Source organism: Streptomyces sp. NPDC023157, from assembly GCF_055560575.1.
Window position 1 is genome coordinate 1 of record NZ_JBVHIL010000012.1, and the last position, 112338, is coordinate 112338.

General features: G+C 72.2%; 92 protein-coding genes, 1 tRNA gene and 1 pseudogene (1 of these 94 only partly in view). 40 read left to right on the plus strand and 54 right to left on the minus strand.

The window, feature by feature from the left end; all coding sequences use genetic code 11:
* Positions 1-165: 165 nt before the first annotated feature.
* Both ACZ3ZE_RS33810 and ACZ3ZE_RS33815 read right to left on the minus strand, forming a co-directional pair.
* Entirely contained in the window at positions 166-1167 is a 1002-nt protein-coding gene (locus tag ACZ3ZE_RS33810; RefSeq protein ID WP_361171617.1) for a sigma-70 family RNA polymerase sigma factor, read from the minus strand.
* Between the two features lie 319 nt (positions 1168-1486).
* The gene (locus ACZ3ZE_RS33815) at positions 1487-2284 is read right to left on the minus strand and encodes a dioxygenase family protein (RefSeq protein WP_361626389.1); all 798 of its coding nucleotides are present in this window, start codon (positions 2282-2284) and stop codon (positions 1487-1489) included.
* Positions 2285-2450: 166 nt separating this feature from the next.
* Here ACZ3ZE_RS33815 and ACZ3ZE_RS33820 point away from each other — a divergent pair, with 166 nt between their 5' ends.
* Positions 2451-2945 (plus strand): MarR family winged helix-turn-helix transcriptional regulator, encoded by a 495-nt coding sequence (locus tag ACZ3ZE_RS33820; RefSeq protein WP_442304892.1) that lies wholly within the window; start codon positions 2451-2453, stop codon positions 2943-2945.
* A gap of 51 nt (positions 2946-2996) precedes the next feature.
* Here the strand turns inward: ACZ3ZE_RS33820 and ACZ3ZE_RS33825 are convergent, their stop codons facing one another.
* Both ACZ3ZE_RS33825 and ACZ3ZE_RS33830 read right to left on the minus strand, forming a co-directional pair.
* On the minus strand, positions 2997-4535 hold the full coding sequence (locus tag ACZ3ZE_RS33825; RefSeq protein ID WP_361626386.1) for an MFS transporter: 1539 nt from the start codon (positions 4533-4535) through the stop codon (positions 2997-2999).
* A gap of 221 nt (positions 4536-4756) precedes the next feature.
* Positions 4757-5431: a TetR/AcrR family transcriptional regulator gene (locus ACZ3ZE_RS33830; protein ID WP_467261785.1), complete on the minus strand. Its 675-nt coding sequence runs from the start codon at positions 5429-5431 to the stop codon at positions 4757-4759.
* A gap of 258 nt (positions 5432-5689) precedes the next feature.
* On the opposite strand from ACZ3ZE_RS33830, the gene ACZ3ZE_RS33835 reads away from it, so the two are divergent.
* Positions 5690-6964, plus strand: coding sequence for a M6 family metalloprotease domain-containing protein (locus ACZ3ZE_RS33835; RefSeq protein WP_361171602.1), 1275 nt, complete (start codon positions 5690-5692; stop codon positions 6962-6964).
* A gap of 126 nt (positions 6965-7090) precedes the next feature.
* Here the strand turns inward: ACZ3ZE_RS33835 and ACZ3ZE_RS33840 are convergent, their stop codons facing one another.
* The 4 genes from ACZ3ZE_RS33840 to ACZ3ZE_RS33855 form a co-directional block, all read right to left on the minus strand.
* Complete coding sequence (locus ACZ3ZE_RS33840) at positions 7091-8827, minus strand: class I adenylate-forming enzyme family protein (protein WP_467261787.1); 1737 nt, start codon at positions 8825-8827, stop codon at positions 7091-7093.
* Positions 8828-8978: 151 nt separating this feature from the next.
* A complete protein-coding gene (locus tag ACZ3ZE_RS33845; protein ID WP_361171599.1) occupies positions 8979-9611 on the minus strand; it encodes a ScbR family autoregulator-binding transcription factor in 633 nt (210 codons plus the stop codon).
* A 140-nt stretch (positions 9612-9751) separates the two neighbouring features.
* Positions 9752-11179 (minus strand): cytochrome P450 family protein, encoded by a 1428-nt coding sequence (locus ACZ3ZE_RS33850; RefSeq protein ID WP_467261789.1) that lies wholly within the window; start codon positions 11177-11179, stop codon positions 9752-9754.
* Between the two features lie 120 nt (positions 11180-11299).
* On the minus strand, positions 11300-11986 hold the full coding sequence (locus ACZ3ZE_RS33855; RefSeq protein WP_363290787.1) for a ScbR family autoregulator-binding transcription factor: 687 nt from the start codon (positions 11984-11986) through the stop codon (positions 11300-11302).
* Positions 11987-12258: 272 nt separating this feature from the next.
* On the opposite strand from ACZ3ZE_RS33855, the gene ACZ3ZE_RS33860 reads away from it, so the two are divergent.
* Together ACZ3ZE_RS33860 and ACZ3ZE_RS33865 are read left to right on the plus strand one after the other, a co-directional pair.
* A complete protein-coding gene (locus ACZ3ZE_RS33860) occupies positions 12259-14127 on the plus strand; it encodes an acyl-CoA dehydrogenase family protein (RefSeq protein WP_361171590.1) in 1869 nt (622 codons plus the stop codon).
* Positions 14128-14188: 61 nt separating this feature from the next.
* A tRNA-Arg gene (locus ACZ3ZE_RS33865) sits at positions 14189-14261 on the plus strand.
* Positions 14262-14364: 103 nt separating this feature from the next.
* On the opposite strand, the pseudogene ACZ3ZE_RS33870 reads toward ACZ3ZE_RS33865, so the two are convergent.
* From ACZ3ZE_RS33870 to ACZ3ZE_RS33880, 3 genes and pseudogenes are all read right to left on the minus strand, one after another.
* Positions 14365-14720 (minus strand): annotated as a pseudogene (locus ACZ3ZE_RS33870) (arsenate reductase/protein-tyrosine-phosphatase family protein).
* A 94-nt stretch (positions 14721-14814) separates the two neighbouring features.
* A complete protein-coding gene (locus tag ACZ3ZE_RS33875; protein ID WP_361171587.1) occupies positions 14815-15543 on the minus strand; it encodes an aquaporin in 729 nt (242 codons plus the stop codon).
* On the minus strand, positions 15540-15926 hold the full coding sequence (locus ACZ3ZE_RS33880; protein WP_361171584.1) for an ArsR/SmtB family transcription factor: 387 nt from the start codon (positions 15924-15926) through the stop codon (positions 15540-15542). Before ACZ3ZE_RS33880 ends, ACZ3ZE_RS33875 begins: the two co-directional genes overlap by 4 nt.
* A 105-nt stretch (positions 15927-16031) precedes the next feature.
* Here ACZ3ZE_RS33880 and ACZ3ZE_RS33885 point away from each other — a divergent pair, with 105 nt between their 5' ends.
* The 3 genes from ACZ3ZE_RS33885 to ACZ3ZE_RS33895 all read left to right on the plus strand — a co-directional run bounded on the left by ACZ3ZE_RS33885 (position 16032) and on the right by ACZ3ZE_RS33895 (position 22257).
* A complete protein-coding gene (locus ACZ3ZE_RS33885) occupies positions 16032-16541 on the plus strand; it encodes an ArsI/CadI family heavy metal resistance metalloenzyme (RefSeq protein ID WP_361172108.1) in 510 nt (169 codons plus the stop codon).
* A gap of 80 nt (positions 16542-16621) precedes the next feature.
* Entirely contained in the window at positions 16622-17539 is a 918-nt protein-coding gene (locus ACZ3ZE_RS33890) for a hypothetical protein (RefSeq protein WP_361171581.1), read from the plus strand.
* Entirely contained in the window at positions 17527-22257 is a 4731-nt protein-coding gene (locus ACZ3ZE_RS33895) for a caspase family protein (RefSeq protein ID WP_467261791.1), read from the plus strand. Before ACZ3ZE_RS33890 ends, ACZ3ZE_RS33895 begins: the two co-directional genes overlap by 13 nt.
* 45 nt (positions 22258-22302) lie before the next feature.
* Here the strand turns inward: ACZ3ZE_RS33895 and ACZ3ZE_RS33900 are convergent, their stop codons facing one another.
* On the minus strand, positions 22303-24135 hold the full coding sequence (locus ACZ3ZE_RS33900) for an MFS transporter (protein ID WP_442304889.1): 1833 nt from the start codon (positions 24133-24135) through the stop codon (positions 22303-22305).
* Between the two features lie 141 nt (positions 24136-24276).
* Positions 24277-26877 carry a D-alanyl-D-alanine carboxypeptidase family protein gene (locus ACZ3ZE_RS33905; RefSeq protein WP_467261793.1) on the minus strand — a complete coding sequence of 867 codons (2601 nt, stop codon included), beginning with the start codon at positions 26875-26877 and terminating at the stop codon, positions 24277-24279.
* A 241-nt stretch (positions 26878-27118) separates the two neighbouring features.
* On the opposite strand from ACZ3ZE_RS33905, the gene ACZ3ZE_RS33910 reads away from it, so the two are divergent.
* The 3 genes from ACZ3ZE_RS33910 to ACZ3ZE_RS33920 all read left to right on the plus strand — a co-directional run bounded on the left by ACZ3ZE_RS33910 (position 27119) and on the right by ACZ3ZE_RS33920 (position 29320).
* Entirely contained in the window at positions 27119-27820 is a 702-nt protein-coding gene (locus tag ACZ3ZE_RS33910) for a GOLPH3/VPS74 family protein (RefSeq protein WP_361171569.1), read from the plus strand.
* A 224-nt stretch (positions 27821-28044) separates the two neighbouring features.
* On the plus strand, positions 28045-28923 hold the full coding sequence (locus ACZ3ZE_RS33915; protein WP_361171566.1) for a helix-turn-helix domain-containing protein: 879 nt from the start codon (positions 28045-28047) through the stop codon (positions 28921-28923).
* A 196-nt stretch (positions 28924-29119) separates the two neighbouring features.
* Complete coding sequence (locus ACZ3ZE_RS33920; protein ID WP_361171563.1) at positions 29120-29320, plus strand: DUF397 domain-containing protein; 201 nt, start codon at positions 29120-29122, stop codon at positions 29318-29320.
* 148 nt (positions 29321-29468) lie between these two features.
* Here ACZ3ZE_RS33920 and ACZ3ZE_RS33925 read toward each other — a convergent pair whose 3' ends face one another.
* Positions 29469-30290 (minus strand): hypothetical protein, encoded by an 822-nt coding sequence (locus ACZ3ZE_RS33925; protein WP_361171560.1) that lies wholly within the window; start codon positions 30288-30290, stop codon positions 29469-29471.
* Between the two features lie 82 nt (positions 30291-30372).
* On the opposite strand from ACZ3ZE_RS33925, the gene ACZ3ZE_RS33930 reads away from it, so the two are divergent.
* Positions 30373-31167 (plus strand): SDR family oxidoreductase, encoded by a 795-nt coding sequence (locus tag ACZ3ZE_RS33930; protein ID WP_361171557.1) that lies wholly within the window; start codon positions 30373-30375, stop codon positions 31165-31167.
* 93 nt (positions 31168-31260) lie between these two features.
* On the opposite strand, the gene ACZ3ZE_RS33935 is transcribed toward ACZ3ZE_RS33930, so the two are convergent.
* Positions 31261-32379 carry an ADP-ribosylglycohydrolase family protein gene (locus ACZ3ZE_RS33935; RefSeq protein WP_361171554.1) on the minus strand — a complete coding sequence of 373 codons (1119 nt, stop codon included), beginning with the start codon at positions 32377-32379 and terminating at the stop codon, positions 31261-31263.
* Positions 32380-32534: 155 nt separating this feature from the next.
* On the opposite strand from ACZ3ZE_RS33935, the gene ACZ3ZE_RS33940 reads away from it, so the two are divergent.
* The gene (locus ACZ3ZE_RS33940; RefSeq protein ID WP_361626374.1) at positions 32535-33614 is read left to right on the plus strand and encodes a tyrosine-protein phosphatase; all 1080 of its coding nucleotides are present in this window, start codon (positions 32535-32537) and stop codon (positions 33612-33614) included.
* Positions 33615-33621: 7 nt separating this feature from the next.
* Here the strand turns inward: ACZ3ZE_RS33940 and ACZ3ZE_RS33945 are convergent, their stop codons facing one another.
* Positions 33622-36213 (minus strand): bifunctional FO biosynthesis protein CofGH, encoded by a 2592-nt coding sequence (locus ACZ3ZE_RS33945; protein ID WP_467261795.1) that lies wholly within the window; start codon positions 36211-36213, stop codon positions 33622-33624.
* 110 nt (positions 36214-36323) lie between these two features.
* Between ACZ3ZE_RS33945 and ACZ3ZE_RS33950 the strand changes: the two genes are divergently transcribed.
* Complete coding sequence (locus ACZ3ZE_RS33950; RefSeq protein WP_467261797.1) at positions 36324-38114, plus strand: alpha/beta hydrolase; 1791 nt, start codon at positions 36324-36326, stop codon at positions 38112-38114.
* 58 nt (positions 38115-38172) lie between these two features.
* Complete coding sequence (locus ACZ3ZE_RS33955; protein ID WP_361171542.1) at positions 38173-38607, plus strand: hypothetical protein; 435 nt, start codon at positions 38173-38175, stop codon at positions 38605-38607.
* A 16-nt stretch (positions 38608-38623) separates the two neighbouring features.
* On the opposite strand, the gene ACZ3ZE_RS33960 is transcribed toward ACZ3ZE_RS33955, so the two are convergent.
* Positions 38624-39454 carry a TIGR03619 family F420-dependent LLM class oxidoreductase gene (locus tag ACZ3ZE_RS33960; RefSeq protein ID WP_361171539.1) on the minus strand — a complete coding sequence of 277 codons (831 nt, stop codon included), beginning with the start codon at positions 39452-39454 and terminating at the stop codon, positions 38624-38626.
* A gap of 92 nt (positions 39455-39546) precedes the next feature.
* Between ACZ3ZE_RS33960 and ACZ3ZE_RS33965 the strand changes: the two genes are divergently transcribed.
* The gene (locus tag ACZ3ZE_RS33965) at positions 39547-41037 is read left to right on the plus strand and encodes a CehA/McbA family metallohydrolase (RefSeq protein WP_361171536.1); all 1491 of its coding nucleotides are present in this window, start codon (positions 39547-39549) and stop codon (positions 41035-41037) included.
* On the opposite strand, the gene ACZ3ZE_RS33970 is transcribed toward ACZ3ZE_RS33965, so the two are convergent.
* Positions 41018-41551 carry a GNAT family N-acetyltransferase gene (locus ACZ3ZE_RS33970; RefSeq protein WP_361171533.1) on the minus strand — a complete coding sequence of 178 codons (534 nt, stop codon included), beginning with the start codon at positions 41549-41551 and terminating at the stop codon, positions 41018-41020. The genes ACZ3ZE_RS33965 and ACZ3ZE_RS33970 overlap by 20 nt on opposite strands.
* A 46-nt stretch (positions 41552-41597) precedes the next feature.
* Here ACZ3ZE_RS33970 and ACZ3ZE_RS33975 point away from each other — a divergent pair, with 46 nt between their 5' ends.
* Both ACZ3ZE_RS33975 and ACZ3ZE_RS33980 read left to right on the plus strand, forming a co-directional pair.
* On the plus strand, positions 41598-42389 hold the full coding sequence (locus tag ACZ3ZE_RS33975) for a GNAT family N-acetyltransferase (RefSeq protein WP_361171530.1): 792 nt from the start codon (positions 41598-41600) through the stop codon (positions 42387-42389).
* Between the two features lie 132 nt (positions 42390-42521).
* Positions 42522-42977 (plus strand): carboxymuconolactone decarboxylase family protein, encoded by a 456-nt coding sequence (locus tag ACZ3ZE_RS33980; RefSeq protein ID WP_442304914.1) that lies wholly within the window; start codon positions 42522-42524, stop codon positions 42975-42977.
* Here ACZ3ZE_RS33980 and ACZ3ZE_RS33985 read toward each other — a convergent pair.
* Positions 42943-43407 (minus strand): GNAT family N-acetyltransferase, encoded by a 465-nt coding sequence (locus ACZ3ZE_RS33985; RefSeq protein ID WP_361626362.1) that lies wholly within the window; start codon positions 43405-43407, stop codon positions 42943-42945. The genes ACZ3ZE_RS33980 and ACZ3ZE_RS33985 overlap by 35 nt on opposite strands.
* A gap of 149 nt (positions 43408-43556) precedes the next feature.
* Between ACZ3ZE_RS33985 and ACZ3ZE_RS33990 the strand changes: the two genes are divergently transcribed.
* Both ACZ3ZE_RS33990 and ACZ3ZE_RS33995 read left to right on the plus strand, forming a co-directional pair.
* Positions 43557-44003 carry a carboxymuconolactone decarboxylase family protein gene (locus tag ACZ3ZE_RS33990; RefSeq protein ID WP_361626395.1) on the plus strand — a complete coding sequence of 149 codons (447 nt, stop codon included), beginning with the start codon at positions 43557-43559 and terminating at the stop codon, positions 44001-44003.
* Positions 44004-44086: 83 nt separating this feature from the next.
* A complete protein-coding gene (locus ACZ3ZE_RS33995) occupies positions 44087-44305 on the plus strand; it encodes a hypothetical protein (protein ID WP_361171521.1) in 219 nt (72 codons plus the stop codon).
* Positions 44306-44393: 88 nt separating this feature from the next.
* On the opposite strand, the gene ACZ3ZE_RS34000 is transcribed toward ACZ3ZE_RS33995, so the two are convergent.
* The 7 genes from ACZ3ZE_RS34000 to ACZ3ZE_RS34030 form a co-directional block, all read right to left on the minus strand.
* The gene (locus tag ACZ3ZE_RS34000; protein ID WP_361171518.1) at positions 44394-45959 is read right to left on the minus strand and encodes an APC family permease; all 1566 of its coding nucleotides are present in this window, start codon (positions 45957-45959) and stop codon (positions 44394-44396) included.
* A 295-nt stretch (positions 45960-46254) separates the two neighbouring features.
* Complete coding sequence (locus ACZ3ZE_RS34005) at positions 46255-47727, minus strand: aldehyde dehydrogenase family protein (RefSeq protein ID WP_467261799.1); 1473 nt, start codon at positions 47725-47727, stop codon at positions 46255-46257.
* A complete protein-coding gene (locus ACZ3ZE_RS34010; protein ID WP_361171512.1) occupies positions 47724-49463 on the minus strand; it encodes an N-acyl-D-amino-acid deacylase family protein in 1740 nt (579 codons plus the stop codon). The genes ACZ3ZE_RS34005 and ACZ3ZE_RS34010 overlap by 4 nt, the downstream gene beginning before the upstream one ends.
* A gap of 237 nt (positions 49464-49700) precedes the next feature.
* Positions 49701-50825, minus strand: coding sequence for an LLM class flavin-dependent oxidoreductase (locus tag ACZ3ZE_RS34015; protein WP_361171509.1), 1125 nt, complete (start codon positions 50823-50825; stop codon positions 49701-49703).
* 109 nt (positions 50826-50934) lie between these two features.
* The gene (locus tag ACZ3ZE_RS34020) at positions 50935-51696 is read right to left on the minus strand and encodes an SDR family NAD(P)-dependent oxidoreductase (RefSeq protein ID WP_361626356.1); all 762 of its coding nucleotides are present in this window, start codon (positions 51694-51696) and stop codon (positions 50935-50937) included.
* A 13-nt stretch (positions 51697-51709) separates the two neighbouring features.
* On the minus strand, positions 51710-52630 hold the full coding sequence (locus tag ACZ3ZE_RS34025; RefSeq protein ID WP_361171503.1) for an LLM class F420-dependent oxidoreductase: 921 nt from the start codon (positions 52628-52630) through the stop codon (positions 51710-51712).
* 272 nt (positions 52631-52902) lie between these two features.
* Entirely contained in the window at positions 52903-54120 is a 1218-nt protein-coding gene (locus ACZ3ZE_RS34030) for an amidohydrolase family protein (RefSeq protein WP_361171500.1), read from the minus strand.
* A gap of 145 nt (positions 54121-54265) precedes the next feature.
* Between ACZ3ZE_RS34030 and afsR the strand changes: the two genes are divergently transcribed.
* On the plus strand, positions 54266-57361 hold the full coding sequence (afsR, locus tag ACZ3ZE_RS34035) for an SARP-family global regulator AfsR (protein ID WP_361626350.1): 3096 nt from the start codon (positions 54266-54268) through the stop codon (positions 57359-57361).
* Between the two features lie 283 nt (positions 57362-57644).
* Entirely contained in the window at positions 57645-57866 is a 222-nt protein-coding gene (locus tag ACZ3ZE_RS34040; protein WP_361171494.1) for a hypothetical protein, read from the plus strand.
* Between the two features lie 415 nt (positions 57867-58281).
* Here the strand turns inward: ACZ3ZE_RS34040 and ACZ3ZE_RS34045 are convergent, their stop codons facing one another.
* Positions 58282-59817 (minus strand): FadD3 family acyl-CoA ligase, encoded by a 1536-nt coding sequence (locus tag ACZ3ZE_RS34045; RefSeq protein WP_467261801.1) that lies wholly within the window; start codon positions 59815-59817, stop codon positions 58282-58284.
* Between the two features lie 86 nt (positions 59818-59903).
* On the opposite strand from ACZ3ZE_RS34045, the gene ACZ3ZE_RS34050 reads away from it, so the two are divergent.
* Genes ACZ3ZE_RS34050 through ACZ3ZE_RS34060 form a run of 3 tightly spaced genes read left to right on the plus strand, consistent with a single transcriptional unit; the run spans position 59904 to position 62277 of the window.
* Positions 59904-61046 carry a lipid-transfer protein gene (locus tag ACZ3ZE_RS34050; protein WP_361171488.1) on the plus strand — a complete coding sequence of 381 codons (1143 nt, stop codon included), beginning with the start codon at positions 59904-59906 and terminating at the stop codon, positions 61044-61046.
* A gap of 5 nt (positions 61047-61051) precedes the next feature.
* Positions 61052-61489 carry a Zn-ribbon domain-containing OB-fold protein gene (locus tag ACZ3ZE_RS34055; RefSeq protein WP_361626344.1) on the plus strand — a complete coding sequence of 146 codons (438 nt, stop codon included), beginning with the start codon at positions 61052-61054 and terminating at the stop codon, positions 61487-61489.
* Positions 61486-62277: an enoyl-CoA hydratase/isomerase family protein gene (locus tag ACZ3ZE_RS34060; protein ID WP_442304880.1), complete on the plus strand. Its 792-nt coding sequence runs from the start codon at positions 61486-61488 to the stop codon at positions 62275-62277. The genes ACZ3ZE_RS34055 and ACZ3ZE_RS34060 overlap by 4 nt, the downstream gene beginning before the upstream one ends.
* Here ACZ3ZE_RS34060 and ACZ3ZE_RS34065 read toward each other — a convergent pair.
* Positions 62264-62866, minus strand: a complete 603-nt coding sequence (locus ACZ3ZE_RS34065) for a hypothetical protein (RefSeq protein ID WP_467261803.1) — start codon at positions 62864-62866, stop codon at positions 62264-62266. The two genes, ACZ3ZE_RS34060 and ACZ3ZE_RS34065, sit on opposite strands and share 14 nt — an antisense overlap.
* Before the next feature lie 125 nt (positions 62867-62991).
* Here ACZ3ZE_RS34065 and ACZ3ZE_RS34070 point away from each other — a divergent pair, with 125 nt between their 5' ends.
* Positions 62992-63618 carry a hypothetical protein gene (locus tag ACZ3ZE_RS34070; protein WP_361171476.1) on the plus strand — a complete coding sequence of 209 codons (627 nt, stop codon included), beginning with the start codon at positions 62992-62994 and terminating at the stop codon, positions 63616-63618.
* 44 nt (positions 63619-63662) lie between these two features.
* Here the strand turns inward: ACZ3ZE_RS34070 and afsK are convergent, their stop codons facing one another.
* Complete coding sequence (gene afsK, locus ACZ3ZE_RS34075) at positions 63663-66149, minus strand: protein serine/threonine kinase AfsK (protein ID WP_363290796.1); 2487 nt, start codon at positions 66147-66149, stop codon at positions 63663-63665.
* A 116-nt stretch (positions 66150-66265) separates the two neighbouring features.
* On the minus strand, positions 66266-67045 hold the full coding sequence (locus ACZ3ZE_RS34080) for a VOC family protein (RefSeq protein WP_361171470.1): 780 nt from the start codon (positions 67043-67045) through the stop codon (positions 66266-66268).
* A 296-nt stretch (positions 67046-67341) separates the two neighbouring features.
* Between ACZ3ZE_RS34080 and ACZ3ZE_RS34085 the strand changes: the two genes are divergently transcribed.
* On the plus strand, positions 67342-67989 hold the full coding sequence (locus ACZ3ZE_RS34085) for a TetR family transcriptional regulator (protein WP_361171467.1): 648 nt from the start codon (positions 67342-67344) through the stop codon (positions 67987-67989).
* Between the two features lie 148 nt (positions 67990-68137).
* On the opposite strand, the gene ACZ3ZE_RS34090 is transcribed toward ACZ3ZE_RS34085, so the two are convergent.
* Complete coding sequence (locus ACZ3ZE_RS34090; protein WP_467261805.1) at positions 68138-68626, minus strand: nitroreductase family deazaflavin-dependent oxidoreductase; 489 nt, start codon at positions 68624-68626, stop codon at positions 68138-68140.
* Positions 68627-69826: an acyl-CoA dehydrogenase family protein gene (locus ACZ3ZE_RS34095; RefSeq protein WP_361171461.1), complete on the minus strand. Its 1200-nt coding sequence runs from the start codon at positions 69824-69826 to the stop codon at positions 68627-68629.
* A 138-nt stretch (positions 69827-69964) separates the two neighbouring features.
* Between ACZ3ZE_RS34095 and ACZ3ZE_RS34100 the strand changes: the two genes are divergently transcribed.
* The 5 genes from ACZ3ZE_RS34100 to ACZ3ZE_RS34120 all read left to right on the plus strand — a co-directional run bounded on the left by ACZ3ZE_RS34100 (position 69965) and on the right by ACZ3ZE_RS34120 (position 80198).
* Positions 69965-71140, plus strand: coding sequence for a thiolase C-terminal domain-containing protein (locus ACZ3ZE_RS34100; RefSeq protein ID WP_361171458.1), 1176 nt, complete (start codon positions 69965-69967; stop codon positions 71138-71140).
* 127 nt (positions 71141-71267) lie between these two features.
* Positions 71268-72551: an FAD-dependent monooxygenase gene (locus tag ACZ3ZE_RS34105; RefSeq protein ID WP_467261807.1), complete on the plus strand. Its 1284-nt coding sequence runs from the start codon at positions 71268-71270 to the stop codon at positions 72549-72551.
* Positions 72552-72698: 147 nt separating this feature from the next.
* Positions 72699-76016, plus strand: a complete 3318-nt coding sequence (locus tag ACZ3ZE_RS34110; protein WP_467261809.1) for a FlgD immunoglobulin-like domain containing protein — start codon at positions 72699-72701, stop codon at positions 76014-76016.
* A gap of 113 nt (positions 76017-76129) precedes the next feature.
* Positions 76130-79483: a hypothetical protein gene (locus ACZ3ZE_RS34115; protein WP_467261811.1), complete on the plus strand. Its 3354-nt coding sequence runs from the start codon at positions 76130-76132 to the stop codon at positions 79481-79483.
* A 40-nt stretch (positions 79484-79523) separates the two neighbouring features.
* Positions 79524-80198, plus strand: a complete 675-nt coding sequence (locus ACZ3ZE_RS34120; protein WP_361171446.1) for a pyridoxine/pyridoxamine 5'-phosphate oxidase — start codon at positions 79524-79526, stop codon at positions 80196-80198.
* A 63-nt stretch (positions 80199-80261) separates the two neighbouring features.
* On the opposite strand, the gene ACZ3ZE_RS34125 is transcribed toward ACZ3ZE_RS34120, so the two are convergent.
* From ACZ3ZE_RS34125 to ACZ3ZE_RS34140, 4 genes are all read right to left on the minus strand, one after another.
* The gene (locus ACZ3ZE_RS34125) at positions 80262-82133 is read right to left on the minus strand and encodes an AMP-dependent synthetase/ligase (protein WP_361171443.1); all 1872 of its coding nucleotides are present in this window, start codon (positions 82131-82133) and stop codon (positions 80262-80264) included.
* Between the two features lie 221 nt (positions 82134-82354).
* Positions 82355-83146, minus strand: a complete 792-nt coding sequence (locus ACZ3ZE_RS34130) for an ABC transporter permease (RefSeq protein ID WP_361171440.1) — start codon at positions 83144-83146, stop codon at positions 82355-82357.
* Between the two features lie 85 nt (positions 83147-83231).
* Positions 83232-84227 carry an ATP-binding cassette domain-containing protein gene (locus tag ACZ3ZE_RS34135; protein ID WP_361626320.1) on the minus strand — a complete coding sequence of 332 codons (996 nt, stop codon included), beginning with the start codon at positions 84225-84227 and terminating at the stop codon, positions 83232-83234.
* A 45-nt stretch (positions 84228-84272) separates the two neighbouring features.
* The gene (locus ACZ3ZE_RS34140; RefSeq protein ID WP_361626317.1) at positions 84273-84944 is read right to left on the minus strand and encodes a DUF4097 family beta strand repeat-containing protein; all 672 of its coding nucleotides are present in this window, start codon (positions 84942-84944) and stop codon (positions 84273-84275) included.
* Between the two features lie 250 nt (positions 84945-85194).
* On the opposite strand from ACZ3ZE_RS34140, the gene ACZ3ZE_RS34145 reads away from it, so the two are divergent.
* A complete protein-coding gene (locus ACZ3ZE_RS34145) occupies positions 85195-86031 on the plus strand; it encodes a GbsR/MarR family transcriptional regulator (RefSeq protein ID WP_467261813.1) in 837 nt (278 codons plus the stop codon).
* Between the two features lie 112 nt (positions 86032-86143).
* Here the strand turns inward: ACZ3ZE_RS34145 and ACZ3ZE_RS34150 are convergent, their stop codons facing one another.
* The 3 genes from ACZ3ZE_RS34150 to ACZ3ZE_RS34160 all read right to left on the minus strand — a co-directional run bounded on the left by ACZ3ZE_RS34150 (position 86144) and on the right by ACZ3ZE_RS34160 (position 88773).
* Positions 86144-87472, minus strand: a complete 1329-nt coding sequence (locus ACZ3ZE_RS34150; protein ID WP_361171428.1) for a dicarboxylate/amino acid:cation symporter — start codon at positions 87470-87472, stop codon at positions 86144-86146.
* Between the two features lie 383 nt (positions 87473-87855).
* Positions 87856-88122, minus strand: a complete 267-nt coding sequence (locus tag ACZ3ZE_RS34155) for a DUF4229 domain-containing protein (protein ID WP_361171425.1) — start codon at positions 88120-88122, stop codon at positions 87856-87858.
* 84 nt (positions 88123-88206) lie between these two features.
* Complete coding sequence (locus tag ACZ3ZE_RS34160) at positions 88207-88773, minus strand: hypothetical protein (protein ID WP_467261815.1); 567 nt, start codon at positions 88771-88773, stop codon at positions 88207-88209.
* A 167-nt stretch (positions 88774-88940) separates the two neighbouring features.
* On the opposite strand from ACZ3ZE_RS34160, the gene ACZ3ZE_RS34165 reads away from it, so the two are divergent.
* Positions 88941-89507 carry a GNAT family N-acetyltransferase gene (locus ACZ3ZE_RS34165; RefSeq protein WP_361171419.1) on the plus strand — a complete coding sequence of 189 codons (567 nt, stop codon included), beginning with the start codon at positions 88941-88943 and terminating at the stop codon, positions 89505-89507.
* 36 nt (positions 89508-89543) lie between these two features.
* Here the strand turns inward: ACZ3ZE_RS34165 and mqnE are convergent, their stop codons facing one another.
* Together mqnE and ACZ3ZE_RS34175 are read right to left on the minus strand one after the other, a co-directional pair.
* Positions 89544-90707, minus strand: a complete 1164-nt coding sequence (gene mqnE / locus ACZ3ZE_RS34170; RefSeq protein ID WP_363290804.1) for an aminofutalosine synthase MqnE — start codon at positions 90705-90707, stop codon at positions 89544-89546.
* 87 nt (positions 90708-90794) lie between these two features.
* Positions 90795-91250 carry an Lrp/AsnC family transcriptional regulator gene (locus tag ACZ3ZE_RS34175; protein WP_361171413.1) on the minus strand — a complete coding sequence of 152 codons (456 nt, stop codon included), beginning with the start codon at positions 91248-91250 and terminating at the stop codon, positions 90795-90797.
* 113 nt (positions 91251-91363) lie between these two features.
* On the opposite strand from ACZ3ZE_RS34175, the gene ACZ3ZE_RS34180 reads away from it, so the two are divergent.
* Positions 91364-91501: a hypothetical protein gene (locus ACZ3ZE_RS34180; RefSeq protein WP_329421466.1), complete on the plus strand. Its 138-nt coding sequence runs from the start codon at positions 91364-91366 to the stop codon at positions 91499-91501.
* Here ACZ3ZE_RS34180 and ACZ3ZE_RS34185 read toward each other — a convergent pair.
* The 3 genes from ACZ3ZE_RS34185 to ACZ3ZE_RS34195 are packed head-to-tail and all read right to left on the minus strand — an operon-like array spanning position 91498 to position 94556.
* Positions 91498-92175, minus strand: a complete 678-nt coding sequence (locus ACZ3ZE_RS34185) for a UbiX family flavin prenyltransferase (protein WP_361172102.1) — start codon at positions 92173-92175, stop codon at positions 91498-91500. The genes ACZ3ZE_RS34180 and ACZ3ZE_RS34185 overlap by 4 nt on opposite strands.
* A 30-nt stretch (positions 92176-92205) precedes the next feature.
* Positions 92206-93108, minus strand: coding sequence for a menaquinone biosynthesis prenyltransferase MqnP (gene mqnP, locus ACZ3ZE_RS34190; protein ID WP_361171410.1), 903 nt, complete (start codon positions 93106-93108; stop codon positions 92206-92208).
* On the minus strand, positions 93105-94556 hold the full coding sequence (locus ACZ3ZE_RS34195) for a menaquinone biosynthesis decarboxylase (protein ID WP_361171407.1): 1452 nt from the start codon (positions 94554-94556) through the stop codon (positions 93105-93107). The genes mqnP and ACZ3ZE_RS34195 overlap by 4 nt, the downstream gene beginning before the upstream one ends.
* A 90-nt stretch (positions 94557-94646) precedes the next feature.
* Here ACZ3ZE_RS34195 and ACZ3ZE_RS34200 point away from each other — a divergent pair, with 90 nt between their 5' ends.
* Both ACZ3ZE_RS34200 and ACZ3ZE_RS34205 read left to right on the plus strand, forming a co-directional pair.
* Positions 94647-95006 carry a PLD nuclease N-terminal domain-containing protein gene (locus ACZ3ZE_RS34200; RefSeq protein ID WP_361171404.1) on the plus strand — a complete coding sequence of 120 codons (360 nt, stop codon included), beginning with the start codon at positions 94647-94649 and terminating at the stop codon, positions 95004-95006.
* Positions 95006-95896 (plus strand): LysR family transcriptional regulator, encoded by an 891-nt coding sequence (locus ACZ3ZE_RS34205; protein ID WP_467261817.1) that lies wholly within the window; start codon positions 95006-95008, stop codon positions 95894-95896. The genes ACZ3ZE_RS34200 and ACZ3ZE_RS34205 overlap by 1 nt, the downstream gene beginning before the upstream one ends.
* Here the strand turns inward: ACZ3ZE_RS34205 and ACZ3ZE_RS34210 are convergent.
* Positions 95793-96722 carry a DMT family transporter gene (locus ACZ3ZE_RS34210; protein ID WP_363290805.1) on the minus strand — a complete coding sequence of 310 codons (930 nt, stop codon included), beginning with the start codon at positions 96720-96722 and terminating at the stop codon, positions 95793-95795. The genes ACZ3ZE_RS34205 and ACZ3ZE_RS34210 overlap by 104 nt on opposite strands.
* A gap of 303 nt (positions 96723-97025) precedes the next feature.
* Here ACZ3ZE_RS34210 and ACZ3ZE_RS34215 point away from each other — a divergent pair, with 303 nt between their 5' ends.
* Both ACZ3ZE_RS34215 and ACZ3ZE_RS34220 read left to right on the plus strand, forming a co-directional pair.
* Positions 97026-99059 (plus strand): hypothetical protein, encoded by a 2034-nt coding sequence (locus ACZ3ZE_RS34215; protein ID WP_361171396.1) that lies wholly within the window; start codon positions 97026-97028, stop codon positions 99057-99059.
* A gap of 4 nt (positions 99060-99063) precedes the next feature.
* Complete coding sequence (locus ACZ3ZE_RS34220; protein WP_361171393.1) at positions 99064-100596, plus strand: hypothetical protein; 1533 nt, start codon at positions 99064-99066, stop codon at positions 100594-100596.
* Positions 100597-100657: 61 nt separating this feature from the next.
* Here the strand turns inward: ACZ3ZE_RS34220 and ACZ3ZE_RS34225 are convergent, their stop codons facing one another.
* From ACZ3ZE_RS34225 to hemL, 8 genes are all read right to left on the minus strand, one after another.
* Positions 100658-101188: an SRPBCC domain-containing protein gene (locus ACZ3ZE_RS34225; RefSeq protein ID WP_361171390.1), complete on the minus strand. Its 531-nt coding sequence runs from the start codon at positions 101186-101188 to the stop codon at positions 100658-100660.
* Positions 101189-101235: 47 nt separating this feature from the next.
* A complete protein-coding gene (gene ccsB / locus ACZ3ZE_RS34230; protein ID WP_467261819.1) occupies positions 101236-102318 on the minus strand; it encodes a c-type cytochrome biogenesis protein CcsB in 1083 nt (360 codons plus the stop codon).
* On the minus strand, positions 102315-104033 hold the full coding sequence (gene resB / locus ACZ3ZE_RS34235) for a cytochrome c biogenesis protein ResB (RefSeq protein ID WP_361626293.1): 1719 nt from the start codon (positions 104031-104033) through the stop codon (positions 102315-102317). The genes ccsB and resB overlap by 4 nt, the downstream gene beginning before the upstream one ends.
* A gap of 11 nt (positions 104034-104044) precedes the next feature.
* The gene (locus ACZ3ZE_RS34240) at positions 104045-104782 is read right to left on the minus strand and encodes a cytochrome c biogenesis CcdA family protein (RefSeq protein ID WP_361171381.1); all 738 of its coding nucleotides are present in this window, start codon (positions 104780-104782) and stop codon (positions 104045-104047) included.
* Between the two features lie 10 nt (positions 104783-104792).
* Positions 104793-105398: a TlpA family protein disulfide reductase gene (locus tag ACZ3ZE_RS34245; RefSeq protein ID WP_361171378.1), complete on the minus strand. Its 606-nt coding sequence runs from the start codon at positions 105396-105398 to the stop codon at positions 104793-104795.
* Positions 105399-105475: 77 nt separating this feature from the next.
* A complete protein-coding gene (locus ACZ3ZE_RS34250; protein ID WP_361626290.1) occupies positions 105476-106720 on the minus strand; it encodes a polysaccharide deacetylase family protein in 1245 nt (414 codons plus the stop codon).
* Between the two features lie 164 nt (positions 106721-106884).
* A complete protein-coding gene (locus ACZ3ZE_RS34255; protein WP_361626287.1) occupies positions 106885-107601 on the minus strand; it encodes a histidine phosphatase family protein in 717 nt (238 codons plus the stop codon).
* Positions 107598-108905: a glutamate-1-semialdehyde 2,1-aminomutase gene (gene hemL / locus ACZ3ZE_RS34260; RefSeq protein WP_361171369.1), complete on the minus strand. Its 1308-nt coding sequence runs from the start codon at positions 108903-108905 to the stop codon at positions 107598-107600. The genes ACZ3ZE_RS34255 and hemL overlap by 4 nt, the downstream gene beginning before the upstream one ends.
* 244 nt (positions 108906-109149) lie before the next feature.
* Between hemL and ACZ3ZE_RS34265 the strand changes: the two genes are divergently transcribed.
* Complete coding sequence (locus ACZ3ZE_RS34265; RefSeq protein WP_467261821.1) at positions 109150-109773, plus strand: hypothetical protein; 624 nt, start codon at positions 109150-109152, stop codon at positions 109771-109773.
* A gap of 25 nt (positions 109774-109798) precedes the next feature.
* Here the strand turns inward: ACZ3ZE_RS34265 and ACZ3ZE_RS34270 are convergent, their stop codons facing one another.
* Entirely contained in the window at positions 109799-111772 is a 1974-nt protein-coding gene (locus ACZ3ZE_RS34270) for an APC family permease (protein WP_361171363.1), read from the minus strand.
* A 167-nt stretch (positions 111773-111939) separates the two neighbouring features.
* Between ACZ3ZE_RS34270 and ACZ3ZE_RS34275 the strand changes: the two genes are divergently transcribed.
* Positions 111940-112338: the 5' portion of a MerR family transcriptional regulator gene (locus ACZ3ZE_RS34275; RefSeq protein WP_361172099.1), read on the plus strand. The gene runs 6 nt beyond the window's last position; the window shows 399 of its 405 coding nt (coding positions 1-399); its start codon is at positions 111940-111942; its stop codon lies off the right edge, out of view.

Sequence of the window (112338 nt, forward strand, 5' to 3'; positions counted from 1 at the left end):
AACCCGCGGACCCCGCCCCGCTCCTGACCCCGCACGCCACCCGCGCACGGACGAGGGCCCCCCCCCCCCCCCCCCCCCCCCCCCCCCCCCGCGGCGCCCCCCCCCGCGCGCGCGCCCCCCCCCCCCCCCCCCCCCCCCCCCCCCCGCCGGGTCGCGACGGCCGGCTCAGGCCACCGCGTCGAAGCCCGTGTCCCGGGCCATCTTCTTCAGCTCAAGGAGTGCGTGCTTCTCGATCTGGCGGATGCGCTCGCGGGTCAGACCGTGCTGCTTGCCCACCTCCGTCAGGGTCCGCTCGCGCCCGTCCTCGATGCCGTAGCGCATCCGGATGATCGAGGCGGTGCGGTTGTCCAGCTTGTCGATGAGGTCGTCGAGCTCCTCGCTGCGCAGCAGCGTGAGCACCGACTGCTCCGGCGAGACCGCCGACGTGTCCTCAAGGAGGTCGCCGAACTGCGTCTCGCCCTGGTCGTCGACCGACATGTTGAGCGAGACCGGGTCGCGCGCCCAGTCCAGGACGTCGGTGACGCGCGCGGGGGTCGTGTCCAGCTCGGCCGCGATCTCCGTGGGCTCCGGCTCGCGCCCGTGCTCGCGGTTGAACTCGCGCTGGACGCGGCGGATCCGCCCGAGCTCCTCCACCAGGTGGACGGGGAGCCGGATGGTGCGGGACTGGTCGGCGATGGACCGCGTGATGGCCTGGCGGATCCACCACGTGGCGTACGTCGAGAACTTGAAGCCCTTGGCGTAGTCGAACTTCTCGACCGCGCGCACCAGGCCCGCGTTCCCCTCCTGGATCAGGTCGAGCAGCGGCAGCCCGCTGCGCGGGTAGCGCCGGGCCACGGCGACGACGAGTCGCAGGTTGGACTTGATGAAGAGGTCCTTGGCACGCTCGCCCTCGGCGACCAGCGCCTCGAGCTCCTCGCGGGACGCGCCGCCCGCCTCGCTCTCCACCTCGCCGTCGAGGACCTGCCGGGCGTAGACACCCGCCTCGATGGTCTGGGAGAGCTCGACCTCCTTGGCGGCGTCGAGCAGAGGCGTGCGCGCGATCTCGTCGAGGTACATGCCGACCAGGTCGCGGTCGGCGATCTCCCCGCCCACGGCGCGAACGCTGCTTGCCCGCTTGCTTCCGCTCGCGGCGGAGGACTGACGACGGGCGACGGCACGGGTTGCCATGCGTGCTCCCTTGCTGAGTAGGTCGCGACACCCTTTCGGGTGCCCTGCATCCGACGGAAACAACGACTGGAATCAGGACAGAATTCCCACAGGGCACATGGATTTTCGCGATCATGCAGTATCCTGCGCCGCCGCCGACGAGGAGGGCAGCCCGACGAGACCCACGGAAGCGCAGGTCAGGCCGCCACGGAGGCCGATCCGGCGGCTCTGCCGCGACCACGGGAAGGCCGCGGACGTGAGACCGCCGTCACACTCGGTACGGGGACTCCCTCGGCTCCGCCCTCGCCCCTGAAGACGACACCCGCCCGCTCAGGGTTGCTCAGCCGAACTGGACCGATCGCTTCGCGAGTCCCATCCAGAATCCGTCGATGGTGCTCCGCTCCCGGTCGAGGTCGCCGGCCGCGTCCGCCGCGCCCATCGCGACGAAGAGCGGGGCGAAGTGCTCGGTGCGCGGGTGGGCGAGCCGGCCGGCGGGGGACTTCGCCTCGAAGTCGAGCAGGGCGTCGACGTCCTGCGCGGCGAGGGCCTCGTGCCCCCAGGCGTCGAACTCGGCGGACCAGCCGGGCACGCCGGGTCCGGTGTGGCGCAGGGCGGCCAGGTTGTGGGTGAAGAAGCCGCTGCCGACGATCAGCACGCCCTCGTCGCGCAGCGGGGCGAGCCTGCGGCCGATCTCCATGAGCCGGCGCGGGTCGAGGGTGGGCATGGAGATCTGGAGCACGGGGATGTCGGCGCCGGGGTACATCTCGACGAGCGGGACGTACGCGCCGTGGTCGAGCCCCCGGTCGGGCATGTCCTGCACGGGCGCGCCGGGGGCGCGCAGCAGCTTGCGGACGGACTCGGCGAGCGCGGGGGCGCCCGGGGCCGCGTACTCGACGCGGTAGTAGTGCTCGGGGAAGCCCCAGAAGTCGTAGACGAGCGGGACGGTCTCGGTCGCGCCGAGGGCGAGCGGGGCCTCCTCCCAGTGCGCGGAGACCATCAGGATCGCCTTGGGGCGGGGCAGCGTCGCGGACCAGGCGGCGAGCTGACCGGGCCAGATCGGGTCGTCGGCGAGCGGCGGGGCGCCGTGCGAGAGGTAGAGAGCGGGCATCCGCTCCGGCGTGACGTCGGTGGCAGCCATGGTGTCCGCCTTTCGGGGTCGTTCCCTTGAGCTGGTTCTTGAGCCGGTTCTTGAGCCGGCCCTTGAGCTGACCCTTGAGCCGATGATTGAACTTTCAAGCTCGCTGTCGACGCCAGCGTAAGTCCAAATAGTTCAACTTTCAAGAATGGGTCGTACGATGGATGCCATGACCGTGACCGAACCCCGCTGGCTCAGCGCCGAGGAACAGCGCGTCTGGCGCGCCTACCTCCATGCCACCACCCTGCTGGAGGACCACCTCGACCGCCAGCTCCAGCGCGACGCCGGGATGCCGCACACGTACTACGGGCTGCTCGTCCAGCTCTCCCAGGCCCCCCGGCGCCGGATGCGCATGACGGAGCTGGCCAAGGACGTGAAGATCACCCGCTCCCGGCTCTCGCACGCCATCGCGCGCCTGGAGAAGAACGGGTGGGTGACCCGCGAGGAGTGCCCCTCCGACAAGCGCGGCCAGTTCGCCGCCCTGACGGACGAGGGGTACGAGGTGCTGCGCAGGACCGCGCCCGGCCATGTCACCGCCGTACGGCAGGCGCTCTTCGACCGGCTCACCCCGGAGCAGGTCGAGCAGCTCGGCGCCATCATGCGCACGATGGCCGAGGGCCTGGAACCGGCGGACCCGAACGCGGACCTGCCCTGGCTCCGCTGAACGGGAGCCAGGGCAGGCGGGTGACGCGCGAGGTGGCGGCGCTGCCGCGGGTCAGTGGGCGATGACCGGGATCTTCACCTCGTCCCCGGCGCCCGCACCGGAGCCCGAGGCGGCGACCGCGCCCGTGCCCGGCTTGCCGGTGTTGATCAGCGTGAGCGCGATCGTGGCCGAGGCCACCAGGATGCCGACCGCCCACCAGATCGCGGCCGAGTAGCCCTCGACCATGCCCTGGAGCTGGAGCAGCTTCTGCGCCGCCGGGGTGGTCGCGCCGGCCGCGTGGTCGACGAGGTACGCGGTCGTCGCCGAGGCGGCGATCGTGTTCAGCAGGGCCGTGCCGATGGCGCCGCCGACCTGCTGCGAGGTGTTGACCATCGCGGAGGCCACACCGGCGTCCCGGGGGTCGACCCCGTGCGTGGCCAGGGACATCGCCGGCATGAACGCCGTACCCATGCCGAGGCCCAGCAGCAGCTGCGCCGGCAGGATCAGACCGGCGTACGAGGAGCCGATCTCCAGCTGCGTGAGCAGCAGCATGCCGAGCCCGGCGGTCAGGAAGCCGGGGCCCATCAGGAAGCGCGGCGGGACCCGGGTCATCAGCCGCGTGCCGATCTGGGTGGATCCGGTGATCATGCCCGCGATCATCGGCAGGAAGGCGAAGCCCGTCTTGACCGGCGAGTACCCCTTCACGACCTGCAGGTAGTAGGTCAGGAACAGGAACAGACCGAACATCGCGATGACCGCGAGACCCAGCGAGAGGTAGACACCGCCACGGTTGCGGTCGGTCACCACGCGCAGCGGCAGCAGCGGCGACTTCACCCGCGACTCGACGAGCGCGAAGGCGCCGAGGAGGAGGACCGCGCCGACGAACAGGCCGATGGTGGTGGGGTCGCTCCAGCCGTCGGACTCGGCGCGCGTGAAGCCGTACACCAGCGAGACCAGACCGAGGGTGGACAGGACCACGCCCGGGATGTCGAGCGGCGAGCGGTTGCGGCCGCCGGCCGGCTCACGGATCACGAAGTACGCGCCCAGGGCGGCGACGATCGCGAACGGGATGTTGACGAAGAAGGTCCAGCGCCAGTTCAGGTACTCGGTGAGGAAACCACCGAGGATCAGGCCCACCGCGCCACCGCCACCGGCGATCGCACCGTAGATGCCGAAGGCCTTGGCGCGCTCCTTGGCGTCGGTGAACATCACCGCGAGGAGCGAAAGGGCCGCCGGGGCGAGCAGCGCGCCGAACGCGCCCTGCAGCGCGCGGGCGCCGAGCATCGTCGCCTCACCGGTGGCGGCGCCACCGAGGGCGGAGGCCGCGGCGAAGCCGATCAGACCGACCACGAAGGTGCGCTTGCGGCCCCACAGGTCGGCGACACGTCCGCCGAACAGGAGCAGACCACCGAAGGCCAGGGCGTAGGCGGTGATGACCCACTGCCGGTTGCCGTCGGAGATCCCCAGATCCTGCTGGGCGGAGGGCAGCGCGATGTTCACGATCGTCGCGTCGAGCACGACCATCAGCTGGGCCAGGGCGATGAAGACGAGCGCCTTCCAGCGACTCGGGTCGGCCTGGGCCGGAGGAGAGGATTCGGGGATTTTCGACATGGGGGTAGCCACCTCTTGGCGCGTACTGGTGAAAAAGGGACTTCTGTAAAGGACGTAGGGCGCAGGGCGCAGGGCGTAAGGGGAGTGACGAGGCCGAGGGCGGACTCGGAACGTCACGGGCTCACGAGGTCATGAGCTCATGGGGTCAGCGGGCTCATGAGCTCACGAGGTCGACGGACTCACGGGGTCGACAGGGTCGGCGGGCTCACGAGGTCACGGGGTCACGGGGAGCAGACGGCGTCGCTCCTCAGGTCTTCGAGGGTGGCGGCGGCTCCGGGCAGTTCGGAGCGCGCGGGCGCCTCCAGACCGTCCAGGAACACCTGGAGATGGCGGTGGACGAAGCGGTCCATGTTCAGGCAGCCCGTCCCGGGCAGCGGCCGGGTGAGCTGGGAGACGGCGACCATCAGGTCCCCGACGCCCACGTCGGCACGGAGCCGGCCGGCCGCCTGCGCCCGGTCGACGAGGCCCTGCACGGCCTCCTCCAGGCGCTCGCGTTCGGCCCGCAGGTCGGGGTGGTCCTTGTCGAAGGTGCCGTCGAGCATCGGACACAGGGCGCCGATCCGTTCGTCGGCGGCGGCGTGGGTGAAGCGGCGCAGGGCGGCGAAGGTGTCCGCCTCCTGCTCGGCGGCCTCCAGGGCCCGCTCGGTGACGCGGGCCATGAGGGAGTTGACGACCTCGCGGACGAGGTCGCCCCGCTCGGGGAAGTTGCGGTAGAGCGTCGCGTTGCCGACGCCCGCGCGGCGCGCGATCTCGTCGAGCGGCACCTGGGCGCCGAACTCGACGAACATCTCCCGCGCCGCCGTCACGATCCGCTCGCGGTTGCGCAGCGCGTCCGCGCGGGGGCGGGGCACGCGGCGGTCGGCTGCCGCGTCGGCGGTGCTGCTGCTCGTGCTCACTGCGCTGCCTCCAGGACTTCCCGTATCCGGGCCGTATCCGGGGACTCGGTCCCCACTTCGTCGAACACAGGCTTAAACGGGGACTTGGTCCCCGGTTATTTCCCGCTCCTCGTGTGACCTGGGTCACATCGGGAGGGGGGTGCGCGAGAGCCTTCCCGGGTACCCCGGTCGGGCCACCCGACGCGCGCGCCCCCGACCCCCGCTCCAGGCTGATCCCACGGTGCCGACCCGATCGGCGCAGATCAGAGAGGCGACCGCATGCAGGAGCCCCGCCGACGGATACGCAGACCCATCGCCCTGGCCTCGGCGGGCGCGCTCGCGCTCGCCGCCCTGGTATCGGCGAGCACGACCCTGCCCGGCCCGGTCCCCGCCTCCGCGGGCCCGATCGCCGCGGGCCCCGGGGAAGCGCCGCTCGGCCCGTGCCGGATCGCCACGACGATGGGTGTGCAGATGTCGGAGGGGCTGCCCACCTCCCCCGGGTACGCGCGGTCCACGGGACTGATCAGGGCGCTCAACCTGATGGTCGACTTCCCGGACGCGCCCGGCGAGGGCACCGCGATGAGCCGCTACCGCGAGTTCTTCCCGCAGACCTCCGACTGGTTCCGCACCAGCTCGTACGGGCGCCTGGTCTACCGGCCCGAGGCCCCGATACCGGACTGGCTGCGGATGCCCCGGCCCTTCTCCTCGTACGGCGTCGAGCGCGGCTCACCGTACGAGCCGGGGTATCGCAAACTGGTCGAGGACATCGTCAAGGCCGCCGACCCGAAGGTGGACTTCAGCGCGTACGACCTGGTCAACGTGCTGGTCACGCCCAACGCCGGCCCCTCCGCCCTCGACACGGTGCTGTCCGTCACCTTCTCCGGGAACGACGACGCCCCCTACGCGGACGGGGTTCCGCTCGCCAACACGTCCTTCGTCTACAGCCGCCAGGACGACGGCTCGGGGACGTACGCCGAGACCGGCTACCGGGTCCTGCCGCACGAGAACGGGCACGTCTTCGGCCTGCCCGACCTCTACACCGTCGACGGCGGCGGCACCGTCGGACACTGGGACATCATGTCCGAGGACTGGGGGGCCAACAACGACCTGCTCGGCTGGCACAAATGGAAGCTGGGCTGGCTCGACAACGACCAGGTGGGCTGCGCCTCGCGCACGGGCGACATCGAGTTCTCCCTGACCCCGCTGGCCACGACCGGCGGCCGCAAGCTGATCTTCGTCCCGCTCTCCGACAAGGCCGGGTACGCGGCCGAGGTCCGCACCCGCGAGGGCAACGACGAGGCCGTCTGCCAGCCGGGCGTCCTGATCTACCGCGTCGACACCGACGTGGACACCGGCCGCGGACCGGTCACCGTCAACGACAGCGAACACGGCAGCGGCGGCTGCACCCGGCGCCCCAACGTCCACGCGGAACTCTCGGACGCCCCGTACCGCCCCGGCGAGAGCTTCTCCGACCGGGCGAACGGCATCCGGATCAGCGTGGTGGCGGAGGACGAGACGACGGGCGGATACCGGGTGCGGGTGTCGCGGAACTGAGGGGGCCGAGGCCCGGAAGGCCCGGTCCGGGACTCACCGGCGGGCCGGCCCGGAGCTACCCCCGAGGCTCGACCCGTGGCCCGCCCGGAGCTACCCCCGAGGCCCGTCCCCTGGCCCCGCCCGGATTTACCCCCCGGCCCCGTCCCCCAGCTCTTCCCGGGCCTCGTCGCGCAGTCGGCGCTTCAGTACCTTCCCCGTCTCGTTGCGGGGCAGCTCCGTCTCCCGTACGAGGACGTGGGCCGGCACCTTGAACGCCGCGAGGCGCGCGCCGACGTGGGTCCGCAGCCCTTCGGGGTCCGGCGTCGCTCCCGCGCGGAGGCGGACCACGGCGGCGACCTCCTCGCCGAGGGCGGGGTGCGGGACGCCGACGACGGCGGCCTCGACGACGTCCGGGTGGGCGTGGAGGACGCCCTCGACCTCGACGCAGTACACGTTCTCGCCGCCCCGGATCACCAGGTCCTTGATCCGGTCGACGACGGTGACCCGCCCGTCCCGCACGTGCGCCAGGTCGCCGGTGCGGAACCAGCCCTCGGGGGTGAAGGCGGCCCGGGTGGCCTCCTCGTCGCCCCAGTAGCCGCGGATCAGCGACTGGCCGCGCAGCCACAGCTCGCCGACGCCTTCCGCGTCCGGCCGGTCGACGCGCACCTCGGTGGCGGGGGCGGGCCGCCCGACGCTCTCGGGGTGGGCCCGGTACTCGGCGCCGAAGTTGGCGAGCACACCGCCGCAGGTCTCGGTGAGGCCGTAGCCGTTGCGGGGCTCGATGCGGTCCCCGTACCGCTCGGCGATCCGCGCGGCGATCTCGGGCGGGGCCGCCGCTCCCCCGGTGTTGAGCATGGTGAGCGTCTCCAGCGGGTCCCCGGTGCGCGCGGCGGCGTCGAGGAGCTGGAGGGCGGTGGTCGGGACGCCCGCGTAGTGGGTGACGCGGTGGGCGCGGATCATTTCCAGGGCCCGGTCCGCGTCCCACTTGCGCATCAGGACGAGGGTGCCGCCGGCCGCCATCACCGAGTAGAAGGACGTGAACGCGGCGACGTGGAAGAAGGGGAAGGTGGTGAGCGAGACCGGTACGGGACCGGCCCCGGGCGTCTCGCCGCGACGGAGCGCGGAGACGGCCGCGTGATAGCGCGGGTGCATCGCCGCCCCGGCCTGGGCGAGGTGGGTGGCGACGGCTCCCTTGGGGCGGCCGGTGGTGCCGGAGGTGTAGAGGACGGTGGCGTCCTGCTCGGGCAGCACGTCGACGGCCGGGGGCCCGAGGAAGGGGTCGAGGTCGGGGACGTACGCCTCGAACCCCTCGGGCAGGTCACCGTCCGGCTCCGGCCGCGTCCCGGGGTGGAACACGATGCCGGGCACGGAGCGGGCCCGGGCCCAGGCGGCGACGCGCGGGACCCGCTCGCCGTCGACGAGCAGGACGCGGGGCGTGCAGTCGTCGAGCGCGTACGTGAACTCGCCCTCGGTCCACCAGGCGTTGAGCGGTACGGCGACGAGCCCGGCGAGCTGCGCGGCCCAGAAGGCGATCTGCCACTCGGGGTGGTTGCGCATCGCGACGACGGCGCGGTCGCCGGGACGCAGGCCGTGGACGTCGAGCAGGCGGCGGGCGAGTCCGCAGGCGGCGTCGAAGAACTCCCGGTAGCTCAGCACCCGGTCCTCGGCGACGAGGAACGGACGGTCGCCGTAGCCCCAGGTGGCCTCCACGAACTCCCGCAGGGTCCGGGGCCCGCCGACGTACACGCCGTCCTCGACGGCGAAGGGGGCGCCGGGGGCGGTGAGCCGTTCCGTCCGTGGGTCCGCCGCGTCCGTGCGGGGGTACGTGTCTGTGTGGGGGTACGTGGCTGTGCAGGGGTTCGGGTCCGTGCGGGGGTCGACCACGACCTGCCCTCCTAAGCGCTTGCTCAGCTCGCCGGCCGCCGACGCTATGCCCGGCTCTCGCGGGCGTCAAGCGGGGCTGGTCCGGCACACCGGGGCGTACGACGGGGGGGCGGCCCAGCCCAGCCGCCCGCCCTACCCCGTAACGCCCGCCCTACCCCGCCACCGGCTCCGCCGCCGGGTCGCCCGAGGCGATGAAGAGGCCCACGCGGGTGTCGCCGACCACTCGGGGCAGCAGGAAGGACCAGAAGCGGGTGAGCGGCGCGCGTTCGAGCCAGTACGGGTCCTGGTGTCCGAGCACCTCGTGCCCGGCGGCCACCGCCACCACCGCCGCGGCGACATCGCGCGCCGCCACGTCCGGGGCGAGCTGGCCCTCGCGCTCGGCGCGCGTCACGGTCGACTCGACCCAGTCGCGCCAGAGGCGCCGCAGGTCCTGGGACGCACGCGGGCGCCGTTCGGAACCCGCGCTGAGGTCGAAGCCCGCGCGCAGCACGGAGTCGGCGCGCAGCCCCTGGACCAGTTCGTGGCTGGCGTCGATGACGATCTGCAGCGGCAGGGCCTCGCGGTCGCGGGTGATGCGGACGAGCCGCTCGCCCGCCGCGCCGACTACCGCGTCGGCGAGGGCCGCCTTGCTCTGGAAGTGGAAGTGCAGCGCCCCGCTGCTGACCCCGGCGCGGGCGCTGATGGTCGCGAGCGAGGCGACCTCGAAACCGTCCCGGTCGAAGAGCGCGGCGGCCGACTCGATGAGCGCGTTGCGGGTACGAATCGCCCGCTCCTGCTTGGCCAAGGGGCCTCCGTCGCTACCGCCGCTCGGTCGAGGGCGTGCCAACACGTGTCATCTTCTCAGCACTTTAACAAACCGGCCCTGCGGTTTTCGATGCCGGAAAGAGAGACCGTGAGCGTCCGGCCAGGAGCGGCCAGGACCCGCTAGGCGCCCAGGCGTACGGGCAAGGCCCCGTATCCGTTGAGCAGGAAGGTCGGCATCGGGGCCAAGGCGGTCGCCGAGCAGCCGAGTTCCAGGCGGGGGAAGCGGTCGAAGAGCGCGGAGAGCGCGACGGACGCCTCCAGGACGGCGAGCGGGGAGCCGAGGCAGCGGTGCACACCATGTCCGAAACCGAGCGTGTCCCGGTCGGTGCGGAGCAGGTCGAAACGGGCGGCGTCCGCCCCGTACCGGCTCGGATCCAGGCCTCCGGCGGCGAAGTTGACGAGGATCGGGTCGCCCTGGGCGATCCGCACGCCGTCGAGCTCGATGTCCTCGACGGCGAAGCGCATCGGCGAGTAGGCGGCGGGGCTGTGGGTGCGGAGGGTCTCGGCGACCGCGTCCTCCCAGGTGGCGCGGCCGGCCCGGATGTGGCCGAGCTGCTCGGGGTGGGCGAGCAGGGCGGCGGCGGCGTTGACGATGAGCGCGGCGGTGGTGTCCTGGCCTGCGGCGATCAATAGGAAGAGGGAGCCGAGGAGTTCGTTCTCGGTGAGGGCGTCGGCGCCGTCGCGGGCGGCGATGAGGGAGGAGGTGAGGTCGTCGCCGGGCGCCAGGCGTCGTTCGGCGACGAGCCCGGCGAGCTGCCGGAAGGCGGTGCCGCGGGCGGCTTCCATGGTGGCGGCGGAGACGCTGGAGCTGAACACGGTACGGAGGGCCGCGCAGAGTTCGTCACGGGCGGCGCCCTCGGCGACGCCGAAGAGCTCGCAGATGACCTGGAGGGGGAGCGACTCGGCGTAGGCGGTGCGGAGTTCGGCGGTGCCGCCGGCGTCGAGCGCGGCGGCGAGCGGGTCGAGGAGCGAGGCCGCTATCTCCTCGATGCGGGGCTTGAGCGCGGCGGTGCGGCGGGCGGTGAACGCGGCGGCGACGAGGCGGCGCAGGCGGGCGTGCTCGGCACCGTACGAGAAGAGCATGTTCTCGTTGGCGACCCAGGGGTAGAGCGGCCACTCGGGGGTGATCCGGCCCTCGGCGAAGGCGGGCCAGTGCCGGCGGGCGTCCTTGGAGACCCGGTGGTCGAGGAGCAGCCGCTCGACCTGCTCCTGGCCGACGACGGCCCAGGCCCGTACGCCGCCGGGCAGTTCGACCTGGACGGCGGGCCCCTGCGCGCGGAGCGCGGCGGCCTCACCGGCGAGGTCCTGCCCGGTGACGTCGAGGGCGTACGGGGTCGGGGCCGGGGAGGGGGAGGAGTAGGGGCAGGAGGCGACGCCGGCCGCGCCGCCCGTGCCCGTACCTCTGCCCGTGCCCGTACCTCTGCCCGCGTCCGCGCCGATATCCGCGCGTGTGCCTGCGTCCGTGCCCGCGCCCGTGCCTGCGTCCGTGCCCGTACCCGTACCCGTGCCCGTGCCTGTGCCCGTGCCCGTGCCTGTGTCCGTGTCCATGTGCATGTGTGTGCGCTCCATTCGGTTCGTCCCTGTGTTCCGCGCCCCCACCGCACACGCAACCGAGGAGAACACCCACGTCCCCTCCCCTCGGCCTTCCGGCCCCGGGGCCCCGTCCCGTCAGCCGCCGGCGACGGTGACGGCGGCTCCGGCGTCGCGCAGCCGTACGGCCTCCTGGTACGACTGCTCGGCGCGGGAGGGTGTGAAGTCGAGGCGGACGAGCACGCCGGGGACGGCGATGGCGCTCAGCAGGGTCCGCATGAGGTCCGCCTCCCGCTCCACGATGTCCCCGTGCCCGGTCATGATCTTGGACAGCACCTGGACTCCGGTGAAACTACCGGTGAACAGGGCGGCCGCGGAGGCGATGTCCACGTGCGGGAGCAGCTCGCCGGCCTCCTTGGCGCGGCTGAGCAGATCCATGTTGTGGTCGATCCACCCCTGCATGGGGACCTGGCGGTCGAGGCCGTCGTGGGGCGAGCCCTGGTCGACGGTGAGGCGCACGCTGCCGCGCACCATGGGGTCGCCGACGTGCAGCAGATGGGCGAGGACCAGCGCCTCGTCCGTGAGCTGCTGCAGCAGGAGTTCGCGCTCGGGCACGGGAGGGAGCGCGGCGACCTGCCCGGCCAGCACCTCCTGGGCGAGCTCTTCCTTGGAGGCGAAGTGGAAGTACAGGGCGCCCTTGGTCACGCCGCATTTCTTCAGGACCTCGGAGATCGTCGCCGCCTCGTAGCCGACCTCGTCGAACAGTTCGGCCGCCGCGAGCACGATCTTCTGGCGCGTACGGATGGCCCGTTCTTGTTGTGCCACTACATCCTCCGTACCCCGCGGCCCGGGGAGGCCGAGAGGCTGGTATTCCAACGGCTCACATGGAGTGATGAGTCGGCGACCGGTCCGCACGAACTCCCGCCGGCAGTAGGGTGAGGCCGGGCGAGACCGGATTCTTCACACGTCCACATTTCGAGAATAAAACCATCCAACCGGTTTGACAAGGATATTGAAACAAAACCGGTGGATCCGTATCTTTATCGGGCAGGCCACCACCATCCTTACCGGGTCCACTCTCTTCGGGGGACGAGTCGATGCTCCAGCACGCGGAGACGCCGCTCAGAGAAGGCGCCGCAGCCCCTGAACCCGACGACGCCGCACACGGCCTCGACGAGGGTGACACAGCCGGCGGCGAACTGACCCGCCTTCTCTTCGATACGGACGACCGCGAGCGGATCCACGCCGAGTGGCGCCGACTGGTCTCCGGCGATGCCTTCGCCCACCGCGCCGGCCTGACCCCGGCCGAGCGCACCGCCCTCTCCTACGAACGACTGCGCCTGGTCAACGACACGGTGGCCGGGACCGGCGCCGAGGTGCTCAGCTACGACGCGCACCGGCTCGCCGCCCTCCACGAGTGGACCGGCTTCGTCGACGGCGGCCTGTGCACGCTCGCCAGCGTCCACTACAACCTGTTCCTCGGCAGCCTGCTCGACCACGACGGCTACCGGCGCGACCTCACCGCGTACACGACGATGGAGCGCACCGGAACGTTCCTGTGCACCGAGCTCGCCCACGGCAACGACGTCGCCGCGTTGGAGACGGTGGCCGTCCTGGACCGGGAGACGGGCGGCTTCGAGCTGCACACGCCGAACCCGGGCGCGCAGAAGTTCATGCCGAACACGAGCCTCACCGGCGGCCCGAAGAGCGCCCTGGTCGCCGCCCGGCTGCTCGTGGACGACGAGGACCAGGGCGTCTTCCTCTTCCTGACCCCGCTCAGCGACGAACACGGACACCTGCCCGGCATACGGGTACGCCGGCTGCCCGACCGCACCGGCACCCCCGTCGACCACTGCCTGACCTCCTTCGACCGGGTCCGGCTCCCCCGCGAGTCCCTCCTGGAGGCGGCCCACGGGCGCTTCGACAAGGACGGGCGGTTCGCCAGCAGCCTCGGCAACCGGCGCAAGCGGTTCCTCCGCTCGGTCGGCCGGGTCACCGTCGGCAAGCTGTGCATGAGCGCCGGCACGCTGGGCATGGCCCGCGCCTCCCTCGCCATCGCCGTCCGCTACGCCCAGCACCGCCAGGTGGCCGCGCCGAGGGCCGGCGAACGCATCCCGCTCACCGCCCACCGCAGCCACCACGGACGCCTGCTGCACGCACTGGCCACGGCGTACGCGATGACCTTCCTGCACCGCGCCGTCCTCGACCGCTGGGCCGCCCACGACCCCACCGACCGCGAGGAGCGCGAAGCGGCGGAACGCATCGTCGCGGTCGCCAAGGGCTGGATCACCTGGCAGGCCCGGGACATCACGATCGAGAGCCGCGAGCGCTGCGGCGCGCAGGGCCTCTTCCCCGAGAACGGCCTGGCGGACCTGCCGCTGAACGTCGAGGGCGGCATCACCGCCGAGGGCGACAACCTGGTCATCTGGCAGAAGGCCGCCTCCGAACTGGTCTTCGCCCACGAAGCGGGCCCCGCGACCACCCCCGAAGGCTCGCGCACCGACCTCACCGACCTCCCCTTCCTCCGCGACCTGCACGCCTGCGTCGAACGCATCTGGCAGACCCGCGCCCGCACCGCCCTGCGCAACGGCCCCTCCGGCGACCCCGTCGGCCGCTGGAACGAGACCTCGGGCGCCGCCCTGGAGATGGTCGCCGCCCACGCCCGCGTGGCCGCCGCCGACGCGTTCCTCGCCGCCACGGACCGCGCGACCACCACCCGCCCCCTCCTGGAGGACCTGGCCCGCCTCTTCCTCCTCCACGAACTACGCCCCCACACCGGCGACCTCCTCGCCGCCGGCCACCTCACCCCCGCCCAGGTCGACTCCCTCCACACGACGACGAACCACACCCTGTCGGCCCTGGCCCCCCACCTCACCCCCCTGGCCGCCGCCTTCGACCTCCCGGCCGAATACCTGACGACCACCCCGATCGCCAACGCGGACTACCTGAACCGCTTCACGTACTGACCAGGGTTCGGGCCCCTGCCACGACGGACCCACCCGCTACACTGTCGAGCGTTGGAACCCCGCCTTCGTAGCTCAGGGGATAGAGCACCGCTCTCCTAAAGCGGGTGTCGCAGGTTCGAATCCTGCCGGGGGCACAGGAAGAAGGGCCAGCTCACGGGAGTTTTTCCCGGACGCTGGCCCTTTCTCATGATCACGGCCGTGCCATCTAGATGCCAGTAGGCGCCGGGCCGCTCTACCTCACGCGCGGGCTTCGACGTCGAGTTCGGCCAGCAGGCCGCGGACAAGCCGCTCGATCGCGTCGCGGATGGGGCGGACGGTCGTCCCCCCTGGCCGGCGGGGTCGTCGAGCTTCCAGTCGAGGTAGCGCTTGCCGGGGAAGTAGGGACAGGCATCGCCGCAGCCCATCGTGATCACGACGTCGGATGCCCGCACCACTTCTGGGGTGAGCACCTTCGGGGTCTCGGCGGAGATGTCGATGCCCCGCTCTCGCATCGCTTCAACGACGGCCGGGTTCACGGTGTCGGAGGGGGCGGAACCCGCGGAGCGGACCTCCACCTGGCCGCCGCCGAGGTGGGCGAGGGAGGCTGCGGCCATCTGGGACCGGCCCGCGTTGTGGACGCATACGAACAACACGGAGGGGACGGCGGGAGCGGTCACGGTCGGGGCTTCCTGTGTCGAGGGTGGTGGTTCAGCGGCCGGCGGCCGCGAGTTCGGGTTCGCCGGACGGGGCGGTAGTCATGCCTGCGGGTGCAGAAGTACGGCCGAAGAGGGCGACGCCCAGGGCGACGCCGACCGCCGCGCCGATCAGTTGGGCGACGATGAACGGCTGCGCCGAGACCGGCGCGATGCCCGCGAAGGTGTCGGAAAAGGCCCGCGCGATCGTGACGGCGGGGTTGGCGAAGCTGGTCGACGAGGTGAACCAGTAGGCAGCGCCGATGTAGGACGCCACGAGGACCGGACTGAACCGCTGCTGAGCCGTACGGCCCAGACCGAGGACCAGGAGGACCAGGCCCGTGGTGGCGACGATCTCGCCCAGCCACAGGTGACCTGTCGACCGGTCATGAGTGGAGAGCCGGACCAGAGGTTCGGCGAACATCGCGTTCGCCAGTACCGCGCCGACGATCTGCGCGGGCACATAGGCCGCCACAGCGCGCAGCTCCAAGCCGTCGCCGTCACGGCGTCCGGTCCACCACAGCGCCAGGGTGACCGCCGGGTTGAAGTGAGCACCGGAGACCGGGCCCAGCAGAGCGATCAGCACGCCGAGGCCGAAGACGGTCGCCAGAGAGTTGGCGAGCAGTCGGAGACCCACGTCGTGGGTCAGCTCGGTGGCCTGGACGCCGGAGCCGACCACGATCGCGACGAGTGCAGCGGTACCGATCAGCTCGGCCAGGGCGCGGCGCCCCAGAGAAGGCGTCATCCGGCTACCCCGGTCGGTACGGCTTCGGCCGGCGCCTGGAGGAGTGAGGAGAGCCGGGCGAGGGCAGCGGGCAGCATCCAGTAGTAGACCCAGGTGCCGCGCCGCTCGGAACCCACCAGGCCCGCTTCCCTCAGCACCTTCAGGTGATGGGAGATCGTGGGCTGGGAGACGTCGAAGGGACCGGTGAGGTCACACACGCAGGCTTCGCCGCCTTCGTGCGAGGCGATCAGCGAGAGCAGCCGCAGCCGGATCGGGTCCGACAGCGCCTTGAACATCCTGGCCAGGTCGACGGCGTCCTCTTCGCCCAGCGGCTCACGGACCATCGGCGAGCAGCACGCCACCTGATCGTCCTGCCCGATCACCAGCAACTCTGATTTCGACATACGTCTATATTGACAGCCATCTAATCCAGTGGCAACGTCGACCTCACCAAACTGTATCGACATTCATCGAAACAGCACCGGTTCGTGAAGATCAGGGAGACCGCCATGTGCCGCGTCCAGCTCGCTCTCCGCGTCGCCGACCTCGAAGGCTCCGTCGCGTTCTACTCAAAGCTGTTCGGCGTCGGGCCCGCGAAGCGCCGCCCCGGATACGCCAACTTCGCCGTGGCCGTGCCGCCGCTCAAGCTCGTCCTCATCGAGGGCGAGGCCGGCGAGGACACCCGACTCGACCACTTGGGTGTGGAGGTCGAAAGCACCGACCAGGTCACCGCGGCCATCACGCGCCTGAAGGACGCCGGACTGGCCACCTTCGAGGAGAACGACGCCGCGTGCTGCTACGCCCTCCAGGACAAGGTCTGGGTCACCGGCCCCGGCAAGGAGCCCTGGGAGGTCTACGTGGTCACGGCCGACGCCGACACCCTCACCAAGGCCACCAAGACCGCGCCCGACGCGTGCTGCGGCACCACGGCCTGCTGCACCCCCGAGGAGAAGGCCGTCGACCCGGCGCGGACTCCGGAGCAGGCGAAGGGAGCCGCCGGCTGCTCGTGCGGCTCCTGAGATTCCGCGAGGCCCGGACCGACCCGTGCGGCGCGTCCGCGCGCGCGGATAGGCTGGGCAGGCATCCAGGGGAGGGGCGCGTGGCAAGAGTCGTCTTCGTACACGGTGTCGGCAAGCAGTACCTCAGCGAGGATTCGCTGGCCCGGGACATCGTCCCGGAGCTGCGGGGCGGCACACGACTGGCAGGCGGCCCGGTGCCCTCGGAGAGCGAGGTGGACGTCGCCTTCTACGGTGACCTGTTCCGCCCGCTCGGCGCCCGGGCGGGCGGACTCCCCCGCTACGACGCCTCCGACGTGGAGACCGAGGAGGAGTTCGCTCTCCTCATGGCCTGGTGGGCCGAGGCGGCCCGGACCGACCCCGCCGTGCCCGGGCCCCACGAGACCGGTGGGCGCGGTCCGGTCGGGTGGGGTGCCTCGCAGGCGATGCGGCTGCGCGCGGTGCGGGCCGCACTGGACGCCCTCACGGGCGCACGGTTCCTGCATGGCGTCCTCGACCAGGTGCTCGTCGGCGATCTGAAGCAGGTGGCCGGCTACTTCGCCGACGAGACCGTCCGCGACGCGGCACGGGAGCGGGTCGCCGCCCGGATCACGCCGGAGACCCGGGTGGTCGTCGCCCACTCCCTCGGCTCCGTGATCGCCTACGAGACCCTCTGCGACGAGAGGCTCGCCGCCGGCTGGGACGTCCACGCCCTGGTCACCCTGGGCTCGCCGCTGGGCATGGGTGCACTGGTCCTGGACCGCCTGCGGCCCGAGCCCGTCGGCCGGTTGGCCCGGTGGCCGCGGCCACTGCGCTCCTGGACCAACATCGCGGACGCGACCGACATCGTCGCCGTCGTGCGCGAACTCCGTCCGGCCTTCGGCCCTCGCGTGACCGACCTCAGCGTGCACAACGGCACGCACATGCACGACGCCACCCGCTATCTCACGGCCGTGGAGACCGGCCAGGCCATCGTCAAGGCGCTGGCGCCGGAGAGCGGGACCGGCGGATGCGCTATCTGATCGCCGCGGGAACGCGGCACTACGGCAGACACCCCGGCCTCACCGAGCTGCCCCTGGCGCACGACGACGTCGACCGCGTCGTCCGGTTCTTCACCTCGCCTCGGATGGGGTACACGCGGGTCCTCGAGGAGCAGTCCCTGGACCCCGAGGCCGATGCCTTCGAGGACGCCCTCTCCGAGTGGTGCATCGGCTCCGACCTCACCCCGGACGACGTGGTCGTCGTCTACTACGCGGGCCACGGCGACCAGCCGACACCGGGCGGACGGTACCGGCTCGCCTGCGCCGACAGCCGGGAGGGTCACGCCCGTTCCTGGCTTTCCCTGGAGAACCTCACGGAGGCACTGGCGGCGTCTCCGGTACGCCATGTGCTGTTCGTCATCGACGCCTGTCACGCGTCGGCCGGTGCCGCCGAGATCACGGCCGTGGCCCGTGGCATCGTGGCGGCGCGGCCACGCTCGGACTCCTACGGCTCCGGCACGTGGGTACTCGCCTCCGCCCGTCACCGCGACACGGCCAAGGACGGCGCGTTCGTCACCCGCCTGGTGGAGGCCTGCGAACGCGGCGACGGGCCGTCCCAGCGCTACCTCTCCCCCGCAACGGTGACCGGCCGGATCAACCGCGCGTTCGAGGAGCTCGGGGAGCGTCAGCGCACGGCATGCTCCTCTTCCGACCAGACCGAACAGCCGCCGTTCTTCCGCAACCCCGCTCACGACCCGAGCGCGGAGGTGGCCCCCGGCGGAACGCCGTCCGACGAGGTCTCGGACCTGACCTCGCACTTCGAACCCCGGGGACGTGGCGTCGAGCACGTGCACGACTCCGGCTCGTACTTCACCGGACGGGGCCACGCCCTCACCGTGCTCCGTGACCAGCTGAACGGCGAAGGCAGCCGCGGCGCTCTGGCCGTCACGGCCGCGCCCGGCTCCGGCAAGTCGGCGGTGCTGGGACGACTGGTGCTCGAAGAGCACTCGGACGTGTCGATCAACGCCCATCACCAGGTGCTGGACGACATCGTCGGGAGACTTGCCGCTGCCGCGGACCTCACCGCCGCGCTCCCGGCCACGCTACTCAAGGCGCTGGCCGACCGGGAGCGCCCGCTCCGCGTCGTCGTCGACTCCCTCGACGAAGCCGGCCCGGCCGACGACAAGGCCGAGGCCCAGCGCATCGCATGGGACCTGCTGCGTCCGCTCGCGGCGATCCCGTGCGTGCGCCTCGTGGTCGGCACCCGCCGGGAACTCCTCCCGTACCTCGGCGACCGGGTCCGGGCCGTCGACCTGGACAGCCCCCAGTACGCGGACGACACCGACACCGCGGAGTACGTCGAGCGCATCCTGACGGACGCAGGTTCCCCGTACGAGGAGGCACCCGACAGCGCTCGCGCCATCGCCGAGGAGGTCGCCCGCCGCGCCGGCCACTGCTTCCTCGTGGCCCGCATGGTGGCGAGCGCGCTGCTCCGCGGCGAGCCCGTCGACACGAGCACCCCGGGCTGGGCCCTGTCGCTGCCCTCGGACGTGGGCGGTGCCTTCGAGGAGTACCTGCGACGGCTTCCGAACGAGCGGCGGGAGAACGCCACCTCGCTCCTCACGGCCCTGGCGTTCGGCGAGGGCCACGGACTGCCGCGCAAGATCTGGCTCTCGGCCGCGCGGCGCCTCTCCGAGCTCCCCTTGCGCGAGGCGGACATCGACGCGCTGATCGAGGAGAACGGCTCGTACCTGTCGAGCGTGGAAGTGGCAGGGATCAAGCACTTCCGCCTCTATCACCAGGAACTGACGGACCACCTGCGACAGCGCATGCTGCGTCGCCGGGACCTCCGGGACGTCGCCGAGCACTTCGTCGCCACCCTGCTCGACCTGACTCCCGATCGTGACTGGTACCGCGCCCACCCCTACGTCCGCGCCCACCTGGCCACGCACGCGGCGGCGGCGGGCACCATCGAGCACTTCGTGACGGACCCCGCGTTCGTGCTCGCCGCGGAACCGACGGGACTGCTGCCCGCGGTCCGGCACGTACGGGACGACCCGGCCCTGGCGCTTGCGGTGGAGCGCTACGTGGGCACCCTCGGCGGCTCCGCCCTCCACGGCACGGACCGGGCCGCACGGCTCGCCTTCGCCGCGGAATCGCACGGAGCGTCCGAGCTCGCCCGGCGCGCGGAGAAGCTGTCGGATTCGGTGCAGCGTCTGCGGGTCGAGTCCCGCCCCGTGAGTCCGCACCGCATCGTCGGCAGGCACGAGGACGTGTCGTACTCCACGACGTCGTTCAGCAGTAGCTGGCTGGTCGAGGACACGACGCTGCCGGACGGGGGCCGGGTCGTCCTGGCCGTCCGACAGGACGGACTCACGCTCGAGTCGGTCACGGGCGCCACGCACGTGCACCTGTGGGCCCTCGACGCGCCGTCGACGTCGACGGTGCTGCCGCATCCGGCCACCGTGGTCGGCCTCGCTCTCCTGCCGGCCCGTCAGGGGCCGCCGCTGGCGGTCACCCTCGACGCCGCGGGAGACCTCCGCGTCTGGGATCTCGTGGAGCGCACCCTCGTCCGGCACGTCCCGGGCACGGGGTACGAGGCGATCCTCGACACCGGCGAGCTGAGTTCCGGTACCCCGGTCGTGGTGTGCAGTGGCAAGGAGCGGGTCGTCGTCCACGACCTCACGACGGGGCCGGTCCTCGACGTGGAGTGCCCCAGGTCGCCCGACGCCCTCGGCGACCCGGGAGCGACCGCCAGGCTGGTCCCGACCGGGGACGTCGAGCCGGCGCTGATCGTCTGCGACGGTGTCCGGGGAACCGTCACCCGGTGGACGATCGGGCACCCGGGCACGTACGCGACGCTGCTGGAGGAGCTGGACAGCCCCCGGCTGCTCGACGGGACGCTCCGGTCAGGAGACACCGCGACTGTCGCGATCGGGGAGGGAACGTACCAAAGCGGGGGACCACACCGGCTCTTCCTGCTCGACTGCGCCTCCGGCAGAGCCTCGTCCACGGATCAGGACAAGTACAGCCACTGGCTCCAGGGCGGCTTCGTGTCCCTGGACGACGCGAATCACGTGCTCGTCGCTCACCAGCGCTGGGGCGACGTCCAGATCATCTCGACGGCGACGGGGCAGGTCGCCACCACCGCGACGCCCGCGGTCTCCGCCGAGTTCTTCGTCCCGGCCCCCACGGCGCTGCGCGGGCGGATCCACAGCGTGGTCGGCGGCCACATCGAAGGGGTCCAGGTACTGGACTGCTCCACAGGCCTGCCCGTCAGTGCCCCGATGTACGGCCACGAGGGTGCGGTGAGCACCGTGCACCTGCTCGGCTCGGGCACGCCGGAGACTCTGGACATCCTCACCCTCGGCAACGACGGCACGGCACGGCTCTGGCAGTGGCGGTACGACGACGGCGCCCGGCATCAGGACCAGACGGCGAACGAAAGCAGGGACACCACCCTCTTCTACCTGGCCCACACCCAGGCGGTCCACGGATGGAGCGCGTTCCCCGACATCGCCGTGGCCAGCTCTTGGGGCGGCCTTCGGCTGGTGGACGCCACCGTCCTGGACGGCGCCGAGACCGAGGGCGGAGAACTGGCCGGACGCACGTTGCTCGAGATCCACAACGCGATGGAGAGCTGGAAGGAGGACCCGGACGGCTCCGCGCACCTGCTCGTCAAATCCGAGAAGATCGTCGACACCGGCACCGAGTCGCTGACGCAAGCCGACTTCTCCTGGCACCACATCACCGCTCCCGAATCCGTGGTGTGCGCTGAGCCGGACCGTCTCACGTCGGTCCCGTGGGGCGTGGAGTGCCACCTGGTGCCGGCCTCCGCCCTCCACGCCTCGGCCCGTTTGGTCGGCTACTGCCCGGAGGAGGGCAGGCTGTACACGGTCGCGTCCCACGGTGCCGGTACCGAGACGGGGCAGAGCTGGTGGAAGGTCGACACCTCCCTGGAAATGGTTCACTCCACGGCCTTCACCGCACGATCAGGGCACGCGGTCCTCCTGGTCGGAGTACGTCCAGCCGCTGTCCGTGGGGACTTCACCATCGCCCACCACTTCGTCGCAGCTCACCTGCCGGGCGCCGACGACGTCACCCGGGGATTCCTCTGGGACGCCACCGCCGACAAGCCCCTGCGCGACGAGCCCCTCGAGCTGCCGGCCCGGCTGACGGCCCTGGTACCGCATCACGCCGCCGAGGGGACCCGTTACGTCGCACTGGCCTGCCGCGACGGAAAGGCGGCCGTCCTCGATCTGGAGACTGACCGGGCCCTGCCCATCCACCCCGCCGCGCGGGACCACGACAGGAGAGGTCTGGCCACTCGCAGGGAGCTCACCAAGGGCAGCGGCTTCTTTCTTCGCTGGGCCGACATGCCCGGCGGGTCAGCCGTGCTCCTGTACATGGACGCGACCGAGTCCGGCGAATCCGTCACGCTCCCCGTGACCCTCTGGAACTCCGCCACGCCCGAGGCCCCCACACGCACCCTCGCCGTCCGAGCGCGGCGTCTCCTGTGGACGGGGGCCGCACCCAGCGGGGAGGCCGTGGTCGCCGTCAGCGACGCGCACGGGGTCGCCCTGTGCCACCTTCCCAGCGGGGAGCGGATCTGGGCGGCACCGCTGCCCGCGCTGGTGACGTCGGGGACCGTACTGCCCGGGAGCCCGACACTGGACCTCGCCGTGGGGACGCAGCAAGGAGTCGTCCTGCTGCGTCCGCGCCTCTTGGCGGCCTGGAAGAGACGCCTCGGAGTCGCCTGACCCCACGGCCCGCGCCCGGCGCTGCGGCCCGCCGCGGTCACTCGCTCAGCGCAGCTCCTCCGGGCAGGTGGTGCCGCGCGGGAAGAGCTTGTACGGGGCGCCCAGGCGGTAGGTGCCTGGTTTGGGGGCGAGGAGTTCGGTCCATTCGTCGCCCTCCGCGTCCGGTTCTGCCTTCAGGAGGCAGCCCTCCTTGTTGGCGAAGGTCTTCGGGAGGTCCGTTTCGGAGGCTTCGCGGGCCTGTTTCGAGGCTTCCGTCTCCTGGGGGGGTTCGATCTTGGTGCCGTCGGCGTCGAGGAGGGCGAGCCACGGGGAGTACGGGACGCGGATCAGGACGCGGCCGGGGGTGTCGAGGCGGATGACGACCTCGTTGGACTCGGCGCGCTGGACCTGGGCCGGGGGGTCCGCCAGGGGGGTCGGGTCGGTGACCTCGTACAGGCGCCAGTTCGCGTCCGACCAGATCTGCTTCAGGTAGGGCAGGCCCTCGTCGACCAGTTCCGCCTCGCGTTCGGCGCCCGAGTCGGGGGCGCCCGTCGGCAGGACGACGTAGTGGACGGCCCAGCGGCCGAGCCAGTCCTGGTAGTTCGACGCGTTCAGGGTGTCGTCGTAGAAGAGCGGGTTGCGCTCCATGTCGGCCTGGCGGTTCCAGCCGCGGGCCAGGTTGATGTACGGGGCCAGGGCGGACGACTCGCGGTGGCTGGAGGCCGGGACGACCTCCACGCGGGCCTTCTCCGCGCCCCGTACCTGGAGCTGGTTGATCAGCGGCGCCACCTCGCGCGCCCAGGACGCGTCCGGGGCGGTGCGGATCACGTCGTCGACGCCCTTGAAGCCGATCCAGAAGTTCAGGCCGGCGAAGGCCAGGACGATCGCGTACCAGCGGCGGGAGCGCGGCAGCGTGTAGGGGAGCGCCGCAAGGAGGACCACGCCCGCGAACAGCATCACCAGGCGCGAGACGTTCGAGCCGATCTGCGAGTCGACGAGCCAGGTGAGGAGCGTGCCCGCCGAGTACACCGCCGCGCCCGTGCGGACCGTGCGCCAGTCCCGGGGGACGAGCACGAGGCACAGGATGCCGAAGAGGAGCGGGAGGGACGTCGACATGAACGACATCGGCTGCGTCCCCGAGAAGGGGAACAGCCACGCCGACAGGGCCACCACCGCCACCGGGGCCAGGCCCAGGGCGTACGCGCCGGGGCGCCGCTTGTTGAGGAAGAGGGCCGCCGCCGCCACGCCCAGGAACAGGCCCGCCACCGGACTGCACGCCGTCGCCAGGCCGGCCAGCGGTGCCGCCACCGCCGCCTTCGCCCAGCGGCGGTACCGCCAGCGGTGCGGCCAGCAGAAGACCGCCGCGACCGCGCCGAGCGCGAACATCATGCCGAGGCCGAAGGTCACCCGCCCCGACAGCGCGTTGCACAGGAACGCGAAGACCCCGGCCAGCGCGCACGCCATCGGGTTGCGGACCGCCCGCACCCGCACCAGGATCAGCGCCGTCAGCGCCGCCGACAGCGTCCCCGCGATCATCATCGTGGTCCGCACGCCCAGCACCGACATCACGTACGGCGACACCACGCTGTACGAGACCGGGTGCATCCCCCCGTACCAGGCGAGGTTGTACGCCGAGTCCGGGTGCCGTCCGACGAACTCCGCCCACGCGTCCTGCGCGGCCAGATCGCCGCCGCTGTTCGCGAAGAAGAAGAACCAGAGGACATGAGTGACGGCCGCGACGGCCGTCGCGACGAGGACCGTGTAGCGGCGCTTGCGCCGCGGCGCGGCCGGGGGCGCGGGCGGTTCCGGGGCCGGTCGCTGGCCCGGGAGCTCTATTCGCGAAGGCGAAGACACGTGGGTTTGGCCTCCGGTTTCCCGGGTCCCCTCTGCGGTGGTCAACTGCGGCCCTCTCCCCTGCCCTGCCCGGCTCTGCTGGTGCCTTTCCGTACCGGCGGTTCCGCTTCCCGTCCCCGGGCACGACGCTAACAGCTGGGTGCCCGGGGAGCTCCCCGGGCACCCGGTGGGATCAGTCCACTCGGCTCAGCCGACGCGCGTCAGCTTCTTGTCGAGACCCGGCTCGATCAGGTCGCCCTGCAGCGCCACCGGCGCGCTGACCTTGCCGTTGCCCGTGCCGATCGACACCTGGCCGACCACGTCACCGGCCTTCCCGGAGTGCGGCACGGCCGTTCCGCCGTTCGTGAGCTCCAGGTCCACCTTCAGCCCCGGCCAGCCGATCGCCCGCAGCTCCTTGGTCGCCACCACCGGCGTCCGGCCGCCGAGGCCGTCGTCCACGTACCCGACGACCTGCCCCTTCTTCACCACGGCCGCGGACGTGACGTCCTTCTGCGCCTGCCGGATCACCTTGAGGCTGTTCGCGATGGCCAGGTCCAGCTTCTGGTAGAGCTGGTCGGCGTCCTTCGCGCCCATCACGATGCCGAGGATGCGCTGCTTCTTGCCGTCGACGACCGTGTTCGCCGCCCACAGCAGATTGCCGCCGGCCGGGGTCGACGAACCCGTCTTGATGCCGCTGACGCCCGGCTCCAGCAGGATCGTGTTGTTGTTCTCGATCCGGCCGGGGATGCCGTCGACCGTCAGGTTCGGCATGTCCACGATCTCGCGGAACACGTCGTACTGCATGACCGCCTTCGCCAGCTTCAGCTGGTCCAGCGGGGTCGACACGGTGCTCGACTGCAGACCGGACGGGTCCGTGTACGTCGAGTCCGTCATCCCCAGCTCCTTGGCCGCGGCGTTCATCTTCTCGACGAACGCGGCCTCCGAACCGGCGTCCCAGCGGGCCAGCAGCCGCGCCACGTTGTTGCCCGACGGGATCATCAGGAGCTGCAGCAGCTCCTTCTCCGTGTAGGACTGCCCCTCCTTGATCGGGGCCGTCGACTCGTCCTTCGCCTTCGCCTGCTCACCGGCGATCGCGTCGACCTCGATCTTCGGGCCCTTCGCCGTCCCCTTGATCGGGTGGTCGCGGAGGATCACGTACGCCGTCATCGTCTTCGCGACGCTCGCGATCGGCGCCGCCTTCTGCGGGCCGTACGTGCCCAGCGAGCCCACGCCCTCGACCTCCGCGGCGCCCTGCCCCTCGGACGGCCACGGCATCTGCAGCGCACCGCCCTCGAAGGTGTACGTGGGCGCGGCCGACAGCGTCAGCGCCGGGTCCGGCAGCGGCCGCACGATCTGTACGACCGCAAACACGACGAGCACGAGCAGGACGATCGGGGTCCAGATCTTCACCCGCCGCACACCGGTCCGCAGCGGCGTCTCCGGCGGCGGCGGCGTGTTCGTCAGCTCCGCCAGGATCTCCAGCGGCGGACGCGGCGGCAGCGGCTGCTGCCGGGTCCGCTCCGCCTCGGCGAGGGACGGGGGTACGGGGGTGGGGGCCGGCGCCTGCGCCTGCGCCTTGGCGGCGGGCGGCGGGGTGACCGGGGTCGGGCTCGCCTGCGGCGTCGGCTTCGGCGTCGGCTTGGGCTGCTCCTGAGTGATGTCGCCCTGGAGCGGGCGGAACATCGACTCCGGCAGCTTCAGGGCCGTGGTGGGCTGGTCGACCACGGGTGCCTTGGGCTCCGCCGGGAGCTTGGGCGCCTTGAAGACTGCGGTCGGCTGGTCCACGGGGGTGGGGTCGGCGGCCGGGGTGGGCGCCTTGGATGCGGTGGCCGGGGCGGCCGGGGCGGCCGGGGTGCGGTCCGCGGCCGGCTCGGTTGCCGGCTTCCCCTCCGCCGTGGGCTCGCCCTCGGACGCCGTCGCCTTCCGCGCGGCGAACCAGGACTCGCCACCGGCGGCGGCAGCCGCCTTCGACTCCTCGGAGGCGTCGTTGTCGTCGCCCTTGGCCCAGGAAGTGGTCCGGGCCGGGGAGGCCTCGGGGACGGTGCCCGTCTCGGACGCGGTGGCGGCCTCGGGCGCGGTCTCGGGCGCCGGAGCGGTCTCGGACCGCTCCTCGGCGTCGGGCGCGGCGTCGGCGGCCCCCATCTGCTCCTCGGAGTCGTCCTCCGGGCCGACAGGCTCGGCGACGGGCTCTGCCCCGGCGGCCTCCGGCTCGGCAACGTGCTCTGCCTCAGCAGCCTCCGGCTCAGCGGCAGCCACGGCCTCCGCCCCCGGCTCGCCCGTCTTGGGCGCGTCGCCGGACGCCTCGCCGGACGCCTCGGCAGCCGCCTCGCCGCCCCGAGCGCCCTCGGTGCCCTCCGGCGCCTCCGCGCCCTCCGCGCCCTCCGCGCCCTCCTCGTCCTCCGTGGCGACCCACGCCGCCACAGCAGCCCTCAGCCGGTCGCCGCCCCCCGGGGCGTCCCCGGCCGGCGCGTCCGTGCCCTCGGCGACCTCCTGGACGGCGTCCTCGGCGCTCTCCCGGGCGTCCTCACCGGAAGAGCCCCCCTCACGCGCGCCCTGAGCGCCCTGCGCGCCCTCGACGGCCTCGGCGCCCTCCTCAGCCGCCTCCCCGGAAGCGGCACCCCCGGACGCCGTCTCCGGATCCCGCGCCGTCCCGGCGCGGCCCGTGTCCTCCGGTGCCGTCCGCGGAGCCAGCGCCTTGAAGACCGCCGTCGGCTCGTCCACGCGGAGCACGGACAGCCGCGGGTCCTTGCCGTCGCCGCCGGCCGCGCTCTCCCGCTGCTCCGCCTTGTCGGGGGACTCGCCCGCCACCGTGCCTCCTCCATGCGTCAGACGAAACGTCATACGCAACGTCATGCGAAACGTCATACGAAAAGCGTCCGGAACTCGTCCGGACGTCCGAACCATGTACCAGTGTCCTGTGTGGACCCCTTGGCTCCCGTGCTAGACGAGAACGACATACCTGCTGGTTCCCGTACGAACCGGCCAGGCACTCTCGACAGATGAATGTGAGAGGGGTCACCCTGTCATTCATCCACGCGGGGAGGCATGGATGGGCAGGAGCCGCAGAACAATTCCGGAGGAGCTTCTGCTGCTCGCTCTGGACCCGACCACGGGTACCACAGCGCAGCCGCAGTCGCTCGACCTCGGCCTGGCCGGAGCACAGCTAGTGGAGCTGGCTCTGGCAGGACGGATAGCCCCTGACGGGGATCGTATCGCCGTGGTGATGCCACGGCCGACCGGAGATCCGACTCTGGACTCCGCACTGGAACTGCTGCGCAGACGCGGCAGCCCGGTTCGGGCCGTCCACTGGATCGGCGGGCCCCGACTGGGGCTGCGTCAGATCTATCTCGCGCACCTGGAGCGCTGCGGCATGGTGCATGCCGTGGAGGGCCAGATGTGCGGGGTGCTGCCGACGACTCGCTACCAGGCGACGGACACGGCGATCAGCCGGGACATCCGATCCCGGCTGGACAGTGCGATCCGCACCGGCGTACCGCCGGACCCGCGGACCGCGGCGCTCGCCGCGCTGGCCCACGCGGTCGGTCTCGGCAAGCACCTGTACCCGGGGAACGAAGGACGGTCGTCGCGGTCCCGGCTGCGCGATCTGATCCGGCACGACCCCATGGGCGGACTCGTGGCGCACGCCGTGATGGACGTCCAGAACGGCGTGGCCGCACAGCCGCGCCGCAACGCGCCTGCGAGCGGGGTTCCGCAGCAGCCGCGCCGGGGCAGCATGGCCCGCGCCGTGTGACCCCGGGCGTGCGGTCGGCGTGCGAACAGCGCGTGACCCGCACCCCCTGATCCACACCGGGAGCCGCGAACGGGTGCGGGGCGGACGTCGTGACGTCCGCCCCGCACCCGCACGTCCGGTGCGCCCGTCTGGTGATTTCCCAGCGCACACCACACCTTTGGTGGCAGTCTGCCAAGCAGTAGATACTCACAGCTACGCAGCCGACAGCCGGAGGTGCAGTTTCCGTGGCGTCCAGTGTCAACCCCACCGTCAGGCGACGCCGATTGGGCCAGGAGCTGCGCCGGCTCCGGGAAGCGAAGAACATGACGGCCGAACAGGTCGCCGAGCGTCTCCTCGTCTCCCAGTCGAAGATCAGCCGCCTCGAGAACGGCCGTCGTTCCATCAGCCAGCGCGATGTGCGTGATCTGTGCGGGGTGTACGAGGTCGAGGACGAGCGGGTGGTGGACTCGCTCATGCAAATGGCCAAGGACTCCCGCCAGCAGGGCTGGTGGCACGCCTTCGGCGACATCCCGTACAGCGTCTACATCGGTCTGGAGACCGACGCGGAGAGCCTGCGGGTGTACGAGCCGCAGATCATCCCCGGGCTGCTGCAGACGCACGGCTACGCCGAGGCGGTCATCAGCGGGGCGCTGCCCGAGACGACGCCCGTCGACATCGACAAGCGGGTCACCGTCCGCACCCGCCGCCAGGACCGCATCAAGGCCGAGGAGCGCCCGCTGCGCCTGTGGGCCGTGATCGACGAGGGCGCGCTGCGCCGGGTCGTCGGCAGCCGGCGGCTGATGGTGGAACAGCTGGAGCACCTGGTCGAGCAGTCGCTGCTGCCGCATGTGACGGTGCAGGTGCTGCCGTTCGACATGGGCGCGCACCCGGGCATCAGCGGGCATTACGCGATCCTGGAGTTCCCCGACACGTCCGATTCCAGCGTGGTCTACATCGAGGGCGTGACGAGCGACCTGTACCTGGAGAAGGCGCAGGACGTCGCGAAGTACAGCGTGATGTACGAGCACTTGCGGGCGCAGGCGCTGAACGCCGAGCAGACCCGGGAGTTCGTGTCGCGGATCGCGAAGGAGTACGCGGACGGGGAGGCTGCGGAAGCGGGGTGAATGCCGCTGTTCGGGCTGGCGACACGAGGAGAGGCCGGTACGGTACACCCCCGACTGACCTCAGCGGAAGCGCAGTTGGAATATGCCATCCGGTCGAGTGAACGCCAGTCCCGCCGGACGGGGCCGGGCGAGTAGCGTCGATCACGCCAAGCCAAGAACGTTGGCGTGACACCTACAGAAACCGGAGTTGAGAAACATGGGCATCATTCAGGGCGGCACGGACAACTGGACCAAGTCCTCGTATTCCGGCGGCAACGGGGCCTGCATCGAGGTCAAGTCCCCCGTCGTGAGCGCGATCGCGGTCCGTGACTCCAAGGCCCCCGAGGGTCCTTCGATCTCCTTCGGACCGGGTTCCTGGAACGCCTTCGTGGGCGAGGTGACCGCCGGGGTCCTGTGACCCCCGGCGCGCACCGCACCACCGCACCGCACCACCGCACCACCGCACCACCGCACCACCGCACCGCAGGAAAAGAGCCCTCTCGACCGGTCCGCCGTCCTGGCCGAGGGGGCTCGGCCCTTTTCCCGGGCCCCGCCGCCCCGCGCCCCTAGCGCAGCTCGTCCACGTACCGGTCCGTCCCCGGCACCGTCGGGACGAACGGCGCCACCAGCTCCACCCGCCCGCCCCACTCCGGCGTCACCAGGTCGGCGAAGTGCGCGTCCCAGCAGTCGCGCGGGTCGCGCTCCAGGAACCACAGCAGGGTCAGCCGGGTGTCGACGCCCTCGACCTGCTTCACGTACGTCATGCGGTCGCCGGGCAGCGGGGTGGGCCGGAAGAGCGTCACCATCGCCGCGGGCGAGCCCGCGAGTCGGCGCGGCAGTTCGCGCGAGCGCAGCCGCTCCACGAGGGCGTCTCGCGCCTCGGGCCCCTCGGTGTCGACCACCTGGAGGACGAGCCCGGCGTACGGGTGGTCGAGGGCGTGGAAGTCGCGGGGCCCGGCCGCGCCGTCCCGGTAGACCGTCGCCTCGTGGTCCTGGAACGAGGTGAAGACGTGGGTGCGGTCGTGATAGACCCGGGCGTCCCGGTTGAGGCGCTTGTTGATGCCGACGGTCCACTTCATGTGTTCGTCGTAGCGGCCCTCGGTGATCCAGTACGTGGAGAGGTAGCAGCCCGCGGTGACCGGCTGGGCGACCGCGGACTTCTCGGGGCCGCGCAGCTCCTGGAGGGCGCGGGTGGCGACCCAGCGGCGGCCGGCGAACATCCAGGGCATGGCCATGGCGCCCGCGTAGTAGTGGTCGTCCTCGTACCAGCGGTTGTAGGCGTACTCGTGGCCCGGGTGCGGTTCGACCATGGTGATCAGCGCGTGGCCGGGGTGCACGCCGTACGGGCCGACCGACGCCAGTTCCGCGTAGGTCTCGATGTCGCTCATCGTCCTGCCCCTTCCCTGCTCGGTTCCGTGCACCTACTCTGACGGGCCGTCAGATCATTGAACAGGCCCAGGGAGGTTCCGGATGCCGCTCGAAGGACTGCTCCAGGGAAAGACGGTGGTCGTGTCGGGCGTCGGCGCCGGGCTCGGCCACCGGATCGCCGAGACGGTGGTACGGGACGGGGGCCGGGCGGTCCTCGGCGCGCGCACCGAGGCCAATCTCGCCAAGTCGGCCGCCGAGATCGACCCCGGGGGCGGCAGCACCGCCTACCGGGTCACCGACATCACCGACGAGGCCCAGTGCGAGGCGCTGGCCGCGCTCGCGGTGGAGCGCTTCGGCGGGATCGACGCCGTGGTGCACGTGGCCGCCTGGGACTCGTACTTCGGCGGCCTGGAGGACGCCGACTTCGCGACCTGGCAGGGCGTCCTGGACGTGAACCTGCTGGGCACCCTGCGGATGACCCGGGCCTGCCTGCCGGCCCTGAAGGAGCGGGGCGGCTCGGTGGTGCTGATCGGCACCCAGTCGGCGGTGGCCGCGCCCTCGCAGGTGTGGCAGGCGGCGTACGCGGCGTCCAAGGGGGCGCTGACCTCGGCGATGTACTCGATGGCCCGCGAGCTCGGCCCGCACCGGATCCGGGTCAACACCGTGCTGCCGGGCTGGATGTGGGGGCCGCCGGTCCAGGCGTACGTCCAGTTCACCGCGCACACCGAGCAGGTGCCGGAGGCCGAGGTGCTCGGACGGCTCACGGAGCGGATGGCGCTACCGGAGCTGGCGACGGACGGGGACGTCGCGGAGGCGGCGGCCTTCCTCGCCTCGGACCGGGCACGGGCCATCACCGGGCAGTCGCTGCTGGTCAACGCCGGGGAGCTGATGCGGTGACGCCGTGACACGGCGTCCCGCGCGCACGCCCGCCCCGCCCCCGCACGCCCGCCCGCCCCGCGCGCACACCGGCCGGCCGGGCGCCCGCCCCGGTCAGCCCCTCGGGTAGCGGGCCAGCCAGCCGGGTGCCGCGTCGGTGGGGCCGTGCAGGGCGGCGCCCTGGGTCATCTCCATCGCGAAGTCGTCCGCGAGCTCCAGGACCGTCGCACGGCCCTCCAGGCCGGCCAGCCAGGCCGGCGGGAGGGCCGTCTCGCCGTGCAGGGCGCCGAGCAGCGCGCCGGTCAGGGCGCCGGTCGCCGCGGACGGGCCGTCGTGGTTGACCGCGAGCCGCAGCCCGTGCCGGATGTCCTCGCCGACCGAGGCGCAGTACACGGCCGCCGCCAGCTGCCCGGCCGCCCGGTCCTCGGCCGCCCCGAGCGCCGCCACCCGTTCCGCGTCCGGCGCCCCCTGGCGTACGGCGCCGAGCGCGGCCTCCAGGGCCTCGGTCACCGGCTCGTGGCCGGGGCGCGGGGCGAGCTGCTCCAGGGCGGTGCGCACGGCGCCGTCGACGCCGTCGCCGCGGGCCACGCCGTGCACGACGACGGCGTAGGCGCCGGCCGCCAGGTAGCCGGCCGGGTCGCCGTGGGTCTGTGCCGCGCACTCCACCGCGAGCTGGCAGACCAGCTGCGGCTCCCAGCCGACGAGCAGTCCGAAGGGCGCCGAGCGGACCAGGGCGCCGGAGTCCGCCGCCCCCGGGTTCTTGGGCCGCTCCAGGGTGCCGAGGATCTCGTCGCCGAGGCCGGTCAGGCAGGCCCTGGCCGGGTCCCGGCGGGCGTACAGCCACTCCTCGCGGGCCAGCCAGCCCAGGTCGGCGCGCCGTTCGTCGGGGCCCCAGTCGCGCTGGGTCGCCGCCCAGCGCAGGTGCGCCCGGTGCACGTCGGTGGGCGGGTGCCAGGCGCCGGTGTCGCGGCGGACCTGGGCGCGGATGAGGCCGTCGACGGTGAACAGGGACATCTGCGTGGCGGCGGTGACGGCGCCGTGGCGGCCGTGCGCGGGGACCGGTTCGGTCAGGCCCTCGGGGCCGTGGGCCGCGCGGAGTTCGGCGAGGGTGCGGCCGGCCGCCCCGGCGCCGAACGCGTCGCCCACGGCGCCGCCGAGCAGACAGCCGCGGACGCGGGCGCGGAAGTCCTGCTGTTCGGTGCGGCCCCACACGGCCGCGGCTGTGGTGGTCACGTCGTGCCTCCCCCGGTCAGCAGCTACTGGTCCAGCACTGTAATAGACCGGATGCGCTCGTTCAGGGCGCGGAGCGTTATGTGATCGGACGCCCGTCAGTCCGTTTTCGACCACAATTCACCGCACGTTCGCACCTGGCCAGAAACATCCGCGCCATGAGCCCTGTGACACGAGTCAAGACCTCCGCCGCCGCGCTGGCCGCCGCCGCGCTCCTGGTGGGTCTCGGCGCCCCGAGCGCCGCCGCGCACCCCCGCCCCGAGCACGGGCACGCGGAGCACTCCCGCACCGCCGTCCCCTTCACCGCCGCGACCGTCACCGAGAACCCCGGCGGCACCTTCACGATCACCTGGAACGCCCCCGGCACCCGTGCCGTCGCCGTCCGCACCGACGGCCGCACCGTCGCCCGCGGCGGCTCCTCCGGCAGCGTCACCGTCACCGGGCTGCCCTCCGCCGACCGCCGCTGGTTCGACCTGGTCCCCGAGCGGGGCGGCTCGCTGCGCCTCGCCGACCGGCTGATCCGCCTCCAGGGCACCGTCAACTTCCGTGACGCGGGCGGCTACCGCACCCGCGACGGGCACTGGGTGAAGATGGGCGAGGTCTACCGCTCCGACGCCCTCGACAAGGCCACCGACGCCGACCTCGCCAAGCTGAAGCGCCTCGGCGTACGGACCGTCTTCGACCTGCGCATGGAGTCCGAGCGCACCGCCGCCCCCGACCGCGTCCCGGCCGGCGCGCGCTACGCCGTCGCCGACGTCCTCGCGGGCTCCGGCACCTTCACCACGATGCCCAAGTCCCCCGCCGAGGCCGAGAACATGATGGTCACGGGCAACCGCTTCATGGTCGGCGGCGACACCGCGAAGGCCGCGTACGGCACGGTCTTCGACACCCTCGGCGACGGCGGCGTCCTCTTCCACTGCACGGCCGGCAAGGACCGCACCGGCTGGGCCGAGGCCGCGCTCCTCACCGCCCTCGGCGTCCCCGAGGAGACGGTCATGGCCGACTACCTCGCCAGCAACACCTACCGGGCCGCCGCCAACGAGGCCGTCCTCTCCCACCTCCCGCCGCAGCAGGCCGCCGTCTACAAGCCGCTCCTGGACGTCCGCCCCGAGTACCTGAACGCGAGCCTCGACGAGGTGGAGCAGGAGTACGGCTCCTTCCGCGCGTACCTGCGGACGGGCCTCGGCGTCGACCACCAGGAGCTCAAGGAGCTGAAGCGCGAGCTCCTGGTGGGCTGAGCCGGTCCTACTCCTGGACGAGCGGCAGCAGCTCCGGCAGATGCCCGTCGGAGGCGCGGGCGACGCGCTGCCGCTCCTGGGGCACCTCCCCGTACAGCGTCGTCCGGGGCTTCGCCGGGCGGCCGGCGCTCTCGGCGATGGCCTCCAGGTCCCGGATGGAGCGGTACGAGCCGTAACTCGACCCCGCCATACGGGAGATGGTCTCCTCCATGAGGGTGCCGCCGAGGTCGTTGGCGCCCGAGCGCAGCATCTCCGCCGCGCCCTCCGTGCCCAGCTTCACCCAGCTGGTCTGGATGTTCGGGATGTGCGGGTGGAGCAGCAGCCGGGCCATCGCGATGACGGCCCGGTTGTCGCGCACCGTCGGGCCGGGGCGGGCGATGCCCGCGAGGTAGACCGGCGCGTTGGTGTGGATGAACGGCAGCGTCACGAACTCCGTGAAACCGCCCGTCTCCTGCTGGATGCGGGACAGCGTCCGGAAGTGCCCGAGCCAGTGCCGGGGCTGGTCGACATGCCCGTACATCATCGTCGACGAGGACCGGATGCCCAGCTCGTGCGCCGTGGTGATCACCTCGATCCAGGTGGCCGTGGGCAGCTTGCCCTTGGTGAGCACCCAGCGGACCTCGTCGTCGAGGATCTCGGCGGCGGTGCCGGGGATCGAGTCGAGCCCGGCCTCCTTCGCGGCGGTCAGCCACTCCCGGATCGACAGGCCGGTGCGGGAGGCGCCGTTGACGACCTCCATCGGGGAGAAGGCGTGCACGTGCATGCCGGGGACGCGCTCCTTCACCGCCCGCGCGATGTCGAAGTACGCCGTGCCCGGCAGGTCCGGGTGGATGCCGCCCTGCATGCACACCTCGACCGCGCCGAGCTCCCAGGCCTGCTGGGCGCGGTCGGCGACCTGGTCGAGGGAGAGGGTGTAGGCGTCGGCGTCCGTGCGGCGCTGCGCGAAGGCGCAGAAACGGCAGCCGGTGTAGCAGACGTTGGTGAAGTTGATGTTGCGCGTGACGATGTACGTGACGTCGTCGCCGACCGCCGCGCGCCGCACGTCGTCGGCGATCCGGGTCAGCGCGTCGAGCGCGGGCCCGTCGGCGTGCAGCAGGGCCAGGGCCTGCGCGTCCGTGAGCCTGGTCGGGTCGTCGGCGGCGACGGCGAGGGCCTCCCGCACGTCGGTGTCGATCCGCTCCGGGACCATGCCGGGCGCGGCGGCCTCGCGCAGCGCCTCCCAGTCCCCGTACACCTCGTCGAAGTCCTCGCGGCGGTCGCCGGTGCGGCCCTCCGTGTCGATGGTGCGGTGCAGGTCGGTGCGGCCCGATCCGCTGAACGCCTCGTCGGGCTCCTGCCAGGGCAGGCCGCGCACGGGGGCGTCCGGGTTCGCGAGGCCGGTCTCCGGGTCGGCGAGGGCCCGCACGTGCGGCAGCAGCCGCGGGTCCAGCCAGGGCTCGCCGCGGACGACGAACTCGGGGTAGACGCAGAGGCGTTCCCGCAGCTCGAAACCGGCCGCGGCGGACCGCGCCGCCAGCTCCTCGATCTGCGGCCAGGGCCGCTCCGGGTTGACGTGGTCGATGGTGAGCGGGGAGACCCCGCCCCAGTCGTCGATGCCGGCGGCGATCAGCCGCCCGTACTCGCCGTCGACGAGGTTCGGCGGCGCCTGGAGGCAGGCGCTCGGCCCCATGATGAGCCGGGCCACGGCCACCGTGGCGACCAGGTCGTCGAGCTCGGCGTCCGGCATGCCGCGCATCGCCGTGTCCGGCTTGGCGCGGAAGTTCTGGATGATCAGCTCCTGCACGCCGTGGTAGGCGCGGGCGACCCGGCGCAGCGCGAACAGCGACTCGGCCCGCTCCTCGTACGTCTCGCCGATCCCGAGCAGCAGCCCCGACGTGAACGGCACGGACGACCGCCCCGCGTCCTCCAGCACCCGCAGCCGCACGGCCGGCTCCTTGTCGGGCGACCCGTAGTGCGGCCCGCCCGGCTCGCTCCACAGCCGCTCCGACGTGGTCTCCAGCATCATCCCCATGCTCGGGGCGACGGGCTTGAGCCGCTGGAAGTCCGTCCAGGACAGCACCCCCGGGTTGAGGTGCGGCAGCAGCCCGGTCTCCTCCAGGATCCGGATCGCCATGGCCCGCACGTACGCGAGGGTGTCGTCGTACCCGCGCGCGTCCAGCCACTCCCGCGCCTCGGGCCAGCGCTCCTCCGGCTTGTCCCCGAGCGTGATCAGCGCTTCCTTGCAGCCGAGTTCGGCGCCGCGACGGGCGATGTCCAGCACCTCGTCGGGCTCCATGAACATCCCGTGCCCGTCCCGGCGCAGCTTGCCGGGCACGGTCGCGAAGGTGCAGTAGTGGCACTTGTCCCGGCACAACCGGGTCAGCGGTATGAACACGCTCTTCGAGTACGTGACGACCCCGGCCCGCCCGGCCGCCGCGAGCCCGGCGTCCCGCACCCGGCCCGCCACCCCGACCAGCTCCGCCAGATCCGCCCCGCGCGCCTGCAACAGCACCACGGCCTCGGCGACATCGAGCGCGACCCCGTCCCTGGCCCGCCTGAGGGCGCGGCGCATCGCGTTCTCGGTGGGTCCTGCGGGGCGTCGTGCCTGGTGATCCGTCATGGGGCGAGCATACGAGCGCACGGCTGAGGTGAGTACGCGTACTCATCCCCCGGCCTCCCGGGCGCTCCTACGATGAGCGGCCAGCACCCGAACGGGGGAGCCCTCACTCCATGCCCACCTGGCAGCAACTGCGCGACCTCAAGCTGTCCGAGTACACGGACGCCGCCGACGGCTGGGGCAAGATCTCCGGCCGCGCCCACGCCGACAAGGACCGCGTCGACCACGGCATGCTCGACCGGATCCGGGACACCCAGAAGGGCGACACGGCCAAGGCGGCGACCGCGGACAGCGAGCAGCTGTCACGCAACTACCAGTACCTGCACACCGAGTGCGGCCTCGTCCGCACCGCCCTCCACGGCCTCGCCCACGAGCTCGCCGCGCCGCAGCGGAAGCTGAAGCAGGCCCTGGAGGACGCCGAGAACCAGAAGTTCACCGTCGGTGCCGACGGCTCCGTCACGTACCCCGCGGGCGGCGAGAACCTCCTCGACAAGAAGCCCATCCCGGGCGGCAGCACCTCCTCCTCGCCGCCCTACCTCCTCCCCGGCCTCCAGCAGGGCAACGGGCTCCTCAAGCCCACCGGGCCGTTCCCCTTCGCGCCCGTCGGCAACCCGAACCAGGCGAAGGCCCAGGCCGTCGCGGACGCGATCGCCGCCGCCGTCCGCGAGGCCACCGAGATCGACGGCCGCTACGCCGCCGCCCTGCGCAAACTGAAGGCCGAGCCCGGCCTGACGGTGAACGCCGCGACGCTCGCGGACGCGGCCGACGACACCAAGGCGCTGCGGCAGGCGGCCGAGAACTACGCCGACGCCAAGATCCCGGACGGCACGTCCCCGAAGGAGAACGCCGCGTGGTGGAACTCCCTCACCCCGGAACAGCGTGACGAGTACGCCACCCTCTCCCCGGCCTCCATCGGCGCCCTCGACGGCCTGCCGGCCACGGTCCGCGACGACGCCAACCGCGTGGTCTTCACCGAGACCAAGGCGAAGTACGAGGCCGAACTGGCCGCCATGCCCCCGGAGCCGAAGCCGAAGCTGGTCGCGCACGGGGCGCGCGGCGGCATGGTCTACAGCCAGGAGTGGCTGGACTGGCACAACAAGTACGAGGACCGCCGGGGCGCGCTCCACGACAAGCTGGACGGCCTGAACGCGATCGAGGACCGCCTGAAGCCGCGGCCCGGCATGCCGGAGGGGTATCTGCTCAGGTTCGACGGCGAGAAGGACGACGGCCGGGTGGTCCTCGCCGTCGGCAACCCGGACACGGCGGACCACACGTCGGTGTACGTGCCGGGGACGAAGACGAAGCTGGAGACGATCGGCGACGACCTGGATCGCAGTGAGGCCTTGTACAAGAGCGCGCATCGCTACGACCCGAGCGCCTCGATCTCGACCATCACGTGGTTCGACTACAACGCGCCGAACGACATCCCCGCAGCCACGCGCAACCATTACGGCGATGCCGGCGCCCCGGCCCTGCGCCAGTTCATGGGCGGTCTGGAGACCGCCCAGGGCGGCCCGGACAAGTCCCACACCACGCTCATGGGCCACAGCTACGGTTCCACCGTGGCGGGCATGGCCACCAAGCTGGGGGGCGGCCCGATCGCGGACGACATCATCGCGGTGGGCAGCCCCGGCATGCAGGTGAAGCACGCGAGCGACCTGGGGGTGGGCAAGGAGCACGTCTGGGCACTGGGGGGCGGCTGGGACGACATCATCGTGCGTCAGGGCGGTCGGCTCGTCGGGCACGGTGAGGGCGGCAACATCCCCACGGACGAGGCCTTCGGCGGCACCATCATGGAGAGCGGCGCGAAGGATCACGGAGACTACTGGGAGCCGGGCCGTGCGAGCCTCAGAAATCAGGGTGCGGTGATCGCCGGCGCATACGACGAGGTGACCCTTGACTAAGCGACTCACACTGGCCGTGCCCGCCCTCCTGGCGTGCGCACTTCTGACGGGATGCTCGATGACGGCGAAGAGCGCCGAACCACGTGACCGCACGCAGATGGAGCAGGGGACTCAGGCGACCTCCAGTCGTCTCTTCGACCTGATCGGGCTGAAGGGCAAGACCACCGAGCCCGGCCCGGGGCCCTTGCCGTGTGAGGGGTACGAGGACGGGACCATCCAGATGATCCACCCCTGGAGCATCTACGACCTGCCGTTCGAGGAGCTGGAGAAGGGCTACGCCACGATGCGCACGACGCTTCCGAAGGAGGGATGGAAGGTCGTCTCCGACGGTCCGGCCGCCAACAGGGCGAAGACCCCGACGATCGTCGCGGACTCCCCCGACGGGGACTATTCGGCCGAGCTCCAGCTGGTCGACCGCCGCAAGGACCCCACGGCGAAGACGAAGTTCGTACTCAGCGTCACCGTCGTCTCCCGCTGCTTCCAGCCCTCCTGAGCCGTCCTCCATCCCCTCACAGATAGGCCGCGTACGCGTCCAGCGCCCGCAGTACCTCCCCCTCCTCCCCCGGCGGCAGCTGCACCACGACCTCCTCGCAGCCCAGCTCCGCGTAGTGGGCCAGCTTGCCGGGGTTGGGGTGGATCGCGAACGGGACGATCTGGAGGGTCTTCGGGTCGCGGCCGGACTGTTCCCACACCTCGCGCAGGACGGGGAGGGTCTGCGTGAGGCCCCGCCCGCCGATGGGCATCCAGCCGTCGGCGTAGTCGGCGATGTGGGCGAAGAGCTTCGGGCCCGCCGCGCCGCCGACGAGGGTGCGGGGGGCGCCGCCGACGGGCTTGGGCCAGGCGTGGGAGGCGCGGACGGAGAGGCCGGAGGGCCCGGCGTACGCCGTCGGCTCGGGGGACCACAGCGCGCGCATCAGGTGCATCGCCTCGCGGGTGTCCTCGCGGCGGGTGGACCAGGTGACGCCGTGGTCGTCGGCCTCCTCCCGGTTCCAGCCGAAGCCGACTCCGAGGGTGAAGCGCCCGCCGGAGAGGTGGTCGAGGGTGGCGACGCGCTTGGCGAGGGAGATCGGGTCGTGCTCGGTGACCAGGGTGACGCCGGTGCCGAGCAGCAGGTGTGCGGTGACGGCGGCGGCCTGGCCGAGGGCGACGAAGGGGTCGAGCACCCGGGTGTACTCGGGCGGCAGCGGGCCGCCGGCCGGGTAGGGCGTGGTCCGCTCGGCGGGGATGTGGGTGTGCTCGGGCAGGTAGAGCCCGGCGAAGCCGCGCTGTTCGAGCTCGCGGGCGAGCCGCACGGGGGTGATGGTCTCGTCGGTCAGGAAGAGCGTGGTCGAGATCCGCATGACGGCACGGTAGGGGGTGGCGGGCGGAATTCCGAGGGTCGAGGCTCCTTGTGTTGTTCCCTCGTTCACGCGGCCGGAGGACAGTCGTGGGCATGACGGAGACCACCAGACGCGCGCTTCTCGTGACGGGCGCGGCGACCGCGCTTACCTTGGGGACCGTGAGCTTCGCCCGGGCCGACGGCGGGGACCTCACCCGTACGGTGAGCGGCAGCCTCCCGCCGGGCTCCCCCGACTACGTGTACCTGCCGCTGGAGCTGCCGCGCGGGGTGCGCGAGCTGCATGTGGCGTACGGCTACGAGCGGCCGCCCGTGCCCGCCGGCACGCAGGGCAACGCGCTCGACATCGGCCTGTTCGACCAGCGCGGCACCGCGCTCGGCGGCCGGGGCTTCCGCGGCTGGTCCGGCGGGGCGCGCAAGGAGTTCTTCGTGCGGGCCGACGACGCGACGCCCGGCTATGTCGCGGGGCCGCTGCGGCCCGGCCTGTGGCATGTCGTGCTCGCCCCGTACACGGTCGCCCCGCAGGGGCTCGCGTACACGGTGACGGTGACGGTGCGGCTGGGTCCGGACGCTCCCGCCGTCCCCGTCGCGTATCCGCCGGAGCGGGCCCGGGGGCGCGGCCGGGCCTGGTACCGGGGCGACTGCCATCTGCACACCGTGTACTCGGACGGGCGCCGCACCCCGGCCGAGGTCGCCGCGCTGGCCCGGGCGGCGGGGCTGGACTTCCTGACCGCCACCGAGCACAACACGCACGCCGGGCACGGGGCGTGGGCCGGGCTCGCCGGGGACGACCTGCTGGTGCTGCTCGGCGAGGAGGTGACCACCCGCAACGGGCACGTCCTCGCCCTCGGCACCGATCCGGGCACCTTCGTCGACTGGCGCTACCGGGCCAGGGAGAACCGTTTCGCTCACTTCGCCCGCGAGATCCGGCGGGCCGGCGGCCTGGTCGTCCCCGCGCACCCGCAGGCCGGCTGCATCGGCTGCGCCTGGAAGTTCGGGTTCGGCGACGCGGACGCGGTGGAGGTGTGGAACGGGCCGTACACCCCGGACGACGAGGTCGCCCTGGCCGGCTGGGACGCGGCGCTGGCGCGGGGGCGCTGGACGCCGGCGATGGGCAACAGCGACGCGCACCGCGACCCCGACCGGGTCGGCGGCCCGCAGACGGTGGTCCTCGCGGAGGAGCTGAGCCGGGCGGCGATCCTGGACGGGCTGCGGGCGGGGCGGAGTTACGTCGCCGAGTCCTCGGCCCTCTCCGTGGAGTTCGGCGTCACCGACGGGCGCGGGCGCACCGCCGGCATCGGCGAGCGGCTCGCCGTTCCCGCCGACGAGCCCGTCACCGTCCGCCTCCACGTCACCGGCGCCCCGCCCGGCGGCACGCTCCGCCTGGTCACGGACCAGGGCGTCCTGCGCACGGCCCAGGACACGGACACCGTCGCGTGGACGACGACCGCCGCCTACGCCACGTACGTACGGGCCGAGGTGCGGCATCCGGCCACCACCCCGCCCCTGCCGGGGGCGCTCGCCGCGTTCACCAACCCGGTGTTCCTCGGGCCGGCCGGGCAGGAGGTCAGGCCCGGTACTCGGTGAGGTCGATGGAGTGGATCCGGAGCGGATGGCCGAACTCGGGGTGGACGGTCTCCCGCTCCAGGGTCATGCCGAGTTTGCGCATGACGTTCTCGGAGGCGGTGTTCCCGGCCCGGGAGATGCTGATCACGCGGTCGAGGCCACGGTCCTGGAGGGCGAACTCCAGGGCGGCGTGGGCGGCCTCCGAGGCGTAGCCCTGGCCCCAGAACTGGCGGCCGAGGCGCCAGCCGATCTCCACGTCCGGTGCCACCTCGGGCAGGAACTGCGGCACCGAGAGGCCCGTGAAGCCGATCAGTTCCCCGGAGCCGAGGAGTTCGACGGCGAAGAGCCCGAAGCCCTCCTCGTCCCACTCCTCCTCCCAGTGCTCGATCCGCTCCGCCGTCTCCTCAAGGTCGCGCACGGAGCCGTCGCCGATCCATTGCATGACGTCCGGGTCGGCGTTGATCTCGGCCATCGGGACGAGGTCGTCGTCGGTCCAGCGGCGCAGCAGCAGTCGGGGGGTGAGGATCTCGGTCATGGGTCCATCATCCCGCGCGGCCGCACCGGTACGACATCCTGGGCGCATGCTGACGCGCCTTGAGTCCTATTACGACGCCGTTCCCCGCTCCGCCGCCCGCGCCGAGGAGTTCGGGCCGCTGACCCTCTTCGTACGGGAAGGGGCGGGCTGGCCGTACTACGCGCGGCCGGCGCTCGGCCACGGCGGCCCGGTGCCCGTGGCGGCGGTGGAGGAGGTCCGGGCGCGGCAGCGGGAGCTGGGGGCGCCCGAGGCGTTCGAGTGGGTGGCGGAGACGACGCCGGGGCTGCGGGCGGCGGTCGAGGCGAGCGGGCTCGTCGTGCACGAGCATCCGCTGATGGTCCTCACCGCGGACGCCGAGGAGCTGCCCGCACTGCCGGACGGCTTCGCCGTGCGCATGGTCGGTGGCGGCGACCCGGCCCTGGAGAGCGCGGTCGCCGCCCCGTACGCCGCCTTCGGCGCGACGCCCACGCCCGGCGCCGCCGAGCAGGTCGCGGCACGGATCGGGGCGGGCCTGACCCGCCTCGCGGCGGCCTTCGACGCCTCCGGCACCGCCCTCGCGGCCGGGCAGCACCAGACGGTCGGCGCGGTCTCGGAGGTCGTCGGGGTCGGCACCCGGCCGGAAGCACGGCGGCGGGGGCTCGGTCTCGCGGTCACGGCGGCGCTCGTCGCCGACGCGCGCGCGGCGGGCGTGGAGACGGTCTTCCTGAGCGCCACGGACGCCACGGTGGCCCGGCTGTACGCCCGCCTCGGCTTCCGCACGATCGCGACGGCGCTCATCGCCGAACCGGCGGAGGACGCGGGGAACGACGTCGCTCGGGAAGGCGCCCAGGAAGGCTGATCCCGGCGGTCCGAAAAAACTTCTCGGAGGCTGTCACATCCGCCGCGCGCGATCCGTCAGTGCTGTGAAGGCAACGGAAGACGCCACAGCGGCGGACCGACAGACACCGAGGAGCGCGCCATGCAGCACGAAATCAAGGCCCGGATGACCAACCCCGCCCACCTGCTCTCCGACGCCGGACCGGCGATCATGAGCCTGCTGAAGGCAACCCGCCAGGGCGGTGTCCCCGAGTCCACCCTGGAGCTCGTGCACCTGCGGGCCAGCCAGATCAACAACTGCGGGTTCTGTGTGGATTTCGGGGCCAAGAGCGCCCGGAAGAACGGGGTCAGCGACGAGAAGCTGTTCTCGGTCGCCGCCTGGCGCGAGGCCCCGTACTTCTCCGACGAGGAGCGGGCCGCGCTCGCCCTGACGGAGGCGGCGACCCGGCTCGCCGACAGCTCGGACGCCGTGCCGGACGACGTGTGGGACGCGGCCGCCGACCACTACGACGAGAAGCAGCTCGCCGCGATCGTGCTGATGGTCGGCGTCACCAACCTCTTCAACCGGCTCAACGTCACGACCCGGCAGCCGGCCGGCGCGGGGTTCTGAGGGCGGGTTCCCGCACCATCCGCACGTCGATCGGGTCCTCGGACTCGACCGTGAAGCCCGCCCGCTCGTAGAGCCGGCGCGCCGCGCTGCCCTGGATCACGGTCAGCCGGACGGGGACGCCGTCGGCGTCCGCCCGGTCGAGCAGCGTGGTGAGCACCGCCGTCCCGAGGCCCCGCCCCTGGGCCTCGGGGGCGAGGTAGAAGTGGGCCAGGTAGCGGCCGGGGCCGTGCGCGTACGGTCCGAAGGCCACGCAGCCCGCGAAGGCGCCGTCCACCTCGACGACCGAGGTGTGCTCGGGCCGGAACTCGTCCCGCAGCCGCTGCCGCACCCGGTGCTCGTCGTAGCGGCCCAGCCGCACCAGGTCGTCCCGCATCACGACGGCCTTCAGCTCGGCGACGAGCCCCACGTCCGCCGCGCGCGCGGGACGCATCCGCCAGGCCTGTTCCCGGCCCGTTACCCGGCCCGTATCCCGGTCGGTACGCCGGCCCGTATCCCGGTCCGTATCCCGGCCCGTCACGCGATCCGTTTCCGTATACACGCACGCATCCTAAGGAGACCCCTGTGTCCGTCGTCGCCCGCATGGCCAACCCCGCCGCCGTCCTGCCCGAGGCCATGGGCCCGATCATGCAGCTCGTGAAGGCCGTCCAGTCCGGCGGCGACGTGCCCGCCGCCACGCTCGGCCTGGTCCATCTGCGGACCAGCCAGATCAACGGCTGCTCCTACTGCGTCGTGGGCGGCGCGCTGAAGGGGCGGGAGGAGGGGGAGACGGACGAGCGGCTGCACGCCGTCGCCGCCTGGCGGGAGACGCCGTACTTCTCCGAGGCCGAGCGGGCCGCGCTCGCCCTCGCCGAGTACGCGACCCGGCTCGCCGACCGCCCGGACGCGGTGCCGGACGCGGTGTGGGACGAGGCCGCGCGACACTACGACGAGAAGCAGCTGGCGCAGATCGTGCTGTGGATCGGGGTGTCCAACCTCTTCAACCGGCTGAACGCGACGACCCGGCAGCCGGCCGGGGCCACCTGGTAGCAGTCGGGGCGCCCGCCTCCACGGCACCGGCCGGCCGCGCCCCTCCGCGTAACCGGATCGCGTCCGTCCGCGTTGGAGCGGGCATGAAGAAGATCCTCACCGCAGCCGCGCTCACCGGACTCGCCGTGGCGGGTGGCCTCACGGCCGCCGCCGGGACCGCCGCCGCCGACACCGGCGGCGCCAACCTTCCCTCGGTCGTCCCGCTCAGCGGCGTCCTCATGCCCCACGGCAAGGGCCCGGCCCCCGCCGGGATGCCCGCCGCCAACCAGCTGGTGTCGGGGCTGCTGCCCGGCGGGCACTGACCGGCCCTCGGGAGAACGACGAAGGTGGCGGGACCCCCCACGGGCCCGCCACCTCGTCGTTTCCGTCAGCCGACGGTCGCGGAGTCCATCAGTCCGCGACCACCAGGGACGGGGTCTCCTTGGTGAGCACCTCGCCGCGGAAGAACGCGGGGCTGCGGCGCTGCATCACCAGCATGATCACCACGCCGAGCAGCAGCAGCCCGACGCCGATGACGAAGACGGAGCCGACGCCGAAGACGGCGGAGCCGGAGCCGTAGGCCGGGTCCCACATGTCGTACAGCGTCTTGCCGAAGACGGCGGTCAGCATCAGGCCGCCGAGGGCCGGCATGAGGCCCTTGAAGGCGAAGTCGCGCACGGAGCGGAACAGCTCGCCGCGGAAGTACCAGACGCAGGCGAAGGCCGTCAGGGCGTAGTAGAAGCAGATCATCAGGCCGAGCGCGTAGATCGTGTCGACCAGGACGTGCTCGCTGACCAGGGTCATCACGGTGTAGAACGCGCCGGTGGCGACACCGGCCACGATCGTCGCCTTGCCGGGGGTCTTGAAGACCGGGTGGACCTTGGTGAAGGACTTCGGCAGGGCCTCGTAGGTGGACATGGCCAGGACCGTGCGGGCGACCGGGATGAAGGTCGTCTGGAGGCTGGCGGCGGCCGAGGCGAGCACCGCGACGAAGAGCAGGATGCCGAGGCCGGGGCCCATGACGGGGCCGGCCAGGGCGGCGAAGACGTTGTCGGAGGTCTTCGGGTTGGCGAGGCCGAGGCCCTGGTCGCCGGAGCCGACGGCCATCTGGGCGGCGATGCCGGTGGCCAGGTAGGAGCCGACCAGGACGACCATCGCGATGAGCGCGGCGCGGCCGGGGGTCTTCTCGCTGCCGGTGGTCTCCTCGTTGGACGCCATGCAGGCGTCCCAGCCCCAGTACATGAAGATCGACAGGGAGAGTCCGGCGGTGAACGCGGCGAAGGACTGCACCGCGAAGGGGTTCATCCAGGACCAGGAGAACTCGACCGAGGTCTCGAAGGAGCCGGCCTTCGACAGCGCCATCGCCACGAAGAGGGCGAGGACGACGAGCTGGAGGCCGACGAGGGTGTACTGGAGGCCCTTGGTGGCGGTCATGCCGCGGTAGCTGATCGCGGTGGCGGTGGCGATCAGGGCGAGGCAGGTGAGGATGTGGACGGCCTTGTTGTCGTCCAGGGCCGCGATCGACGGATTGCCCGTGATCTCCCCGGCGAGCAGCCAGAAGTACGAGGTGGCGACGCCCGCCAGGTTGGACAGGACGATGATCGTCGCGATGACCAGGCCCCAGCCGCACATCCAGCCCAGCTTCGGGCCGAAGGCCTTCACCGTCCAGGTGAAGGAGGTGCCGCAGTCGGGCATGACCTTGTTGAGCTCGCGGTACGCGAAGGCGACGAGCAGCATCGGCAGGAAGCCCGCGAGGAAGACGGCGGGCATCTGGAGGCCGACCTCGCCGGCGGTGGAGCCGAGCGTCGAGGTGAGGCAGTAGACGGGGGCGACGGTGGAGATGCCGATGACGGCGCTGCCGAGCAGGCCCACGGAGTTGCCACCGAGGCCCTTGGTGCGCACGCCCTGGGTGTCACCCGCGGTCGCGGTGCCCCTTACCGTGTCTCCGGCCTGGGGCCGCACATCCACCTGAGTCATGAACAGGACGTTAAATGCTGCGGTTTCCACATCCGGAGGATCGCAGTCCGCTCATTTGATCGATCATCACCTTGCATTGAGAGGGCGAATCCGGACAGCCGCCAATGATTGAAAGATCGACGACCGCACCGGACCGACCAAGCGGTAGGTCCGGTGCGGAGTGTCCGATATGCGGGAACCGCAGCACTGTCCGGAATGTCCGATTCCAAAATTTCCCGAGGAATTTTCCGAAGGTCCTGCGCCGGGCCCCCGCAGTGTGCTTCTTGCGCCCGACCCGCCGGATCAGCCCGCCGGATCAGCCGGGCCAGACCACCGCCTGCGTCTCGCTGTAGGCGTGCAGCGCGTACGAGCCCACGTCCCGCCCGACCCCGCTCTTCTTGAAGCCGCCGAACGGCGCCTCCATGTTCCGGCCGATGGTGTTCACCCCGACCCCGCCGGCCCGCAGCCGCCCCGCGACCCGGAAGGCGCGGGCCACGTCGCCGGACCACACGTAGTCGATCAGCCCGTAGTCGCTGTCGTTGGCGAGGGCGATGCCCTCCTCCTCGTCGTCGAAGGGGACCACCACGACCACCGGGCCGAAGATCTCCTCCCGCACCACCCGCATCTCGTTGGTGCAGTCCGCCAGGAGCGTCGGCGCCACGTAGAAGCCGCGGTCGAGACCCGGACCGGCCGGACGCTCCCCGCCCGCCACCACCGTGGCCCCCTCCTTGCGCCCCAGCTCGACGTACGACTCGATCCGGTCCCGGTGGGCCGCCGAGATCACCGGGCCCACCACCGTGCCCCGCTCCGCCGGGTCGCCCACCTTCATGAAGGCGAGATAGCCGGTCAGCTTCTCGATCAGCCGGTCGTGGATCCCGCGCTGCGCCAGCACCCGGGTCGGCGCGGTGCAGATCTGCCCGCTGTAGAAGGAGAAGGTCGTGCCGATCCCCATGACCGCCGCGTCCAGGTCGGCGTCGTCGAAGACCAGCGCCGCCCCCTTGCCGCCCAGCTCCATCAGCTGCCGCTTCAGGCCCCGGCCGCAGACCTCGCCGATCGCCTGGCCGACCGCCGTGGAACCGGTGAAGGAGACCATGTCGACCACCGGGGAGTCCACGGCGGCCTCGCCCACCGCCGGCGCGGAGCCCGTGACGAGGTTGACCACCCCCGCCGGGACACCCGCCTCCTCCAGGGCGCGGACCATCGCGAACACCGACAGCGGATCCTGCGGGGCGGGCTTCACCACCACCGTGTTGCCCATGGCGAGCGCCGGGGCGATCTTGCCGGCCGGATTGGCCCAGGGGTTGTTGTACGAGGTGATGCAGGTGACCACGCCGACCGGGCGCCGCACCGCCACCGCCCCGAACACACCGGCCTTCCCCATCGGGCCGGCCTCGTTGATCTGCGGGGGCAGCGCCTGCTCGACCGGCTCCAGGGCGCCGCGCGCGTACCGCCGGAAACGCGAGGCGCCGACCGCGACCTGCATCCCGCGCGCCGTCGCCGTCGTCGCGCCCGTCTCCGCGCGGGCCAGCAGGGCGTTCGCGTCGGCGTCGCGGGCCATCAGGTCGGCGGCCCGGTCCAGGATCGCGGCCCGCTCCTCCGGCCTCGTCCGCGACCAGGTCGCGAAGGCCTCGCGGGCCGCCTCGGCCGCCGCGTACACCTGGACGCGGGAGGCCTCCGGCGCGAGGCCGACGAGCTCCTCGGAGGCAGGGTCGATGACCTCGTAGTGCCCGCCGTCGGGCTCGACCCACTCTCCCCCTATATACAGCCGCTCCGTGACCTCTCGCGTCATCGCGTGCTCACCGTCCTCGTGTCGCGGCCCGAGCGCAGCACCCGGCCCGGGATGGCGCCCGTCACCTCGTCGTCCCGTACCGTCTCGACCCCGTTGACCCGCACCGACACGATCCCGACCGCCCGCGAGTCCAGCCGCGGACTGTCGCCCGGCAGGTCGTGGACCAGGGTCGCCGGGCCCGCGTCGATCCGCTCCGGGTCGAAGAGGACCAGGTCGGCGTGGAAGCCCTCGGTGATCCGGCCGCGCTCACGCAGCCCGAAGAGCCGCGCCGGATCGTCGCTCAGCATCCTCACCGCCTGCTCCAGCGGCACCAGCTTCCGGCCGCGCAGACAGTCGCCGAGGAAACGGGTCGTGTACGGCGCCCCGCACATCCGGTCCAGGTGGGCGCCCGCGTCGGAGCCGCCGAGCAGGACGTCCTCGTGCTGCCAGGTCTCGCGGCGCAGCGCCCAGGACGCCGGGTCGTTGTCGGTGGGCATCGGCCACAGGACGGTGCGCAGCTCGTCGTTGGCGCAGATCTCCACCAGGCACTGGAAGGGGTCCTGGCCGCGTTCGGCGGCGATGTCCTTCACGACCCGGCCCGTCAGGCCCTCGTTCTCGGCGCTGTACGTGTCGCCGATGACGTACCGCCCGAAGTGCGCCAGGCGCCGGAAGACGCCCGCCTCCTTGGAGTCGGCGCGGCGCAGCAGCTCGGCCCGTACGGCGGGATCGCGCAGCCTCACGATCCGCTCGGGCACCGGCAGGCCGAGGACCTCGCCCCAGCCGGGGATCAGGTTGAGGGCGCAGAAGGTGCCGAGCGACATGTTCATCGGGGTGAGGATCGGCATCGTGAGGGCGACGATCCGGCCGCCGGACTTGCGGGCCCGCTCCGAGGCCAGGAGCTGGCGCGGGACGCGTTCGGGGACGGTGGCGTCGATGGTGAGGACGTTCCAGTTGAGCGGGCGCCCGGCGGCGGCCGTCATCTCGACGAAGAGATCGATCTCCGCGTCCGAGAACTGGTCGAGGCAGCCCGCCAGGATCGCCTCGATCTGAGTGCCCTCGTGCTCGCCGACCGCCTTCGACAGGGCGATCAGCTCGGCGGGCAGGGCGTGCCGGGAGGCGACGGGGGCGCCGTCGCCGTCGGAGTGGGTGGCCGACTGGGTGGTGGACAGGCCCCAGGCGCCCGCCGCCATCGCCTCCTTGAGGAGCGCGACCATCCGGGCCAGCTGCTCCTCCGTGGGCTGGCCGCCGACCGCGTCGGCGCCCATCACGTACCGGCGCAGGGCGCAGTGGCCCACCATGAAGCCGGCGTTGACGGCGGTACGGCCGTCAAGGGCGTCCAGGTACTCGGCGAACGACGACCAGCTCCAGTCGACGCCCTCCTCCAAGGCCTTGAGAGCCATGCCCTCCACCTTGGACATCATCTTGCGCGTGTAGTCGGCGTCCTCGGGGCGGTCCGGGTGCAGCGGGGCGAGAGTGAAACCGCAGTTGCCGCCGGCGACGGTGGTGACGCCGTGGTTCATCGACGGGGTGGCGAACGGGTCCCAGAAGAGCTGGGCGTCGTAGTGGGTGTGCGGATCGACGAAACCCGGCGCGAGGATCAGGCCGGTGGCGTCCTCCGTGCTCCGGGCCTCCTCGGCGACGGTGCCGGGCTCGGCGACGACGGCGATCCGCCCGTCGCGGATGCCGACGTCGGCGGTGTAGGCGGGGGCGCCGGTGCCGTCGACGACGGTGGCGCCTTGAATGAGGTGATCGAGCATGACCGTCCTTTCTGCGCGGGTCCCGCGCGGGAGCACGGGCGCGCCCCGGACGGGGGCCGGGGCGCAGCCGGCCGCGGCTGCGGGTGCCTCCGGCCGGGGCCGGTACGGGGCGACGATCCGGGAAGACGCCACCCCGCGCTTATCTGTCACGGGGCCCCGTCCCCGCCCCGACGTGGGCGCTCACCCCGCCCCGTTGCGGTCCTGCGCCCGGGACGGCCCCACCCACTCGGGGGTCCGTCAGGTGTTTGTCCCCTGGCGGAAGCGGGTGGTGCGGTGGATGGGGTCCGTGTCGATGTGGGGGATCACGTGTTCGCCGATGAGCTTGAGGGAGTTCATCGTGTCCTCGTACGAGATCCCGATCGGCAGGCCGAAGGAGAGCTGGTCGGCGCCCGCCCGCTCCCAGCGCTTGCACTGGGCGAGGACCTCGGAGGGGTCGCCGCAGATCATCAGTTCCTCGGCGATGAGGAGTTCGATGATCTCGGCGGAGTACTCGGGGAGCAGTTCGGGCCACTCGGGGATGCCCTCGGGCCGGGGGAAGGTGTCGTGGTAGCGGAAGAGCAGCGACTGGAGGTAGTTGAGTCCGCCGCCGACGGCGATCTCGACGGCTTTGTCGTGGGTTTCGGCGCAGATCGCCGTGGAGGTCACCATGACGTTGTCGTTGACGAAGTCGCCGACCGCCTTGGCCTCCTTGATCGCGTTCTTGTAGGACTCGACGACCCATTCCATGTCGGAGACCTTCTGCACGCTGAAGCCGAGGACGCCGAGCCCCTTCCTGCCGGCCATGGCGTACGAGGCGGGGGAGCCGGCCGCGTACCACATGGCCGGGTGGGACTTGCCGTACGGCTTGGGCAGGATCTTGCGGGGCGGGAGTGACCAGTGCTTGCCCTGGAACCCCTCGTACTCCTCCTGGAGCCACATCTTGGGGAACTCGGCGATGGTCTCTTCCCAGATCTCCTTGGTGTGGTTCATGTCCGTGATGCCCGGGAAGAAGCCGAGGATCTCGTGGGAGCCGGCGCCGCGCCCGGAGCCGAACTCGAAGCGGCCGCCGGAGAGGTGGTCGAGCATGGCGACCTTCTCGGCGACCTTCACCGGGTGGTTGACCTGGGCGAGCGGGTTGAAGATGCCGGAGCCGAGGTGGATGCGCTCGGTGGCGTGGGCGAGGTAGCCGAGGTAGACGTCGTTGGCGGAGAGGTGGGAGTACTCCTCCAGGAAGTGGTGCTCGGAGGCCCAGGCGTATTTGAACCCGGACTTGTCCGCCTGGATGACGTACTCGGTCTCCTCCATGAGGGCCTTGTGTTCGGCTTCGGGATCGGTCTCGGCCCGCTTGCCGACGTATCCCTGTACGAAGATCCCGAATTCCACGGAAGGTCACCGTCCTCGTGAGTTTCTGACGAATCGTCAGATCAGCGATGTGCCCGACTGTCGCACCGTGCGACGGGGGCGTCAATACCTGATGGTGCGTCAGAAAAGGTCAGAAGAGGCTGACGCCGGCCAGCCAGCCGCCGTCGATGACGAAGGGCTGGCCCGTGATGTACGCGGAGTCCTCGCCGGTCAGGAAGAGCGCGAGGGCCGCCACCTCCTCCGGCCGCCCGATCCGTCCGAGCGGCACCAGCTTGCGGTACAGCTCCGCCGTGGCCGCCGGGTCGACGCCCTCCGGGTTGCTCATGGCGGTGTCGATGGCCCCGGGGCAGACCGCGTTCACCCGGATCCCCTTCGCCGCCAGCTCCAGCGCGGCCACCCGGGTGAGCCCCAGCACGGCGTGCTTGCTCGCCGCGTAGGCGCCGACGCCCGCCATGCCCGTCACGCCCGTGTACGAGGCGGTGTTCACGATCGTGCCGCCGCCGGCCGCCGCGATCTCGGGCGCCACGGCCTTCATGCCGAGGAAGCAGCCGACCTGGTTGACCCGGGTGATCGCCTCGAACTCGTCCAGCGGCGTCGACACCAGCTCGTTGAAGCGCAGGATGCCCGCGTTGTTCACCAGGCCGTCGATCCGCCCGAAGCGGTCCTTCGCGGCGGCCACCGCGGCCGCCCACTCCGCCTCGGCGGTGACGTCCAGGTGGACGTAGCGCGCCCTGTCCTCCCCCAGCTCCTTGGCGAGCGCCTCGCCGGGGCCGTCCAGGACGTCCCCCAGGACCACCCGGGCCCCCTCGGCGGCGAAGAGCCGCGCCTCCTGCTCGCCCTGCCCGCGCGCCGCGCCCGTGATGACGACGACGCGCCCGTCCAGCTTGCCCATGCGGTGACTCCTTCTACGTGAGGTGGGGGGCGACCTCCGTCGCGAAAGCGCCCATCTGGTCGAGGAGTTCGGTTCGGCTGCGGCAGCGGAACCGGACCTGGATCTGGTCCACACCCATCTCCCCGTACGCGCGCAGCGACTCGGCGAGCGCCTGCGGCTTGCCGGTGAGGGTGCGCCGTCCGGTGTCCCAGTCGGGCTGCCCCACGTACAGCGGCTCGGCGATCGCGCCGACGGTGAACGGCGCCTCGACGCCGGCCTCCTCGCGCAGCCGCCGCAGCCGGGCGATCTGCTCGGGGAGCCGGCCGCGCGGGTCGCCCTGCGGCAGCCAGCCGTCCCCCTTGACCGCGGCCCTGCGCACGGCGGCGGGCGAGGAGCCGCCGATCCAGACGGGGACGCGCTCCTGCGTGGGCCGGGGCCGCTGGCCGAGGTCCCGGAAGGTGAAGCGTTCGCCGCTGTGCTCCGGGAACTCCTCGGGCCCGAGCGCCGCCCGCAGTGCGTCGACGGTCTCGTCGAGGACGCCGCCGCGCCCGGCGAAGTCCACCCCGAGCGTCTCGAACTCCTCCTCCAGGTGCCCGGCCCCGACGCCGAGGACGAGCCGCCCGCCGGAGAGGTGGTCGAGGGTCGCGTACGCCTTCGCCGAGACCAGCGGGTGACGCAGGCCGACGAGGGCGACGTGGGAGAGCAGCCGGACCCGCTCGGTGGCCGCCGCCAGGAACGAGAGGGTGGCCACCGGGTCGTACCAGATGGTGCTCATCGCCCCGGCGAGCCGGCGCGGGACGGCGACGTGCTCGCAGCTGGCGATGTAGTCGAAGCCGAGCGTGTCGGCGGCGCGGGCGACCGCGAGGAGGTCGTCGGGGCCCGCCGCGGCCTCCCAGGGCTCGGCGTAGATCGTGCTCTGGGACTGGACGGGCAGCTGCATGCCGTAGACCACCATGGGGACTCCCTCATCTGACGTTCCGTCAGTTACGGCGACGGCCCCCATGCTGTCTTCTGACGTCCCGTCAGGCAAGGGGTGTGCGGGGTCCGTCCGCGTACGGCGGGAACCCGGAGTGCGTTTTTCTCCAAGACCGGGAGAGGGGCCGTGCCGCACGGTGGATGCGGCAGCCCCCGGGCCCTTCCCGTGGCACGGCTCCTACTGAGCCGCGCCCGCCCAAGCCCCCGCCCGGTCCGCCTCCCTCGGCGGGCCGGGCGGGCCCTTTTCGGGTCCTACGGGCGCCAGAGGCCGTCCTCGCTCAGCCCCAGCAGGTCGATCGCGTTGCCGCGCACGATCCGCTCGACCACGTCCGGTGCCAGGTGGCCCATCTGGGCCTCGCCGACCTCGCGGGACTTGGGCCAGGTGGAGTCCGAGTGCGGGTAGTCGGTCTCGTAGAGGACGTTGCCCACCCCGATGGCGTCGAGGTTGCGCAGCCCGAAGGCGTCGTCGAAGAAGCAGCCGAAGACATGCTCGGCGAACAGCTCCGACGGGGGGCGCAGCACCTTCTCGGCGACCCCGCCCCAGCCCCGGTTCTCCTCCCACACGACGTTCGCGCGCTCCAGGATGTACGGGATCCACCCGATCTGCCCCTCGGCGTACATGATCCGCAGGTGGGGGAAGCGCTCGAACTTGCCGCTCATCAGCCAGTCGACCATCGAGAAGCAGCAGTTGGCGAAGGTGATGGTGGAGCCGACGGCCGGCGGGGCGTCGGCGGACGTGGACGGCATCCGGCTGGAGGAGCCGATGTGCATCGCGATGACGGTGCCGGTCTCGTCGCAGGCGCGCAGGAACGGGTCCCAGTGGTCGGTGTGGACCGAGGGCAGCCCGAGGTGCGGCGGTATCTCGGAGAAGGCGACCGCGCGCACCCCCCGGGCCGCGTTGCGGCGGACCTCGGCGGCGGCGAGCTCCGGGTCCCAGAGCGGGATCAGGGTCAGCGGGATCAGCCGGCCCCGCGCCTCGGGGCCGCACCACTCCTCGACCATCCAGTCGTTGTAGGCGCGGACGCCGAGGAGACCGAGTTCACGATCGGCGGCTTCTGTGAAGGTCTGACCACAGAATCGGGGGAAGGTCGGGAAGCAGAGGGCCGACTGGACGTGGTTGACGTCCATGTCGGCGAGCCGCTCGGGCACGGAGTACGAGCCGGGCCGCATCTGCTCGTAGGTGATGACCTCCAGCCTGATCTCGTCGCGGTCGTAGCCGACGGCGGTGTCGAGCCGGGTCAGCGGACGGTGCAGGTCCTCGTAGACCCACCAGTCGCCTATGGGGCCTTCGTCCCCTTTGGCGCCCATGACGGGGGCGAACTTTCCGCCCAGAAAGGTCATTTCCTTCAATGGGGCCCGGACGACGCGGGGGCCGGTGTCGCGGTAGCGGGACGGGAGCCGGTCCTGCCAGACGTGCGGGGGCTCCACGGTGTGGTCGTCCACCGAGATGATCTTGGGGAAGCTCTCCATGCGCTTCACGGTAGCGTCGATCTGACGGTTCGTCAGCTCATGCGGCCCCAACCGATGCCGGATCCGCCGACCCGATGCTGACGCGCGCCCTCCGGACAAGGCAGACTGTCTTGGGCGAAACCAGCGGTACGGGCAGGGGGAGCTAATGGACCGTGAGAACGGGCCGCGGGTTCCGGGGCAACGCACTCCGGCGACGGTTTCCGACGGGACCGGCACCGGGCCGGCCGAGGAACCGCGTTCCGGCGTGCCCGGAAACGGAACCGACGCCCCCGGAAACGGGACCGGCGATCCGGAGACGAGCGCGGCGGCCGACACCGTGGTCGCCGACACCGTGGTCGCCGACTCCCTCCGGTTCGGCGTCCTCGGGCCCGTACGGGCCTCGCGCGGGGACCAGGTGCTGCCCACCGGGTCGCCGCAGCAGCGGGCGCTGCTCGCCGCGCTGCTGCTGCGCGACGGGCGGACCGCCACCGCCGGTGAGCTGATCGACGCGATCTGGGGCGAGGAGTCGCCCTCGCAGGCGCTCGCCGCGGTCCGCACGTACGCCTCCCGGCTGCGCAAGATCCTCGACCCCGGCGTCCTCGTCAGCGACTCCGGCGGCTACGCCCTGCGCACCACCGGACCCGGCCTCACCCTCGACCTCGCCGAGGCCCACCAGCTCGCCGCCGAGGCCGACAGGCTGCGCGCCGCCGGGCAGCGCTGCGCCGCCCGCGACCGGCTGAACGAGGCCCTCGGGCGGTGGGAGGGCGAGACCCTCGCCTCCGTGCCCGGGCCCTACGCCGAGACCCAGCGCACCCGCCTGGAGGAGTGGCGGCTGCGGCTCCTGGAGACCCGGCTCGACCTGGACCTGGAGGTCGGCGCCCACGCCGAGGCCGTCTCCGAGCTGACCGCGCTCACCGCCGCGCACCCGCTCCGCGAGCGCCTGCGCGAACTCCTCATGCTCGCCCTCTACCGCTCCGGCCGGCAGGCCGAAGCCCTCGCCGTGTACGCCGACACCCGCCGCCTCCTCGCCGACGAACTCGGCGTCGACCCCAACCCCGAACTCTCCAGGCTCCAGCAGCGCATCCTCCAGGCCGACGCCGAACTCGCCCGGCCCGCCGACGCGCAGCCCCCGGCCGCCGCGCCCGTCGCGCGCCCCGCGCAGCTGCCCGCCACCGTGCCCGACTTCACCGGCCGCGCCTCCTTCGTACGGGAGCTGGGCGGCCGGCTCGCCAGCGCCGAGGGGCACGTCATGGCCGTCTCGGCGCTCGCCGGGATCGGCGGCGTCGGCAAGACCACCCTCGCCGTGCACGTGGCCCACGAGGCCCGCCCGCACTTCCCCGACGGGCAGCTGTACGTGGACCTCCAGGGCGCCGGTTCGCGGGCGGCGGCCCCGGAGACCGTCCTCGGCGCCTTCCTGCGGGCCCTCGGCACCCCCGACTCCGCCATCCCCGACTCGCTCGACGAGCGGGCCGCGCTCTACCGCTCCACGCTCGACGGCCGCCGCGTCCTGGTGCTGCTCGACAACGCCCGGGACGCCGCCCAGATCCGGCCCCTGCTGCCCGGCACGGCCGGCTGCGCCGCGCTCGTCACCAGCCGCATCCGCATGGTCGACCTGGCCGGCGCGCACCTCGTCGACCTGGACGTGATGTCCCCGGAGGAGGCGCTCCAGCTCTTCACCCGGATCGTCGGCACCGAGCGCGTCCAGTCCGAGCGCGAGGCCGCCCTCGACGTCGTCGCCGCCTGCGGCTTCCTGCCGCTGGCCATCCGCATCGCCGCCTCCCGGCTCGCCGCCCGCCGCACCTGGACGGTCTCCGTGCTCGCCGCCAAGCTGGCCGACGAGCGGCGCAGGCTCGACGAGCTCCAGGCCGGCGACCTCGCCGTGAAGGCCACCTTCGAGCTCGGCTACGGGCAGCTGGAGCCCGCCCAGGCCCGCGCCTTCCGGCTGCTCGGCCTCGCCGACGGGCCCGACATCTCGCTGGCCGCGGCCGCCGCCGTCCTGGACCTGCCGGAATGGGAGACCGAGGACCTCCTGGAAGCCCTCGTCGACACCTCCCTCGTCGAGTCCGCCGCACCGGGCCGCTACCGCTACCACGACCTCGTACGGCTCTACGCGCGTGCCTGCGCCGAACGCGACGAACAGCCCCCGGCCGAACGGGAGCTGGCCCTCTCCCGGCTGCTCGACTTCTACCTGGCCACCGCCTCCCGGGTGTACGCCCTGGAGCGGCCCGGCGACCGCCTCGTCGACCACCTGGAGGCCACCGCCTACCAGGGCCTCGCCTTCACCGACCGGCACGCCGCCCAGGACTGGCTGTACGCCGAGGCCAACTGCCTGCTCGCCTGCGTCCGCCAGTCGGCGGCGACGGCGGGGACGCTGCGGCGGGCGGTCGACCTGCTGTGGGCGGCGCTCGACCTGGGCGAGTCCGGGACGAACGCGAAGGAGTTCGAGGCCATCGCCTCGGGCGTCCGCGACGCGGCCCACGGCTCCGGCGACGTACGCGCCGAGGGCCGGGCCCTCATGGCGCTGGCCGGCATCCACCACACGGCGGGCCGCTTCGAGGAGGCCGACCGCGACGCGACGCTGTCGCTGCGCTGCGCCGAGGAGGCCGGGGACCCGCTGCCCGCCTGCTGGTCGGCCAACGCGCGGGGCATCATCGCCCTCTACCAGAACCGCTTCGAGGAGGGCGAGGTGCATCTCGCCCACGCCATCGAGCGGTTCCGCGGCATCGGCGACCGGCCCGGCGAGGCCAGCGCCCTGTGCAACCTGTCCCGGATCCACCTGGCCACCGGCCGCACCGCGCAGGCGATCGCCCTCGCCGAGGAGGGCACGGCGATCTACGACTCGATCGGGCACTCGCTGCGCGGCGCCAACGGGCGCTACGCGCTGGGCCTCGCGCTCACCGAGGCCGGCCAGCTCGGCCCGGCCGTCGACCGGCTGCGCGAGGCGCTGGAGGTGTTCCGGGACAGCCGGCAGCGCCTGTGGGAGGGCATGACCCTGTTCCGGCTCGCGGAGGTGGACATCGCCGCGCGGCGGCCCGCCCAGGCGGCGTCCAACGCCGAGATGGCGCTCACGGTCCTGCGGGGCATCGGCGGCGAGTGGCGCCGCGCCAACGTGCTGACGGTGCTCGGGCGGGCGCTCGGCGGCATCGGCCAGTCGGGGCGAGCCCAGGTCTGCTGGCGGGAGGCGCTGGAGGTCTTCGAGGGGCTCGGCTCCCCCGAGGCGGCCGAGGTCCGCGCGCTCCTGAACGTCACCAGCGCGGCCTGAACGTCACCGGCGCGGCCTGACCGACGCGCCGCGGAGGCCGTCCCGCCGGGCGCCCCGGACCGGCCCCACGGCCCCGGCCTGCGCGTTCATCGTTCGTTTATCGCCGAACGGCACGCTAGTTCCTGTCGATCCGTCGTGTCGGGGGGCAGACGGGTCACCGGCAAGGCCGCCACCGCCGGCAACTAGGGTGAGCGGCCACGAAGGATCCGTCCGGCTGATTCACGGGGGAGCGGCCGGACGGATCGAGTGCCGAATCCCCACCCTTCAGGCAGGAGCAGACGAGATGAGCAACCCGATCGAGCAGAACCCGGTCGTCAAGCCTCAGGACATGCACGCCACGGGCGGCACCGAGAGCGAGATCGTCACGAAGGACATGCACGCCACGTCCGAGCCCGCTGTCGACGCCATCACCGCGAAGGTCACGGGCAAGGGCACGGCCGACATCACGACCATGGACATGCACGCCACGTCCGAGCCTGCCAAGCCGGTCAAGCCGGCCATCTGAGCCGCACGCCACGGGGACGGTTCCGGCGGCACCATCGGGGGAGTCGCCGGGGCCGAGGTCGTCCGCAGAGCAAGACCGCACCGGTTCGGGGGACGCCCCCGGGTCGGGGGGATCCGAGGGGAACGGTCCGGTGCGGTGGGGGGCGGGCGACCCCAGGACGGAGGGGCCGGGCTTCAAGCCCGGCCCCTCCGTCGCACGTCACGGGGGGTGCCGGTGGCGGCGGACCTGACGAAGTACGCGATCCGACCTCGTACTCGCGTTCGACATCGGCGATGATCGATCACGTTCGGAAGGGCAGGCGGTGGGGACCGTCCGCCCGACCAGGACGAGGCACGCCACGCGCGCGCAGGGGGGAGGGCCTGGACCGGCACAACCGGTCCAGGCCCTTTTGCGTCCCCCGGCCGCCGCGTCGGCGTCAGCGGTCGCGCAGTTCGCCCTTCACCACCTTGCCGCTCGCGTTCCGCGGCAGCTCCGGGACGAACTCGACCTCGCGCGGCACCTTGTAGTTGGCCATCTCACGGCGGGACCAGGCGATCAGGTCGTCCGCCGTGAGCGTCGCGCCCGGGCGGCGGACCACGAAGGCCCTGCCGACCTCGCCGAGGCGGGGGTCCGGGACGCCGATGACGGCGACGTCGGCGATGTCGGGGTGCAGGCCGAGCAGTTGCTCGATCTCCGCCGGGTAGGCGTTGAAGCCGCCGACGATGAACATGTCCTTGATCCGGTCGGTGATCCGCAGGTTCCCGGACGCGTCCAGGACGCCCACGTCGCCGGTGTGCAGCCAGCCGTCCGGGTCGATCGCCGCCGCCGTCGCCGCCGCGTCCTCGAAGTAGCCGGCCATCACGTGGAAGCCGCGGACCAGGACCTCGCCCGTCTCGGAGAGGCGCAGCTCCGTGCCCGGGACGGCGCGGCCGGAGGTGCGCGCGATGACCTCGGCCGGGTCGCCCCGGCGGCACATCGTGACGATGCCGCTCGCCTCGGAGAGGCCGTACGCGGTGAGGACCGTGCCGACGCCCAGCTCGGTGCGCAGGCGCTCCACCAGCTGGAGCGGGACCACCGCCGCGCCGGTGACGACCAGGCGCAGCGAGGACAGGTCGTACGTGCCGCGGGCCGGGTGGTCGAGGAGGGACTGGTGGAGGGTGGGCGGGCCGGGCAGGACGGTGATCCGCTCGGCGGTGATGTGGGCGAGGACGGCGTCCACGTTGAAGACGGACTGCGGCACCATCACCGCGCCGCGCTGGAGGCAGGCGATGACGCCGGCCTTGTAGCCGAAGGTGTGGAAGAAGGGGTTCACGATGAGGTAGCGGTCGCCCTCGCGCAGCCCCGCGAGCTCGCTCCACAGGGCGTAGCAGCGCAGGGTCTGCCCGTGGGTGATGACGGCGCCTTTGGGGCGGCCGGTGGTGCCGGAGGTGTAGATGATGTCGGAGGGGTCGGAGGGGGAGAGCGTGGCGGCCCGGGCCCACACGTCGGCGGCCGGGACGTCGTTCCCCTCGGAGAGGAAGGATTTCCAGGTGGTGTAGCCGGGGTCGTCTGGCGCGGTGTCGCCGAAGACCACCACCCTTTCCAGGTCCGGCAGTTCCACGCCCGCGCGGCGCAGCGAGGCGACGTACGAGGTGCCGAGGAAGGTGCCGGTGACGAAGAGCAGCCGGGCCCGGGAGCGGGCCAGCACGTCGGCGGCCTCGGTGCCCTTGAAGCGGGTGTTGAGCGGGACGAGGACGGCGCCCGCGGTGACCGCGCCGAGGGCGGAGACGATCCAGTCGAGGGTGTTGGGCGCCCAGATCCCGACCCGGTCCCCGGCCCGTACCCCGGTAGCGAGACAGGCGGCCGCCGCGCGTTCGACGCGCTCGCCGAGTTCGGCGTACGTGATCCGCGTGCGGCCGTCGACGACCGCCTCGCGCTCCGCGTACCGCTCGGCCGCCCGGCGCACCAACTCCGGTATCGAGCTCCACTCCATCGCCCACCCCTCCCATAGCTGACTATCCGTCAGATTAGCTGTAGCCTGACGCGCTGTCAGCAGTGCTGCCGGGCCGGGAGGACCACGTGCTCAAGGACGCAACAGCCATCGTCGGGATAGGCCAGACCCCCTTCGCCAAACAGCTCCCGGAGTCCGAGCGGACCCTCGCCTGCCGGGCGATCCTCGCCGCCCTCGACGACGCCGGCATCGCCCCCTCCGAGGTCGACGCCTTCGCCTCCTACACCATGGAGGAGACCGACGAGGTCGAGGTGGCGAAGGCCATCGGCGCCGGCGACGTCACCTTCTTCTCCAAGGTGGGATACGGCGGCGGCGGCTCCTGCGCCACCGTCGGGCACCTCGCCGCCGCCATCGCCTCCGGGCAGGCCACCGTCGGCGTCGCCTGGCGCTCCCGCAAACGCGGCAGCGGACCGCGCCCCTGGAAGAACACCGCCGTCCAGCTGCCCACCCCCGGCCAGTGGACCCGCCCCTTCGGACTGCTCCGCCCCGCCGACGAGATCGGCATGCTCGCCCGCCGCTACATGCACGAGTACGGCGCCACCCGCGACCACCTCTTCAACGTCGCCCTCGCCTGCCGCAACCGGGCCAACCAGAACCCCGCCGCGATGATGTACGAGCGCCCGCTCACCCGCGAGATGTACATGACCTCCCGGTGGATCAGCGAACCCCTCTGCCTCTTCGACAACTGCCTGGAGACCGACGGGGCGTTGGCCTGCGTCATCGTCTCCGCCGAGCGGGCCCGCGACTGCCGGCAGAAGCCCGTCTACGTGCACTCCGTCGCCCAGGGCCTGCCCGCCCAGCACCACGGCATGGTCAACTACTGGAACGACGACCCGCTCTCCGGGCCCGCCTGGACCGCCGCCCGACACCTGTGGAAGCAGGCCGACTTCGGGCCCGACGACATCGACGTCGCCCAGATCTACGACGCCTTCACCCCGCTCATCCCGCTCTCCCTGGAGGGCTACGGCTTCTGCGGCCGCGGCGAGGGCGCCGCCTTCACCGAGGGCGGCGCCCTGGAGATCGGCGGACGGCTCCCCCTCAACACCGGCGGCGGCGGACTCTCCGAGGCGTACGTCCACGGCTTCAACCTCATCAACGAGGGCGTCAAGCAGCTCCGCGGCGTCTCCACCGCCCAGGTCCCCGACGCCGCCACCTGCCTGGTCACCGCCGGCGAAGGCGTCCCCACGTCCGCGATCCTGCTGAGGAGCTGAGACCCATGGCCCTGCTCTCCCCCGTCACCGACGAGGACGGCGCCCCCTTCTGGGAGTACACCGCCCGCGGCGAACTCCGCGTCCAGGCCTGCGCCGCACCCGACTGCGGCGAACTCCGCTTCCCGCCCCGCCCCTGCTGCCCGCACTGCCAGTCCTTCGACAGCGAGTGGCGCCGCATGTCCGGCCGCGGCCGGATCTGGTCCTTCGTCCTCCCCCACCCGCCGCTCCTCCCCGACTACGCCGAGCAGGCCCCGTACAACGCGGTCCTCGTCGAACTCGCCGAGAACCCCCGCATCCGCCTCGTCGGCAACGTCGTCGCCGCCCCCGACGCCCCGCTGAACTCCGTGGACCCGGCCCGGCTGCGGATCGGCGCCGCCGTGAAGGTGGCGTTCACCGAGATCGACGGGGTCACCGTGCCGCGCTGGCTGCTGGAGCGCGGATGAGCGGCTCCGGGATCCTCGTCGAGCGGGACAAGGAGACCGGCGTCGCCGTCGTCACCCTGGACCGGGCCGAGAAGCACAACGCGATCACCCTGGAGATGGCCCGCACCCTCACCGAGACCTGGCGCGGCTTCCGCCACGAGGACGAGATCCGCGCGATCGTCGTCACCGGCGCCGGCGGCCGGGCCTTCTGCACCGGCATCGACCGCACCGCCGCCACGGAGGTGCCCCAGCCCTCCTCCCCGTACACGATCGACGATCCGCTGCTCACGATCGGCCCCAAGGCAAACGACCTGTGGAAGCCGGTGATCGCCGCCGTCGAGGGGATGGCCTGCGGCGGGGCGTTCTACCTGCTCGGCGAGGCCGAGTTCCTAGTGGCCGGCGAGGACGCCGCCTTCTTCGACCCGCACACCGCCTACGGGATGGTCTCCGCCTTCGAGACCATCCACATGGCGCAGCGGATGCCGTACGGGGAAGTCGCCCGGATGGCCCTCATGGGCACCGCCGAACGGGTCTCCGCCCGGCGCGCGTACGAGACCGGCCTGGTCTCCGAGCTGACCGCGCCCGGCGGGGCGCTCGCCGCCGCGCGGGCCGCCGCCGCCGTCATCGCCGGCTACCCGACCGAGGCCGTGCAGGGAACGGTCCGGGCCCTGTGGTCGGCCAAGGAGGCCGCCCGCGCCCAGGCCCTCGCCCACGCGCCGCACCTGGTGACGCTCGGGAACCTGCCGCCGGAGCGGCAGGCCGAGCTGTTCGGCGGACGGGGCGGGGCGAAGGGGTTCAGGACGCGGTAGGGGTGGGGGTCGCCTCGGGCTGCTTGCGCACGTCGTACACGTAGCAGTCCTTCACCTTGGCGACGGCCTTCGGGTTCTTCATGGCGACCTCGAAGGTCTTCGTCTCCCCGCCACCGACCGTCACCACGGTCTCGGCCCCGTCCGCCTTCGAGCCGAGCGAGCCCTTGAACTCCAGGACGATCCGGTACGTCCCCGCCGTCGCGTCCCGCGAGGTGATCCGCAGCGTCGCCGTGGTGTCCGCCTTCACGGCCGGCCGGCCCTTGCGCTTCTTCTGCGCGGGCTTCACACAGTCGACCACCACGACCTCGACACCCGCCGCCGGGGCGGTGCTGGTGGAGGCCGTCGGGGAGGGCGTGGAGCCACCATTGTTGTCGTATTCGTTGTCGTCGTAGTCGTCGTTCTTCTTCTTGGAGCTGGAGCAGCCGCCGCCGCTGCTGCTCCCGCCGCTCTTGCTCTTGCTCTTGCCGGACTTGCTGCCGGACTTCCCGCTGCCGCCGCTGTGGCCGCCGCTGCTGCTGGTCTGGAAACCGGTCAGCGCGAGCACCACCACCGTGAGCGTCGCCGCCAGCTTCAGCCGTGTGCGGACCATTCCCCGCTCCCCCCGTACGTTTTCGCCGTGTCCGCGTCACCCTAGCGCCGGGCCCGCGCCACCTGGCGGGGCCCCCGCACCCGGCGTAGCGTCGACTGCGAGAGCCGGACCGAGGAGGCCGATCGATGATCCGCAACGTCGTCGGCTCGGTCCTGGCCCTCGCCGGAGCGACGGCCGCCGTCTGGAGCCCCTTCCGTGCCTGGTACGACGGCCGTCACGGGCGCGACTACGCGATCGACGAGCTCTTCAGCGGCATCACCGACGGCAAGTCCTCCGTGATCGGCTCGATCCTGCTGCCCTTCGCCTTCGCCGCGCTGCTCACCGTCCTCGGCGTCGTGCTGCGCTCCCGGCTGCTCGTCGCCCTCGCGGGTGTCGTCGTGCTCGGCTTCACCGTCCTGTGGATGGTGCGGGTCGGGCAGGCCGAGGGCAGCCTGACCGTCGGCGGCGACGGACGCGGCCTCGGCGACGGCGTCGCCAACGCCCTGGGCGGCGGGGTGCTGCTGCTCCTCGGCGCGGTCGTGATGTCGGGCCGCTCCGGAGGCCACCGCACCCGGGTCGACCAGGTGCCGCCGCACGCCACCTACCCCACGCACCCGACCCTCGACGGGCCGCGGACGACCCAGGGGTACGGGACGCGGCCCGAGCAGCCGGACGCGTCGGGGCCGCCGGAGAACGCCCCGCCGCCCTCGTCCGACGTGCCCTGGGACCCGGCACGCGACGAGACACCACCGCCCCCGGGGCATCGGGCCTAGGGGGGCGGGGTCGGGGGCGGTCGGGGCGGGCTGTTCGGGGGTGCTCACGCGCCCCGGTTGGTCGCCGTGCCCTTCACCGCGTCCAGGGCGTACACGCAGCGGTCCTTGCTGCAGGCGTACACGACGCCGTTCCTGGCCACCGGCGAGCCGGTGATCTCGCCGCCCGTCGCCAGCTTCCAGCGCAGCTGACCGCCCGTCGCGTCCAGCGTGTACAGGACGTGGTCGGCCGAGCCGAAGTGCACCCGGCCGTCCGCGACGACGGGGGCGCCGATCAGCTCGCCGCCCGCCGCGAACCGCCACTTCGGGGTGCCGGTGACCGCGTCCAGGGTGTAGAGCGCGCTGCCGCTGCCGACATGGACGTTGCCCGCGGCGACCAGGACCGGCTCGGTGGACTGACGGGGCTCGGTGGCGATCCGCCAGCGGTCCTTGCCGGTGGTCGCGTCGAGCGCGTACACCGTGCCCAGGTGGTCGACGAGGTAGACCCCGCCGCCGGTGACGGCCGGGCCGGGCGCGAAGGCGGGCGGCGCGAGGAAGACGGCCGGCGCCTCGAAGTGCCAGCGGACGTGGCCGCTCGCGATGTCGACGCACAGCACCCGGGTGCCGGCCGCCACGTACACGCAGCCGTCCTCGGCGGGGGCCACCCGCACCGGCACCTGCGCGCAGGAGGCGGCGTCGCCGACCGGGTACGACCAGCGCTCCACGCCCGTGCGGGCGTCGAGCGCCTGGAGCCGGGCGTCGCGCCACACGTACACGGTGTCGCCGTGCACGGCGGGCCCGCCCTCGCGCGTCTCGAAGTCGGTCTGGGCGCCGGTGATCTCCCACAGCTTGGCGCCGTTGGAGGCCTCCCAGCCCTGGACGCCGCCGCCCCGGGTGCCGGTGACGACGGTGCCCCGGTCCACCTGGAGGGAGTACACCCAGGCGTCCGTGTGCAGCCGCCAGCGCTCCCCGCCGTCGAGGGCGTCGAGCGCGTACAGGGTGGGCCCGTCGGAGGCGTGGATCCGGCCGCCGGCGACCGCCATGGACCAGGCCACGTCGCGGGTCTTGAACTGGCGCCGGCCGCTCGCCGTGTCCAGGGCGTGCACCTCGAAGGAGGTGACGTAGAGCAGGTCGCCGTCGACGACGGGGGTGCCCCACACGTCGTTGGACATGCGGAAACGCCAGGGCCGCCAGTGCCCGGGCGCCTCGGGGGCCGGCGGGGCCTGCTGGGCGTCGGGCGCCTGGGCGGGGCCGGGCAGCGGGCGGGAGCCGGGCGGCGGGCCGGGCTCGGCGCCGCCCGCAGCGCCGCCGGGCGGGCGGATCCAGCCGGTGGCGGTGCCCGCGGCGGCCCCGAGGCCGACACCGACGGCGGCCCGGGTGTCCGACACCCGCGGGCCGGGCCCGATCGGCACGGCCGCGCCGGCCAGCCGTACGGGACCGGCGTCGGGCGCCGGGACGGCGGCGGGACCGGCGTGCCGGCCACCACCGGGACGGTCGCCGCCGGGACGGTCGCCGTACGGGTCCGAAGGCCGGTCCGAGGGCCGGTCGGCGCGCGGGTCGCCGCTCCAGTCGGCGGGCTGCCGGGGCGGGCGCGGCGGCATCGGCGGGCCGGGCGGGGGCTGCGGGGCGCTGGGGCGGCCGCCGCGGCGGGTCTCGATCATGGCGGTGGCGCGCTGCGGCAGCCAGGCCGCCGCCGTACCGCTGTCGTCGCTGCCGGCGCCGAAGAGGTGCGGGGCCAGCTGGGCCTGGAGGTCGGCCGGGCTCGGGCGCTTGCTGACGTCCATCTGCATGCAGGAGTCGATCAGCGGGCGCAGCTCGTCGGGCAGCCCCTCCAGGTCGGGGCCCTCGCGCAGCAGCATGAAGACGGTCTCGACCGGGTTGGCGCCGTGGAAGGGGGCGTGCCCGGTGGCGGCGAAGACCAGCATGGAGCCCAGCGAGAAGACATCGCTCGCGCCGGTGACGCTGCGCGAGTCGCGGGCCTGCTCGGGGGACATGTAGGCCGGGGTGCCGACGGCGACGTTGGTCATGGTCAGGCGCGTGTTGGAGACGCCCGACGCGATGCCGAAGTCGATCACCCGGGGGCCGTCCTCGACGACGAGGACGTTGGAGGGCTTGAGGTCGCGGTGGACGAGGCCGGCGCCGTGGATGGACTGCAGGGCCTCGGCGACGCCGGCGGCGAGCCAGCGCACCGCCTGGGCCGGGAGCGGCCCGCACTCGTTCACTATCTCTTCGAGGGAGGGCGCCGGTACGTAGGCGGTGGCGAGCCACGGCACGGCGGCGCGCGGGTCGGCGTCGACGACGGCCGCGGTGTAGAAGCCGGAGACCGCCCGGGCGGCCTCGACCTCACGGGTGAAGCGGACGCGGAACAGCTGGTCCTCGGCGAGCTCCGTCCGTACCGTCTTGATCGCCACGCGCCGCCCCGACGCCGAGCGCGCGAGATAGACGAGACCCATTCCGCCCGCACCGAGCCGGCCCAGCACCTCGAAGGGCCCGATCCGTCTCGGGTCGTGCTGCGTCAGCTGCTCCACTTGCCTGCCACCTCCCCGTAGGGCCATGAGGGTACGGCCCCGTGGACCCTGATTGTTCCTGTCCGGGGCGGTGGTTGCGAACCCGGGGGCGGATCGGGGTGTCCTGGCTCATATCGCCGCGCGCGTCGCCGCCCGGCCCTCGCTCATTCGGCGGGCTCGGCGAGGACGGCGAAGCGGGCGCCCTGGTTGTCGTGGAGGACCGCGATCCGCCCGTGCGGGGTGTCGAAGGGGTCGGTGGCGACCCGGCCGCCGAGGCGGACGACGGTGGCGCAGGCCGCGTCGCAGTCCCGGACGGCGAAGTAGGGGAGGACGTGGCCGGGCAGCTCGGCGGGGAAGGCGTCGGTCATGACGGCCCGGCCGCCGAAGGCGCTGTCGTCGCCCGCGCGGGAGCCGGGCGGGGACCAGACGCGGTAGTCGAAGGAGGCGTCGCGGCCCTCCTCGGCGGGGTCGGCCTGGCGGCCGAGCCAGCCGAAGACGGTGGCGTAGAAGGTGTCGACCGCCTCGGGCTCCCGGGTGTACACCTCCATCCAGCAGAAGGTGCCGGGCCGGTTCACGGTCTCGAAGCCGTCGTCGTCGCCGGACTGGCGCAGTCCGAAGACGGCGCCGCCGGGGTCGGCGGCGAGGGCCCGGACGCCGAACGGGCCGACGGGGTAGGGCTCCATGACCATCCGGCCGCCCGCGGCCTTGATCCGGGCGGCGAGGGTTCCGGCGTTGCCGGTGGCGAGGTAGACGGTCCAGGTGGTGGGCATCCGGCCGTCGCGCTTGGGGAGGAGGCCGGCGACCCGCTTGCCGTGGAGGAGGGCCTCGTCGCGGTCGGGGTCGAAGCTCCAGCCGAAGAGCTCGCCGTAGAAGCGCTTGCCCGCTTCGAGGTCGGGGAGCTGCGCGTCCACCCAGCAGGGGGTGCCCTGTGTGAATACGGCCATGCCTTCACGCTAGGGTCCGTCTCCGCGCCCCGCACCCTCCTAAAAACGAACATATGTGCCTTTAGCGGATCCGGAGCCCTTGCCCCACAAGGGCTCCGGAGGAGTTGTCCACCGAAGTTGTCCACAGGCTGTTAATAAGCCTATTGAGGAAAGAGCTGTGGATCCGGCGGGGATCCACAGGGGATCCGGCGTCGATACGGCGTGGATCCGATGTCGATACGGCGGGGATCCGGGGCCGGATACCCATTTGCAGTCGGCCGAATCGCGCGCCGATCACCCCTCGGTAAGCTGACGGCATGACAGGACAAGTACGCACCGTCGACGGCCGCGTAGCCGGACGACGCGGCCAGGCGACGCGGCAGAAGCTGCTCGACTGCCTCGGCGAGATGCTCAGCTCCTCGCCCTACCGGGACGTCAAGGTCATCGACGTCGCCCGGAAGGCGGGTACTTCACCCGCGACGTTCTACCAGTACTTCCCTGACGTCGAGGGCGCAGTCCTCGAAATCGCGGAGGAAATGGCCAAGGAGGGCGCGGGATTGACCGATCTGGTCTCCGGCCGCTCCTGGGTCGGCAAGGCCGGCTGGCAGACCTCCGAGGAACTGGTCGAGGGATTCCTGGACTTCTGGCGCAAGCACGACGCGATCCTTCGGGTGGTGGACCTCGGGGCCGCGGAGGGCGACAAGCGCTTCTACAAGATCCGCATGAAGATCCTGAACTCGGTCACCAACTCCCTGACGGACGCGGTGAAGGAGCTCCAGGCGAAGGGCAAGGTCGACAAGGAGATCAGCCCCGCGGCGATGGCGGGCTCCCTGGTGGCCATGCTGGCGGCGGTCGCCGGCCACCAGAAGGGCTTCCAGACCTGGGGCGTGAAGCAGGCCGAACTCCGGCCGAACCTGGCCCTGTTGGTGCACCTGGGGATCACCGGCAAGAAGCCGACGAAGTAGCCCCCGCGAGCCCTCGCGGCTCTCCTTCACCCGTCCTGTCGCGCCGGCGGCGGTCCCGCGCTCGTACCTGTCCGTACGGGCCCGGGACTGCCGCCGGCGTTCTTTCACCCCTCCGCGGGCTTTCTTTCACCCCTCCGCCGGGGGTCTCTCACCCCTCCGCCGGGGTGGTTCGGGTCAGCCGGAAGAGGCGGATCTCGCGGTCGATCCGCGCCTGGTACGTCGCGTAGGGCGGCCAGAAGGCCAGCGCCGCCCGCCAGGCCACCGCCCGCTCCTCCCCCGTGAGCAGCCGGGCCCGTACGGGGAACCTCTCGCCGCGCCAGCTGACCTCGGCGTCCGGGTGGGCGAGCAGGTTGGCGGTCCAGGCCGGATGGCCCGGGCGGCCGAAGTTGGAGCCGATCAGCAGCCAGGTGCCGTCCGCGGGCTCCGGCATGCAGGCGAGCGGGGTGACCCGCGGCTGCCCGGACTTCGCCCCCTTGGCGGTGAGGACCACGCCCGGCAGCATCTGCGCGCTGAGCATCACCTTGCCGCGGGTCAGCCGGTGCACGGTCCGGTCCATGGCGGGGATGAAGTGGGGGGCGACCCTGGCGAAGGCGCGGGTGGAGGAGACCTTCTGCATCACGCGCAGCCCGATCGGCATCTAGGCCACCTCTCCGAAGAGTCCGCTGCGTTCGGCGGCGCGGGCGCGCAGCCGGTGGGTGGGACCGAAGAGGAGCTCGTCGGCGGCCGCGCGCTTGAAGTACAGCTGGGCGTCGTCCTCCCGGGTGGCGCCGGGGCCGCCGGGCAGCTGGACGGTCTCGGCGGCGGCGGCCCGCAGCGCTTCGAGGGCCTGGGCGAGGGCCAGTGCGCCGGCCTCCGGTTCGGCGCCGTCGAGGGCCGCGCAGAAGGTGAGCGAGCGGGCCGACTCGACCTGGACGAGGAGGTCGGCGAGACGGTGCCTGACCGCCTGGAGGGAGCCGGCCGGGCGCCCGGGCCCCTCGCGGGTGCCGACGTGCTCGACGGTGCGGTCGAGGGCGGCGCGGGCGGCGCCGACCGCCTCGGCGGCGAGGGCGACGGCGGCGGTGCGCCCGGCGGCGGCGAGCGCGGCGAGGACCACCGACGCCTCCCCCACCTCCTCGCCCAGCAACTCCCCTTCCACGTCCCTGAACTGGACGGTGGCCTGGGACCGGGTGACGTCGAGGGCGGGCTGCCGCTCCCGTACGAGCCCGGCGGCGCCCTCCTCCCCGCGTACGAGGAAGAGCAGGGTGCGGCTGCGCGGGAAGCCGCCGGCGTGCGCGGCGACCAGGAGCAGCCCGGCGCTGTGCCCGTCGAGGACGTGGACGGCCTCGCCGTAGAGCGACCAGCGTTCGGCGCCGGCGGGCCGGGTCGCCTGGACGCCGCCGGAGCGCCCGCCGCCGGACCAGGGCTCGGCCGCGTTGTCCCCGGTGAGCCCGAGGGCGAGCGGGAGCGAGCCGCCGGGCAGGGCGAGGGCGCAGGTCAGTGACCCGTCGGCGATCCGGGGCAGCAGTTCGGCGCGCTGCCGCTCGGTGCCGAGGGCGGCGATCAGCGGGGCGACGAGGACGGCGGTGGCGAGCAGCGGGGAGGGGGCGAGGGCGCGGCCGGTCTCCTCACAGGCGAGGGCGAGTGCGGCGGGACCGCGGCCGGCTCCCCCGTACTCCTCGGGCAGGGCGATGCCGGGCAGGCCGAGGGTGCCGGCCATGGCGGCCCAGAGCCCGGTGTCGTACCCCTCGGGGGTGGTGACGGCGGCGCGGGTCTCGGCCGGTCCTGCCCGCTGGGCGAGGAGTTCGCGCAGGGTCCTGCGGTTCTCCTGCTGCTCTTCGGTGACGGCGGCGGTACGCATGGGGCTCCCTCCGTAACTGACGGGGCGTCATGTTAGAGCGGGGAGCGCCAGAAACACAGCCCGCGACGCTCCGGAACCACGGACCCGGCCCGCCCCGCGCGGGCCCGGATCGGGCGTATCTGATGTACCGTCAGATTCATGCCCACCACCTCAGGGGACCGCCGTCGCCGCGTCGCCGTCGTCGGCATATCCCTCTCCGACTGCGGCCGCGTCGACGAGGCCACTCCCTACGCCCTGCACGCCCAGGCCGCCCGCCGCGCCCTCGCGGACAGCGGGCTCGACCGCTCCGTCATCGACGGCCTCGCCTCGGCGGGCCTCGGCACCCTCGCCCCCGTGGAGGTCGCCGAATACCTGGGGCTGCGGCCCCGCTGGGTGGACTCGACCGCCGTCGGCGGCGCCACCTGGGAGGTCATGGCGGCACACGCCGCCGACGCCATCGCGACCGGCCGCGCCAACGCGGTCCTGCTGGTCTACGGCTCCACCGCCCGCGCCGACATCAAGGCCCGCCGGCGCACCTCCAACCTCTCCTTCGGCGCCCGCGGCCCCCTCCAGTTCGAGGTGCCGTACGGCCACACCCTCATCGCGAAGTACGCGATGGCCGCCCGCCGCCACATGCACGAGTACGGCACCACCCTGGAGCAGCTGGCCGAGGTCGCCGTCCAGGCCAGGGCCAACGCGGCACTCAACCCCGAGGCGATGTTCCGGACCCCGATCACCGTCGACGAGGTACTGGACGGCCCGATGATCGCCGACCCCTTCACCAAGCTGCACTGCTGCATCCGCAGCGACGGCGGCTGCGCGGTGCTGCTGGCGGCCGAGGAGTACGTACCGGACACGGCGAAGGCCCCGGTGTGGGTGCTCGGCACCGGCGAGTACGTCTCGCACACCACGATGTCGGAGTGGGAGGACTTCACTGTCTCCCCGGCGGCGGTCAGCGGCAAGCTGGCCTTCGAGCGGGCCGGCGTGACCCCCGCCGACATCGAACTGGCCGAGATCTACGACGCGTTCACCTACATGACGCTGGTGACCCTGGAGGACCTGGGCTTCTGCGCGAAGGGCGAGGGGGGCGCGTTCTTCGAGCAGAAGGGGCGCGAGGACCGCCTGCCGGTGAACACCGACGGCGGCGGCCTCTCCGCCTGCCACCCGGGGATGCGGGGCCTGTTCCTCCTCGTCGAGGCGGTGCGCCAACTACGCGGCGAGGCACCGGGACTCCAGGTGCGCCGCCCGGACGGCTCCCTGCCGGAGCTGGCGGTGGCGTCGGGGACGGGCGGCTGGTTCTGCTCGTCGGGGACGGTGGTGCTGGGGCGGGGGTGAGCCACCCCCGTCTCGATCCACGCACCACTCGATCTATACAAGCGTCATAGACAAGCGTGTAGGACATCCGTATAGTCGTGGGTGCGGGGCCGGAGCGGCCCCGCACCCACCGACAAGGAGTCCCGCCATGCGCGCAGCCCGTACGGTCCTGATCTCCGGCGCCTCGATCGCCGGGCCCGCCCTCGCGCTCTGGCTGCACCGCTACGGCTTCACCGCCACCGTCGTCGAGCGCGCCCCCGCACTGCGCACCGGCGGCTACAAGGTCGACCTGCGCGGCGGGGCCATCGAGATCTGCGAGCGGATGGGCATCCTCGCCGAGGTCCGCGCCGCCTCCACGGACATGGCCGGCGGCTCGTACGTCGACGCACGGGGCCGCACCGTGGGCGAACTGCCCGCCGAGATCTTCGGCGGCCGGGCCGAGCAGGACGACGAGATCATGCGCGGCGACCTCGCCCGCATCCTCCACGAGAAGACCCGCGACGACGTCGAGTACCTCTTCGGCGACTCCATCGCCTCCCTGCACGACGACGGCGAGGGCGTGGACGTCGTCTTCGAGAGCGGCACCCGCCGGCGCTTCGACCTGGTGGTGGGCGCGGACGGCATGCACTCGCACACCCGACGACTCGTCTTCGGCGACGAACGGCGGTTCAGGCGGCACCTGGGCGCGTACATCTCGATCTTCTCCGCCCCCGACCGGCTGGGCCTGGACCGCTGGGAGACCTACCACGCCCGCCCGGACAAGCTGGTCTCCGTCTACAGCACCTCCGGCGAACGCGCCGGCACCGCCAAGAACTGCTTCGTCTTCGCCGCCCCCGCCGAACTCGCCTACGACCACCGCGACACCCTCGCCCAGAAGCGCCTGCTCGCGGACGCGTTCGCCGGCGACGACTGGGAGATCCCGCGCCTGATCGCGGACTCGGCGGACGCCGACGACTTCTACTTCGACGCCATCGCCACCATCACCATGGACCGCTGGTCCCACGGCCGCGTCGTCCTCCTCGGCGACGCCGCCCACTGCACCTCCCCCGCCTCCGGCCAGGGCACCGGCCTCGCCCTGACCGGCGCCTACGTCCTGGCCGGCGAACTCGCGGCGGCCGGCGGCGACCACAGCGCGGCCTTCGCGGCGTACGAGGCGGTGCTGCGCCCGGGCGTGGAGCTCAACCAGCGCTTCGCGGAGAAGATGGCGAAGGAGATGACGGTCTCGTCCCGCCGCAAGATCGCCCTGCGCATGCTCCTGGTCCGCACGCTGCCGAAGACCCCCTGGAAGAACCTGATCGCCCGCAAGATCCGCGAGGAGATCCAGCGGGCGGCGAACGCGGTGCCGGTGAAGGAGTACGGCGCGTACGAGAGGAAGGGGCCGGGCCGGACGAACGCGATGAACACCCCGAACGGGACACTCCAGGCCATGTGAACCCGTTCGAAATCCGCTTCCGGTGCGGACGGGGCCGCTGTTACGATCACGGCTTCGGACGGGAAGCGCCGGGAGGGGCCGCGCGGAACACGCGCGAACGAAGGCCACCCGTCCAGTGCCTGCACAGGCTCCGGAGGGGAACCCGCTTTGCACACCCACGCACGCGCCCGCACGCTCGCGGCCGCGACCACCCTGGCCGTCGCGGCTGGCCTCACCACCACGCTGACCGTCCCGGCCCTCGCCGCCGACACCCCGGCAGCCGCCGACGAGGTCGTGATCCCGGACCCGGGACGCGCCAAGCCGCGCGAGGAGACCCTCTTCCAGGCCGGTACCACCGGCTACGTCCACCAGCGGGAGGGGACGACGGGGCTCCTCTGGACGGACGCCGCCTCGGGTGCCACCACCACGGTGCCCACGACGGCCCAGAGCGGCCACTCCGGCCTCTACGCCACCACCGGCAGCGGCGCGGTCACCGTGACCGACATCGCGAAGCAGACCACGACCAGGATCGCCGTCCCCGCGGGCCGGGGCTGGTACGGGGTCTACAGCGCCGACGGCATCGTCACCAACACTCCCCAGGCCGACGGCACGTCCGTCGCCCTCACCCTGGTGCGCTCCGTGGACGGCGGCATCGTCGAGACTCCCGTGACCGGCGTCCCGGAGGGCACGGGCGCGCTGAGCCGGGCCGGCACGACCGGCCAGGACAGCCAGGGCGCGATCCTCCGTTCCTCCGACGGCGCCGTGTTCTACCTCCACTACGCGACCGCCACCCTGACCCCGCTCCCCGCGGCCTTCAGGAGCGCCTCGATCCTCCGGCTCGCCCCGGACCACGTCATGGCCTGGTCCACCGGCAGGGGCACGCTGTACACGGTCCCCCGCACCGACGCCTCGGCGACGCCCGTGACCACCGACGTCCCGCCCCCGTCCGACTCCGCGGGCAAGGTGGAGTTCTCGGTCCTGGGCTCCCACGTCCTCTTCGTCCGGCCCGCCCCGTTCTACGACAAGCGCGGCGTACTCGCCCAGCCGCTCCGGACCGTCCCCCTCGGCGGTGGCGCGACCACGGACCTGCTCCCGGCCGCGAACGCCGGCCTCACCGTCGGCCCGGACGGCAGCGTCCTGGCCGTCGGCGGTACCGGCGCCGCCGACTGGGCGGTGCGCCGCATCGCGCTGGGCGAGGACGGTGCTCCCCGTACGACCGCCGTGCAGGAGGTGTCGCGCGTCCCCGTGACGTACAGCGGTCTGACGCTAGGCGGCGGCCAGCTGAGCTACCTGGAGGACTCGGCCCCGGGAAGCGTGCCCGCCCTGTTCGACGTCGACACGAGCGCGACCGGCACGCCCTCGGCGTCCGCGCCGCGGCTGCGGTACCGGCCCTTCGGCACCCCGAACGGCCTTCGGTCGCTCGGCGACGGCAACGCGGTCTACGGGCAGAACAGCTGGGTCGAGGCGCCCACGCGCGACTCGTTCCGCTCCGCCGAACTGCCCGCCGCGAGCACCGTCGTGGACGCCGCGGGCCGCTATGTCCTGGCGAAGAGCGGCGACACCACCTACGCCGCCGACCTGGACATCGACAACTCCAACGAGTCCGAGCTCCGGCTCACCCTCGTCAAGTCCGCCGCCGCCCTGTGGGGCAGCCAGGTGTGGAAGCCCGCCCCGACGAAGGGCACGGTCAACACCTACGACCTGGCGACGGGCACGACCTCGCCGGCGCTGAACATCGGCTCCGCGTGCGTCCCGTCCGAACTGCAGGCGGTGGGCCGCTGGCTGTACTGGGCGTGCGCGGCGGAGGCGAAGGCCGGGGTCTACGACCGGACGCTGAAGAAGAACGTCGCCGTCCCGGTCGGCGAGGCCCTGCTCGGCGACGGCTTCGTCGTGCGCCGGGACAACACGGCGCACAAGCTGCTCCTGACGAACGCGGCCACCGGGCTGACCACGGACTTCGCCACCGTCCCGGCCTGGACGCCCGCCGACGGGCGCGGGACCACCTGGACCGTCGACAAGTTCGGCGCGAACGTCGCCTTCACCGACGCCCAGCGGAACATCCACGTCAAGCGCGTCCCCGTCGCCGCGCAACCGCTCACCCTGCTCGACACGGGCCTCTCCCAGTACGACGGCGGCACCAGCAAGCTCCGCTGGCGCCTGTCCCGCTCGGTCGGCGCGTGGAGCGTCGAGATCAAGAACGCGGCCGGCAAGGTCGTCCGCACCTACCGCGGCACCGCCGGGAACGGCGCGGGCGTCGCGATCGACTGGGACAGCCGCGACGACCTCGGGCGGGGCGTCGAGGACGGCGCGTACACGTACGTCATGACCGCGCAGCCCGCGAACGGCGTCGGGACCGCCGTCCGCGCCACCGGCACGGTCTGGGCGTTCGACATCGGCCTCACCACCCTCCCCGGCACCTACACCCCCGTCACCCCCGCCCGCCTCATGGACACCCGCTCCGGCCTCGGCGTCCCCAAGGCGAAGGTCGGCGCCGGGAAGACCGTCTCCCTCAAGGTCACGGGCGCCGGCGGAGTCCCGGCCACGGGCGTGACGGCGGTGGTCCTGAACGTGACGGCGACCAACGCGACCACGAGCAGCCACGTCTCCGTCTATCCCTCCGGGACCCGGCAGACGCCCGCGTCGAACCTCAACTTCACGGCCGGCCGGACCGCCGCGAACCTGGTCACCGTCCCGGTCGTCGACGGCAAGGTGACGTTCTACAACCGCGCCGGCTCGGTCGACCTGCTCGCCGACGTCGCCGGGTACTACACCGCGGGCACCGGCGGCTCGGCCTACCAGCCCGTCACGCCCACCCGCCTGATGGACACCCGTACCGGCACCGGCGTCGCCAAGGCCAAGCTGGCGGCGAACAGCACCGTCACGCTGCCCGTCACCGAGCCGGGCGCGACCGCCGTCGTCCTCAACGTGACCGCGACGAACCCGACCGCGACCAGCTTCGTGTCGGTCTACCCGTACGGGACGACCCGCACGGCCGCCTCGAACCTCAACTTCACCGCCCGGCAGACCGTCCCCAACCTGGTCATCGTCCCGGTCAAGGACGGCAAGGTCACCTTCTACAACAAGTACGGCACCGTCGACCTCCTCGCCGACGTCGCCGGCTACTACAAGAAGGACACCGGCTCCGTCTTCACCGGCATGCAGCCCAGGCGGCTGATGGACACCCGCGACGGCACCGGCGTCGCCAAGGGCAAGATCGGGGCCGGCAAGACCGTCAGCCTCGACGTGAACACGACGTACACGGCCGTCGTCCTCAACGTGACCGCGACCAACCCGACGGCCACCGGCTTCGTCTCCGTCTACCCGTACGGGACGACCCGCACCGCCGCGTCCAACCTCAACTTCACCGCCCGGCAGACCATCCCGAACCTGGTCGTCGTCCCGGTCAAGGACGGCAAGGTCACCTTCTACAACCACTCCGGCACCGTCGACCTCATCGCCGACATCGCCGGCTACTACACCAGCTGACAGCGGAACGACGTTCACGGCCTCGGACGGGCGCCGGAGGGGGCAGCGCGGAACCCGCGCCGCAAAACGGCGCCCGTACCCGAGCCCGATGAACCCCCGGAGGGGAACCCACCTTGCAGCAGCACGCACGAGCGCGCACGCGGAAAGCGCTCGCCCTCGCCACCACCCTCGGCATCGCGGCCGGACTGACCGCGACGGTCACGGGCGGCCCGGCCTCGGCGGCTCCGGCCGCCACCACCGCGACCGACGAGGTCGTGGTCCCGGACCCGGGCCGGTTCAAGCCCCGCGGCGAGGAACTCGTCCAGGTCGGCCCCACCGGCTACCTCCACCGGCAAGAGGGGGCCAAGGACCTGCTGTGGACGGACGCGGCCACGGGCGCGACGAAGACCGCGTCCCCCCTGGCCGACGAAGGCCACTCCGGGCTCTACCTCGACCAGGGCGACGGCGGGCCCCTCGTCACCGACATCGCCACCGGCGCGACCACGCTGATCCCGATCCGCCCGGGGCTCCGCTGGTCGGACGCGTACACCGCCGACACCGCGGTGGCCGGCTCCGTGACGAACGGTGTCACCACCGGGCTCTCGCTGTTCTCGGCCGGGAACGGCGCCCCGGCCGAGCGCGTGGTGACCGGTGTCCCCGTCGACGGCATCGGCCTGACGCCGCTCGCCCAGGACTCCCGAGGCGCGGTCCTGCTCGGCAGGAACGCGGCCCATTACCTCGACTACGCCACCGCCACCCTCACCACGGTGGCCGGCTCCACGGGCGGTGACAACTTCCGCCTCTCCGCAGGGCACGTCCTGCGCTGGAAGAGCGGCACGGGCACCGTCTACACCACGCCCCGCGCGAACCCCTCGGCCGCACCCGTGGCGACCCAGGTCGCCGACCCCTCCGAGGGCCTGGTGAACATGGACTTCGCCGTGGTCGGCGACTGGGTCATCGCCGCCCGTTGGGTGCCGTACGAAAAGCAGCCGTACGTCCTCGGTGAGAAGCTCCGCGCCGTCCCCCTCGGCGGCGGCACCGCCAAGGAGCTGCTGCGCGGCGCCGAGGCCAAGCTGGGCTTCGCCCCTGACGGCAGCGTCCTCGCCGTCGGCGGTGAGAGCGCCACCGACTGGGCCGTCCGCCGCGTCACCCCCGGCGAGGACGGCTCCCCCACGCTGAGCACCGTCCGCGCCGTGCCCGAGGTCCCCGCGACGTACACCGGCCTGGCCCTCGGTGCCGGCCGGCTGAGCTACGTGAGCAACTCCTGGGGAGCGGACAACCCCGGGCTCTACGACGTCGACACCGACCTGACGGGCACGCCTTCCGCGGGCAAGCCCCGGCTGCGGCACACCATGCCCGGCACCACGGAGCCGGCGTTCCCGCAGACCGGCCTCCAGGCGCTCGGCGACGGCGACTCGGTCCTCTACGACCGCCGGGCCGGCACCTTCGTCTCGCCGCTCGCCACTTCCGGTTTCCGCCAGGCCATCCCGCCCAACGGGGGCCTGCCCGTGGCGGCCGCCGGCCGCTACGCGATGTCCGCGGGCAGCGGCAAGCACTACGTCATGAACCTCGACAACAGCGACCACTCGGGCCTCGAACTCACCGTCACCGGAGCCGCCGCCCTGTGGGCCGGCAAGGTCTGGAAGACCGCCGCCGTGGCCGGCCAGGTCAACTCCTACGACCTGGCCACCAGGTCGACCTCCGCCCCCGTCGACCTCGGCTCCGGCTGTGCCCCGACCGAACTCCAGGCGCTCGGCCGGTGGATCTACTGGGCGTGCGCGCCCGCCGGGAAGGCCGGCGTCTACGACCAGACGCTCAAGAAGAACGTGCCCGTCCCGACCGGCCAGGCCCTGCTGGGCGACGGTTACCTGGTCCGGCACGTGGGAGCCGAACTCCAGCTGACGGACACCGCCACCGGCGCGACCTCCCCGTTCGCGGACCTCCCGGCCGCCGCCTCCGGCACCGGGCGTGGCACGACGTGGACCGTCGACAAGTTCGGCGGGGGCGTCGCGTACATCGACTCCGCGAACGACATCCACGTCAAGCGGGTCGACCTGGCCCGCCAGGCGCTCGCCCCGCTCGACCGGACCGTCCCGGACCTCGACTTCCAGGGCGACGGCGTCGAGCCGACGGCAGCCCCCTGGTCCCCCGTGTGGCGCTTCTCGCGGCCCGTCGGCTCCTGGGACCTGCGGATCGCCAAGGGCAACGGCGAGGGTGTCCGCACCCTCAAGGGAACGACCGCCACCGGCACGTCGGTCCGCCCGCAGTGGGACGGCAAGGACGCCCTCGGTCGTGGCGTCGAGTCCGGCCAGTACCGCTGGGAGCTGGTCGCCCGTCCCCTCGACGGCGTCGGCCCCGTGCAGAGCATCTGGGGCGCCTTCAACATCACCGGCAGCTCCCTCACCACCCTTCCCGGCACCTACACCCCCGTCACCCCCGCCCGCCTCATGGACACCCGCTCCGGCCTCGGCGTCCCGAAGGCCAAGCTGGGGGCCGACGGCAAGGTTCTCCTGAAGGTGGCCGGCCAGGCGGGTGTGCCCGCCGAGGGGCTCAGTGCCGTCGTGCTGAACGTGACCGCGACCAACGCGACCGCGAGCAGCTTCGTCTCCGCGTACCCGCACGAGACGCAGCGCACCTCCGCCTCGAACCTCAACTTCAAGGCGGGCCAGACCAGCGCCAACCTGGTCACCGTGCCCGTCGTCGACGGCTGGGTCGAGTTCTACAACCGCGCCGGTTCGGTCGACCTGCTCGCCGACATCGCGGGCTACTACACCGAGGGCCCGGCCGGTTCGAGGTACCAGCCGGTCACGCCGAAGCGGCTCATGGACACCCGTAACGGGACCGGCGTCGCCAAGGCCAAGGTCGCCGCGAACGGGACCGTCACGCTGCCCGTCACCGAGCCGGGTGCCACGGCCGTCGTCATGAACGTCACCGCGACGAACCCGACGGCCACGAGCTTCGTCTCCGTCTACCCGTACGGGACCGCCCGCACCGCCGCGTCCAACCTCAACTTCACCGCCGGCCAGACCGTCCCCAACCTGGTCATCGTCCCCGTCAAGGACGGCAAGGTCACCTTCTACAACAAGTACGGCACCGTCGACCTCCTCGCCGACGTCGCCGGCTACTTCAAGAAGGACACCGGCTCCGTCTTCACCGGCATGCAGCCCAAGCGCCTCATGGACACCCGCGACGGCACCGGCGTCGCCCAGGGCAAGATCGGGGCCGGCAAGACCGTCAGCCTGGCGGTCGGGTACAAGTACTCCGCCGTCGTCCTCAACGTGACCGCGACCGGCCCGACGGCCACCGGCTTCGTCTCCGTCTACCCGTACGGGACGACCCGTACCGCCGCCTCGAACCTCAACTTCGTCGCCGGCCAGACCGTCCCCAACCTCGTCGTCGTCCCCGTCAAGGACGGCAGGGTCACCTTCTACAACCACTCCGGCACCGTCGACCTCATCGCCGACATCGCCGGCTACTACACCGGCTGACACCGGCACCACACCCCCGCGGGGCCTCATGATGGGCGGCATGAACACGAGCCAGTCGCCCTTCATCGAGGCCCTGCGGTCGTCCCGGGTCTGGGACACCGAACTGCCCGCCTTCGACCCCGACACCGCGCCCGCCGAGCCGCTGCCGCTCTTCCACGCGTGGTTCGTCTCCGCCGTCGAGGCCAAGGCCGTGGAGCCGCACACCATGGCGCTCGCCAGCGTCGACGCGGACGGGCGGCCGGACGTGCGGATCGTGATGCTGCACGACGCCGACGCGCGCGGCTGGCACTTCGCCTCGCACGCGGGCAGCGCCAAGGGGCGGCAGCTCGCCGCGCGGCCCGAGGCGGCGCTCACCTTCTACTGGCCGGTCCAGGGCCGCCAGGTCCGGGTCCGGGGCAGGGTGGCCACCGGGACGCCCGAGGAGGCGTACGCCGACCTCCACGCCCGCACCCCCGGCGCTCTCGCCTCCGCGCTCGTGGGGCACCAGAGCGAGGTGCTGGACTCGACGCGGACCCTCGCCGAGGCGAGCGCCGCCGCCTGGGAGCGGGCCCTGCGGGAGCCGGAGGCCGACGCGCCGAGCTGGACGCTGTACGTGGTCGAGCCGGCCGAGGTGGAGTTCTTCCAGGGCGACGAGCGGCGGCGGCACGTCAGGCTCCGGTACCGGCGGACGACGGACGGCCCCGGCGGCTGGGAGCGCGAACTGCTCTGGCCCTGAAGGGGTTTCGCGCCTTGGCCCTGAGCGGGTTCTGAGGGCTCGCCCGGCGGACCGGGACCGCTCTCACCCCTCGTACATCGCGTCGATCTCCCGCCCGAAGTCCCTCAGGACGGCGCTGCGCCGCAGTTTCAGGGACGGCGTCAGGTGTCCGCCCGCCTCCGTCCACTCCCGCGTCAGGATGCGGAACGCGCGGATCGACTCGGCGCGCGACACCAGCCGGTTGGCCTCGTCGACGGCGCGCTGGACGAGGGCGGTCAGCTCCTCGTCGCCGGCCAGTTCCCACAGGGCGAGGTGGTCCTTGTGGCGCATGTGGCGCCAGTGGAGCAGCCCGTCGTGGTCGAGGGTGATGAGCGCGGTGACGTACGGGCGGCCGTCGCCCAGGACCATGCACTGGGCGACGAGGGGGTGGGCGCGCAGCCAGTCCTCCAGCGGGGCGGGGGCGACGTTCTTGCCGGCGGAGGTGACGATGATGTCCTTCTTGCGGCCGGTGATGCGCAGATGCCCCTCGTCGTCGAGGGCGCCAAGGTCGCCGGTGGGGAACCAGCCCTCGTCGGTGTACGGCAGGGCGACCCCGCGCTGGGCGTCCCAGTAGCCGGCGAAGACGTGGCCGCCCTTGAGCCAGATCTCGCCGTCGTCGGCGATGCGGACGGCCGTGCCGGGCAGCGGGCGCCCCACGGTGCCGGGGCGCGGTCCGCCGAGCGGGGTGACGGTGGTGGCGGCGGTGGTCTCCGTCAGGCCGTACCCCTCGTAGACCTCGATGCCCGCCCCGGCGAAGAACTCGGCGAGCCGCGCGCCGAGCGCCGAGCCGCCGCAGATGACGTGCCGGACGCGCCCGCCGAGCGCGGCCCTGATGCGCCGGTACACGAGCGGCTCGTAGAGGGCGCGGGCGGCGCGCAGGCCGAGCGAGGGGCGGGGGGCGTGGCCGTAGCGTTCGGCGACGCGGGCGGCGCGGTCGAAGGAGGCGGCGCGGCCGGAGCGTTCGGCGGTGGCGCGGGCGGTGTGGAAGACCTTCTCCAGGACGTACGGGATGGCCAGGAGGAAGGTCGGCTGGAAGGTGGCCAGGTCGGCGAGGAGTTCGTCGCTCTCGACGGAGGGGGTGTGGCCGACCTTCACGCGGGCGCGGACGCAGCCGATCGCGACCATGCGGCCGAAGACGTGGGAGAGCGGGAGGAAGAGGAGGGTGGCGGCGGGTTCGTCGCTGAGCGCCTTGAAGACGGGGTGGAGGAGGCCGACGGCGTTGTCGACCTCGGTGAGGAAGTTTCCGTGGGTGAGGGCGCAGCCCTTGGGGCGGCCGGTGGTGCCCGAGGTGTAGACGAGGGTGGCGAGGGTCTCGGGGGTGAGCAGCCCGCGGCGGGCGGTGACGGCCTCGTCGGGGACGTGCGCGCCGGCCTTGCGCAGCTGGTCGACGGCGCCGGTGTCGAGCACCCAGAGCTGGGCCAGCGAGGGCAATTGGCGCCGCTCGGCGGAGACCAGGCGCGCCTGGGCCGGGTCCTCGACGACGCAGGCGGCGGCGCCGGAGTCCTGGAGGATCCAGCGGGTCTGGTACGCGGAGGAGGTGGGGTAGATCGGGACGGTGATGAGGCCCGCGGCCCAGGCCGCGAAGTCGATGAGGGTCCACTCGTAGCGGGTGCGGGCCATCAGGGCGAGCCGGTCGCCGGGCCGCAGCCCCTGGGCGATGAGCCCCTTGGCGACGGAGTGCACCTCGGCCGCGAAGGTGGCGGCGGTGACGTCGGCCCAGTCGCCGTCGGGCCGCTTGCGGGCGAAGAGCACGGCCGTCGGCTCCTCCCGGGCGGTGCTGTACGGGAGGTCGGCGAGCGAGCCGCGCCGTACGGGCGGCACGAGCGCGGGTACGGACGCCTCGCGTACGGTCCCGTCGACGCGGACCAGCGAGGGCGGTGCCGTACCGCGGAGGGGCGGCGACTCGGAGACGGGCACGTGCGGCTCCTCGGGACGTCGAGAACCGGACAGTAACCTTACTTTCGAGTAAATCTAGGGTGCCGCAAGGGATTTGGACAGATCCGCGTGCAGGCCGTTCGCCCCGGGGACGCCGAAAGGGCGGCGTGCTCCGGCGCGTTGCCGGGGTACGCCGCCCTGGGGCGGTGCTGGTGGGTGGTGCCTGGTGGCTGGTGGCGATCCGCCGTCACGGCGGGCGCCGGCTACCGGGGGTCCTGGTTGAACTTCGACGTCGACCAGAAGTAGCCGAGGACCACGAGGCCGACGCACCAGGCGACCGCCAGCCAGCCGTTGGCGCCGACCTCCGTGCCGAGCAGCAGACCGCGCAGGGTCTCGATGGCCGGGGTGAAGGGCTGGTACTCGGCGATCGGCCGGAACCAGCCGGGCATCGACTCGACCGGCGTGAACGCGCTGGACAGCAGCGGCAGCAGGATCAGCGGCATCGCGTTGTTGCTGGCGGCCTCGGCGTTCGGGCTGACCAGGCCCATGCCGACCGCGATCCAGGTGAGCGCCAGGGAGAACAGCACGAGCAGTCCGAAGGCGGCCAGCCACTCCAGGGCGGTGGCGTCGGTGGAGCGGAAGCCGATGGCCACGGCGACGGCGCCGACCAGGACCACGCTCGCCACCGACTGCAGCACGCTGCCGACGACGTGCCCGACGAGCACCGACGGACGGTGGATGGCCATCGTGCGGAAGCGGGCGATGATGCCCTCGGTCATGTCGTTGGAGACCGAGACCGCGGTCCCGATCGTGGTGCTGCCGATCGTCATCAGGAGCAGACCCGGGACGAGATACGCGAGGTACGCGGAGCGGTCCGGGACGCCGCCACCGAGGCCCGCGCTCATCGTGTCGCCGAAGATGTAGACGAAGAGGAGCAGGAGCATGATCGGGGTGAGCAGCAGGTTCAGCGTCAGCGACGGGTAGCGGCGGGCGTGGAGCAGGTTGCGGCGCAGCATCGTGGCCGAGTCGCGCACGGCGAGGGAGAGGGAGCTCATCGGACGTCCTCCTTGGACGGGACGGGACGGGGTAGGGCAGGGCGGGGCGGGCGGGGCGGGCGGGGCGAGGTCGGGCGGGGGCGGGTCAGGCGCGCGGGGCCGGCTGGGTCGGCAGCGTGGCGCCGGGGCCGGTGCCGAGGCCGGCTCCAGGACCGGTCAGGGCGAAGAACACGTCGTCCAGGTCCGGGGTGTGCACGGTCAGTTCGGCGGCCTCGACGCCGGCCGCGTCCAGCCGGTCGAGCAGGACGCGCAGGGCGCGCTGACTGCCGTCGCTGGGCGCCTGGAGGGTGAGCGACTCGTCGTCCGGCAGGACCTCGCCGAGGGCGAGGGCGGCGGTCCGGTAGGCGGCCGGGTCGGTGAAGCGGAGCCTGACGTGGCCGCCGGGGACGATCCGCTTGAGCTCCTCGGCGGTGCCCTCGGCCGCGATCCGGCCGTCGTTGAGGACGGCGATGCGGTCGGCGAGCTGGTCGGCCTCCTCCAGGTACTGGGTGGTGAGGAAGACGGTCACGCCGTCGGCGACGAGGCCGCGGATGATCTGCCACATGGTGTGCCGGGAGCGCGGGTCGAGGCCGGTGGTCGGCTCGTCGAGGAAGATGATCCGCGGGCCGCCGACCAGCGTCATCGCGATGTCCAGCCGCCGCTTCATGCCGCCGGAGTAGGTGGAGGCGGGCTTCTTCGCCGCCTCGGTGAGGTCGAAGCGCTCCAGGAGTTCCGCGGCGACCCGCCGGCCCTCGCGCTTGGGCAGGTGGTGCAGGTCGGCCATGAGGAGCATGTTCTCCTCGCCGGTGATCAGCCCGTCGACGGCGGAGAACTGCCCGGTGACGCCGATCGAGGCGCGGACCTTCTGCGGGTCGGACGCGAGGTCGTGGCCGGCGACCCGGAGGGGGCCGCTGCCCGCGTCGGCGGAGATCAGGGTGGAGAGGATCTTCACGGCGGTGGTCTTGCCGGCCCCGTTCGGGCCGAGCAGGGAGAAGACCGTGCCTTCGGGGACGGCGAGGTCGATGCCGTCGAGGACCGGCTTGTCCCCGTAGGACTTGCGCAGCCCGTGCGCCGCGATGGCCAGGTCGGTGGTGCCGGTCATGAGGGGTACTCCTTCACGCTGCGGGGTGGGGGTGGGCGTCGGGGGTCAGAGGCTGCGGGCGGTGATGTCGCCGTACGCGGTGGTGGCGCGGATGTTCAGTTCGGCGGCGGCGCCCTCGGTGTTGCGGAGCGCGTTGTCGACGCGGCCGTGGCCCGTACCGGCGTCGAGGGTGGCGGAGGCCCCGCGGGCGGCGCCGATCTCGATGTCGCCCTTCTCGGTGCGCAGTTCGACCGCGCCGCGCACGGCCTCGGTGACCCTGATGTCGCCCTGCCGGGTGCGGAGTTCGGCCGGGCCGTTGAGGCGGCCGACCGTGATGTGCCCGTCCTGGACGCCGATCCGGGCGCTCGCGGCCTCGTCGAGGGTGACCGGGCCCTGCGCGGTCTCCAGGACGACGTCCCCGAGCGGGCCGGTGCCGCGCAGTTCGCCCGCGGCGACCTCGGCCTCGACGCGGGAACCGGCCGGGAGCTGGACCGTCACCTCGACCTCGCCGGAGCTGCCGAGGAGCTTGTGCTCGGCCTCGGGGGCCGCGATCCGCAGCACTCCGTCGGCGAAGACGATCTCGATCCGCTCGGCGGCCTTCACGTCGCGGCCCTTGGCGGCGTTGGCGGGGCGGACCTCGACGGTGGCGTCCTTCCGGTCGGCGGCGATGAGCTCGACGCGGCCGGCGGGGATGTTCAGGACGGTGGTGGTCGGGGCGGTGGTGGCGAAGTTCTGCATGGTGTTCTCCGGTGACTCTCTGCCGTGCCGTCGGCGTTTCCGACATTGGAAAAGCTACGTTGCGTTCGACATCTCATCAACACCTTCGTTGCGTGGAATCGATATCACCGCAGGTCATAGCAGTAATTTCGTTGCAACTGAGATGGATTTAACGCAACGTCAGCCCCTCTTCACGTTGCAATGAGAGTGGAGTGAACGCTATGCTGAGCACGTCAGGCAGCACGAAAAGGGCACAAAGAGGGAGACCGCGATGCCGGGAGGCAGACTCACCCAGCAGGAACGTCAGCAGATCGCGCTGGGACTGGGCGACGGCCTCGCCTACGCGGAGATCGCCAGGCGCCTCGACCGCCCCACCTCGACCATCACGCGCGAGGTCATGCGCAACGGCGGCCCCACCTCCTACCGCGCCGACCTCGCCCAGCGTGCCACCGAGCGCCGCACCCACCAGCGCCGGCAGACCACACCCCGGGGGCGGGGGGCGGCGCCGCAGACCCACGGGCGCGACCCCGAGGCCGTACGGGAGTACGAGGAGACGTTCACGACCCTCCTCATGGCGCAGGGCCTGCCCAAGATGATGGCCCGGGTCCTCATGGCCCTCTACACCAGCGACTCGGGCAGCCTCACCGCGTCCGAACTCGCCCAGCACCTCCAGGTCAGCCCGGCGTCGGTCTCCAAGGCCATCACGTTCCTCGACGGCCAGGGCCTCGTCCGCCGGGAGCGCGACGAACGCCGCCGCGAGCGCTACACCGCCGACAACGACGTCTGGTACCACGGCACGATCGCCGGCGCCCGGGCCAACCTCCAGCTCGCCGAGACCGCGCGTCAGGGCATCGGCATCCTCGGCCCCGACACCCCGGCCGCCGCCCGCCTGGAGACCATCGCCCGCTTCGTCGACTTCATCGGCGAGAGCCTGATGCGCGCCGCCGAGCAGGCCCGCGACATCCTCTACTCGCAGCCGGGCACGGGCCCGGACACGGGCCCGGACACGGACGCGGACACGGGCGGGGACCCGGACGCGGACACGGGCGAGGCCCCGGACGCGCCCGACGCGCGAGCGGACGCCAAGCCGGACCCCGACCGCACCTAGCCGGACCCCCGTCCCGTACGGCCGGATCCCCACCCCGTACGGCCGGAAAAGCCGTGAGGCCCATGCCCCCTCCTCGGGGGCATGGGCCTCACGTACGCGGTGCGGTGGGGCGTCAGGCCGCGACCGCGACCTTCTGCTCGGTGGCGCGGGTGTCCACCAGGTCGTCGACCGGGGAGGCCGAGGCCGACTCGTACGCGGCGAGGTCGAGGATCTTCTCGCGGGAGGCGACGAGGACCGGGACCAGGGCCTGACCGGCGACGTTGGTGGCCGTGCGCATCATGTCCAGGATCGGGTCGATGGCCATCAGGAGGCCGACGCCCTCCAGCGGGAGGCCGAGGGTGGAGAGGGTCAGGGTCAGCATGACCGTCGCACCGGTGAGGCCGGCGGTGGCCGCCGAGCCGATGACCGAGACGAACGCGATCAGCAGGTACTCCTTGACGCCCAGCTGCACGTCGAAGATCTGCGCGATGAAGATCGCGGCGAGCGCCGGGTAGATCGCGGCGCAGCCGTCCATCTTCGTGGTGGCGCCGAACGGCACGGAGAAGGAGGCGTACTCCTTCGGGACGCCGAGGCGCTCGGTGACGCGCTGGGTGACCGGCATGGTGCCGACCGAGGAGCGGGAGACGAAGGCCAGCTGGATGGCGGGCCAGGCGCCCTTGTAGAACTGCAGCGGGTTCAGCTTGGCGACGGTCGCGAGGAGCAGCGGGTAGACGCCGAACAGGACCAGGGCGCAGCCGATGTAGACGTCGGCGGTGAACGTGGCGTACTTGCCGAGCAGGTCCCAGCCGTAGTTCACGATGGCCTTGCCGATGAGGCCGGCGGTGCCGATCGGGGCGAGCCGGATGACCCACCACAGGGCCTTCTGCAGCAGCTCCAGGACGGACTCGGAGAGGGAGAGGATCGGCTGGGCCTTCTCGCCCAGCTTCAGGGCGGCGATGCCGGCGACGGCGGCCATGAAGACGATCTGGAGGACGTTCAGCTCGGTGAACGGCGTGATGACGTCCGTCGGGATGATGCCGGTCAGGAAGTCGATCCAGCTGCCCTGGTGCTCGGGCAGCTTGCCGTCCTTCGGCGTGAGGCCGGTGCCGGCGCCGGGGTTGGTCAGGAGGCCGATCGCGAGGCCGATGCCGACCGCGATCAGCGAGGTGATCATGAACCAGATCAGGGTCTGGGCGGCCAGCCGGGCCGCGTTGTTCACCTTGCGGAGGTTGGTGATCGACACCAGGATCGCGAAGAAGACGAGCGGGGCGACGGCCAGCTTGAGCAGCTGGACGAAGATGCCGCCGACCTGGGTCAGGGTCTCCTTCAGCCAGCCGATGTCCTGGCTGCGGGCGAGCCAGCCGAGCAGGACACCGATGACGAGACCGGCGACGATCTGGGCCCAGAACGGGACCTTGGGTATACGGGACTTCGCCACGGGCGCGGACGAGGACGCGGACACGGACACACTCCAGCGGTGCGTATCGGGAAATACGGGGACGGGGGTGCGGCACCCGCGCTCGAAGCGCGGACCGCTGCATGATGCCGGGTTGGACTCAGCGGCAACAGACCGCGGACATACAGGGGGTCCCCCCTGAACGAGCGAAGCCGAGTGATCGGGGGAGGCACAGATCGACGTGCAGGCGTGCGACGAGCGGGGGGCTCGCGGCATGGGGGAGGCGCACTGCTGTCTTCATGTCGAACACGTTAACACTTGAACTTTGAGATCCTCAAAGGTGTTCTTTGGGTTCGAAACGAAGAAAACCCCGGGCGGGAGCCTTCGAAGGCTCCCGCCCGGGGCGGAGTGTGCGGGGTGTGAGCTTGCTTACGCGGCCTTTACGGCGCTCAGACCGCGTCCTCGGCGGAGCGGTTCGCGTCGAGCCGGCCCTTGGCGCGGTCGACCTTCTCGACGATCTGGACGCTCATCGCGTCGCGCTCCTTGCGCAGCAGCACGAAGCTGAGCGGCGCGGAGATGACCACCGAGAGCAGCAGGACCCACAGCAGGTTGGAGTCGCCGAGGCCGCGCGGCAGCACGCCGACGTAGACCAGGCCCCACAGCGCGAGGAAGCTGCCGGCGAAGATGCCGAGGCGCATCAGGGTGTAGCGGAGCATGTCTGTTCCCTCCCATACCGGACGAGCGTCCCTCCAGTGAAGCACGGGGAGGGACGCTCGCGGGGACCGGGGTGTCGTCGGCGGTCAGATCAGCCAGCGGTGCTCGCGGACCAGGCGCAGCCGGGCCCAGCGCCCGCCGAGGCCGTAGTAGCTTCCGGCGCCGGTGGCGGCGGTGATCAGCAGCACCAGGGCGATCATCCAGTGGTCGTCCATGAAGGGGTTGGCGCCGGGCCAGAGGGTGACGAGCCACATGAAGGCCATCATCAGCGTGCCCGAGGCGGCGGCGACCCGCATGCCGATGCCGAGGATCATCGCGGCGCCGACGCCGAGCAGGCCGAGCATGAAGAGGGTGTCCAGCCACCAGGCGCCCGCGACCGAGTCGAAGAGGTGGGCGAAGGGGCCGGTGGTGCCGTGCAGCAGGAAGCCCTCGGTCGGGCGTCCGCCGCGGATCCAGGCCCCGGCCGACGGGGTGGCCTTGCCGAGCCCGAAGGTCTTGTCGAGGAAGGCCCACAGGAAGAAGAAGCCGGTGAGGACGCGGGCGACGGCGAGCAGGGCGCGGACGCGGCCCGAGCGGACGAGGACGTCGTCCTGGCTTCCGGGTCGGCCGGCGGTGCCGCGGAGGGTGTGACGTTCCGGCGTGTGGACGGCCATGGCTACATGCCTTCTTCCCTGGTCAGGAGCCCGGAGACCGGAGCTCGTGAATGCATTCACAAGCTACTCCGCCACTTATCCCCCGCCGACAGGCGAAGGTCCCGATCCGGACGTCCAAAGGTCGGAACTCCTTGAGCGCTCCACCAGGTAAGAGATAAATTCCCCCCATGACCCTTACTTTTGAGCTGGATCCGCCCGTCGGCCCCGCCCTGCGCGACGGGGTGCTCGACCTCTGGGCGGACGTCTCCCACGCAGGCGGCGCCGTCGGCTTCGTCCCGCCCGTGACCCGCGAGGAGATCCGGCCCGCGCTGCTCACGCACCTGGTGGGGATGGCCCGGGGCACGACCCGGCTGCTCGTCGGCCGCGTGAACGAGGGCCCAGAAGGCACAGAAGGCGCCGAGGGCGCGGGCGAGGTCGCCGCCACCGCCTTCTTCACGTACAACAGCCACCCCCTGATGACGCACTGGGTGTGGCTGTACACGGTGATGGTGCACCCCCGACACCAGGGCAAGGGGTACGGGCTCGACCTGATGGCCGCGGTCGAGCGGGCCGCGCGGACCGCCGAGGGCTTCGAAGGCATCGAGGCCGTCCGGCTCACCTGCCGGGGCGGCACCGGCGTCGACGCCTTCTACGCGCGGGCCGGCTACAAGGAGGTCGGCCGCGTCCCGGCCGCCGTCCGGGTCTCCCCGGGCGACGACCGCGACGAGATCGTCATGCTGCTGCCGCTCACCTAGGGAGCAGCGGCAGCGGCGGCAGCGGGCGAGGACGGATCAGAAACGCATCAGCTGCGGGGCCTCGCGCCGCTCCGCGTCCGGGCCCGGGTACTCGCGGATGATCTCGTAGCGCGTGTTGCGCTCGACCGGCTTGAAACCGGCGTCCCGGATGAGCTCCAGCAGGTCCTCGCGGCCCAGCTTGTTCGGGGTGCCGTAGTTGTCGGCGTCGTGGGTGATCTTGTACTCGACGACCGAGCCGTCCATGTCGTCGGCGCCGTGCTGGAGGGCCAGCTGCGCGGTCTGGACGCCGTGCATGACCCAGAAGACCTTGACGTGCGGGACGTTGTCGAAGAGCAGCCGCGAGACGGCGAAGGTCTTCAGGGCCTCGGCCCCGGTGGCCATCGTGGTGCGGGCCTGCAGCTTGTTGCGGACCTTGCCGTCCTTCATGTCCACGAAGTCGTGCTGGTAGCGCAGCGGGATGAAGACCTGGAAGCCGCCGGTCTCGTCCTGGAGCTCCCGCAGCCGCAGCACGTGGTCCACGCGGTGGCGCGGCTCCTCGATGTGCCCGTACAGCATCGTGGCCGGGGTCTTCAGGCCCTTCTCGTGCGCGAGCCGGTGGATCCGGGACCAGTCCTCCCAGTGGGTGGCGTGGTCCACGATGTGCTGCCGGATCTCCCAGTCGAAGATCTCGGCGCCGCCGCCGGTCAGGGACTCCAGACCGGCCTCGATCAGCTCGTCGAGGATCTCGGAGGCCGACAGGCCCGAGATGGTCTCGAAGTGGTGGATCTCGGTGGCGGTGAAGGCCTTGAGCGAGACGTTCGGCAGCGCCTTCTTCAGCTCGGAGAGCGAGCGCGGGTAGTAGCGCCAGGGCAGGTTGGGGTGCAGCCCGTTGACGATGTGCAGCTCGGTGAGGTTCTCGTTCTCCATCGCCTTCGCGAGGCGCACGGCCTCCTCGATGCGCATGGTGTACGCGTCCTTCTCGCCCGGCTTGCGCTGGAAGGAGCAGTAGGCGCAGGAGGCGGTGCACACGTTCGTCATGTTCAGATGACGGTTCACGTTGAAGTGCACCACGTCGCCGTTCTTGCGGGTCCGGACCTCGTGGGCCAGTCCGCCGAGCCAGGCGAGGTCGTCCGATCCGTACAGGGCGATGCCGTCCTCACGGCTCAGCCGCTCGCCGGCGAGGACCTTCTGCTCCAGCTCCCGCTTGAGCCCCGCGTCCATACGGATGCCTCCTCTTTCTCCGAAACCAGGCGTGCCAACCGTACTCCCCCACCCTTCGGGCGGGAGGGGCCCCCATGCCGCTTCGCGTCAGCTCTCCTCAGGCAGATCCCCGACCCGGTTCTCCCACTTCGTGGAGAGCACGATCGTCGTACGGGTCCGCGACACGCCCTTGGTCCCGCTCAGTCGCCGGATCGTCTTCTCCAGGCCGTCCACGTCGTCGGAGCGGACCTTGAGCATGAAGGAGTCGTCTCCGGCGATGAACCAGCAGTCCTCGATCTCGGCCAGGTCCTTCAGGCGGCGCGCCACGTCCTCGTGGTCGGCGGCGTCGGAGAGCGAGATGCCGATGAGGGCGGTGACGCCGAGGCCGAGCGAGGCGGCGTCGACGGTGGCGCGGTAGCCGGTGATGACACCGGCCGCCTCGAGTCGGTTGATGCGGTCGGTGACGGAGGGGCCGGAGAGCCCGACGAGCCGGCCGAGCTCGGCGTACGAGGCCCTGCCGTTCTCGCGCAGAGCCTGGATGAGCTGCCTGTCCACGGCGTCCATAGGTATGAAGCCTTCCATTGTCCAGCGATACCGCGAGTTTAGGTATAGAATCTAAGGTACACAGGGGAGACGCCCTGTGAATCTTTCAGCAGATCAAAGACGATCTTTCAGGAGTGGTGTTCACCGTGTACACGATCGAGATGGCCTACGCCCGTATGCGCGAGCTGCAGGAGATGGCCAACCGCTCGCGTGCCCACCAGTCGACCCCCGCCTCGAAGCGCGCCGCGAAGAAGCGCGCCAAGAAGCGCTAATCAGCGGGACGGAGGGCTCCACCGAGCTCTCCCTCCCAACGGCGGTACAGCACGTGCGGCACGCCTGCCGCGTCGAGCACCCGCCCGGCGACGAAGTCCACCAGATCCTGGATGTGCGTCGCCCCCGCGTAGAACGCCGGAGAGGCGGGCAGCACCACTGCGCCCGCCTCGTCCAGCGCCACCATGTGCTTCAGGGTCTGTCCGTTCAGCGGGGTCTCCCGCACCGCGACCACCAGCGGACGCCGCTCCTTGAGCGTCACGCTCGCCACCCGCTGCAGCAGGTCCTTCGAAAGCCCGAGCGCGACCCCCGCCACCGCGGCCGTCGACGCCGGCACGATCAGCATCCCCTTCACGGCGTACGAGCCGGAGGACGGCCCGGCGGCCAGATCCCCGGCCGCCCAGTACCGCACGTCGTCCAGGCCGCCCGGCACGTCGAAGGTGTCCGGCTTCCCGTCGGCGCCCCGCGCCAGCCACGTCGCCAGGTCCTCGCGCCAGTGCGCGTCCCGGAAGGCAATCCCCGTCTCGTCGAGCAGCGTCAGCCGCGAGGCCCGCGACACGACCAGATCGACGCTCTCCCCGGCCGCGAGCAGCCCCCGCAGCACGGCGGCGGCGTACGGCGTCCCCGACGCCCCCGACACCCCGACGACCCACGGACGACGCTGCTGCTTGTTCACCTGCTCCACGCCGACGAGCCTATCCGGCCCTTACAGGGACAGCCCGCGCACCAGCAGGTCGAGCAGCGCGCACAGGAACAGGCAGACGCCGATGAAGCCGTTCGTGGTGAAGAACGCCCGGTTCAGCCGCGACAGGTCGTGCGGCTTCACGATCGAGTGTTCGTAGCAGAAGGCCGCCGCCACGATCACCAGACCGGCCCAGAAGAAGACACCCGCGTCCGTCGCCAGCGCGTACCAGACCAGCAGGCCCGTGGTCACCACGGCCGAGGCGCGGGCGCCCCACAGCGCGGCGGGGATGCCGAAGCGGGCCGGGACGGACATCACGCCGTGCGCGCGGTCCGCCTGGACGTCCTGGCAGGCGAAGATCAGGTCGAAGCCGCCGATCCAGATGCCGACCGCGAGGCCCAGGATCACCGCGTCCCAGGACCACTCGCCACTGACCGCGAGCCACGCCCCGATGGGGCCGATGGCCTGGGCGAGGCCCAGGATCGCGTGCGGGAAGTTGGTGAACCGCTTGCCGTACGGATAGACCACCATCGGGATCACGGCGAGCGGCGCGAGCGCCAGACAGAGCGGGTTGAGCAGGGCCGCCGCGCCGAGGAAGACGACGACGGCGACACCGGCGCCGGTCCACGCCGAGCGCACCGACACCGCGCCCGTGACCAGCTCGCGCTGGGCGGTGCGCGGGTTACGGGCGTCGATCTCGCGGTCGATGATCCGGTTGCAGGCCATCGCGAAGGTGCGCAGCCCCACCATGCAGACCGTCACCAGGAACAGGGTCCACCAGTGGATCTCCCGGTCCAGCTGGTACATCGCGGTCAGCGAGGCGATGTACGCGAAGGGCAGCGCGAAGACCGAGTGCTCGATCATCACCAGGCGCAGGAACGCCTTCGCCCGTCCCGGCTGCGCGCCGGGCACCGCGGCCGTGGTCACAGCCCGTACTCCTTCCAGCGGCGGTCCACCAGGGCCGCCGTCGCCGGGTCCGACTCGACCATGTCCGGCCAGCCACCGTCGCGCGTGTAGCCCTCCTCGGGCAGCTTCTTCGTCGCGTCGATGCCGGCCTTGCCGCCCCAGAACTGCTGGTACGAGGCGTGGTCCAGATGGTCGACCGGGCCCTCGACGACCGTGAGGTCACGGGCGTAGTCGGTGTTGCCGAGGGCCCGCCAGGACACCTCGTGGAGGTCGTGGACGTCGCAGTCGGAGTCCACCACGATGATCAGCTTGGTCAGCGACATCATGTGCGCGCCCCAGATGGCGTGCATCACCTTCTGCGCGTGCTTCGGGTACTTCTTGTCGATCGAGACGATCGCGCAGTTGTGGAAGCCGCCCGACTCCGGCAGGTGGTAGTCGACGATGTCCGGGACGATGATCTTCAGGAGCGGCAGGAAGAACCGCTCGGTCGCCCGGCCCAGCGGGCCGTCCTCGGTCGGCGGGCGGCCGACCACGATCGACTGGAGCAGCGGACGCTTCCGCATGGTGATGCAGTCGATCTTCAGCGCCGGGAACGGCTCCTGCGGCGTGTAGAAGCCGGTGTGGTCGCCGAACGGGCCCTCGGGCAGCGTCTCGCCCGGCTCCAGCCAGCCCTCGATCACGACCTCCGCCTGCGCGGGGACCTGGAGCGGGACGGTCTTGCAGTCGACCATCTCGATCCGCTTGCCCTGCACGAAGCCGGCGAAGAGGTACTCGTCGATGTCGCCCGGCAGCGGAGCCGTCGAGGCGTACGTGACGGCCGGCGGGCAGCCGAAGGCGATGGCGACCGGCAGCCGCTCGCCGCGCTTCGCGGCGACCGCGTAGTGGTTGCGGCTGTCCTTGTGGATCTGCCAGTGCATGCCGATGGTGCGCTTGTCGTGCCGCTGGAGGCGGTAGAGGCCGAGGTTGCGGATCCCGGTCTCGGGGTGCTTGGTGTGGGTGAGGCCCAGGTTGAAGAAGGAGCCGCCGTCCTTCGGCCAGGTGAACAGCGCCGGCAGCAGGTCGAGGTCGACGTCGTCGCCGGTCAGGACCACCTCCTGCACGGGGGCGTCCTTCACCTTCTTCGGCGGCACGTGGACCATCGAGCCCAGCTTCCCGAAGGCCTCGCGGACCCCGACGAAGCCGTGCGGCAGCTCGGGCTTGAGCAGCCCGCCGATCTTCTCGGAGATCTCCTCGTAGGACTTCAGGCCGAGCGCCTTGAGCAGCCGCCGGTCCGTCCCGAAGACGTTCATCGCGAGCGGCATGGCGGAGCCCTTCACGTTCTCGAAGAGCAGCGCCGGGCCTCCCGCCTTGTTCACGCGGTCGACGATCTCCCCGACCTCCAGGTACGGGTCGACTTCGGCCTTGATGCGCTTGAGGTCGCCCTCGCGCTCCAGCGCCCTGAGCAGCGAGCGGAGATCGTCGTAAGCCATACGGGCAAGTATCGGGCACCGGCTACGCTGGCCGTGTCACCGGGGCCGTCGAAACGCGCTCCCGCCGCTGCTTCCAGGGGGCTGTCCCACATGCTCAGGGCGTTGATGTACATCCTGCCGCTGGCGCTGACGATCTACGCGTTCATCGACTGCCTCAACACCCCCGAGGAAGAGACCAAGCACCTGCCCAAGGTGGTCTGGGTCATCATCATCCTGCTCTTCTGGATCGTCGGCCCGATCGTCTGGTTCGCCGCCGGCAAGCAGCGCCGGGCCGCGGCCCGCGGCGGCACGGGCTGGGTCGCCCCCGACGACAACCCCGAGTTCCTGAAGTCGCTCCGCGAGGAGAAGCGCCCGGACGACGACTCCCGCCTCAAGGACTGGGAGGCCGACCTGCGCCGCCGCGAGGAGGAGCTGAAGCGCCGCGAGCGGGGCGAGGAGACCGAGAGCTGATGGAGCTGCGGCTCCTGGTCACCTTCGAGAAGGTGGCCACCGTCCTCTCCTTCACCCGAGCGGCGGCGGAGCTGACCTACGCGCAGTCCAGCGTGACGGCCCAGGTCCGCGCCCTGGAGTCCTCCCTCGGCACCGAGCTCTTCGAACGCCTCGGCTCCCGCATCCGCCTCACCGAGGCCGGCACCCGCCTCCTCCCGTACGCCCGGCAGATCATCGAGCTCGCCGAGGAGGCCCGGGCCGCGGTCACGGCGACCGACGAGCCGGCCGGCACGATCGCCGTCGGCACCATGGAGTCGCTCACCTCCTACCGGCTGCCGCCGCTCCTGGAGCTCTTCCACCACCGCTACCCGAAGGTGCGGCTGACCCTGCGCCCGACGCTCGGCGACGCGACCCGGCGGGCGCTGCGGGAGGGCACGTACGACCTGGGGCTGCTGATGGAGCCGGAGACCCGGCACGAGGGCCTGGAGAGCGAAGTCCTCGGCGAGGAGCGGCTGGTCCTGGTCGCGGCACCGGGCCACCCCCTCGCCGACCGCACCGCCCTGACGGCGACGGACCTGGCGGCGCAGCCCCTGGTGGGCCCGGAACCGGGCTGCGCCTACCGCGACCTGTTCGAGTCCCACCTGGCCCCGCACTCCCCCTCGTTCCTGGAATTCGGCACGATCGAGGCGAGCAAGCGGGGTGTGGCCGCGGGCCTGGGGATCGCGCTGCTGCCCCGGATCACCGTCGCCGAGGAGCTGGCGTCCGGGGCGCTGACGGCGCTCGACTGGGAGCCGCCGTTCACGCTGTTCACGCAGATCGCGTGGCGACGGGGGAAGCGCCTTCCGCCCCACGTCGGCCTGTTCGTGGAGCGGGCCCGCCGCCTGTTCCGCGAGTCACCCGGTTCACCCTGAGACTCGCGAGCACGATCAAGGGGACGCCCAGCGCCTGCACGACCCCGATGTGGTGCCCGTACACGAGCCAGTCGACGAGCATCGCGACGGCGGGGTAGGTGAAGGCGAGCACCGCGATCCGGGCGGTCGGCAGCTTGGCGTACGCCGCGTACATGAGGACGTACATCACCCCGGTGTGGAGGAGCCCGAGGCCGACGAGCCACGCCCAGCCCGCCCCGAGCCCGGCGGCCTCGCCGAGGTCGGCGAAGGGCAGCAATAGCGGGATGCCGACGGTGACCTGGACGAGCGCGATCAGATGCGGCCGGACCCCGCTGATCCGCTTGGTGACGACGGTGGACAGCGCGTAGAGCACGGCGGCGGCCAGCGCGAAGCCGAGTCCCTTGAGTGAGGCGGTGTCCCCCGGCCGCACCCCCGACACCAGCACGAGCCCCGCGAAGGCGACCCCGAGCCAGCCCACCTTGGCCGCGCTGATCCGCTCCCGCAGGACGACGGCGCCGAGCAGCACCAGGAAGAACGGCTGGGTGTGGTAGACGACGGTGGCGAAGGAGATCGAGGTGGCCTCGTACGCCTCGAAGAGCAGCACCCAGTTGAAGACGATGAACGCCCCGCCGAGCGCGGCGAGCCCCAGCTTCCGCGGCGTGAGCCCGTGCCCGGTGAAGAACCCCCGCGCCAGGCTGTACGCCCCGAGCGCGACCGCCCCGAACACGCACCGGAAGAACACCACGGTGAAGGGCGAAGCCCCCGACTCGACGACGAAGACGCCGAGGGTGCCGGACAGCACCATGGCGAGGGTCAGTTCGAGGGTTCCCCTGGTCTCGTTTCTCATGGGACCGACGCTACGAATCCGGGGCGGGGACGGTCCACGAGCCGGCGGAGGGTCCTGCCGATGGGCCCATCGGGGGAGCCGATGGCTGGCCCGGCCGGCGCCGGGGAAGGCTCCCCCCATGGATCCCACCGCCCCTCTCGCCCCCTCTCCCAGGAACTGGCCGGGGGGCCGGGGAAAACCGGGTCGCAAACTCTGCTCATTTCCCAACACCCGGTCGATATCCTGGACTTGAGGATGTGACGGGGCACGTCTGGTGGGATGCGGGGGTGGCGGGTGGACAGAGTCCTCTACGGTCGCGAGGCGGTGTTCCACGACACGGGACTCGCGGCGCGGCTCATCGGGCTCCGCGGCCAGGATTTCGCGCGGGTCGCGTTCGAGCACGGTGAGGATCCGCCCGTGGTCGTCTTCACGGGCGGGCGCGGCATGGGCAAGTCCGCCCTGCTCAAACAGCTGCGCAACACCTACAAGGGCGCCACCCCGCTCGCGCTGATCGACTGCGACCGGATCGAGCAGCCCGCCGACCACGGGCCCGGCTGGACCGAGCTGACGGGCGCGCTCGCCGAGCTCGCCGTGCAGCTGTCGCCGCGGGTGACGGGGGCGAAGTCCGTGCAGTTCCCGCGGCTCTCGCTCGGCCTGGTCGCGGTCGCCTCCATCAGCTGGACCCAGCAGGACGAGGAGCGGGCCCAGCGCGATCTCCAGCGGCTCGGTCCGGTCCTGTCGACGGTCGACGCCACCAAGGGCGCCGCCACCAACTGGGTCACCAAGGTCCTCACCAAGCTGGCCGCCACCTTCGCGGACGCCGCCGTCCCGCTGGCCGGGCTGCTCGCCGAGGCCACCGTGGAGACGGTCCTGGAGGAGGTGTTCGGGCGCTTTCATCAGAAGTCGGAGAGCTGGTACGGGAGTTACCGCAACGCGGGCGGCCGGGGCAAGGCCGGGCTCCAGCAGCTCGCCATCGACTTCGAGGCGGGCGGACGGCGCCGCCAGGAGGCCGAGGACTTCCTCGTCGGCGCGCTCGTCGAGGACCTGGGCCAGGCGTACAAGGGCCTCACCCGGGTCGGCACCCGCCGCGGCCGGCCCGTCCTGCTCCTCGACAACGCCCACGGCGACCTCGGCCGCCGCCTCGTCGAACCGGTCCTGCGCGCCCGCCACGACGGCCGCCGCGACAAGGTCGTCGTCTTCGCGACCTCCCGGGTCAGCCGGCACGACGGCATGCGGCACGCCCGCCGCCTGCGCCTGTCCGAGACCACGCACCGGGCGCCCTGCGAGCGCGGCGGCGACGTCACCTCCGGCATCCTCGCCGTCGAGCTGACCGCGCTGTCCGCCGCCCAGACCCAGGCCGCCTTCGACCGCCTCGACCCCTCCGGGCTCACCCCAGCCGAACTGGCGCGGGGCGTGCACCGGCTGACCGGCGGCCGCCCGCTGGGCGTGACGCTGCTCGGGCAGGCCGCCGCCGAGACCCCGCGCGCCGAACGGCCCGCGCTCACCCCCGGCGCCCTCCTCGACCGCGACGTGGAACTCCGCGAGGACGCCCACCCGGTGCCCGTCGCCCCGGCCCTGCTCGCCGCGCTCCTCCCGCAGCCGCGCCTGGAGCCGTTCACCGTGCTGGCCGCCGCCCACGACGAGGGGTCGGCCCGGCTGCTCGCCCGCACCCGGCTGCACACCGAGTCCCGCGACGGCGACATGGCGCTGCGGGTCCGCGACCAACTGCGCGCCGAGGACTGGCCGGAGGGCCCCGAGCACTTCGTCGCCGACCCGCTGCTGCGCGCCCTGCTGCTGCACCGGCTGCGCTTCGCCGACGGCGACCCGCGCCACGGGGCCTGGCGCGCGGTCCACGAGACCCTGCACCGGCATTACGACCAGGAGGCGGTCCGTCCGTACCGGCTCCATCACGAACTCGCCCTGGGCCGGGTCGAGGACGCCGTCGCCCATCTGCGGAGCACCTTCCACGAGCTCGACGTGGTGGGCTGGCTGGGCCGGCTGCGGTTCATCGCCTCCGCCCCGTACCCGCGGGTCGCCGGCCGCACCGGCCCCGATCCGCGCCGCGACGCCGCGCTCGGCCGGCAGGTGCCGGACCGGCTGCCCGCCGGGCTGGACGCCGAGGCGACCGAACTCCACCTGTCCGTACGGCGCCTGCTGCACGCCGTATGGCTGCTCACCGATCCGCTCGCCCTGCCCGACGACGACGTCACCGAGAAGCTGGCGCACGAGCTGCGGCAGCTGTCCGGGCGCCATCTGACGGGCAACAGCTCGTTGTGGGACGCGGCCACCCACTGGCCGAGGGACATTCACGCCTGGCGGCGCCTGTCGTTGCCGCCGGGCCGCGAGGACGGAGTCTGAGGCCATGGCCAACCGGCTGCGCAACCGTTACCTCTACACCCCGAGACAGAAGCTGTTCGCCGGCCTGATCGCCCTGCTCGTCCTCGGCGTGCCGCTGTTCTACGGGATCCGGGCCTGGGTCACTCCGGAGGACCGTTCCTGCGCGGCGGGCGTCGAGCGCCCCCAGGGCTCCACCGAGTGCGTCGGCGTCAACGGCGACGGCTACGCCTTCGGCGTCGCCGACCTGGCCGAGATCGCCGGGCTGATCCAGCGCGAGAACGCCACGCTGAAGCCCGACACGTACGCCACCGTCGCCGTCCTCCTCCCGCTGACCTCGCCCGACGCCGGCATGCGGATCAAGGTCCTGCACGAGCTCCAGGGCGCCTACGCCCTCCAGCACCGGGCCAACCACGAGTCCAACAGCGAGACCCCGAAGATCCGTCTGGTCCTCGCCAACACCGGCAAGGGCAACGCCCACTGGCAGAGCACCGTCGAGCAGCTGAAGGGCATGACCGGCGGTCCCGCCCGGCTGCGCGCGGTCACCGGCGTCGCCACCTCGTCCAACGAGATACGCCAGGCGGTGGCGGCTCTGACCGGCGCGGGCATCGCCGTCGTCGGCACCACCATCACCGCCGACGACATCGCCAACGGGCCCGGCCACAACAAGTACCCCGGCCTCGCCCGGGTCTCCCCCACCAACAGCGACGAGGCGAAGGCCCTCGCCCACTTCGGCAAGGTGAACGCGGCCAAGGCCCTCCTCGTCCAGGACACCCGCAACGGCGACCACTACACCGACACCCTGAAGGCGGCGTTCTCCGCCTCCCTGAAGGGCGCCCCCTACGAGCCGCAGCTGTTCACCTCGCCGCCCGACCCGACCGAGGAGGGCACCACCGCCAACACCTTCCGGCAGATCACCCACCTCATCTGCGACACCCGCGCCGAGACCGTGTTCTTCGCCGGCCGCCACACCCAGCTGCGCCAGTTCATCAACGCGCTGGGCGCCCGCGGCTGCACCGAGCGCCCGTTCACCATCCTCACCGGCGACGAGGGCTCCTACCTGGGCAACGACGCCCAGCTGAACCGCGCCGCCCTCAAGGCCCGGCTGACCGTCCGGTACGCCTCGCTCGCCCACCCCGACGCCTGGCGCCCCGCCCCCGGCCGGCCCGTCCCGGCGACGGGCGGCTCCACCGTCGCGTACGACACCTTCGTCGGTGACATCGCCCGCGCCGCCAAGAAGCCGGTGGCGCTCGCCGACGGGCAGGCGATCGTCGCGTACGACGCGATGGCGACGGCCGTCCACGCGATCCGGCAGGCCACCCCGGACAAGGCGGCCTACCCGGAGCTGGCGGACGTCCCGGTGCAGTGGCCGCAGGTGAAGGGCTCCCTGCGGGTGCAGGGCGCGAGCGGCTGGATCTGTCTGGACAACTTCGGCAACCCGTACAACAAGGCCGTCCCGATCGTCGAACTCGCCCAGGACGGCACCCAGCGCTTCGTCGCGATCGCCTGGCCGGAGGGCAAGCCCCCGGCGGAGAGCTGCCTGCCGCCCTCCAAGGGGTGACGGCCGGGGCGGGAGGAGTGACGACGGCGCGTCTACGGCTCCCACCGCGGCGACGGCGCGTCTACGGCTCCCACCGCGGCCAGGGCGCGTCGTCCCGCGCGTACAGCTCGCGCAGCTCGCGCCAGCGCTCGGGTGCCCAGTCCCGCCAGTCCGTGGGGTGTCCGTCCAGGGCGCGGGCGAGGCGTTCCAGGTGCTCGTGCCAGCCGGCCAGCATGTCGAGTTTCGCATCGCGCGTCCCGCGGAACTCGGCCGTGAAACGCAGCACGGTCGACCCGCCGCCGTCCGGACCGGGTTCCAGGTGGAACCGGATCCGGCCGTGCGGCGGGCCGACCGTGTACTCGGCCACGTTGTCGGGGTCCCAGGCGGTCACCCGGCCCGAGACGACCGTGTCGCTGTTCAGCCAGCGGAGCGTGACGTGCCCGTCGAGCCGCGGCTCCAGGGGGTCGGCCGCGCAGAGCCACTGCGGCAGGCCCTCCGGCGTGGCGACGGCCGCCCACACCAGGGGCATCTGGTGCGGGAGCCCGGCCGTGAACCGCAGCAGATGGGTGTCGCCGTCGTGGGTCTCGCTCCTGCCCCGGGGAATCTCGCTCATGTCTCCAGCGTGACCCCGGGGCCCGTCCCCCGCTAGCGCGGAGCGGCTCAGACGCCCGCGTAGGAGTGCTTGCTGGTCACGAAGATGTTGACGCCGTAGTAGTTGAAGAGGAAGCAGCCGAAGGCGATGAGCGCGATGTACGCGGCCTTGCGGCCCTTCCAGCCGGCCGTCGCCCGGGCGTGCAGGTAGGCGGCGTAGCCGACCCAGGTGATGAAGGCCCAGACCTCCTTGGCGTCCCAGCCCCAGTAGCGGCCCCACGCGTCGCCGGCCCAGATCGCGCCCGCGATGATCGTGAACGTCCACAGCGGGAAGGTCGCCGCGTTGACCCGGTACGCGAACTTGTCGAGGGTCGCCGCGGACGGCAGCCGCTCCATCACCGAGGTGGTGAAGGCGCCGGGCGTCCCGCCGTTGGCCAGCCGGTTCTCGTAGGAGTCGCGCAGCAGGTAGGCCGCGGTGGCGACGGCGCCCAGGAAGAGCACGGCACCGCAGATGATCGCGGTCGAGACGTGGATCCACATCCAGTACGAGTGCAGCGCGGGAACGAGCTGGTCGCTGGAGGTGTACAGCACCGTCGTGGCGAGGCCGAGGTCCAGCAGGACCACGGTGACCAGCGGCAGACCGATCCAGCGGACGTTCTTCTTCGCGGCGAGGAAGCCGAGGAACGCGCCGACCGCCACCGTGGAGAAGGTGGTGGAGAACTCGTACATGTTGCCCCAGGGGGCGCGCTGCACGGCGAGGGCGCGGACGACGACGCTGGTCGCCTGGATCGCGAAGGCGAGGACGGTCAGCGAGATCGCCATCCGGCCGTAGAGGTCGCCCTTGGTGGTGCCGCCGGCGGCGCCGGGGCCGTCCGGGACGTCCCGCGCGCCGGCCGCCGAGCGGACGACGACCTTCGGGCGGTCGAGGACGGCGGTGCCGCCCGCCGCCGAGGTGACGGTGACCGAGGGGGCCTTGCCGGCCGTCTCGGGGCCGGTCAGCGCGGCGGCCGTGCGGGCGACCTTGCTGCGGCTGCCGAGCACCCACTCGGCGATGTAGAGCAGGAAGGCCAGGGTGTAGACGGCCATCGAGGAGTAGATGAGCGTGTTGCTCATCTGCGCCATGCTCTCGTTGGTCGTGGCGGCGAGATTCACTTCTCAGCCCCTTCGGCAGGTTCTTCCGCGAGTTCCGCGTGTTCCGCGGGTTCTGCGGACGGTTCGGAAGGTGGTTCCGGCGCGGTCGGCGCCTTGGTGTTGAGCGTGACCGCGAGCTCGGCCAGCTCCTCGGGCAGCTTGGCGGACTCGCTCCGGCCAAGGCCTGCCATCTCGACGACGGTGACGCCGTCCTCGCCCCGTACGGCCCGGACCCAGATCCGGCGGCGCTGGATGAACAGCGAGCCGCTGAGGCCGGCGATCGCGGCGACCGCCCCGGCGAGGGCGAGGCCGTTGCCGGGCTGCTGGGTGATGGAGAAGCTGGCCCACTCCTTGATCTCCTTCTCGAAGGTGATCGAGCCCGCTCCGTCGGGCAGTGTCATGGTCTCGCCGGGCAGCAGCCGGTTGGCGCTGCCCGTGCCTCCCTGGACCTTGAACTGCTTCATCTTGGAGGTGTCCAGCTGGTACACGTTCTGCGGCAGGCCGGAGTTGACGCGCAGGTCGCCGTGGTAGCCGGTGACGGCCATCACGGGGAAGTCGAGGGCCGGGAACTGGGAGAACATCTGGCCCTTGCCGGCGCCGGCGAAGGTCGGCACGAAGAAGGCGTTGAAGCCGAGCTGCTCCTTCTTGCCGTTCTTGTCGCGGTAGCCGTCCATCACCTTGATCGCGCCGGTGGAGGTGACGTTGTTGTCGAAGGGCAGCAGCGGGACGGCGCCGTGGTAGACGACCTTGCCGCGGCCGTCCTTGACGGTGACGACCGGCGCGTACCCGTGGGCGATCAGGAAGACCTTGGCGTCGCCGACCTTCAGCGGCTCGTTGACGCGGATGACGGCCTTCTTCTCGGTGCCGCCGACCTCGGAGTAGCGCACGGCCGCCTCGAAGGTGCGCGGGGTGCCGCGCTGCGGGCCGTTCTTCTCGTACGTGCCGGTGAAGCTGTCCAGGGTGAAGCCGAACGGTTCGAGCTCGTCGGTGCCGAACTGCGAGCCGGACTTGAAGTCGTCGTACTGCGTGAGCGTGTTGGAGAAGCCGTCGCCCTCCACGATCAGCTTGCCGCCCTCGGACTTGAACATGACGCCCCAGGCGAAGGCGACCAGCATCACGATGAGCGCGACGTGGAAGAGGAGGTTGCCGGTCTCGCGCAGGTAGCCCTTCTCGGCGGCGACGGCGTCGCCCGCGGTGTGGGCGCGGTAGCGGCGGCCCTTGAGCAGCGCGAGCGCGGCCTCGCGGACCTGCTCGGGCTCGGCCTCGGTGCGCCAGGTCGTGTACGCGGGCAGGCGGGTGAGCCGCTTGGGGGCGCCCGGCGGGCGGCTGCGGAGCTGGCCGACGAACTGCCAGGTGCGGGGCACGATGCAGCCGATGAGGGAGACGAAGAGCAGGATGTAGATCGCGGAGAACCACACCGAGCTGTAGACGTCGAAGAGCTGGAGCTTCTCGTAGATCGGCGTGAGCGTCTCGTGGGCGTCCTTGAAGACGCGTACCTTCACCTCGTCCGCGCTGGTCTGCGGGATGAGGGAGCCCGGGATCGAGCCGAGCGAGAGCAGGAAGAGGAGGATCAGGGCGACCCGCATGGAGGTCAGCTGGCGCCAGAACCAGCGGATCCAGCCGAGCGGTCCCAGGGTGGGGCCGCCGAGGGCGGTCTCCTCCCGGGGGGCGGTGGACAGCTGTGCCCCGGCCTCGCCGAGGCTGCCGTCGCGCTCCGTCGTTTCGGTGTTGCTCATGTCGAAAACCCTCAGATCCCCACCGTGAAACCGCTGGACCAGCTCTGCATGTCGGCCACCATGCTGTCCCACACTCCTGTGAGGAGCAGCAGACCGGTGACGATCATCATCGCGCCGCCGATCCGCATCACCCAGGCGTAGTGCTTCTTGACCCATCCGAACGCACCGAGCGCCTTGCGGAAGGCGATGGCGGTGAGGATGAACGGCACGCCGAGCCCGAGGCAGTACGCGACGGTCAGCAGCGCCCCGCGCCCGGCGCTGGCCTGGTCGGCGGCGAGCGCGGTGACGGAGGCGAGCGTGGGGCCGATGCAGGGCGTCCAGCCGATGCCGAACAGGGCGCCGAGGAGCGGCGCGCCGACGAGGCCGGTGACGGGCTTCTTGTGGAAGCGGAACTCTCGCTGGGTGAACCAGGGCATGAGGCCGACGAAGAAGACGCCCATGAGGATCATGAGGACGCCGAGGACGTTGGTGAGCGTCCCGCGGTACTCCTGGAGCGTCGAGCCGAAGTAGCCGAAGAGCGCGCCGCCGGAGACGAACACGGCCGAGAAGCCGAGCACGAAGAGGCCCGCGCCGGCGGTCATCCGGCCGCGCCGCGCCTCGGCGAGGTCGGTGCCGGTGACCCCGGTGACGTAGCTGAGGTAGCCGGGGACGAGCGGCAGCACGCACGGCGAGAAGAAGGAGACCAGACCGCCGAGCACGGCGATGGGCAGGGCCAGCAGAAGGGCTCCGCTGAAGACCGTCTCGTTCACGTCGTCCCTCTCACTTCTCCGCGATCAGGGGTTCGATCATGGAGCGGAGCTTGGTCTCGTCGAGCGCCATCAGCGAACGCGCGGCGACCTTGCCGTCCTTGTCGAGGACGACGGTGGAGGGGATGGCCTGCGGGTTGAGCGTGCCCTTGGGGAAGCCGCTCACGATGAGCTTGCCGGCCGGGTCGTAGAGGCTCGGGTAGGGCACCCCGTAGTCCTCCTCGAAGGCGAGGGCGGGCTGCTTGTTGGGGTCGCGGGTGTTGATGCCGACGAACTCCACGCCCTTGGCCTTGAGGTCCTTGGCGACCTTGGCGAAGTGCGGTGCCTCGGCCCGGCAGGGCGGGCACCAGGAGCCCCAGACGTTGAGGACGACGACCTTGCCCTTGAGGTCGGCGACGTCGAGCGGCTTGCCTTCGAGCGTGTCGCCCGAGAGCGCGGCGACGGGCTTGCGCTCGCCCTTGGCGACGGTGGAGATACCGCCCGTGTTGGTCACGAAGTTGGTGTCGCCACCGCCGCCGGACTTGCCGTTGGTGTCCGAGCTGCAGGCCGAGACAGCAAGGGCGATCGTCACGGTTCCGACCGCGAGCAGGGTGCGTCGCGAGGTACGGCTAAGACTCATGTGAAAAGTTTCGCATGGGCGTTTCGCGGATCTTGGGCACCCCCCTACGTGCCCCAGATGCCCCTTGTCAAGATCGCTTAAGCCGGCCTGAGGAACGCGTTCCAGCCGCCGACCGGCGCCTGGCCGACCTCCAGGGTGCGCAGCTTGGCGAGGATCTTCGGGTCCTGGACGTCGAGCCAGTCGCAGAACTGGCGGAAGGAGACGAGCCGGACGTCCTTCTTGCCGGCCATGCCCTTCAGGGCCTCCTCGACGGCGTCCATGTAGATGCCGCCGTTCCACTGCTCGAAGTGGTTGCCGATGTAGAAGGGGGCGCGGTTCGACTCGTACGCGCGGTTGAAGCCGGCCAGGTAGGCGCCGGCGGCCTGCTTGCGCCAGCCCGGGTAGCGCGAGGGCATGCCCTTGGTCGAGTTCTTCGACTGGTTGGCGAGCATGTTGTAGTCCATCGAGAGGACCTCGAAGGAGTGCCCGGGGAACGGCACGGCCTGGAGCGGCAGGTCCCACAGGCCGCCGCGCTTGACCGGCCACATCTGGCGGCCGCCGGGCGAGCTGGCGTCGTAGCGCCAGCCGAGCCGCTTGGCGGTGGGCAGCAGGTTGTCCTGGCCGAGGAGGCAGGGGGTGCGGCCGCCGACGAGTTCCTTGGTGTAGTCGAAGGGGAGCGGTTCGAGGTCGGTCCAGCCGCTGTTCGTCTTCCACTTGGTGACGAAGCCGATCGCCTGGTCGATCTCGCTCTGCCACTGGGCGGGGGTCCAGTTGGCGACCGAGCCGGAGCCGCCGCAGAAGTGCCCGTTGAAGTGCGTGCCGATCTCGTGGCCCTCGAGCCAGGCCTGGCGGGTGTACTTCAGGGTCTGCTTGACGTGGTCGTCGGTGAGGTAGCCGATGTCGGAGGCGCCGACGCGGTTGTTCGGCGGGCGGTAGAGGGAGGCCTTCGACTCGGGCAGGAGGTACAGCCCGGAGAGGAAGAAGGTCATGGCCGCGTCGTGGTTCTTGGCCAGTTCGAGGAAGCGCGGGAAGAGGCCGTTGCCGACCTCGCCGGCGCCGTCCCAGGAGAAGATCACGAACTGCGGCGGGGTCTGGCCGGGTTCGAGGGGGACGGGGGCGTCGGGCTGGTTCGGCTGCTTTCCGGTGTCGGCGGTGGAACCGTCGCCGATGAGCCGGCCGTCGTCCTGGGTGGGTGTGGCGGGGGCGCCGGTCACGTCGCCACCCTTGCCTGGACCGGAACGTCCGGACTTGTCCTGATTGCTACCGCTGCATCCGGCGATCCCCAGCGCCGCCGCGGCACCGACCCCGGCCCCCAGAAGTCCCCTTCGACTGATCCCGCGCATGACATCCCCACTTCGCGCTGACATATGAACTGAAGTCATTTCAAACCGACAAACAGTGAGATGTCGTGAGGAACACGGAGGTTCCGTAAAACAGAACAAATATTTCAGGGCGGCCCCTGCGACCGATGGTCGCCGGGACCGCCCCGAACAATAGAGCGGAAAAGCTACGCGCCGAAGGCCTTGGCCTTACCCTTCACAGGCTTCGCACCGGCGCGCAGGTGGACCGGCACCAGATCGATGGCCGGCTCGCTGTAGCCGACCGACACGATCCGGTCGCCCCGGTACGTGAACGAGGTCAGCGAGGCCAGCGTGCACTGCCGCCGCCGCGGGTCGTGCCACAGCCGGCGCTTCTCCACGAAGCTGCGCACGATCCAGATCGGCAGCTGGTGGCTCACGCACACCGCCTCGTGCCCGCGGGCCGCGTCCTTCGCCGCGTCGAGCGCGCCCATCATCCGGACGACCTGCTCCACGTACGGCTCGCCCCAGGACGGCTGGAACGGGTTGGTGAGGTGCTTCCAGTTGCCCGGCTTGCGCAGGGCCCCGTCGCCGACGCCGAAGGTCTTGCCCTCGAACACGTTCGCCGCCTCGATCAGGCGCCCGTCCGTGGCCAGGTCCAGACCGTGGGTCTTGGCGATCGGCGCGGCCGTCTCCTGCGCCCGCTCCAGCGGGGAGGCCACGACGTGCGTGATGTCCCGGCCGGCCAGGTGCTCGGCGACCCGGTCCGCCATCCGCCGGCCCAGCTCGGACAGGTGGTACCCGGCCCGGCGCCCGTACAGGACACCGTCCGGGTTGTGGACCTCGCCGTGCCGCATCAGGTGCACGACGGTGATGTCGGTGCCGCTCACGTCACCGGCCTTGCCCTCGGGGCGTACGTCGCTCATGCCGTGGCCTCCGCGGCGGCGCGGGCGGCGGCCGGCAGCGCGGCGGCGATCCGCTCGACGGCGCGCTCGTCGTGGGCGGCCGACACGAACCAGGACTCGAACGCCGACGGCGGCAGGTAGACCCCGTCCGCGAGCATCGAGTGGAAGAAGGCGTTGAAGCGGAACGCCTCCTGCCGCTTCGCGTCCTCGTAGTCGCGCACCTCGGAGGAGGTGAAGAAGACCGAGAACATGTTGGACGCGGTCTGCAGCCGGTGCGCCACGCCCTCCTTGGTGAGCGCGTCCGTCACCAGGCCCTGGATCTCCGCGGAGACCGCGTCCACCTTCTCGTACGCGGCGGCGTCCAGCAGCTTCAGCTGCGCGAGACCCGCGGCGGTGGCGACCGGGTTACCGGACAGCGTGCCCGCCTGGTAGACCGGACCGGCCGGGGCGAGGTGGCCCATCACGTCGGCACGGCCGCCGAAGGCCGCCGCCGGGAAGCCGCCGCCCATGACCTTGCCGAAGGTCATCAGGTCGGGCTTCACCCCGTCGACGCCGTACCAGCCGGCCCGCGAGGTACGGAAACCGGTCATGACCTCGTCGGAGATGAACAGCGCGCCGTTCTTCGCGCACGCGTCCTTCAGGCCCTGGTTGAAGCCCGGCAGCGGCGGGACGACACCCATGTTGCCCGGCGACGCCTCGGTGATCACACAGGCGATCTCGCCCGGGTACCGGTGGAACGCCTCCTGCACCGCCGCCAGGTCGTTGTACGGCAGCACGATGGTGTCCCCGGCCTGCGCGCCCGTCACGCCGGGCGTGTCCGGCAGGCCGAAGGTGGCGACACCGGAGCCGGCCGCGGCGAGCAGCGCGTCCACGTGCCCGTGGTAGCAGCCGGCGAACTTCACGACCTTCGCGCGGCCGGTGAAACCGCGGGCCAGCCGGATGGCCGACATCGTGGCCTCGGTGCCGCTGGAGACCAGCCGGACCTGCTCGACCGGCTCGACCCGCGCGACGATCTCCTCCGCCAGCGCGACCTCGCCCTCGCCCGGCGTACCGAACGAGGTGCCACGGGTCACCGCCGCCTGCACGGCCGCGGTCACCTCCGGGTGCGCGTGCCCGAGGATCATCGGCCCCCACGAACACACGAGGTCGACGTACTCACGCCCGTCGGCATCGGTGAGGTACGGACCGGTACCGGACACCATGAACCGGGGCGTACCGCCCACGGCACGGAAGGCGCGCACCGGTGAGTTCACGCCGCCGGGCGTCACAAGGGACGCGCGGTCGAAAAGCGTCTGTGAGACTGGGGCTTCGTATGAATACGGCACTGGGATCCTGACCTGCGAGTACGGAGGGATGGAGTGAGCACCCTCTGAATTACGCCGGGGCGTCTGTCCTCCGCGTCTGCGAAACTGGGGCGTCATAGGGATGGCTCACGGAATCCATGGTGTCAGAGGCCACGGCGTTCTTGCGGACAGGTGTTTCACCGTACGAACGTGGGGGAGGTCATTGTCACGATGATCGGGTCACGCCGCGGAGACGCGCGGCCCGGAACAGCAGTCGGGTGGAGATATGCATCGCGGTGGCGGACCGGGCGAGGGGACTGACGACCTGGGTCCCGACCCTGTCCGGCGGGGGAGGCACCGGCGCCGGAGGGCCGAGGAGCCCAGGGCCAACGCCCCGAGGACGGGAGAACCGGCCGAGCCGGGCGGGCCGGGGGCGGTCGAGCCGAAGGCCGAGGAATCGCGGGGAGGACGCTTGGGGGTGACGTACAAGTACTTCGGCGCGCCCGACGGCGCGACGGCGGCCCGGGTGCCCATCTCGATGCGCCCCGAGGAGCTCGGCGGCGACGAGCTCGGCATGGGCGGCATGTTCACCAAGATCAAGCCGGAGACCATAGCCGCGATGGTGCTCACCGGCATCCAGGGCATGCCCCTGTACAAGGTGCCCCCGCTGGAACTGGTGGTGCTGCACCCCGACTACGCCGTGGTGAAGCTGCCCATGACCGTCGTCGACCCGCTGCGCGGCGTCGGCGAGGAGTCGGTCGGCGCCGCCGCCTTCATCTGGTCCACCGTCCCCGACCGCGGCGGCCCCCGGGACGCCTTCAACGTCTACCAGCTGCTCCACGAGTGGCAGGACTTCTCCGTCCGCCTGCACGAGGCGGGCCACCAGCCGTACTGCCTGGTGTGGCCTTAGGCGGTCCGTTTCGCCCGGTGTGCCGCTAGTCGCGGGGCGTGCGGCCGGCGGCGTCGGCGGCGGCCTTCGCGCGCTCGGCGGCCAGTTCGCGGGCCGACGCGAGCCGGTAGGGCACGTCGATGACGACGATGTTCTTCATGAACAGCAGCCGCGTCTTCAGCCGGAGCGCGCTCTGGTTGTGCAGCGGCTGCTCCCACCAGCGCCCGACGACGTACTCGGGGATGACCACGGAGACCACCGAGTCGGGGGACCGCTCGGGCGCGTCGCGGATGTGCCGCAGCAGCGGCTGCACGATCGACCGGTAGGGCGAGTTCAGCACCCGCAGCGGTACGTCGATGCCGTGGGCCTCCCAGGAGGCGCGCAGGGCCTCCGCCTGGGCCGGGTCCTCGGCGACGGTGACCGCGGCCAGCGAGGCCGGCTTCAGGGTCTTCGCGTACGACAGGGCGCGCAGGCTCGGCGCGTTGACCGAGGACACGAGGACCAGGACGTGGTTCGCGGCGAGCGGGTGCGGGTGGGCGTCGGGGGCGACGGCCACCTCGGCGGCGACGGCGTCGTAGTGCCGGCGCACCCCCTTCATCCCGGCGAAGAGCACCGGCACCGCGATGACGACGATCCAGGCGCCGTGCGTGAACTTGGTGATCAGGACGATGACGAGGACGACCGCCGTCAGACAGGCGCCGAACGCGTTGATCGCCAGCCGGCGCAGGATGTGCCCCCGCTCGGCGGCCCCGGCGGGCGTGGCGAGTTCTCGCCGCCAGTGCTTGACCATGCCCGCCTGGGACAGCGTGAAGGAGACGAAGACGCCGATGATGTAGAGCTGGATGAGCCGGGTGAGGTTGGCGTCGAAGGCGGTGATCAGGGCGATGGCGGCCAGCGCGAGGAGGAGGACGCCGTTGGAGTGGACGAGCCGGTCGCCGCGGTGGACGAGCTGGCGGGGCGCGAAGCGGTCGCGGCCCAGGACGGAGGCGAGCATCGGGAAACCGTTGAAGGCGGTGTTGGCCGCCAGGATCAGGACGCCCGCGGTGACGGCCTGGAGGGCGTAGAAGAGGACGTGCCAGTCGCCGAAGGTGGCGCGCCCGATCTGGGCGAGCGCGGTCGAGGTCGGGGTGCCGGGTGGCAGCCCCAGCTGGGCCGGGTCCTCGGCGACGTGCACCTGGTAGACCATGGCGAGCACCGTGATCCCGAAGAACATGGTCACGGAGAGACCGCCCATGACCGCCAGGGTCGTGGCCGCGTTGCGGCTCTTGGGCTTCGCGAAGGCCGGCACGCCGTTGCTGATCGCCTCGACGCCGGTCAGCGCCGTGCAGCCGGAGGCGAAGGCCCGCAGCCCGAGCAGCACGAGCGCGATGCCCGAGTAGGTGGAGACCGCCTCGACGGGCAGGTCCGCCGACTCGGCGCGGATCGTCGTGCCGGTCGCCATCCGCGCCGCCGCGACCGCGAACATCAGGTAGATCACGGTGATGAACGCGTAGGTGGGCAGGGCGAACCAGCGGCCCGACTCCCGCACCCCGCGCAGGTTCAGCCAGGCGAGCACGGCCACGAACACCACCGACATGAGCGTGGCGTGCCCGTCGAGCGCGGGCGCCGCGGAGGTGATGGCGGCGACCCCGGAGACGACGGAGACGGCCACGGTCATCACGTAGTCGATGAGCAGCGCGCCGGCCGCGGTCAGCGCCGCGGTGGTGCCCAGGTTCTCGGCGGCGACGACGTAGGCCCCGCCGCCGCCCGGGTAGGCGTAGCAGGTCTGCCGGTAGGAGGCGACGACGACGAGCAGCAGGACGACGATGCCGACCGCCGCGTACCAGGTCAGATGGAGCACGGCGAGGCCGCCGAGAGCGAGGATCAGCAGGATCTCCTCGGTGGCGTACGCCACCGAGGAGAGCGGGTCGCTGCAGAAGATCGGCAGGGCCAGCCGCTTGGGCAGCAGGGTCTCGCCGAGCCGCGCACTGTCCAACGGACGCCCTACCAGCAGGCGTTTCGCCACGCTTCCAGCTCTCATAAGTGCTGAAGTTAGGACGAATCAGATGTAATGCGCGGAAGCCGCGCCCGCCGGCGGCCCGGACGAGGCCCGCCCCGGAACCCGCACAGGGCCCCCGGCAGGGCCCGAGGAAGAGCCCCACGAGAAAGGACCCGACCACCGTGAGCACGACGCGCACCGCCCCCCGCGTGACCGGCGACCCCCTGCAGATCGGCGAGGTCGCCGCCCGCACGGAACTGCCCCTGCGCACCATCCGCCAGTACGAGGACAGCGGCCTCGTCGTCCCGTCCGCGGCCTCCGAGGGCGGCTTCCCGCTCTACACGGACGCCGACGTGGCCCGCCTGATGGTGATCCGCCGGATGAAACCCCTCGGCTTCACCCTCGACGAGACCCGCGACCTGCTCACCGCCGTCGACCGCCTCGCCGCCGACACCCCGGACACCCCCGACGAACTCGACCCGCCCACCCGCGCCGGCCTCGTCGCCCGCGTCCGCGGCTACGAACGCGCCGCGACCGCCCGCGTCGCGGAACTCCACGCCCAGCTGACCAGGGCGGAGGAGTTCGCGGCGTCCCTGCGGGCGCGGCTG

What these genes read in the sequence shown, in the direction of transcription:
- ACZ3ZE_RS33810 (WP_361171617.1), bottom strand. Translation starts at nt 1,167, where the DNA reads ATGGCAACCCGTGCCGTCGCCCGTCGTCAGTCCTCCGCCGCGAGCGGA.
- ACZ3ZE_RS33815 (WP_361626389.1), bottom strand. Translation starts at nt 2,284, where the DNA reads ATGGCTGCCACCGACGTCACGCCGGAGCGGATGCCCGCTCTCTACCTC.
- ACZ3ZE_RS33820 (WP_442304892.1), top strand. Translation starts at nt 2,451, where the DNA reads ATGACCGTGACCGAACCCCGCTGGCTCAGCGCCGAGGAACAGCGCGTC.
- ACZ3ZE_RS33825 (WP_361626386.1), bottom strand. Translation starts at nt 4,535, where the DNA reads ATGTCGAAAATCCCCGAATCCTCTCCTCCGGCCCAGGCCGACCCGAGT.
- ACZ3ZE_RS33835 (WP_361171602.1), top strand. Translation starts at nt 5,690, where the DNA reads ATGCAGGAGCCCCGCCGACGGATACGCAGACCCATCGCCCTGGCCTCG.
- ACZ3ZE_RS33850 (WP_467261789.1), bottom strand. Translation starts at nt 11,179, where the DNA reads ATGGACACGGACACAGGCACGGGCACGGGCACAGGCACGGGCACGGGT.
- ACZ3ZE_RS33860 (WP_361171590.1), top strand. Translation starts at nt 12,259, where the DNA reads ATGCTCCAGCACGCGGAGACGCCGCTCAGAGAAGGCGCCGCAGCCCCT.
- ACZ3ZE_RS33875 (WP_361171587.1), bottom strand. Translation starts at nt 15,543, where the DNA reads ATGACGCCTTCTCTGGGGCGCCGCGCCCTGGCCGAGCTGATCGGTACC.
- ACZ3ZE_RS33880 (WP_361171584.1), bottom strand. Translation starts at nt 15,926, where the DNA reads ATGTCGAAATCAGAGTTGCTGGTGATCGGGCAGGACGATCAGGTGGCG.
- ACZ3ZE_RS33885 (WP_361172108.1), top strand. Translation starts at nt 16,032, where the DNA reads ATGTGCCGCGTCCAGCTCGCTCTCCGCGTCGCCGACCTCGAAGGCTCC.
- ACZ3ZE_RS33895 (WP_467261791.1), top strand. Translation starts at nt 17,527, where the DNA reads ATGCGCTATCTGATCGCCGCGGGAACGCGGCACTACGGCAGACACCCC.
- ACZ3ZE_RS33910 (WP_361171569.1), top strand. Translation starts at nt 27,119, where the DNA reads ATGGGCAGGAGCCGCAGAACAATTCCGGAGGAGCTTCTGCTGCTCGCT.
- ACZ3ZE_RS33920 (WP_361171563.1), top strand. Translation starts at nt 29,120, where the DNA reads ATGGGCATCATTCAGGGCGGCACGGACAACTGGACCAAGTCCTCGTAT.
- ACZ3ZE_RS33925 (WP_361171560.1), bottom strand. Translation starts at nt 30,290, where the DNA reads ATGAGCGACATCGAGACCTACGCGGAACTGGCGTCGGTCGGCCCGTAC.
- ACZ3ZE_RS33930 (WP_361171557.1), top strand. Translation starts at nt 30,373, where the DNA reads ATGCCGCTCGAAGGACTGCTCCAGGGAAAGACGGTGGTCGTGTCGGGC.
- ACZ3ZE_RS33940 (WP_361626374.1), top strand. Translation starts at nt 32,535, where the DNA reads ATGAGCCCTGTGACACGAGTCAAGACCTCCGCCGCCGCGCTGGCCGCC.
- ACZ3ZE_RS33945 (WP_467261795.1), bottom strand. Translation starts at nt 36,213, where the DNA reads ATGACGGATCACCAGGCACGACGCCCCGCAGGACCCACCGAGAACGCG.
- ACZ3ZE_RS33950 (WP_467261797.1), top strand. Translation starts at nt 36,324, where the DNA reads ATGCCCACCTGGCAGCAACTGCGCGACCTCAAGCTGTCCGAGTACACG.
- ACZ3ZE_RS33955 (WP_361171542.1), top strand. Translation starts at nt 38,173, where the DNA reads ATGACGGCGAAGAGCGCCGAACCACGTGACCGCACGCAGATGGAGCAG.
- ACZ3ZE_RS33960 (WP_361171539.1), bottom strand. Translation starts at nt 39,454, where the DNA reads ATGCGGATCTCGACCACGCTCTTCCTGACCGACGAGACCATCACCCCC.
- ACZ3ZE_RS33965 (WP_361171536.1), top strand. Translation starts at nt 39,547, where the DNA reads ATGACGGAGACCACCAGACGCGCGCTTCTCGTGACGGGCGCGGCGACC.
- ACZ3ZE_RS33970 (WP_361171533.1), bottom strand. Translation starts at nt 41,551, where the DNA reads ATGACCGAGATCCTCACCCCCCGACTGCTGCTGCGCCGCTGGACCGAC.
- ACZ3ZE_RS33975 (WP_361171530.1), top strand. Translation starts at nt 41,598, where the DNA reads ATGCTGACGCGCCTTGAGTCCTATTACGACGCCGTTCCCCGCTCCGCC.
- ACZ3ZE_RS33985 (WP_361626362.1), bottom strand. Translation starts at nt 43,407, where the DNA reads ATGCGTCCCGCGCGCGCGGCGGACGTGGGGCTCGTCGCCGAGCTGAAG.
- ACZ3ZE_RS33990 (WP_361626395.1), top strand. Translation starts at nt 43,557, where the DNA reads ATGGCCAACCCCGCCGCCGTCCTGCCCGAGGCCATGGGCCCGATCATG.
- ACZ3ZE_RS33995 (WP_361171521.1), top strand. Translation starts at nt 44,087, where the DNA reads ATGAAGAAGATCCTCACCGCAGCCGCGCTCACCGGACTCGCCGTGGCG.
- ACZ3ZE_RS34000 (WP_361171518.1), bottom strand. Translation starts at nt 45,959, where the DNA reads ATGACTCAGGTGGATGTGCGGCCCCAGGCCGGAGACACGGTAAGGGGC.
- ACZ3ZE_RS34005 (WP_467261799.1), bottom strand. Translation starts at nt 47,727, where the DNA reads ATGACGCGAGAGGTCACGGAGCGGCTGTATATAGGGGGAGAGTGGGTC.
- ACZ3ZE_RS34010 (WP_361171512.1), bottom strand. Translation starts at nt 49,463, where the DNA reads ATGCTCGATCACCTCATTCAAGGCGCCACCGTCGTCGACGGCACCGGC.
- ACZ3ZE_RS34020 (WP_361626356.1), bottom strand. Translation starts at nt 51,696, where the DNA reads ATGGGCAAGCTGGACGGGCGCGTCGTCGTCATCACGGGCGCGGCGCGC.
- ACZ3ZE_RS34025 (WP_361171503.1), bottom strand. Translation starts at nt 52,630, where the DNA reads ATGGTGGTCTACGGCATGCAGCTGCCCGTCCAGTCCCAGAGCACGATC.
- ACZ3ZE_RS34030 (WP_361171500.1), bottom strand. Translation starts at nt 54,120, where the DNA reads ATGGAGAGCTTCCCCAAGATCATCTCGGTGGACGACCACACCGTGGAG.
- afsR (WP_361626350.1), top strand. Translation starts at nt 54,266, where the DNA reads ATGGACCGTGAGAACGGGCCGCGGGTTCCGGGGCAACGCACTCCGGCG.
- ACZ3ZE_RS34040 (WP_361171494.1), top strand. Translation starts at nt 57,645, where the DNA reads ATGAGCAACCCGATCGAGCAGAACCCGGTCGTCAAGCCTCAGGACATG.
- ACZ3ZE_RS34045 (WP_467261801.1), bottom strand. Translation starts at nt 59,817, where the DNA reads ATGGAGTGGAGCTCGATACCGGAGTTGGTGCGCCGGGCGGCCGAGCGG.
- ACZ3ZE_RS34055 (WP_361626344.1), top strand. Translation starts at nt 61,052, where the DNA reads ATGGCCCTGCTCTCCCCCGTCACCGACGAGGACGGCGCCCCCTTCTGG.
- ACZ3ZE_RS34060 (WP_442304880.1), top strand. Translation starts at nt 61,486, where the DNA reads ATGAGCGGCTCCGGGATCCTCGTCGAGCGGGACAAGGAGACCGGCGTC.
- ACZ3ZE_RS34065 (WP_467261803.1), bottom strand. Translation starts at nt 62,866, where the DNA reads ATGGTCCGCACACGGCTGAAGCTGGCGGCGACGCTCACGGTGGTGGTG.
- ACZ3ZE_RS34070 (WP_361171476.1), top strand. Translation starts at nt 62,992, where the DNA reads ATGATCCGCAACGTCGTCGGCTCGGTCCTGGCCCTCGCCGGAGCGACG.
- afsK (WP_363290796.1), bottom strand. Translation starts at nt 66,149, where the DNA reads ATGGCCCTACGGGGAGGTGGCAGGCAAGTGGAGCAGCTGACGCAGCAC.
- ACZ3ZE_RS34080 (WP_361171470.1), bottom strand. Translation starts at nt 67,045, where the DNA reads ATGGCCGTATTCACACAGGGCACCCCCTGCTGGGTGGACGCGCAGCTC.
- ACZ3ZE_RS34085 (WP_361171467.1), top strand. Translation starts at nt 67,342, where the DNA reads ATGACAGGACAAGTACGCACCGTCGACGGCCGCGTAGCCGGACGACGC.
- ACZ3ZE_RS34090 (WP_467261805.1), bottom strand. Translation starts at nt 68,626, where the DNA reads ATGCCGATCGGGCTGCGCGTGATGCAGAAGGTCTCCTCCACCCGCGCC.
- ACZ3ZE_RS34095 (WP_361171461.1), bottom strand. Translation starts at nt 69,826, where the DNA reads ATGCGTACCGCCGCCGTCACCGAAGAGCAGCAGGAGAACCGCAGGACC.
- ACZ3ZE_RS34100 (WP_361171458.1), top strand. Translation starts at nt 69,965, where the DNA reads ATGCCCACCACCTCAGGGGACCGCCGTCGCCGCGTCGCCGTCGTCGGC.
- ACZ3ZE_RS34105 (WP_467261807.1), top strand. Translation starts at nt 71,268, where the DNA reads ATGCGCGCAGCCCGTACGGTCCTGATCTCCGGCGCCTCGATCGCCGGG.
- ACZ3ZE_RS34120 (WP_361171446.1), top strand. Translation starts at nt 79,524, where the DNA reads ATGAACACGAGCCAGTCGCCCTTCATCGAGGCCCTGCGGTCGTCCCGG.
- ACZ3ZE_RS34130 (WP_361171440.1), bottom strand. Translation starts at nt 83,146, where the DNA reads ATGAGCTCCCTCTCCCTCGCCGTGCGCGACTCGGCCACGATGCTGCGC.
- ACZ3ZE_RS34135 (WP_361626320.1), bottom strand. Translation starts at nt 84,227, where the DNA reads ATGACCGGCACCACCGACCTGGCCATCGCGGCGCACGGGCTGCGCAAG.
- ACZ3ZE_RS34140 (WP_361626317.1), bottom strand. Translation starts at nt 84,944, where the DNA reads ATGCAGAACTTCGCCACCACCGCCCCGACCACCACCGTCCTGAACATC.
- ACZ3ZE_RS34145 (WP_467261813.1), top strand. Translation starts at nt 85,195, where the DNA reads ATGCCGGGAGGCAGACTCACCCAGCAGGAACGTCAGCAGATCGCGCTG.
- ACZ3ZE_RS34155 (WP_361171425.1), bottom strand. Translation starts at nt 88,122, where the DNA reads ATGCTCCGCTACACCCTGATGCGCCTCGGCATCTTCGCCGGCAGCTTC.
- ACZ3ZE_RS34160 (WP_467261815.1), bottom strand. Translation starts at nt 88,773, where the DNA reads ATGGCCGTCCACACGCCGGAACGTCACACCCTCCGCGGCACCGCCGGC.
- ACZ3ZE_RS34165 (WP_361171419.1), top strand. Translation starts at nt 88,941, where the DNA reads ATGACCCTTACTTTTGAGCTGGATCCGCCCGTCGGCCCCGCCCTGCGC.
- mqnE (WP_363290804.1), bottom strand. Translation starts at nt 90,707, where the DNA reads ATGGACGCGGGGCTCAAGCGGGAGCTGGAGCAGAAGGTCCTCGCCGGC.
- ACZ3ZE_RS34175 (WP_361171413.1), bottom strand. Translation starts at nt 91,250, where the DNA reads ATGGACGCCGTGGACAGGCAGCTCATCCAGGCTCTGCGCGAGAACGGC.
- ACZ3ZE_RS34195 (WP_361171407.1), bottom strand. Translation starts at nt 94,556, where the DNA reads ATGGCTTACGACGATCTCCGCTCGCTGCTCAGGGCGCTGGAGCGCGAG.
- ACZ3ZE_RS34200 (WP_361171404.1), top strand. Translation starts at nt 94,647, where the DNA reads ATGCTCAGGGCGTTGATGTACATCCTGCCGCTGGCGCTGACGATCTAC.
- ACZ3ZE_RS34205 (WP_467261817.1), top strand. Translation starts at nt 95,006, where the DNA reads ATGGAGCTGCGGCTCCTGGTCACCTTCGAGAAGGTGGCCACCGTCCTC.
- ACZ3ZE_RS34210 (WP_363290805.1), bottom strand. Translation starts at nt 96,722, where the DNA reads ATGAGAAACGAGACCAGGGGAACCCTCGAACTGACCCTCGCCATGGTG.
- ACZ3ZE_RS34220 (WP_361171393.1), top strand. Translation starts at nt 99,064, where the DNA reads ATGGCCAACCGGCTGCGCAACCGTTACCTCTACACCCCGAGACAGAAG.
- ACZ3ZE_RS34225 (WP_361171390.1), bottom strand. Translation starts at nt 101,188, where the DNA reads ATGAGCGAGATTCCCCGGGGCAGGAGCGAGACCCACGACGGCGACACC.
- resB (WP_361626293.1), bottom strand. Translation starts at nt 104,033, where the DNA reads ATGAGCAACACCGAAACGACGGAGCGCGACGGCAGCCTCGGCGAGGCC.
- ACZ3ZE_RS34245 (WP_361171378.1), bottom strand. Translation starts at nt 105,398, where the DNA reads ATGAGTCTTAGCCGTACCTCGCGACGCACCCTGCTCGCGGTCGGAACC.
- ACZ3ZE_RS34250 (WP_361626290.1), bottom strand. Translation starts at nt 106,720, where the DNA reads ATGCGCGGGATCAGTCGAAGGGGACTTCTGGGGGCCGGGGTCGGTGCC.
- ACZ3ZE_RS34255 (WP_361626287.1), bottom strand. Translation starts at nt 107,601, where the DNA reads ATGAGCGACGTACGCCCCGAGGGCAAGGCCGGTGACGTGAGCGGCACC.
- ACZ3ZE_RS34265 (WP_467261821.1), top strand. Translation starts at nt 109,150, where the DNA reads ATGCATCGCGGTGGCGGACCGGGCGAGGGGACTGACGACCTGGGTCCC.
- ACZ3ZE_RS34270 (WP_361171363.1), bottom strand. Translation starts at nt 111,772, where the DNA reads ATGAGAGCTGGAAGCGTGGCGAAACGCCTGCTGGTAGGGCGTCCGTTG.